A 113,380-nucleotide genomic window follows, 5' to 3' on the forward strand; every position below is an offset into this window, starting at 1 on the left:
AGCGCCGGCATGCCGTAGGACGGGTCCACGAACTGGGTGAAGAAGGAGAGCAGGAAGAGGATGGCCTTCGGGTTGAGCAGGCTGATCACCAGCGCCCGGCGGAAGGGGTTCTCGGTGCTCTCCGGCAGCGCCTCGGCGGCCGGGGCGGCGTCGATCGCCTCGGCCGCGGCCCGCCGCTCGCGCCAGAGTTCCCGGGCGGCCCGGATCATGCCGACGCCGATCCAGAGCAGGTAGGCGGCGCCGCCGAACTTCACCACGGCGAAGACCGCCGGGTTGGCCTCCAGCAGCGAGGAGGCGCCGAGCGCGGTGAGGCTGATGAGGGTGAAGTCGCCGAGGAAGACGCCCGCGGCGGCCCGGTAGCCGGTGCGGACGCCCCTGCGGGCGGCGACGGACAGGACGTACAGCGAGTTCGGGCCGGGCAGCAGGACGATGACCAGGGCGCCGAGGACGTACGTCGCCAGGTCGTTGACTCCGAGCACGGGGGCTCCTGTCGGTGCGGCGGGACACGTGGGGCGCCTCATGCTAACCGCCAGCACCGTCAGCCCGGTACGGGTCTTACCTGGTGGACAAGGCGCACGCCCCCGGCGCCACGCGGCCCGGGGCGCTACTTGGCGCAGCGGGTACCCTCCGCCGGCGCCTCGCCGCCCAGCAGGTAGCGGTTGACCGCGCCGTCCACGCAGGTGTTGCGCCGCCCGTAGGCGGTGTGGCCGTCGCCGTCGTAGGTGAGCAGCCGGCCGGTCTCCAACTGGCCGGCCAGGGACTGCGCCCAGGCGTACGGGGTGGCCGGGTCGCGGGTGGTGCCGACGACCACGATCGGGGCGGCCCCGACGGCGCGGACGGTGTGCGGCAGCCCGGTCGGCCGGTCCGGCCAGTAGGTGCAGGAGAGGGCCATCCAGGCCATGTCGCGGCCGAAGTGCGGGGAGGCCGCGGCGAAGTCCGCCTCGGCGGCCCGGGCCTCCTCCGGGCCGGTGAACGGTGCGGGCAGGTCGAGGCAGTTGACGGCCATGTTGGCGGCCATCAGGTTGGGGTAGCTGCCGTCCTCGCCGCGCTCGTAGTACTCGTCGGACAGCGCGAGCAGCGCGGTGCCGTCGCCGGCCACCGCGTCGGTGAGCGCGGTGCGCAGCTGCGGCCAGAGGAACTCGGCGTACATCGCCTGGATGACGCCGGTGGTGGCCTGGGCCTCGGTGAGCTTGCGGCCGGATCCGGTCGGCAGCGGCTTGGCGTCGATCTGCTGGAAGAGGGCGGTGAGCCGGTCGCCGATCTCCTTCTCGGTGCGACCGAGCGGACAGTCCTCGCGCTTGGCGCAGTCCTTGGCGAAGGCGGCCCAGGCGGTCTCGAAGCCGCCGGCCTGGGTGCGGTTGCCGGCCCTGGCGTCCAGGGACGGGTCCATCGCGCCGTCGAGCACCATCCGGCCGACCCGGCCGGGGAAGAGGCCCGCGTAGGTCGCACCGAGGTAGGTGCCGTAGCTCTTGCCGAGGTAGTGCAGCTTGTCGTCGCCGACCAGGGCCCGCAGGACGTCCATGTCGCGGGCGGCCTCGACGGTGGAGACGTGGCCGAGGACGTCGCCGGACTTCGCCTTGCAGGCCTCGGCGAACTCCTTGTCGGCGGCGATCAGGGCGTCGGTCTCGGCCTGGTCGTCGGGGGTGATGTCGACGGCGGTGTAGGCGTCCATCCGCTCGCCGGAGAGGCAGCTGACCGGGGCGGAGCGGCCGACGCCGCGCGGGTCGAGGCCGACGAGGTCGTAGGCGGCGCGGACCTTCGGGTCGTAGCCGCGGGCGACGGCCTCCAGGTAGTCGACGGCGGAGCCGCCGGGGCCGCCGGGGTTGAGCAGCAGCGAGCCGAGCCGCTGGGCGCCGCCGGAGGCGCCCTTGCGCACGGCGGCGAGGGTGATGTCCCCGCCGGCCGGCCGATCGTAGTCGAGCGGGACCTTGAACCGCGCGCACTCGAACTCGCCGTCGCAGCTCTTCCAGTCGAGCTTCTGCGCGTAGTAGGGGGCGAGCGCGGGCGGGGTCTGCTCGGGCAGCGGCTGCAGCGGGGCGGCCTTCGCGGCGGTCCCGGAGGCACCCGCGGAGGCGCCGGGCGTGCCGGTGTCGCCGGGGGTCGGCGAGCCGGAGGAGGAGCAGCCGGCCAGCAGCAGGGCCGAGGCGGCTGCGGCGGCCAGGACGGCGGTCGCGGGGCGGTTCCGCCGGGTGGCTCGCATGGTGTGGGTCTCCCTCGGGCGCGGCACGGCGCGGAACGGCGGTGCTGTGCGCGGGCCGGTCGCGGGCTCGGCGGGGCGGTCGCCTGGCCGCCCCCAGCGTATCGGGCCCCGCCCGGGCCGCCCCGGTGCCGACACCCTGCGGCGGGTCCGGGCCCGCCGGGCGTGCCGGTGTCGCCGGGAGTCGGCGGGCGGGCTCAGCGAGCCCGGACGGTCGTCGGTACGGGTGCGGCGGGCTCAGCGGGCCCGGTCGAGGCTGTCGGCGAGGTACTGCACGGCGACCCGCACCAGCCGCAGGCGCTCCCGCTCGTGCGTGTAGTCCTGCACGATGTCGGAGACCTTGACGTCGGCGCGGGCGGCCGGGCCCCTGCCGCCGTGCAGCGCGGTCTGCAGCGCGCGGGCGGCGCCGACGCCCGCGGTGTCGGCCTTGGCCGCGGCCAGCAGCAGACGGCCTGCGGAGTCCGCGGGCGCGTCGGCGGCGGCCGAGGCGAGTGCGGAGGCGTCGTACCGTCCGGAGACCGCGGCGGCGGCCCCGTACAGGTCCGGGCGGGTCAGCCCGGCGGCCGCCGCGCAGGGGGCTCCGGACTCGACGCCGAGCACGCCCCAGCTGTCCGGTCCGGTGGACAGGGTGCGGAAGGCGGTGGTCACCGCGGTGCGCAGCGCGACGTCGTCGGCGACGGCCTGCGGGGCGGCGGCGACCAGCTCGCAGGGGTGTTCGGTGCCGCTGGGGGCCTCGGGGGCGACCACCAGGAAGGGCCGGGAGCGGCCGAGCTTCACCGCGGAGGCGATGCCGTCGAAGAGGTCCGGCAGTTCGGCGTCGGCGGTCTTCCGGGCGGTGCCTGAGGGCAGGACGATCACCGGGAAGCGGGCCTGCGGGTCGGTGCGGTACTGCGCGGGCAGCCAGACCCTGACGGCGCGGGGCCGGCCGTCGGGGCCGGGGACGGCGGCCTCCATCAGCTCGCCCTCGGCCGGGTGCCCGATCGGGGTGAAGGCGGTGGCGGCGGGCGGCGCCGGTCGGGCGGTGGCGGAGGACTGCTCGGCGGCCGGCCGCGGTGTCGCGGGGGCGGCACCATCGGCGGCCGGCGCGGCCTGGGCCGGGGCGGGCCGGGACGCCGCCGAGGCCCCGAGGTGCTGCGACCGCCCCCAGGCGCCGGGTGCCCGGCCGGGCAGTACGGCGACGGCCAGCACGGCGGCGCCGACGAGGCAGAGCACGGCCGCGGCGGCGCGCAGCAGCAGCGGGCGCTGCTCGGCGGCGAGCCCGTACGTGCGGGCGGAGCGGAGGTCGCGCCAGCCGGTGAGGGTGGAGCGGCCGAGCCGGAGTCCGGCCGCGGCGGCTGCGGCGGCCGCCAGCAGCGGTACGACGACGAGGAGCGGACGGGGCATGGGCGTACCACCTCCGGGCGAGCACGGTCGCCGGACCACGGCTTTCGGACCGACCGTCCACAGGGTGCACAACGGGCCGAGCGGCTCGGCGGGGGCCGGGCGGGCGCCGGGCGACGTTCACTCGAACGAGCGAGGTGACATGCCGTCACCCGGAAGCCCTCCGGGGCGCACGTCGCGGCAGGAGGCGCCCCGCCGCAGCGGACGCCGGGTCGGTCCGGCGCCCCGGCGGCCGGTCGGGGTGGTTCAGCCGGCCCGGAGGGCGAGCGTCATCGCCTCGACGGCGAGCAGCGGGTCGACGTTGCGGTCCAGCGCCTCGCGGCAGGCCAGGACGGCCTCGATCCGGCGGAGGGTCGACTCGGCGGGGCCGGCGGCGGCGATCCGGTCGAGGGTCTGCCGGTGGTCCTCGTTGGCGAGCGAGCCGGCGGAGCCGAACTGCAGGGCGAGGACGTCCCGGTAGAAGCCGAGCAGGTCGAGCAGGGCGGTGTTGAGCGTCTCGCGGCGGGTGCGGGTGGCCCGGCTCTTCTGCCGCTTCTCCAGCTCCTTGACCGCACCGGCCATGCCGCGCGGCGCCCGGCTGCCCTCGGCGGCGCCGTACGCGGCCTTCAGGTCGTCGGTCTCCTTGGCGTCCTGGGCCTCGGCCAGGGCCTCGGCGTCGGCCTTGGCGGTGTCGACCAGCCGCTGGGCGGCGGCGAGGCAGCCGCCGACGTCGGCGACCTCCAGCGGGATGCGCAGCACCTCGGCCCGGCGGGCGCGCGCCTGCTCGTCGACGGCGAGGCGGCGGGAGCGTTCGATGTCGCCCTGCCCGGCGAGGGCGGCGGCGTGCGCGGGGCCCGGGTCGACGCCGTCCCTGCGGACCAGCATGTCGGCGACGGCCCCGGCCGACGGCGTGCGCAGCACCAGCAGCCGGCAGCGGGAGCGGATGGTGGGCAGCACGTCCTGGACGGAGGGGGCGCACAGCAGCCAGACGGTGCGCGGCGAGGGCTCCTCCACGCCCTTGAGCAGGGCGTTGGCGGCGGCCTCGGTGAGCCGGTGGGCGGCGTCGACGAGGATCACCGACCAGCGGCCGCCGGTCGGGTAGCTCGCGGCGCGCAGGACCAGGTCGCGCATGTCGCCGACGCCGATGGAGAGCCCGTCGGTGCGCACGTACTTCACATCGGCGTGGCTGCCGGAGAGCACGGTGTGGCAGCCCTCGCAGAAGCCGCAGCCGGGCGTGCCGCCGAGTTCGAGGTCGGGGCTGGTGCACTGGAGCGCGGCGGCGAAGGCGCGGGCGGCGGTGGTCTGGCCGGCGCCGGGCGGTCCGGTGAACAGCCAGGCGTGGGTCATCAGCGAGGCGTTGGTGCCGGGCTCGGCCGGCGCGCCCGCGGTGCGTCCGGCGGCGACGGTGGCCCGTGCCGCACGGGCGGCCGCGGACAGCTGCTCGACCACACGGTCCTGGCCGACCAGGTCGTCCCACACGCTCACGCCGTACTCCCTGCCGTACCCGCCGTCCGCCCCGGCCGCCTGCCCGCCGGGTCCGCCACGAGCCTAACGCCCGTCGCCGACACCGCGGGCGGCCGTCGGCACGCGGGCCCCGGCCGGCTCCGACTCCCGCTCCTCCCCCGGCACGCAGGCCGGTTCCTCGGCCGCGGGGTGCCGGGCCGACGTGCCGTCGGTGGACGGGCCCTGGATCGCCGGGCCGTGCATCGAGGGGCCCTGACCGGACGGGCGCGGAACGGGCAGCGGCACCCCGCGCACCTTGGCGAAGGAGGCCGCCAGGCGGGGCTTGAGCCAGCGGGCGGCGGGCCGCTCGACGAAGCGGTGCACCAGCCAGGAGGCGACGGTCATCACCACCAGCAGCGTGCCGACCAGCAGCCAGGGGTCGACCCGGTTCCCGAGGGTGTCGATCACCTCCCAGCCGATGTACTCGTGCAGCAGGTACAGCGGGTAGGTGACCGCCCCGGCGGTGGCCAGCCAGCGCCACTGCACGCCGCGGAACCGGTCCAGGGCGACGCCGGCCATCAGCAGGTAGAAGACGGCGAGCACCGCCACCACACCCCACTCGGGCACCGGGTAGCCGGCCTGGGCGGCGACGAAGCGGTAGGTGGGCAGCACCGCCCGGCAACCCGCCAGGAAGGTGAAGCCGACCAGCAGCCAGAGCAGCAGGTCGGGGCCGAACCGCCGGATCAGGTAGAAGGCCAGGCCGCCGATGAAGAACCAGCAGTACTCGGGCATCGCCAGCACCTGGAGCAGCTGCTCGCCGGGCGCCGCCATCGCGAGCACCCCGGCCGCGCACCAGAGCAGGCAGAAGGCGAGGACCCGGCGGTAGGTGAGGCCGAGCGCCACCACCACCGCGAAGATCAGGTAGAACCGGCCCTCGACCCACAGGCTCCAGTACACGCCGTCGACGTAGGGCGCCCCGAACGGGTACTCCATCATCGTCAGGTTGGTCAGCACGTCCCGGGTCGCCCGCGGGCGGCTGCCGCCCGGGACGGCGGCGAGCACCGCCGTGGTGAGCAGCACCGCGAACCAGTACGCGGGGAACAGCCGCACCACCCGCGAGCTCAGGAAGTCGGCGAGCGAGCGGCCCCAGCAGCTCAGGCAGATCACGAAGCCGCTGATCAGGAAGAACAGCTGCACGCCCATCCAGCCGTAGGCCGCGGGCCGGTAGAGCACCGGGAAGAGCTCGGCGCGCGGGCGGCCCCAGTCGGACCCGAACGCGACGTAGTGGTAGACGACGACCAGCAGGACGGCCAGGAAGCGCAGTCCGTCCAGTGCCAGCAGCCGGCCGCCGGGTCTGCGCGCCGCTTCCGGGGCGGCGGCCTCGGCGGCGCGGGTGGACGGGGCGGCTGCGGCGGCGGTCACGGGTACGGGCTTCCTCGGCTGGCTGCGGATGCGGAAAACGGGCACCGCAGTCTTTCAGACCGCGGTGCCCGTCCGTTGCGTCCGCTACCCGCTGGCGGCCTCCGCCGGCCGCCCGCGCGGGCTCAGTCCCGGCGGCGCTTGCGGCCCCAGCCGCGTCGCTCCTGGCCCTCCTGGCCCTCCTCGCCGTCCTCCTCGGACTCCCAGCGGGCCCACTCGTCGCGCGAGCCCAGCAGGCTGTCGGTGAGACTCGGGAGGTCGTCCATCGGCGTCTCCTCGGCCCAGGACGGGCGCGGTCGGTCGACCGGGGTGAGCTCGCGGGTGGTCTCGGCGGGCGGCTCCTCGCGCCACAGCCCCGGCGGGACCCGGTCGGCCGCGTCCGGGTCGGCCTGCGGCAGCACGGCCGTCTCGTCCGTGAGCGGTGCCTTGCGGAAGTCGGCGCGCTCCGCCTTCGGGAGCACGGCGGTCTCGTCGGCCTTCGGCAGCACCGCGGTCTCGTCTCCGACCGGCGGCTTCCGGAAGTCGGCGCGCCCGGCCTTCGGGAGCACGGCGGTCTCGTCGGCCGCGGGGACGGTCGGCAGGACGGCCGTCCGGTCGGCGGGGCCGGCCTGCTCCGCGGCCCGCACGGCCTTTCGGCGCTCGACCTCGGGGATCTCCCGGGTGGTCTCGGCGTCCCCGGCATCCGTGCCGTCGCCGTCCCGGTCCGCCGCGACCTGCGGCAGTTCCGCGGTCGCGGCGGCCGACGCGGCGGCGGCCTCCGCCTCGCGGCGCTCCTGCTCGGCGGCCTCGGCCTGCAGCCGGGCCTCCTCGGCGCGCTGCAGGGCCTCCTCGGCGCGGCGGCGCTGCTCGGCGCGCTGCACGTCGAGCTGGCGCTGGATCTCGGCCTGGGCGGCGGCCTCCGCCTCCCGGCGCTCGCGCTCGGCGGCCTCGGCCTTGAGCCGGGCCTCCTCGGCGGCGCGGCGGCGGGCCTCCTCCTCGGCGCGTTCCTTGGCCTGCTCCTCGGCCCGCAGGCGGGCTTCCTCGGCGGCCTTGCGGGCCTCCTCGGCGGCGATCCGCTCGGCCTCCAACTTGGCGAGGCGCTCCTTCTCGGCCTGCTCGGCGCGCAGTTCCTCCAGCAGGGCCTGCCGCTTGCGCTCGGCCTCCTCGGCCTCGGCCTTGAGCCGGGCCTCCTCGGCGGCGCGGCGCTCGGCGGCCTCCCGGGCGAGGCGCTCCTGCTCGACGCGGGCGGCCTTCTCCTGCTCGGAGAGCGGCAGCTCGCGGTCGAGCCGGTGGCGGATCGCGGTGGTCACCTGGGCGGGCTGCTGGGCCGCGTCGACGACCAGGTAGCGGGACGGGTCGGCGGCGGCGAGGGCCAGGAAGCCGGCCCGGACCCGGGCGTGGAACTCGGTCGGCTCGGACTCCAGGCGGTCCAGCGCCTCGGTGAACCGCTCCCGGGCGGCGGTCGGGTCGACGTCCAGCACCACGGTGAGGTCCGGGAGGAGGCCGCCGGTGGCCCAGCGGGAGATCCGGGCGATCTCGGTCGCGGCGAGGTCGCGGCCGGCGCCCTGGTAGGCGATGGAGGAGTCCATGTACCGGTCGGTGATCACCACCGCGCCGCGGGCGAGGGCGGGCCGGATGACGCTCTCGACGTGCTCGGCGCGGTCGGCGGCGTAGATCAGTGCCTCGGCGCGGTGCGAGAGGCCGGTGTTGCCGACGTCCAGGACGAGGCCGCGCAGCCGCTGTCCGACCGGGCTGCCGCCGGGCTCGCGGGTGAGCACCACCTCGTGGCCCTTGGCGCGGATCCATTCGGCGAGGGCCTGGGCCTGGGTGGACTTGCCGGCGCCGTCGCCGCCCTCCAGGGCGATGAAGAAGCCGGTGCCGGCGGTGCGGTGCGGGGCCGGCTCGGCGGCGCCGCGGACGGCCCGGAACAGTTCCTTGCTGAACGGCGCGACCCCGCGGCGGTCGTCGGTGCGCAGCAGCACGACCGCGGCCAGCGCCAGGGTGAGCAGGCCGGCGGTGGAGACGGCGAGCGCGGCGCCGTCGTGGATGAAGGTGAAGCTGCCCGGCTCGACCCGGCCGAGGGTGACCTCGCCGTAGGCGGCGGCGATCAGCGGGACGGCGATCAGCGCGCTACCGACCACGGCCCGCAGCACCGCGTAGAGGTGCTCGGTGACCTTGGGCAGCCGCACCTCCTCGACCTCCTGCGCGAGCAGGGTGCGGCCGACCGACACGGTCAGCCCGGCGGCGACGCCGGCCAGCACGGTGAGCAGCAGGACGAGGACGAAGTCCAGCACCAGGCCGGCCAGGATCAGCGCGACGCCCTCGACGAGCAGGGCGAGCGTGAGCAGCCGGCGGCGGGAGAACGAGGGCAGGGTGGCCCGGGTGAGCCGGACGCCGGCGGCCGGGGCGAGGCCCGCGGCGAGGACGACCAGGCCGTAGCCGACCGGGCCGGCCCGGTGCTCCAGCGCGGTCAGCAGGCCCAGCGAGGCGACGCCCGCCATCGAGGCGTAGGCCGCGGCGACGGCGAAGGTGAAGTACGGGGCGGAACCGGTGCGGCCCTTGCTCAGCGCCTTGCCGGGGGTGGCGTCGACGGGCGCGCGCAGGCCCTGCAGCGGGGAGTGCGGGGCGGCGGCGGGGCCGGCGGGCAGCTCCTGCAGGAAGACCAGCACGGCGGAGGCGGCGAAGATCAGGGCGCCGCCCACCGCGGCGGAGGTCATCTGGTGGTCCCGCAGCCAGTCCGGGCCGAGTGCGGCGAGGACGTTGTTGAGCAGGGTGAGGGCGACCAGGGCGGTCGCGCCGAGCGGCACGGTGGCCCAGCCCGTCCGGTCGTCCACGGTGCGGACGGCGTCCAGGGAGGCGGCGGAGGGCTTGCGCCGGTCGGCCGCGGCGTACGGGTCGGCGGCCGGCAGCAGGCCGGGGACGGCGGCGGCCTTGGCGACCGCCCAGATCCGCTCGGCGGCGCCGGCGGCGAAGACGGTGCCGAGCAGCACCCAGGTGGCGGCGCCCGGCGTCCAGACCGACCACCAGGCGGCGACGCCGACGAGGACGGCGCGCAGCACGTCCGCACCGACCAGGACCCAGCGGCGGTCCAGCTTCTCGCCGAACAGCGCGTGGACCGGGCCGAGCAGGGCGGCGCCGAACAGCACGGTGGCGAGCATCCGCGCGGTGAACACGGCGGCCACGGCGAGGGCCAGCGACCGGTAGCCGTCGCCGAACTGCCCGCCGGCCACGGCGGCGACCACCGTCAGCGGGACGAGGACGAGCAGCGACAGGCGGTCCGCGGTGCCGCTGACCAACTGGGCCGTCCACAGCCTGCGGTAGGGGCGGAGCCGGAGCAGCGCCCGGGCCCGTTCACCTGGTGTCCCGGCCGGCGTGACCTCCGGACGGTCGGGCGGGGCGGTGCTGGGACCGGTGGTCTGCTCCTCACTCGTCATACCGTCAGCGTAGCGGTCGGGCGCTAGGGCCCATGGGGCGGACGGGGTTCCGGAAGCCGGTCATGACACGGTTGTGACGCACCGCGGACCCGCACCCACAAGGGTGCGGGTCCGCGTGGCGCAGGTCGCGTGGTGCGGGCCGGCTCAGTCCTCGTCGGGCGCGGCCGCGGACCCCTTCGCCGCCGCGGCCCCGGTGGCCGTCGCCTTGGTGGCGGTCTTCTTGGCGGTGGTCTTCTTGGCCGCCGTGGTCTTGGCGGCCGTCTTCTTCACGGCGGTCTTCTTCGCCGCCGTCTTCTTCGCCGCGGCCTTCTTCGCGGGTGCCTTCTTGGCCGTCTTCTTCACCGGCCCGCGGGCACGCTTCTCGGCGAGCAGCTCGTAGCCGCGCTCCGGGGTGATCGTCTCGACGTCGTCGTCCTTGCGGAGCGTCGCGTTGGTCTCGCCGTCGGTGACGTACGGCCCGAAGCGGCCGTCCTTGACGACCACCGGGCGCTCGCTGACCGGGTCGGTGCCGAGCTCCTTGAGCGGGGCGGCGGCGGCCGCGCGCCCGCGCTGCTTGGGCTGGGCGTAGACGGCCAGCGCCTCGTCCAGGGTGATGGTGAGCAGCTGGTCCTCGCTGGTCAGCGACCGGGAGTCGGTGCCGCGCTTGAGGTACGGGCCGTACCGGCCGTTCTGCGCGGTGATCTCGTTGCCCTCGGGGTCGGTGCCGACCACGCGGGGCAGCGAGAGCAGGCGCAGCGCGTCCTCGAGGGTCACGGTGTCCAGGGACATCGTCTTGAAGAGCGAGGCGGTGCGCGGCTTGACCGCGTTCTTGCCGGTCTTCGGGGTGCCCTCGGGCAGCACCTCGGTGACGTACGGGCCGTAGCGGCCGTCCTTGGCGACCAGCGGGTTGCCGCTCCCGGGGTCGGTGCCGAGCGCGCGCTCGCCGCTGGGCCTGGCCAGCAGCTCCTCGGCGAGCTCGACGGTGAGCTCGTCCGGCGGCAGGTCGTCGGGGATGTCGGCGCGCTGTCCCTGCTCGCCCTCGACGGCGGAGGCCTTCTCGACGTACGGGCCGTAGCGGCCGACCCGCAGGGTGATCTCCTCGCTCAGCGGGAAGGAACTGATCTCCCGGGCATCGATCGCGCCGAGGTCGGTGACGAGCTCCTTCAGGCCGCCGAGGTGGTCGCCGTCGCCGTTGCCGGCCTCGGCGGCGCTGCCCGCGGCGGTGCCGGCGCCCTCGCCCTCGCCGAAGTAGAAGCGCTTCAGCCACGGCACGGACTCGGCCTGGCCGGCCGCGATCCGGTCGAGGTCGTCCTCCATCTTGGCGGTGAAGTCGTAGTCGACGAGCCGGCCGAAGTGCTTCTCCAGCAGGTTCACCACGGCGAAGGAGAGGAAGGACGGGACGAGCGCCGTGCCCTTCTTGAAGACGTACTTGCGGTTGATGATCGTGTCGATGATCGAGGCGTAGGTGGAGGGGCGGCCGATCTCGCGGTCCTCCAGCTCCTTGACCAGCGAGGCCTCGGTGTAGCGCGCCGGGGGCTTGGTCGCGTGGCCCTCCGGGTTGAGCCGGTCGGCGGCCAGCGGGTCGCCCTCGGTGACGCGGGGCAGCCGGCGCTCGCGGTCGTCGAGCTCGGCGTTGGGGTCGTCGGCGCCCTCGACGTAGGCCTTGAGGAAGCCGTGGAAGGTGATGATCTTGCCGGAGGCGGAGAACTCGGCGTCCCGGCCGTCGGCGGAGCGGCCGCCGACCCGGACGGTGACGGACTGGCCGACGGCGTCCTTCATCTGCGAGGCGACGGTGCGCATCCAGATCAGCTCGTACAGCCGGAAGTCGTCGCCCGACAGGCCGGTCTCGGCCGGCGTGCGGAAGCGGTCGCCGGAGGGGCGGATCGCCTCGTGCGCCTCCTGCGCGTTCTTGACCTTGCTGGCGTAGACGCGCGGCGCGTCCGGCAGGTAGTCGGCGCCGTAGAGCTGGGTGACCTGGGCGCGGGCGGCGGCGACCGCCGTCTCCGACAGCGTGGTGGAGTCGGTGCGCATGTAGGTGATGAAGCCGTTCTCGTACAGCTTCTGCGCGACCTGCATCGTCCGCTTGGCACCGAAGCCCAGCTTGCGGCTGGCCTCCTGCTGGAGGGTGGTGGTGCGGAACGGCGCGTACGGCGATCGGCGGTAGGGCTTGGACTCGACGCTGCGGACGGCGAACGCGGTCTGCTCCAGCGCGGCGGCCAGCGTCCGGGCGGCCTGCTCGTCGAGGTGCAGGGTGTTCGCGGCCGCGGCGGCGTCGCGCAGCCGGCCGTCGGAACCGAAGTCGCGGCCGGTGGCGATCCGGCGGCCGTCGACGGAGACCAGCCGGGCGCCGAAGTTCTCCGGGTTCGCGGCGTCGCTCGCGGTGCGGCCGGTGGAGAAGGTGCCGACCAGGTCCCAGTACGAGGCGGAGCGGAAGGCCATCCGCTCGCGCTCGCGCTCGACCACGAGCCGGGTGGCGACGGACTGCACGCGGCCCGCCGACAGCTTCGGCATGACCTTCTTCCACAGCACCGGCGAGACCTCGTAGCCGTAGAGGCGGTCGAGGATGCGGCGGGTCTCCTGGGCGTCGACCAGGCGCTGGTTGAGGTCGCGCGGGTTGCGGACGGCCTCCTGGATGGCGTCCTTGGTGATCTCGTGGAAGACCATGCGGTGCACCGGCACCTTGGGCTTCAGCACCTGCTGCAGGTGCCAGGCGATCGCCTCGCCCTCGCGGTCCTCATCGGTGGCGAGGAAGAGCTCGTCGGACTCCGCGAGCAGCGACTTGAGCTTGGTCACCTGCGACTTCTTGTCGGCGTTGACCACGTAGATCGGGGCGAAGTCGTGGTCGACGTCGACACCGAGCCGGCGGACCTCGCCGGTGTAGCGGTCCGGCACCTCGGCGGCTGTGCCGGGCAGGTCCCGGATGTGCCCGACGCTGGCCTCGACGATGTAGCCGGGGCCGAGGTAGCCCTTGATCGTCTTGGCCTTGGCCGGCGACTCGACAATGACGAGTCGCTTGCCGTGCGCGGTCTCGCTGCTCGGGGACACCTTCGCTCTTCTCTCCCGGTCGTTATCTGTGCTGGCGGCGCGGGCGGCGGGGGAGGCGCTCAGCCCGTCCTTCCGCCGTCCGGGGCTGTCGCTGTGCGACGACCCCACCAGCGGAGTGTGACCGTACCCTGGCCACCCTTGTCAAACGGACGGTTCCCGCTTTTTCACCGGCAAGGCCGACCGACGCCACTCGAACGGTAACCCGACGACGAGGCCGCGCGCCCCACGGAGGGGGTTGCCGGCCGACGAGGAGGCCGGATCCGGACGTATCCCGGCCGACGGCGACGGGCCCGGGCCGGCCGTGGACGAAGGGACCGCACGCACCTCGCGGGTTCTCCCGGGCGGGGGCCCTCCTCGGGTTCGGCCCGCCGGGAGCGGGTCCGCGCCGGCCCCGGGTTCACGCCGACGGCGGGATCGGGCCGGTGGCCGGGTCCGCGTCGGCGGCAGCCGTTCTCAGCGGGCCAGGAGCGAGGCGAACAGGCTGAGGCCGCCGGCCAGGGCGCCGGTGCCGAGCAGCGCCCAGAAGACGTCGGTGGCCAGCGTCGGCAGCAGGTCGGTGCCGGCCAGCACGACCCGGCTCGGCCGCCGGGCGTCGTACATGACCTGCACCAGGGCGCCGGGCACCAGTCTGGCCGGACGCCGCAGCGGGGTCGTCCCGCGGGGGCGCGCCAGCACGGTCTCGGCTGCCCGGACGGCACGGGCCCGCCCGGCCTCGGCCGCACCGCGCACCGACACGACCTCCACCTCCGGCAGCGCGGTGTAGGAGAGCAGCGGCGCGCTGTCGAGCTCGCCGAAGGTGTCGCCGTAGGGCTCGCCGTACGGATCCCCGTCGGCGACCACGCGGGCGGTCGCGGGTATCCCGTGACGGCGCAGATGGTGGCGAAGGCGCAACTCGGCGGCGCACCACAGCAGCAGTGCGCTGCCGAAGAAGGTCAGAACCGCTCCTGCCGCGACCGCCGTCGGCGTCTCCACCGTCCCGCCCTCCCTGGCTTCGGTCCATCGGCCCGGCGCGCCGTCCCGAGCGCGCTCGTCCACAACCTGTGGACGGAGCCTGGCATCCCGCGGACAACCCCGGACTGACGTTCGACGTACGACGGGGAACATCCCGGGGGCGGAGAGGTGAACGACGGTCTGTGGACAATGCTTCGACGGCGTGGCGGCGGCCGCGGGCCCGGCGGGACGGGCCGGCGAGGCGGGACGGGCCGGCGAGGCCGAGGGGGCTCGGGTGAGGGGACGCGCCCGAGTGGCCGGAGGGACCGTTGTGCCGGCTGCGTCCCGCCGACGGCCCGCGGAACGTCACGGGGAGGCCGCCCGCGTAACGGCTCGGCCCGGGCTGTCACAGCCCCGCTACGGCAGACCCCGCACCGCGCTCGCAGGGGGTACACCAGTAGCGGCACCACAGCAGGACCACATCGCCTCGGCCGGAGCCCGCCGGTCGAACTCGGGGGGAGAACCGCCATGTCCGCACGCCGTCTGATCGCAACCGCCGCCCTGCTGGGCGCCGCCACGCTCGCCCTCACCGCCTGCGACCCGAACGGCACCGGCGCGGACACCGCCGCCCCGGGCGCCGGCACCACGGCCTCCGCCGCTCCGTCGTCCTCCGCGACGTCCGCGCCGACCGGGAGCGCCACCCCGACCACCAAGCCGAGCACCAGGCCGAGCGGCAAGCCCTCCACCGGCCGCACCACCACCGCCAAGCCCTCCGGCTCCGGCAAGCCCGCAGCCGACTGCACGGCCGCCGCCCAGCGTCCGGGCCACAAGGTCATCAACGTCACGGCCGCCACCGCCACCAAGGTCACCGCGACGCCGACCCGCTTCGTCTGCGGACCCGACATCGACGACGACGGCTACTACGAGCCCACCGGCGCGGCCGGCGCCTACACCTTCGCCCCGGGAGCCACCGCGGAACTGTTCGCGATGAGCAGCACGATGTCGCCCAAGGCCGTCCCGCTGGCCGAGTTCGCCACCCACGCCGAGGACTGCGCCCACAACCGCGAGGTCCCCCAGCCGTACTCCTGCTACGGCGGCAACTACGACATCACGGTCGACTCCGCCGGCCGGATCACCAAGATCAGCGAGCTGTTCCACCCGTGACGGCGCCCTGAACGCCGACGGGCCACCGCCGGACAGGACGACGGGGCGGGACGGGCTGGACGACGGGGGCGGGGCGGTCGACACCGGGTCGGCCGCCCCACCCCCGTCGGCTGTCATCCGTCGGCCGTCAGGGCGCCACCGGCGCGACGAAACCCTGCTCCGTGAGCAGTCGCAGCGACTCCGGGACCCGGTCCCGCAGCATCACGCGCTCCTCCCCCAGCAGGTGGGCGATGGCGTCGACGATGTCGCCCGCAGCGAGGCTGCCGTCGCAGGCGCCCACGAAACCGGCTCCGACCGTGTCCACCTTGGTCGCCCGCCGCATGCCGCGGTTGTGACGCAGGATCACGTGCTCCGGGTCCTCCGCGCCGGGCGCGCCGACCTGCTCCTGCACCACCTCCTCGGCGAGCACGTAACGGGCCGCGAGCAGCGCAGCGTCGTCGTGGGCACGGAGGAAGTCCTGACGGGCGAACCACTCCTCGATGTGCGGGCCGAGCGGCTGCTCGACCGGGTGCGGCCACTCCTCGATCCGGACGGTCGGCTCGGCCGCACCGCTCGCCCGCAGGGTGATCCAGCCGAAGCCGACGCCCTCGACGCCCGCCGCCTCGAAGGCGTCCAGCCACTCCCCGTACCGCGCCCGGTAGTCGGCGCCCCGGCCGAGGTGGTCGCCGCCGTCGCGCAGCCACAGCTCGGCGTACTCGGCGATGTCCTGCACCTGGCGCTGCACCACCCAGGCGTCCAGACCGGTACCGGCCACCCAGCCGGCCAGCCGTTCGTGCCAGTCCTCGCCCTTGACGTGCTGCCAGTTGGCCAGCAGTTGGCAGTACCCGCCGGGCTCCAGGTGCGCGGCGGCGCCGCGGACGATGCTCCGGCACAGGTCGTCACCGGCCATGCCGCCGTCCCGGTAGACGAAGCGACTGCCGGGCGAGATCACGAACGGCGGGTTGGAGACGATCAGGTCGAACCTCTCGTCCGCGACCGGCTCGAAGAGGCTGCCCTCGGCGGTCCGGGCGTTCTCGAAACCGGAGAGCGCCAGGGTGAGCCGGGCGAACCACAGGGCGCGCGGGTTGAGGTCGGTGGCGGTGACGTGCTGGGCGTGCCGCGCCGCGTGCAGGGCCTGCACCCCGGAGCCCGTCCCGAGGTCCAGGACGGACCGGACGGGGCGCCGCACCGCCAGGTTGGCCAAGGTGGTGGAGGCGCCGCCCACACCGAGCACCAGGTCCCGACGGGCCACGCCGCCGGAGCTCTCCCCGGCGCCGATGCCGCCGGCGCCGCCCACCGCGCACCCGAGGTCGGAGACGACCCAGGCGTCGGCACTCGGCAGCCCGGCCACCTCGTTGGCGTACGGGCGCACGTCGACGGTCGCCCGCACCTGGTCGCCGTCTTCGGTCAGCCAGCCGTCGGCCAGGCAGTCCTCCACGGAGAGTGCGGCCGCGGCGGCCGCGCGCGGCACGGGCTGCTGCAGCAGGAACAACCGCACCAGCGTCTCCAGCGGGCTGCCGCCCCGGGTCGCCCGCAGGGCGGGCACCGTCTCGCTGCGGGCGAGGGCGGCGTAGGCGGTGGGGCCGAGCAGGTCGAGGCAGCCGTCGGCCGTGTACTGGGCGGCGAGCAGCGCCTCACGGAGCCTGGCGAGGCGGACGGGATCGGGCGTAGGGCTGTTGGTCACCACGCCATTGTCGCGCGACCGCGGCCGGTGACGGGTGCGACCGCGGCGGGTGCGCGCGGCGCACGCACCCCGATCCGGCCGGTCCTGTTTGATCCTGCTTGGCCCTGGCTGGCCCTGACCTGGTCGCGGCCCGGTCGCGGCCGGTCGCGGCCGGTCGCGGCCGGTCCTGGCCGGTCCTGGCCGGTCAGCCGGCGGAGGTGCTCGGTGAGGCGGCACCGGACTTCTGGGCCTGCTGGGCCGAGGCGCCCGCGGACGGCGCGGTGGACGCGCCCGAGGCGCTGCCGGACGGCTTCGCCGAGGGCTTGCCGGAGCCGTTGCCGGAAGAGCTGCCGGAGGGTGCGCCGGACTGCGTCCCCGTCCCGCCCGAGCCGGACTGGTCCGTGCCCGCCGACGCGGTGTCGGTGGCCACCGGGTCCGCCACGGCCTGCGCCTTGCACCCGGGCTGCCGCTTCATCGCGTCGCCCACCTCACCGGTCTGCAGACGGTTCAGCCCCTGCGTGGAGAGCTGGGCCAGCTGCTGGACCTGGTCGCCCACGCTGCGCAGGCCGTCCGCGAACTTCGCCTGGTCGTCGGTGGCCAGGGCGTCCAGCTTCTTCTGGACGTCCACGTAGCCCTGGGCGGCCTTGCGGAGCTCGTTCACCGCGTCCGTCCGGGCCGTCTCGCCGTCCTTCGACTTCGGAGCCCCGACCTTGTCGACGGCGTCCGCCAACCCGGCGTTGGACTTGGCCAGTTCGGCCAGGTCCGCAGAGAGGCGCTTCTGCAGCGCTACCGGCGCCTCGCCCGGCGTCACCTTGGCGGTGTCGGCGAGCGCGACCCGCGACTGGGCGATCGGGCTCCGCGCGGCGTCGCAGACGCTCTTGGCCCAGCCGTCGAGCTGCTTGGTGTTGTCGTCGCCGCCGCACGCGACGGCGCCGAACGCGAGCAGCGCGCCGAGCGCGGGGACGGTCAGCAGTCGCTTGTTCACCGGGTGCCTTTCGGTCGCGGACGTCGATCTGCGAACCTACACGGCCGTCCACCCGCCCGCCGACCGCCCCTTACGCCCGCTCGACCCGGATCGCGTCCCCGTCACGGACCGTGCGCAGCACTCCCGGATCCCCGTCCAGCACCCCGAGCAGGTTGCAGGGACTCGCGAGGCGGCACTCGCCGTCGTGGGAGATCGGGGTCGGGCCGAAGGGCAGCGCCAGGCTGTCGCCGTCCGTCCAGAACGCGACCGTGCCCGGGTCCACGACCTGTGCCGCGTCCGGCTCGCGCGGCAGGCTCACGCCGGCGTCGAAGTAGACCTCCTCGCCCCAGGTGCGGGCCGTGGAGTCGATCGGCAGCGCGGCCCAGAGCTTCTCCGTGGTGGGCGTCGACCGGAGCTCGGCCGTCGCCTGTCCGGCCGGCCAGAGGATGCGTATGCGCATGAGGGTGTCACTCGTCCCGTCGTTCTCGTACCGAACCGGTCGCGCCGGGAGCAGGAAACAGCCCGCTTCAACAATTTGTCAATGTGTGCGCAGGCGTGGCGGGACCCGGCCGCAGCGGCAGGCGGTCACGGGACCGGCCGGCGAGCAGGGGCCCGGCGGACGAGGGACCAACAGGCCGGGGGCCGGCTGACAACCGGGGGGCGGCGGACAAGCGAGCCGCCGGACACGGGCGAGGCCGCGGGCAGCGCATGCCGGGAGTGCGCCCCGCATGCGGGTGCCTACGTGCCTCCGGCAGGAGCAGGTCGGGGGAATCAGACCGCGACGGGTGCGGTGGAGACCGGCCAGCTCATCCTGATCAGGCCGCCCTCGCCACCGTTGGTGACCTCGACGTCCTCCACCAGGCCGCTGATCACGGCCAGCCCGAGGGCGTCCTCGTCGGGGTCGGCGCTCTCGCCGGAAGCCGGGGACGGTACGGAGGCGTCGCCGGCCTCGTCGGCGACCTCGATGAGGAAACGCTTCTCCTGCTCGATCAGTGCGACGCGGATCGCCCCGTGGGCGGCTCCGCGCTGGTGCAGGCCGACGGCCCGCGAACAGGCCTCACCCACGGCCAGGCGGACCTCGTCGAGCACCGACTCGTCGACCCCGGCACGTCTGGCCACGGCGGCGGCCACCAGCCGGGCCGTGCGCACGTGCTCGGGAAGCGCGCTGAATCGAAGTTCGACGGTTGCCATTCCTCCCCCTCCGGGGTTGCTCCCTGGTGGGCCGTGACGTGCACGCACGCCACGGCGCGGGGCCGCCACCGGCCCCGCCGCACCGGCGGGGCCGCGACACGGCCCCGCCGGTGCGGGAAAGACGATCAGTCGGTGGAGGCGACGGCGTCGTCCACCGAGTTGTGGATCGGGAAGACCTTGGTCAGGCCCGTGATCCGGAAGATCTTCAGGATGCGCTCCTGGTTGCAGACCAGACGGAGCGAACCCTCGTGCGCACGGACCCGCTTGAGCCCGCCCACCAGCACGCCGAGACCGGTGGAGTCGAGGAAGTCAACGCCCTCCATGTCGACGACGAGGTGGTAGTTGCCGTCGTTGACGAGCTCGACAAGCTGCTCGCGCAGCTTGGGGGCGGTGTACACATCGATCTCGCCGCCGACTTCGACGACCGTGCGATCGCCGACCGTACGGGTCGACAGGGACAGGTCCACGGAACCTCCAGCACCTTGCCTTGCTACGTCATTGCGATCCTCGGGCGGGCGGCCGCCACCGCGTGGTCGCAGGCCGGGCGAGGCAAGCCGCTGCTGACCAGCACCGGCGTGCGTCCCTCGGCCGTGCGGCCGTCACGGCCTCATTGAACCACCTGTGACCATGCCCGCACGATGGCTTGCGGCGATTCTCCGTCACGCCGGTGACACACTGGGTCCTCATGCCGCCCCGTCACACCGCGCCCGAAGCACTGCTGAAGACCCTGTCCACCAACCGGGGCCGGTCGGACCGCCTCACCCATACGGAGCACCTTCCCTCCCGCCCCGCGCGCCATTCCTCCTGGCCGGAAGGAATCCGTCCGGAAATCCGGGAGGCCGCCGCCGGACTCGGCGTGCACGAGCCGTGGGCGCACCAGGCGGAGGCGATGGAAACGGCGCAGGCGGGGCGGAGCGTGGTGATCGCCACCGGCACCGCCTCGGGGAAGTCCCTGGGGTACCTGGCACCCGTCCTGAGTGCACTGCTCGACGGGACCGAGGCCCGCAACGGCCGCGGCGCCACCGCGCTCTACCTGGCCCCGACCAAGGCGCTCGCGGCCGACCAGCGCAGGCGGGCCGCCGAACTCGTACCGCCACGGGTACGGGTCGCGCTGTACGACGGGGACACCCCGCCCGAGGAGCGCGAGTGGGTGCGCCAGTACGCCTCGTACGTGCTCACCAACCCGGACATGCTGCACCGCGGCATCCTGCCCGGGCACGCACGATGGTCCTCCTTCCTCAAGGCGCTGCGGTACGTGGTGGTCGACGAGTGCCACAGCTACCGCGGCGTGTTCGGGTCGCACGTCGCCCAGGTGCTGCGGCGGCTGCGGCGGCTCTGCGCGCGGTACGGGTCCCACCCGACGTTCCTGCTCGCCTCCGCCACCACCGCGGAACCGGCCGTGACGGCCGAGCGGCTGACCGGACTGCCCGCGGTGGCCGTGACCGAGGACGCGTCGCCGCGCGGCCCGCTGGTGTTCGCGCTGTGGGAGCCGCCGCTGACCGAGCACGTCGGTGAGCAGGGCGCGCCCGTCCGCCGGACGGCGACCGCGGAGGCCGGCTACCTGCTCACGGACCTGGTGGAGTCCGGGACGCGGACGGTCGCCTTCGTCCGCTCCCGCCGGGCCGCCGAGCTGGTCGCCCTCCAGGCGCAGGACCTGCTGGGCAACCCGCTGGCCGGGCGGGTCGCGGCCTACCGGGGCGGCTATCTGGCCGAGGAACGACGGGCGCTGGAACGCGACCTGCACTCCGGTCGCCTGCTCGGCCTCGCCTCCACCTCCGCGCTGGAGCTCGGCGTCGACGTCTCCGGTCTGGACGCCGTCCTGCTGGCCGGCTACCCGGGCACCCGGGCCTCGCTCTGGCAGCAGGCCGGCCGGGCGGGCCGGGAGGCGCAGGGCGCGCTGGCGGTGCTGATCGCCCGTGACGATCCGCTCGACACCTATCTGGTGCACCATCCGGAGGCGCTGTTCGCCAACCCCGTGGAGGCGACCGTGCTCGACCCGGACAACCCGCACGTCCTGGCTCCGCACCTGTGTGCCGCGGCGGCCGAACTGCCGATCACCGATGCCGACCTCGACCTCTTCGGGCCGTCCACCGCCCAGCTGCTCCCCGTCCTGGAGCGGCGGGGGCTGCTCCGCCGACGCGCGGACGGCTCCTGGTACTGGACCCGGCGGGAGCGGGCGGCGGACGGGGTCGACCTGCGCGGCAGCGGCGGCAACCCCGTCCAGATCGTGGAGGCCCCCACCGGACGGGTGCTCGGCACTGTCGACGCGGCAGCCGCACACACCACCGTGCACACCGGCGCCGTCCACCTGCACCGGGGACGCACCTACCTGGTGCGGGACCTCGACCTGGAGACCTCCGTCGCCCTGGTGGAGGCGGCCGATCCGCCCTACACCACGGCGGCCCGCGACATCACGTCGATCTCCGTGCTGTCGACCGACAGGTCCGAGGAGTGGGGCGAGGCCCGGCTGAGCTTCGGTTCGGTCGAAGTGGTCAATCAGGTGGTGGGCTTCCTGCGCAAGCGCATCTCGACCGGCGAGGTCCTCGGCGAGACCAAGCTCGACCTGCCCCCGCGGACACTGCGGACGCGGGCGGTGTGGTGGTCGGTGACGGAGGACCAGCTCTCCGACGCCGAGATCCCGTTCGACCAGCTGCCGGGTGCCGCGCACGCCGCCGAGCACGCCTCGATCGGCCTGCTGCCGCTGTTCGCCACCTGCGACCGGTGGGACATCGGCGGCGTCTCGGTGCCGCTGCACCCGGACACCGGCCTGCCCACCGTGTTCGTCTACGACGGCCACTCCGGCGGAGCCGGCTTCGCCGAGCGCGGGTACACCCGGGCCGTGCAGTGGCTCACGGCCACCCGCGACGCCATCGCCGCCTGCGAGTGCGAACGCGGCTGTCCGTCCTGCGTGCAGTCCCCCAAGTGCGGCAACGGGAACGACCCGCTGGACAAGGCGGCCGCCGTCCGGCTGCTGGACGTGCTGCTCGCGGGGGCGCCAGCCGTCGGGGGCGGCTCGGACGGGGCGATGCCGCGGTAGGGCCGGCTGCCACCTGTCGATCCGGGTGGGCGGCCGCGCCCGGACGGCAGCGGACCGTTCCGCCCTGCTCGCCCCGGCCGCGCCGGCGTCGACTCCGTCGGGTACTTCGGGTCCGTCGGGGGCGGTGGAGGTGGAGGTGTCTCCGGCACTGGCCGGGGCCCAGACCGGGCCTGCCCGGGCCCGCGCCCGGGCTGGCCCGGACAGGAGACCGAGGTGACCCGCCGCCACCTCCACGACCACCTCGACGGCGTCCTCCTCCAGCTCGGGGGTGCAGGACACCAGGGAGGCGCCGTGGGCCGCCGTGATCCGGGCAGCGCGGCTGCAACCCCCGTCGGGGTCGATCAGCAGGCGCTCGGCAGCTGCCAGCGCCGCCAGGTCTGCGGCGGACTCCGCACGGTGGCGGGCCGCCACCGTGGCTCCCACCGCGAGCACGACGGCGAACACGGCGCAGCCGAGCATGCCCAGCGCGAGCAGCCAGACGGTGGCCGAGCCCGCATCGGGGGACACTCCGGGGGACGGCTCGGGCGACAGGGCGTGCGGACGGCCGGACGCGGCAGATCGCCTTCTCAGGACGGCCATGGCGTGCCGCCCTCCGCCCCGCTCGGCACGTCCTCGCGGGCGGCGACCGCAGAGGCTCCCAGCCGGACCGACAACGCCGCACCGATCCGGCCGGGGGCGGGGAAGGGCGCCTCGACGGTGACCCGCACGGTGTCGTCGTCCCGGGCGATCTCGACGGACGCACCTGGCGGAGCCGCCACGCGGGCGGCCGCCGCCGCGTCAAAGTCCCCTCGTGCAGCCGCCCGCGCCGCGATCCGGGCGGCGTCGACGCAACGGATCTGGCCTGCGGCGGCGATGAGGCCCCAGATCAGCGTGGCCATGAGCAGCACCATGGCCGGCATCGCCACCGCGGTCTCGGCGGTGGCCGTCCCGGCGTCGCGGGGCCTGCTGCTGCGGGCCGCCGCGGCCCTGCCCCGTCGACCCGGATGCGACGGGTCGCGCCGACGGCGGTCAGACCGCATGGAGGGCCCTGTCGAGCAGTTCCCCGAGCGCCCCGGAGACCGTCCCGCTCGTCACCACGCGGTAGAGGATCGCGGCGAAGGCGCATGCCGCCACCGTGCCGATCGCGTACTCGGCCGTGGTCATACCGGCGTCCGGCGGGCCGACCACGGCACCGCGGATGCGCCGGGCGAGACGCCGTGCGAGGCGCGCACGGGCCACGGCCATGCGGCGCAGCCCGAGCGGTCGGCGGAGTTCGAGCCGTCTGCGGAGCCCGAGGGCTCGACGGCTCCGAGGGCCGGGCGGCGGAGCCACGGAGGTCGGGACGAGGGGCGCCGCGGTTGCCGGGTCGGGGGCTGCCTCGGTGGCGTCGGCCCTCGGGGACGGGAGGTCGGTCAGACGGACGGTGGGCTGGTACATCGCATACTCCTTCTGGGAGGGCCCGGTTCGAGTCGGGGCGGGTGGGACGGGACGGCGCCTTCGGCGGACGTGGCGTCAGATCCGATGCGCGAAGAGGGCGGCGAGGCCCATGACGACCGGCGCGATGCCGATCAGGACGAAGGCGGGGAGGAAGCAGAGCCCGAGCGGAGCCGTGGCGAGCACGCCTGCGCGTCGGACCCTGGCGTGGGCGGCCCGGGCTGCGGCCGCCCGCTGCGCCTGGGCGAGGCCGCTCAGCGCGGCAGCCGGCGGTGTGCCGCTGCGGCTGGTCCTGGCCATGCAGCGGGCCAGCGGCGCCAGGGCCGGGCTGGTTGCCCCGAGTTGCTCCCAGCAGACCTCCGGCGGCGCTCCCAGCGCGAGTTGCGCCGCAGTCGCCGCCAGCCGGTCACGCATCGGGGAATCCAGGCCGGCCGCCACGGCAGCGGCCGCCGGGCCGGGCGAGGAGGCCGAGCCGAGGCAGGCGGCCAGCAGCTCCGCGGTGAGCGGCAACTGGCGCAGCAGGCGCTCCTCCTCGGCCGCTGCCCGCCGTACGGGCCGGGGCAGCCAGCGGTAGGCGGCCGCGGCCGCCCCGGCCCCGGCCACGAGACCCACCGCTCCGCCCACGGCGGCGGCCGTACCGAGGCCGACGGCCAGCGGCAAGCACCAGGCGCGGCCCGGCAGCCTGCGCGGCGGCCTCCGTGTTCGGCGGGAGCGGCGGCGGTCGCCGGGGCGACGGCTGACACGGTGGTCGGACAGACAGCGCCGCAGGCGCCGTCGGAGGTCGCGCCGCCGTGCCGGACCGGGCAGGAGTGCCGGTACCGCGAGGGCGACTGACAGTACGGCGGTCAGCGCGGTGAGGGCGGTCACCCGGCCACCGCCTCCCCCGAGGTGCCGGGGTGCGGCCGCCTGGGTGGTTCCCGGTGGTCCGCGCGTCGGCGGGTGAGTCCGCAGGGAGACCACGCCGCACTCCGCCCGCAGTCCTCGTCCGCTGCCCGGTCCGGGTCGGCCGGGGGACCGTCCTCGGCGGCCCTGACGATCCTGGCCGTCCAGAGGAGTCCCGTGATCTCCAGCACGGCGCCGACGGCGAGGCAGGCCAGCCCTGCCGGCGTGTGCAGCAGTGTCGACAGCGGGTGGGCACCGAGGGCCGTGCCGAGCAGGAGGGCGAACACGGGAAGCGCTGCCAGCAGCGCGACCGTCGCCCGGGAACCGGCCAGTTCACCGGCCACCTCCTCCGCGAGGGCGCGTTCGGACCGCAGGGCATCGCCGAGCTGGTCCAGGCCGGCCAGCAGACCGGTACCGCTGTCGGCGCTCACCTGCCAGCAGGCGGCCACGGCTGCGGCGCCGCGGCCTCCCGGCAGTTCGGCGACCAGGCGGAGGGCGGCGGGAACGTCGGCTCCGTAGCGGGCGGCCGCGAGCCGGGCGGACGGTTCGGCGCCGAGGCCGTACCGGAGTGCGGCCCCGCGGCCGATGACGGTCTGCAGGGCGTACTCGGCGGTGGCGCCGCTGCGGAGCTCGCCGACCAGGGCGGTGCACAGCTCGATCACGGCCGCCGCACGACGGCGTGCCTCCTCGGCCATCCGGCGCCGGGCGCGCAGTCGCCGCAGGGGCAGGATCCCGACGGCCGCGGCGAGGAACGGGACCGGGGACCAGGCGGCGTGGCCTGCCGCGATCCCGATCGGCAGCAGGACCAGTTCGGGGATCAGCCACCGCGGCCGTTGTCCGGCCGCCGTCATGCGCCGGGCGACTGCGTGCAGGGCCGCTCCGCTGCGCCCGGAAGGGTGCCCGTCCGTGGTGCCGAGCAGTCGGTGGGCACGCCCGTGGCCGGCCCGGTGCCGCAGCGTGCCGCCCGGATGCGCGGCCGGCGGGCCGACGAAGGCCGTCGTCCCTCTCGACGGCCCGCTCACGGCCGCCTCCGCTCACCGGATGCCGCCCGGCCGCGCTTCGGCCCGGCGACGGCCGATTCGAGCAGCCACCACGCCAGCCCGGCCGTCCCGCAGAGCGCCAGGCCCCACAGGGCCTCCAGTTGGCGGAGCGTCATTCCGGCCTCCCCGCGAGGGCGACGCCGCGCTCGGCGCAGGCGTGCTGCAGTGCGGCCCAGCCCGGCCCGGTCGCGCACCGGCCGTCGGGCCGGAAGAGCAGGGCGGGTCGGGTGGTGGTCAGGCCGCGGGCATCGCCTTCCACGGTGTGGAGCTCGGCGATCCGCCGCTGCCCGGTGGCCGGATCCCGGACGAGGTGGACGACCAGGTCGACGGCGGCCCGGAGCTGGCTGTGCAGCGAGAGCCGGTCGAGCCCGGCGAGCGATCCGAGCGCTTCGAGGCGGGCCGGTACATCGGCGGCCGCGTTGGCGTGGACGGTGCCGAACCCCCCGTCGTGTCCGGTGTTGAGTGCGGCGAGCAGGTCGACGACCTCGGCGCCGCGGACCTCACCGACGACCAGTCGGTCCGGACGCATCCGCAGGGCCTGCCGGACGAGGTCGCGGAGGGTGAGCTCACCCAGTCCCTCCTGATTCGGCGGGCGGCTCTGCAGACGCACCACGTGGGCGTGGTCGGGGCGGAGCTCGGCCGAGTCCTCGACGACGACGATCCGCTCGTCCGGTCCGACGAGTCCGAGCAGGGCGGCCAGCAGTGTCGTCTTGCCGGAGCCGGTGCCACCGCTGATGAGCAGCGACAACCGGGCGCGGAGCACACCGCGGAGCAGGTCGGCCCCGGGCCCGGTGAGCGTGCCGCCGGCGACGAGTTCGTCCAGGGTGAACGGGCGCGCCCGGCAGATCCGCAGGGAGATGTGGGTGCAGCCGCCGGCGGCGATGGGCGGCAGTACGGCGTGCAGCCGCGTGCCGTCCGGGAGGCGGGCGTCCACCCAGGGCATGGCGTCGTCGAGTCGGCGGCCCGCCGCGGTTGCCAGCCGGTGGGCGAGCCGCCGGACGGCCTCGCGGTCCGGGAAGCGCACCTCGGGTGCCCGTTGCAGACCGCTGCCGCAGTCGATCCACACGTCGTCAGGCCCGTTGACGAGCACGTCCGTCACCTCGGGGCGGTCGAGGAGCTCGTGCAGCGGACCGGCCCCGACCAGTTCGGCCTGGATCGCACGCACGGTGTCGAGCACGTCGTCGCCACCCAGGGTCGGCAGGTTGGCACGCAGCGCGGCGGCGACGGACCCGGTGGTGGGCAGGGCGCCGGTCTCGGCCAGGTGGAGGCGGACGGCATCGAGCAGGGCGCCGCGGCCGTGCGCGGTGTCGTCCTGGGTCCGCCGGCCGACCGCTGCCGTGAGCCCGGGGTGGTGTTCGTCGGGGCGGAGGGCCGCGGCCGTCCGCAGTGAGCCACCGCCGCCGAGCCGAAGGGCGGTACCGAGGCGTCGGCGGTGCTGCGCGGGTTGGGCCCACGGGCCGCCGGACAGCCGCCGACGCGGAAGACGATCGGTCATGACGCACCGCCCGCGGCGGCCACCGGCGGCATGACCTCGCCCAGGAAACCGCTGCAGAAACGGGCGAGCGGGCCGCGTTCCCGCAGACCGGGCGGCATTCCGCGTTCGACGTCGAGGCCGAGCCCGGGCTCCGGCGGGAGCTCGCCGGCGAAGGCGAGCCGCAGGTTGCGGGCGATCTCGGCGGCGGGAAGGCCGACCGGGCCGGGCACGCGCACCACCGCACGCAGGTCGGTGAGCCGCATCCGGGCGGCCGCGGCCACGCGGTCCGCGGCGGCCAGGGCGCGCAGTTCGGCCGGCACCACGAGCAGGGCGGTGTCGATCTGCTCCAACGCCCGGGCGGCGGCGGGGTCGAGGTGGCGGGGCAGGTCGACCACCACCAGGCCGCCGCGGCGCCGTGCCGCGGCAAGCACGCTGCGCATCGCCTCGGGCGGGATGGCCAAGCAGTCGCTGCGGTCCCAGGAGAGAGCGCTGAGACCCTGCAGTTCCGGCAGCGCGTCGGCGAGTTCGGCCCCGCCGATCCGCCCGCGGGAGCCGGCGAGATCGGGCCAGCGGAGCCCTTCGGCGGTCTCGCCGCCGAGCAGCACGTCGAGCCCTCCGCCGAGCGGGTCGGCGTCGACCAGCATGGTGCGGTGGCCGCTGCGGGCCGCGGTCACGGCGAGCGCGCAGGCCAGGGTGGAGGCGCCGGCACCGCCGCGGCCGCCGAGCACGCCGACGGTGAGCGCGGGCGGGCCGACGCCCTCCGCCGCGTCGGCGATCCGATCGAGCAGCCACGCCTGCGCGTCGGGCAGGAAGAGCACGTGCTCGGCGCCGAGGCGCACGGCCCGCACCCACACGCTGCCGTCGTCGAGGTCGAGCCCGAGCAGCAGCACACCGGCTCGCCGGGGCAGCCCGGAGCACGACTCGGCGAGGTCGTCGCCGACGAGCACGAGCGGCGCGTCCTCCCAGAGCGCACGCGGCGGTTCGGCACGGGCCAGCTGTGGTTCGGCACCGGCCGCGGCGCAGATCCGGGCGAGGTGGTCGGCGAGGGCGTCGTCCGCGGTGATGATCAACGGGCCGGCCTGCGCGGGGCGGCCCGTCGGGCGGGAATCGGTGGTGGGTGTCGACATGGCGTCTCCCCCAGGGGCGGCGCCCGGTGCTGCCGGGCGGTGTCCGAGTGGTCCGGGCCGGTCGGCGCGCGTGGAGCACGTGCGGCGGCCGGTGCGGGCTGCCGGCCCGCCCGGTGATCGGGTGGGTGCGGCGGCGGCCCGGGCACCACCGTGGCGGAGCGGGCGGCCCTCGGATGCGCCCACGGCATTCGCTGTGGACAACTCGGGGCTGTGGATAACTCGCTTCACTCGCCCGGGGGGCAATGCATCGCAGAATTGACGCGAGAGGCATGAGAACGCGCCTTCTGTGCGTCCTGCGATTCCCGATGAATCAGTTACCGACAGTGACACGGGCGGCGTGGCGGTGGCGGATGTGCGCCGAACGGGCCGGGCGGTCACCGATCCGTTCCGGGTGGACACCGGGAGTGTCAACTACCCTGCGAAACGGGCCCGGACATGCGACGACCCCCGCCGGGGGGGAGAGCGGGGGTCGTCTATCCACGGCCCGACTCGGGGGGGAGGAGCCGGACCGGGTTAGCACGGTCGCGAACGATCCGTGACTTCCATGGTGTACCCGAGCGGCCAGAAACACAAACCCGCGCGCCACCGAGTACGCCGAATGGCGGGGGGTTTCGGCACGCCCTCTATCCTCGGTCCCGTGGACACCACCGAGAACGCCGACACCGTCGACAACGGTCCCGACTCGGGGCGCGCAACCACCCCAGACGCGCCCCCGTCGGCCGCCCCCGACCGAGCAAAGACGCCGGCCGCCGACGCCGCACCGGGCGACGGCGCAGCCGAGGGTGCGTCCGAGGGCGGCGAAGGGGGACCGGTCGCCGACACCGGCCGCCCGGACGGGCCCGACGGCGAAGCGGACGCGACGGACGAGGCGGACGCGACGGACGAGGCGGACGCGACGGACGAGGTGGACGCGACGGACGAGGTGGACGAGGTGGACGAGGTGGACGTCGCGGCCCGGCCGGCCGCTCCGGGCCCGCCCCACGGAACCCCGCGGACGGCCGCGTTCTTCGACCTGGACAAGACGATCATCGCCAAGTCGAGCGCGCTCGCGTTCAGCCGGCCCTTCTACCAGGGTGGCCTGATCAACCGTCGGGCCGTGCTCAAGAGCGCGTACGCCCAGTTCGTCTTCCTGGTCGGCGGCGCGGACCACGACCAGATGGAGAAGATGCGGCAGTACCTGTCGGCGCTGACCCGCGGCTGGAACGTCCAGCAGGTCCGCGAGATCGTCGCGGAGACCCTGCACGAGCTGATCGACCCGATCATCTACGAGGAGGCCGCCTCGCTGATCGAGCAGCACCATGCGGCCGGGCGCGACGTGGTGATCGTCAGCAGCTCCGGCTCGGAGGTCGTCGAGCCGATCGGCCGGCTGCTCGGCGCCGACCACGCCATCGCCACCCGCCTCAAGGTCGAGGACGGTTGCTACACCGGCGAGATCGAGTACTACGCGTACGCCGAGAACAAGGCGGCGGCCATCCGCGAGCTCGCCGCCGAGCAGGGCTACGACCTCGCCGAGTCCTACGCCTACAGCGACTCGTCCACCGACCTCCCGCTGCTGGAGGCGGTCGGCCACCCGTCCGCGGTCAACCCGGACCGGGCGCTGCGCAAGGAGGCGACGGCCCGCGAGTGGCCGGTGCTGGTCTTCAACCGTCCGGTCGAACTCCGCAGCAGGCTGCCGGAGTTCAGCGCTCCGAGCCGGTCCGTGCTGCTGGCCGTCGCGGTCGGCGCGGCAGCCCTCACGGCGGGCCTGCTCTGGTACTCCGCACGGCGGCGCCGACCGGTGGCCTGACCCGTCCGACCAGGCCGGTTGCCATATCGGACAAACGGGAAAAAGTTCTTGTTTCGGGTTCCGCTTTGAGGCGATCCGCGATAGAAAGGACTTACGGCCCGCGAGACCCGGTCAGGACCCTAAGGGGTCGTTCCGACAACGCAGTTCAGGCCCACGGACCGCGCACAGCCAGCTGGGCACCCACATGCAGCCGACCCGCTGACGGGCCGCCGCACCAGGTGAACGGGCCAGATCCCCACCTGATGGGCACTTCCGGTGCATGCTTGGTAACCCGGCCCCTGTGCCAGCGGCGGCACCGAGCAGGACCAGGTGCCGCCGCATCTGCATGTCACGGACCGTTCGAGCGATCCGGCCGACGCCCCGAGCCGTCGGCCGGTCACATGGTCGGACGGTCAGACCATCCCGCGCTGCATCGCCTCGCAGACCGCGGTGCTCTCCCGGACGCCGAGCCGGAGCGCCTCCCCGCAGTGCCGGATCCACCGTGCCATGCCGTCGCCGGTGCCGCTGAGGTATCCCGCCAGGGCGTCCCGGTAGGAGGCGGTACCGAGCTCGGCGAGGCCGACCTCGGCCGGGCAGATGGCCTTCGGGTCGAGGCCCTCGGCGATGAGGACGATGCGCTGTGCGGCACGTGCGATGACCCCGTTGTGGGAGGCGAAGGGGCGCAGCGCGAGCAGTTCGCCGTGCACCACCGCGGCCGTCACCAGGGCGGGCGCACCGTTCGCGGCGCCCTCGGCGCGGGACGCCAGGAGGTGTGACAGCTGGTCGAGGCGCGCCGCGACCTCCTCCGCGCCCGGCGCGGGCGGGAGTTCCACGCCCTCGACCGGCTTGTCGAAGCCCTCGGCGGCCGCCAGCTCGACCGGGAAGAGCGGCCCCGCCTGCTCGCCCGCGCGCCGCGGGCGGCCTGCGGACGGGTCGGCGTCGCCGACCGCGAGCAGGTGCAGCCGGGCCAGCACCTGCAGCGGCGAGTGCCGCCACACGCCCAGCAGCTGCCCGGCCTCGGCCGAGATCCGCAGCGCACCGCCCACCGTGCGGGCCTCGGCGTCGCCGCCGAAGTCGGTGCGCCGCCGGATCTCCTCCAGCGGCCAGTCGGCACCGTCGAGGGCGGCCGACGCCCGGGCGCCGCGGATGGCCGCCTCCGACGTCACCTCACCGGCGCGGCGGCGCATCACGCGGTGACCGTAGAGCCGGTCGACGGCCTTGCGCACCTCGGCGACGGCCTCGGGCACCCCGGGCAGCTCGGCCAGCGAGGCGAGGGGATCAGTTCCAGTGCTCACGTACCCGAGGGTAATGAACCACCCCCCACCCCCCGCACAGCAACCCCGGCATCACCCGATCGAGGCAATCCGGCGTTCCCACCCGCGCGGCATACCAAACCACCGCTAGCATGACCACTATCGGTGACGATAACGATTTCCAACATCCCTTCGGCGGCGCCGGCCGCCGCAGCGAGAGCCGGAGCCCCAGATGAAGATCGCGTTCGTCGGCAAGGGCGGCAGCGGCAAGACGACGCTGTCCGCGCTGTTCATCCGCCACCTGGCCGCCGCCGGCCGCCCGGTGATCGCCGTCGACGCCGACATCAACCAACACCTGGGCCCGGCACTCGGACTGACGGACGACCAGGCCGCCGGACTCCCCTCGCTGGGCGCCCGCCTGCCGGAGATCAAGGAGTACCTGCGCGGCGACAACCCGTTCATCGGGTCCGCGGAGGAGATGATCAAGACCACTCCCCCCGGCCGAGGTTCGCGACTGCTGCGGATCGTCGAGGAGAACCCGGTGTACGCCGCGTGCGCCCGTCCGATCGCGCTCGACGAGGGGTCCGTCCGGCTGCTGGCCACCGGCGCCTTCACCGAGGAGGACCTGGGCGTCGCGTGCTACCACTCCAAGGTCGGCGCGGTGGAGCTGCTGCTCAACCACCTGATCGACGGCCAGGACGAGTACGTGGTCACCGACATGACCGCCGGCTCGGACTCCTTCGCCTCCGGCCTGTTCACCCGCTTCGACCTCACCTTCCTGGTCGCCGAACCGACCCGGAAGGGCATCTCCGTCTACCGCCAGTACAAGGAGTACGCGCGCGACTTCGGCGTCGCCCTCCGGGTCGTCGGCAACAAGGTGCAGGGGCCGGACGACCTGGCCTTCCTGCGCCGGGAGGTGGGCGACGACCTGCTGACGACCTTCGGACAGTCCGACTGGGTGCGGCGGCTGGAGCAGGGCGCCGAGCCCGCCCTGAACCTGCTCGAGCCGGCCAACCGCAGCACCCTGGAGGAGCTGAAGGCCGCCGCGGACGCCGCGTTCGGGCTGCGGGACCCGCGGAAGTACACCGCCCAGGCGGTCCACTTCCACCTCCGCAACGCCGATAGCTGGGGCAACGCCAAGGTGGGCCGGGACCTCGCCGAGCAGGTCGACCCGGAGTTCGTGCTCGGACTCGACGGCGCCACCGCGGACCGCGGCACGGCCGGGCTGGGCGCGGCCCGGATCTGATCCCCCACCCGCTGCCGCCGGACGAGGCGCTGCGGCAGCACCCCCGGAAGGGCCGGCGGACACCCCCTGAGCTGGGCGTTCGCCGGCCCTTCCGGCTGTCGGGTTCCCGAGCCGACCGGCCTCCACTCATAAAGGTGAATCCAACGCTCCGGCCTGTCGTTCGTATTCACGCCGTGCAAAGATCTCATTACTCTCGGTTTACCGAAACTTGGCAGACCGGACTGATGGTCCTTGGGCCCCGCGGATAGCCGCCGCGCCCACACCATCCCGCCACACCGTCGCGATCCACGACAGCCGATCCGCTGACAGCACCACCACCGGACCTGACTGCGTACGTTCCCCCGGAAGACGGGACACCATGACCCTCGACATCTCCTCCGCACCCATCGCCTCGGACACCACCGACCACGCGCCGCCGTCCGGCGGCCGGTCGTCCGGGCCGGCGCCCCGCCCCGGACGGGCGGGCGGCCGAGGCCGCTCCGTACTCCTCCACGACCTGCCGGCCTCGCTGGCGGTCTTCCTCATCGCGGTGCCCTTCTCGCTCGGCATCGCCCTCGCCACCGGCGCGCCGCTGACGGCAGGCTTGGTCGCCGCCGCCGCCGGCGGCCTGGTGGCCGGTCTGCTCGGCGGCACTCCCCTCCAGGTCAGCGGGCCCTCGGCGGCCCTGACCGTGATCACCGCCGGTGTGGTCGCCCAGTACGGCTGGCGGATCGCCTGCGCGGTGACCGTCGCGGCCGGCCTGCTCCAGCTCCTGCTCGGTTCGCTGCGCGTGGCCCGCGCGGCGCTCGCCGTCTCCCCGGCGATCGTGCACGGGATGCTGACGGGCGTGGGCCTCGCCATCGCCATCGCCCAGCTCCACGTCGTGCTCGGCGGATCGCCGCAGAGTTCCGCCCTCGCCAACCTCCGCGCACTCCCCGGTCAGTTGGCCGGGCCCCACCTGCCGGCCCTGGCGGTCGGCGCGCTCGCCGTCGCCGTGCTCTTCTGCTGGCCCCGCCTCGGCCGCCTGCCCGGTGCCGCCGGCCGGATCGGCACACGGCTCGCCCGGCTGCCGGCCGCCCTCGTCGCCGTCGCCGCGGGCACGACCCTCTCCCTCACCCTCGGCCTGCACCTCGCCCGGGTCGAACTGCCCGGCTGGCAGCACCACGCACTCGCCGCGGCCCCGAGCGGCCGGCTGCTCGCCGAGCACTGGTCGGACCTGCTCACCGTGGTCCTGACGGTCACCGCCGTCGCCGGTGTGGAGTCGCTGCTCTCCTCGGTCGCGGTCGACCGGATGACGCACACCACCAGCGACCTGGACCGCGAGCTGCGCGGCCAGGGCCTGGCGAACATGGTCTCCGGCCTGTTCGGCGGCCTGCCGGTGGCCGGCGGCGCCGTCCGCAGCACGGCCAACGTGCAGGCCGGCGCCGTCTCCCGGTGGTCGGCCGTCCTGCACGGCTGCTGGGTGGTGCTGGCCGCACTGGCCCTGGCCGGCGGGCTGCGCCGCATCCCGCTCGCGGCCCTGGCCGCCCTCGTGCTCGTCGTCGGCGTGCAGATGGTCAGCTACGCCCACATCAGGCGCATCCACCGGCACCGCGAGTTCCCGGTCTACCTGGTCACCGTGCTCGGCGTGGTGGGCCTCGGCGTCCCGCTCGGCGTGACGCTCGGCGGAACGGTCGCCGGCCTGCTCGCCCTCCACCGGCTGACCCGCGCCCGCGTCGACGTCACCGCCGAGCCCGACGGCTCCCACCGCGTCCGGACGCACGGGCCGCTCACCTTCGCCGCCGTCCCCCGGCTCAGCCGCACCCTCGGCCGGATTCCCCCCGGCGCGGCGGTCACCGTCCACCACGACGGCAGTTTCCTCGACCACGCCGCCTACGAGGCGCTGCACACCTGGCGGGCCATGTACCAGGCCGCCGGCGGGCGGGTCGCGATGGTGACCGACCAGCACGGCCGGGACGCGGCACTCGACCCCGACGGCACCATGGAGCCGGATCCGGCCGCAGGAGCGCGGCAGTTCCGGGCCTGGACACCGTGGATGGGCCACCACAGCATCGAGCAGGACGGCGGCGACGCACACGGCCGACTGCTCGACGGCGTGCGGGGCTTCCAGGAGCACACCGCACCACTCGTCCGGCAGGAACTGGCCCGGCTCGCCCGCGAGGGCCAGACGCCCTCGCAGCTGTTCCTCACCTGCGCCGACTCGCGGATGGTCACCAGCATGATCACCAGTAGCGGCCCGGGCGACCTCTTCACGGTCCGGAACGTCGGCAACCTCGTCCCCGCCCCCCACGAACCGGGCGCTGCGGACGACTCGGTGGCGGCTGCCGTGCAGTACGCGGTCGAGGTGCTGGAGGTCGGCTCGATCACGGTCTGCGGGCACTCCGGCTGCGGCGCGATGAAGGCCCTGCTGGACGGCATCCACGAGCAGCCCGGCACGCCGACCCCGCTCGTGCGCTGGCTGCGCAACGGCCGTGGCTCACTCGCCCGCTCCAAGCGTGCGCCTGCGAGCTTCACCGACCGACCCGCCGCCGACCCGGTCGAGGAGCTCTGCATCACCAACGTGGTCCAGCAGCTCGACCAACTGCTGGCCAATCCCGCGGTCGAACGCCGCGTGGCCGCCGGCACCCTGCGTCTGGTCGGGATGTACTTCGACTTCGCGACCGCCCAGGCGTACGTCCTGGACAACAGCACCGGGCGGTTCGCCCCGGTCTCCGCCGAGCACTGCGGCGAACCGCTGCAGCAGCGAACACCGGTGACGGCCTGACGCCCGTCTGCACGACGGCCGGGCCACGGCAGAACGACCACGCCTCCGCGACCCGCCTGTGACCGGCCGTCAGGCCAGCAGCAGCTTCGCCAGGTCGGCCGGTGTGACGTACCCCGGCCACCGGCCGTCCGAGAACAGATGGACACCGGCGTCCAGGTAGCACTGGTCGACCAGCTGGGAGCAGATCATGTGGCGGCTGCTCGCCACATAGCCCTTGATGAGCGGACCGACCGGCAGACGGAGGCGGTGCGCGGCCAGCGCGAAGTAGTCGGCCGCGCTGTAGCGCACCCCGATGTACCCGCGGGCGGCCGCGACGACAGCCGCCCGCTGGGCATCCGTCAAGGCGTACCTGCCGGTGGACCAGAGCGCCGGTCGGCCGTCGTACACCGAGAGGGGGCGCAGTTCGGCGCCGCCGGGCTGCGCCTCGACCAGTCGCCCGTCGCCCACGAAGACGAAGGCGTGCTCGTAGTCGGCGAAACCGCTGCCGTTGAGCCACTGGCCGATCCGGATGAGGCGACTCACCCGGCCGTCCATGCGGACGACGGCGAAATCACCGGGGAGGGGCACGGAGGAGGACCGAGGAGGTGCGGCCGACATGACTCTGACCTCCCTCGCGCGAGGGTGCGTCGTTGGTCGGGCCCGCGGCCGAAGCCACAGGCCCGCCCGGTCAGTGGAGTACCGATGCGTCGGGTCGTCAAGTACTCCTGCAGCATCCGTTCCACGGCCGCCGGCGATCCACAGCCGGCCGCCCCGGCCGGAACCGTCGCAAGCGCCCATCGACCGCACCTCCACCGCCGCCGGACGGACAGACGCGGCAAGCACGCTGCGCACCCCCACCGATCCACGGGTCCGTCCGACCCACCCGCTCCGCACGGCGGCACCCCCGGAGGCACACCCGGCGGGCGCCGCGACGCGCACGCCTCCACCCGACGCCTGGCGCCGGGCGCCGGGTGGCCGATCGCGCCTCCATCCGCGCACCCACGCCGCCGGAGCCGGTCTCCCGACGTTCACCTGCACCTCCGCCGTGCGGGGCCGCCCGTCCCGCCGCGCGCCGCCCCTGCCACTCCCCGCCCCTGTCCCGCTCCCGCCCCTGTCCCGTTCCCGTCCCGTTCGGTGCCCGCCGGGCACTCGGACCGGTCGGCGACGAACCCCGCGAAAGGTCTACACCAATTCTCGGGAGGCTCTTGTCAACACACCCGTTCGCCTGATGAGCTGTGTGCTGGGACACACGGGACAATCCCGCAGGGGATCACCCGGCAGATGAGACTCGATGAGGAGTGCGCGTTGAGCAACGAGAGCCTGGCCAATCTGCTCAAGGAGGAGCGCCGCTTCGCGCCGCCGGCCGCCCTGGCCGCGTCCGCGAACGTGACCGCGGACGCCTACGGGCAGGCCTCCGAGGACCGGCTCGCCTTCTGGGCCGAGCAGGCCCGCCGCCTCTCCTGGTCCGTCGAGCCGACCGAGACCCTGGACTGGAGCAACCCGCCGTTCGCGAAGTGGTTCGCCGACGGCCGGATCAACGTCGCGTACAACTGCGTCGACCGGCACGTCGAGGCGGGCCTCGGCGACCGGGTGGCGATCCACTTCGAGGGCGAGGGCGGCGACACCCGCACCATCACCTACGCCGACCTGAAGGACGAGGTCTCGCGGGCCGCGAACGCGCTGCTCGAACTGGGCGTCCACAAGGGCGACCGGGTGGCGATCTACCTCCCGATGATCCCCGAGGCCGTCGTCTCGATGCTCGCCTGCGCCCGGATCGGCGCCACCCACTCCGTCGTCTTCGGCGGCTTCTCCGCCGACGCCGTCGCCTCCCGCATCCAGGACGCCGACGCCAAGCTCGTCATCACCGCCGACGGCGGCCACCGCCGCGGCAAGCCGTCCGCGCTCAAGCCCGCCATCGACGAGGCGCTCGACCGCTGCCCCGGCGTCGAGCACGTCCTCGTGGTGCGCCGCACCGGACAGGACACCGCGTTCACCGAGGGCCGCGACGTCTGGTGGCACGACGTCGTCGACCGCCAGTCGGCCGAGCACACCCCCGAGGGCCACGAGGCCGAGCACCCGCTGTTCATCCTCTACACCTCGGGCACCACGGGTAAGCCGAAGGGCATCCTGCACACCACCGGCGGCTACCTCACCCAGGCCTCGTACACCCACCACGCCGTCTTCGACCTCAAGCCGGAGACCGACGTGTACTGGTGCACCGCCGACATCGGCTGGGTCACCGGACACTCGTACATCGTGTACGGGCCGCTCGCCAACGGCGCCACCCAGGTCATCTACGAGGGCACCCCGGACACCCCGCACCAGGGCCGGTTCTGGGAGATCGTGCAGAAGTACGGCGTGACGATCCTCTACACCGCGCCGACCGCGATCCGCACCTTCATGAAGTGGGGCGACGACATCCCCGCCAAGTTCGACCTGTCCAGCCTGCGGGTGCTCGGCAGCGTGGGCGAGCCGATCAACCCCGAGGCGTGGGTCTGGTACCGCGAGCACATCGGCGGCGGCCGCTGCCCGATCGTGGACACCTGGTGGCAGACCGAGACCGGCGCCATCATGATCAGCCCGCTGCCCGGCGTCACCGAGACCAAGCCCGGCTCCGCCCAGCGCGCGCTGCCCGGCATCGCCGCGACCGTGGTGGACGACGAGGCCCGTGAGGTCCCCGACGGCTCCGGCGGCTACCTGGTGCTGACCGAGCCGTGGCCGTCCATGCTCCGCACCGTCTGGGGCGACGACCAGCGCTACCTGGACACGTACTGGTCCCGCTTCGAGGGCCGGTACTTCGCCGGCGACGGCGCGAAGAAGGACGAGGACGGCGACATCTGGCTGCTCGGCCGGGTCGACGACGTCATGCTGGTGTCCGGCCACAACATCTCCACCACCGAGGTCGAGTCCGCGCTGGTCTCGCACCCGGCGGTCGCCGAGTCGGCCGTGGTCGGTGCCACGGACGCCACCACCGGCCAGGCCATCGTCGCCTTCGTCATCCTGCGCGGCACCGCCGAGGCCGACGACGACCTGATCGCCGACCTGCGCAACCACGTCGGCCGCACCCTCGGGCCGATCGCCAAGCCCAAGCGGATCCTGCTGGTCAACGAGCTCCCCAAGACCCGCTCCGGCAAGATCATGCGTCGCCTGCTGCGCGACGTCGCCGAGAACCGCGAGATCGGCGACGTCACCACGCTCGCCGACTCCTCGGTGATGAACCTCATCCAGGCCCAGCTGCCGACCGCGCCGAGCGAGGACTGACACACCGCCACGGGCCGGCTCCCCGCTCTCGCGGGGCGCCGGCCCGTGGCGTGTCCGGCGAACGCGGTGAAGTCCGGGGTCGAACCGTGGTGGCGGAGCGGTTCCCCGAGCAGCTCGCCACCCCTCGGCGCCGACGACCATAAGGACGACCCGCGGTTCGCGCATCCGGTCGCACGCCGTCCGGGGGACGGTGGCCGACGGCCCTCCCGGTGCCCGGTCGCGTCGCCCGGCCGCCGCCGTCGGCCTGCATAGACTGCGCCCGATCCGCCGCCGTCGCGCACTCCGTAGAATGCGGTGGGGCGTCAGGACCGCTCCGAGGCGCGCCGGGAAGTCTGGTCGGCATCCGTACGACAGGTGTCCCCCGTACGGGGAGACCGCCCGCCCGAGCCCCAGGAGGTCCCGCCGTGGCCACACCGCCCGCGCCCGACCAGCCGCCCGTGCCCGACCGCCCGCGCCGCTCGGACCCGCAGCCGCAGACCCCGTCCGACCGGACGGACGCGACCGAGGAGACGGGCACCGCCGCGGCCACGAACGCGGCCACGAACGCGGCCACCGGCACGGGCGCCACCGCGGAGACGGGCAGGCAGCGCCGGACGTTCCTCGGGCTGCTGCCGCTGCCCGAACGGCGGATCGTCCTGGACGCGCTGCGCACCGAGACGGTCGGCGGTGTGCTGCTGCTGCTGGCCGCGGTCGCCGCACTCGTGTGGGCCAACGTCTGGCCGGGCTCCTACGAGTCGGTGAGCGAGTACACGATCGGGCCGTCGAAGCCGCTGCACCTGGACCTCACCGTGGAGGCCTGGGCCGCGGACGGGCTGCTGGCGATCTTCTTCTTCGTGGCGGGCATCGAGCTCAAGCGCGAGTTCACCTCGGGCGAGCTGCGGACGCCGAGCGCGGCGCTGCTGCCGGTGACGGCCGCGGTGAGCGGGGTGGTCCTGCCCGCGGTGATCTTCACCCTGGTGAACCTCGCGCCCGGCGGGCACCCCGGAGGCTGGGCGATCCCGACCGCGACGGACATCGCCTTCGCGCTCGGCGTGCTGGCGGTGGTGGGCAGTCAGCTGCCGTCCGCGCTGCGGGCCTTCCTGCTCACGCTCGCGGTGGTGGACGACCTGATCGCGATCCTGATCATCGCGGTCTTCTACACCTCGGAGATCAAGTTCTGGGCGCTGGGGCTGTCGCTGGCCGGGCTGGTGCTGTTCTGGCTGCTGAACCGGCGCGAGGTACACGGCTGGTACCTGTACGTGCCGCTGGCGCTGGTGATCTGGGCGCTGATGCACGAGAGCGGGGTTCACGCGACGGTGGCCGGTGTGGCGATGGGCATGCTGCTGCGCTGCCGCACCCGTCCGGGCGAGGAGCACTCCCCCGGCGAACACGTCGAACACCTGGTGCGGCCGCTGTCGGCGGGTGTCGCGGTGCCGTTGTTCGCACTGTTCGCGGCCGGGGTCCCGGTGTCGGGCAAGGCGCTCGCCGAGGTGTTCTCGGAGGCCACCCCGCTCGGCGTGGTGCTCGGTCTGGTGGTGGGCAAGTCGGTCGGGGTGTTCGGCGGGACGTGGCTCGCGGCGCGCTACACCCGCGCGCAGCTCAATCCGCAGCTCGGCTGGGGGGACGTGTTCGCGCTCTCCACCCTGGCGGGCATCGGTTTCACCGTCTCCCTGCTGATCAGCGAACTGGCCTTCCCCGACGACCACGCGCTGACCGAGCAGTCCAAGGAGGCGGTGCTGACGGGTTCGGTGCTGTGCGCGGTGTTCGCCACCGTGCTGCTGAAGCTCCGCACCCGGCACTACCGCCTGCTGTACGAGGAGGAGAACGCGGACTCCGACCACGACGGCGTCCCGGACGTCTACGGGCGCCCGAACTGACGCGCAGTCTCCTGACACGCCGCCGAACCGGGGGCCGGAGTGGTGTGCGGACTGCCGGGGGAGGCATGATGCTGAGCTGTCGAACGAGTGCAGCCGCCGCGAAGGAGAACCGCCGATGTCCGCAGGAACCGCAGGCCGGGCCCCCTACGAGGGCGAGCGTTCCATCGGCGAGCTGTTCGCGGCGGCGACCAACGACCTCTCCGCCCTGGTGCACGACGAGATCGCGCTGGCCAAGGCGGAGATCCGGGCCGACGTCAAGCGCGGTGTGACCGGGGGCGTCTCCGTCTCGGTCGCCGGCGTGGTGGCGCTCGCGTCCGTCCCGATGCTGAGCTTCGCCGCGGCCTACGGCCTGCAGGCGCTCGGGCTGACCCTCGGCTGGTCCTTCCTGATCGTCGGCGGCGCCTACCTGCTGCTGGCCGCGCTGCTGGGCCTGCTGGCGGCGCGCTCGTTCAAGAAGATCGAGAAGCCGCACCGGACGATCGAGGGCGCCCAGGCCACCGCTGACGTGCTGAAGAACGCGCGCCCGCGGCCGGCCACCAAGGAGGAGATCGACCGCGCGCTCGGCCGGATCCGCTGACCCGCGGGCGACGCCCACCGGTGTCCGTCCCCGGGCCCGTCAGGGTGTCCGTCAGGATGTCCGCCATCGGGCCGGTTCCGGTGTGCGGCCGCTCCGTGCCGGATCGTTGCGAAGCGACGCGAGTGCCGGAGACGTGTTCGTAGCACGCGTATGACAGGCTCTCGGTATGCCGCTGGACCAGAAGCCCGTACCCGCGAAGCCCGCCGAGCCCCGTCCCGGGACCTCCCGGCCCGCCGCGGGACGGCCCGCGCCCGGACCCGCCGGGGACCCTGCGGGTGCCGGGGCCGCCTGGAGCGTCCGCTCGCCCGGGCCGTGGACGCACCGCGACCTGGCCGCCAACGGGGCGCGCTTCCACATCGCCGAGGCCGGTGACGGCCCGCTGGTGCTGCTGGTGCACGGCTGGCCGGAGTACTGGTGGGCCTGGCGCCACCAGCTGACCGCGCTCGCCGAGGCCGGGTACCGGGCGGTCGCCCTGGACCTGCGCGGCATCGGCGGCAGCGACCGCACGCCGCGCGGCTACGACCCGGCCAACCTGGCGCTGGACATCACCGGCGTGATCCGGTCGCTCGGCGAGCGGCACGCCCATCTCGTGGGCCACGCCACCGGCGGTTCGCTCGCCTGGGTGGCGGCGGTGATGCGACCCTCGGTGATCCGCAGCCTGACGGTCGTCTCGGCGGCGCACCCGCGGCACCTGCGCCGGGCCCTGCTCACCGACCGGCGCCAGATCGCCGCCTTCGAGCACGTGCTGGGCTTCCAGCGGCCGTGGATCCCGGAGCGGCGGCTGGTCGCGGACGACGCCGCCCTGGTCGGCGAGTACCTGCGGGCCTGGACGGGTCCGAACGGGATCGAGCCGGAGGCGGTGGAGGCGTACCGGCAGGCGATCCGGATCCCGTCCACGGCGCACTGCTCGATCGAGCCGTACCGCTGGCTGATGCGGTCGATGGCCCGCCCGGACGGCCTGCAGTTCGCGCGCCGGATGAAGAAGCCGATCACCGCGCCGACGCTGCACGTCCAGGGCGCCGCCGATCCGGTGCTGCTGGCGCACACCGCGCTGGGGGCGGGCGAGTACGTGGAGGCGCCGTACCGGTGGCGGCTGCTGCCCGGGGTGGGGCACTTCCCGCACGAGGAGACCCCCGAGCAGTTCACCGAGGAACTGCTGGCCTGGGTGGGGCAGCACAAGGACTGAGCGCCGCGTCGGCCCGCCCGTACGACGCATCCGAACCAGGACCCGAAAGTCTGACCATCACTCATATGACAGTCGCATAAGCCAGGTGGGAAGTCCGGAGGCGGTTACTCCTGCTGGCCCAGGGGCATCCTCCCGGTATGACCTGGATGCCCGATCGCGATGCCGCACCGCGCCGACGCCGTCGTGGGAGCGGCAGCTCGCAGAGCCAGTCCCACCAGTCCGAGTGGCGCCGGGGAGGCGCCCCCGGACAGCCGGACGGCACCGGGGCGCACGGGCTCGGCATCCCCCGCATCCTCGGCCGGCGGGCCCGCTGGGTGGGTGCCCGCCTGCGCCGCGAGGGCTGACCCGGGCACCGGCGGCGCCCGGGCGGGCGGTCAGAGCGCGCAGCCCTCGGTGTCCACCCGGGCGGTGGCGCTCTCCCCCAGCGTGGCGTCCTGGAGCACCTCGGCGGCGGTGAGCACGTAGCCGGTGTCGGCGCTGTCCAGCGACTTGGCGAAGACCACGCCGTACACCTCGCCGTTCGGGCTGAGCAGCGGGCCTCCGCTGTTGCCCTGGCGGACCAGCGAGCGCACCGAGTACACGTCGCGGACGACCTGGCCGCGGTGGTAGATGTCCGGCCCGTTGGCCTGGATCCGGCCGCGGATGCGGGCGGGCTGGACGTTGAACGAGCCGTTCTCCGGGAAGCCCGCGACGATCGCGCTGTCGTTGGTGCGCGCCTCGCCGGCGAAGGACAGCGCCGGGGCGTTCAGTTTGGGGACGTCGAGCACGGCGATGTCCCGCTGCCAGTCGTACCGGACCACCGTCGCGTCGTAGACCCGGCCGGTGCCGCCGATCTGCACCGTGGGCTCGTCGACGCCGCCCACCACGTGCGCGTTGGTCATCACCCGGTGCGGGGCGAAGACGAAGCCGCTGCCCTCCAGCGTCTTGCCGCAGGACGGCGCCGTGCCGACCACCTTCACCAGGCTCTGCCGGGCCCGCTGGACGGCCTCGCTGCCGGCCAGGGCCGGGTCCGGCGCCTCGACCTCGGTGATCGGCTCGTGCTCGAAGGGGTTGAAGACCTGCGGGAAGCCGTTGCGGGCCAGCTCCTTGCTGAAGTCGGAGAACCAGTTCGGCGCGTCCGAGGGCAGCACGCCCTGCACGGTGGAGAGCACCGTCGAGGTGCGGACCTGCTTGGAGACCGTGGGCAGCGAGGTGCCGGCCAGCGCCGAGCCGATCAGCCAGGCCACCAGCAGCATCGAGATCACGTTGACCACCGAGCCGCCGATCGCGTCCAGGGTCTTCGCCCGCCCCCTGCCGATCCTGCCGCGCAGCTTCCAACCGAAGTGCGTGGTGACCGCCTGGCCCACCGCGGCGAACACGATCACCACCACGACGGCGACCACCGAGGCCGTGGTGCCCGGGCCGAGCCGGTGCAGCAGCAGCGGCAGCAGCTGGACGGCGATCAGGCCGCCGCCGAGGAACCCGAGGACGGAGAGCACGCCCACCACGAAGCCCTGCCGGTAGCCGGACACGGCGAAGCCCACCGCGGCGGCGATCAACAGCAGATCCAGGACATTCACGCCGATACCCTCCCATGGACGGAGCCCGGGACCGCCACGGGCCACCTAGTCCGGCGACTCAGCGCGGTGCGGGAGATCCCCTGTCGTGCTGCCGGTCGGACCGGGTGAGGTTCAGCGCCTCCTCGGAGAGGGTCAGGGTACGCCGGACGTCCCACGGACGTTCCAGGCCGCTGTAGTGCAGCACCCGGTCGATCACTCCGGCGGTGAAGCCCCACACCAGCCGGCCCGCCACCTCGAAGGCCGGACCGACGTGGCCCGAGGGGTGGCGCAGCCGGGCCCGGTTCGCCGGGTCGGTGAGGTCGGTCAGGGGCACCCGGAAGACCGCGCCGGTCTCCGCCGGGTCGACCGGCCCGACCGGGGTCTCCCGGCGCCACCAGCCCAGCACGGTGGTCACCACGAAGCCGGAGACCGGGATGTACAGCGCGGGCAGGGTCGCGAAGACCTGCACGCCCGCCGGGTCCAGACCGGTCTCCTCCTCGGCCTCCCGCAGCGCCGCGGCGACCGGGCCGGGGCCGGCCGGGTCGCCGTCCTCCGGGTCGAGGGCGCCGCCGGGGAAGGACGGCTGGCCGGCGTGCGACCGCAGCGAGCGGGCCCGCTCGATCAGCAGCAGGTCCGGTCCGGTCTCGCCCTGGCCGAAGAGCATCAGCACCGCGGAGGGCCGGCCGCCGGAGGCCGGCGGCAGGAAGCGGCTGAGCTGCTCGGGGAGGACGGTCTCGGCGGCGGTGCGGACCGGCAGCAGCCACTCGGGCAGGCCGTCCCGTTCGATGGCGACGGTCATCCGGCGACCGCCATGTCCGCGACCTCGCCGTCGTGCACGTCGGCCTCGGCGCGGGCCGCGGCCTCCCCGGGGAAGTCGGCGGGCGGGCGCAGCCGCTGGCCGGGCTTGCCGGCCAGTTCGTACTTGAGCAGCTTGGCGGCCTTCTCCGGGTCGGTCTCGCCGGCTCCGAAGGAGGGGCAGAGGGCGGTGATCGGGCAGGCGCCGCAGGCCGGCTTCTGGGAGTGGCAGACGCGGCGGCCGTGGAAGACGACCCGGTGCGAGAGCATCGTCCACTCGGACTTGGGGAAGATCGCGGCGACGGCGGCCTCGACCTTCTCCGGGTCCTCCTCCTGCGTCCAGCCGAAGCGGCGGACGAGCCGGCCGAAGTGGGTGTCGACGGTGATCCCGGGGACGCCGAAGGCGTTGCCGAGGACGACGTTGGCGGTCTTGCGGCCGACGCCGGGCAGGGTGACGAGGTCCGCCAGGCGGCCGGGGACCTCGCCGCCGAAGTCGTCCCGCAGCGCGGCGGACAGGCCGAGCAGCGACTTCGCCTTGTTCCGGAAGAAGCCGGTCGGCCGGATGATCTCCTCCAGCTCCTCCGGCACGGCGGCGGCCATGTCCTCGGGGGTGGGGTACTTCGCGAAGAGCGCCGGGGTGGTCTGGTTCACCCGCAGGTCGGTCGTCTGCGCCGACAGCACGGTGGCCACCAGCAGTTGGAAGGGGTTGTCGAAGTCCAGCTCCGGATGCGCGTACGGGTACTGCTCCGCGAGCGCCCGGTTGATCCGCCGGGCCCGCCGCACCATCCCCAGGTGGGACTCCGGCTTCCTCGGCTTCGCCGCCCGTGGCCCGGCCGTCCGGGCCTTGCTCTCTGCCATGCAGGAAGGCTACGCCCCGGGGCGGGTCGCGCGGGAACGATCGGCCCGCCCGCCGGACTTCGTCAGCACTGCCAGAGGAAGGCGGCCCGGCCGCACGGCTCGCAGGCGAAGGCGTAGGCGCTGCCGCTGCCGCTGCCGAAGTTCATCGCGGTGAGGTGGTCGGGCCCCTCCTCCAGCTGAACGACCATCGCCATGGCCCGGTCGCAGGACGGGCAGTCGGGCGTCTGGTCGTACTGGAGCCAGGCGGGTTCGCCGCCGAGCTGGCCCAGCGGGTCTTCGTCGCGCCGCTCGAGGCGGGCGGCCTCGTAGTCGCCGCCCGGGTCCGGCCGGTAGGCGACGGCGCGGACGGTACCGAGCTGCCGGGGGTCGCCGTCGTCCTCGTCGTGGCCGTCGGGCAGCGGGGGCAGGGGCAGCGGACCGCTGCCGCCGACGGGGAGCAGCAGGGCCAGGTTGCCGCCGGCGCGGGCGTCCCACTCCTGGCAGCCGCCGGGGTCGTTCTGGCACATGAACAGTGCGAGCAGGGCGCGGCCGTCCGCGGCCCCGGTGCCGGTGTGCCGGCCGAGGTCGTCGAGCAGGACCTGGGCGAGGAACTGCATCGGGCCGCCGCAGGTCGCGCAGTGCGGCCAGGCGGTGCCGGCCGGGGCGAGCGGCAGACCGCCGGTCCGGGTGACCGGGGCGTCGGGGGCGACCGGGCCGGCGTCGGTCATCAGGGTCGTCATGACGGGTCACCCTAGGGCGCGGTGCCGACACCGGTGGGCACGCGGGGGTGTCGCCGCGTCAGAGCGGTTCGCCGCAGCGGAGGTTCCAGCGGCCCGCGCGGCCGCTGAGGTGGGTGGCGGTCAGCGGGCGGACGTCGAGCCGCCAGAAGGCCGCGGCCGGGGCGCCGAGGGCGTGCACGGCGGCGGCGCGGACGACGTCGGGTTCGACGACGGCGGTGACGGCCGGTGCGTCCTGCGGCAGCGCGGCCAGCCAGTCGGCGACCCGGTCCAGCACGGCCTGCAGGGGTTCGCCGCCGTGGGGCGCTGCGGCGGGGTCGGCGAGCCAGCGGGCGAGGGCCTCGGGTTCGGCGGCGGCGATCTCGTCGAGGGTGCGGCCCCGCCAGCGCCCGTGGTCGCAGCCGGCCAGGACGGGTTCGTCGACCGGTGCGGGCAGGCCGAGCACCCGTGCGGTCTGCCGGCAGCGCGGCGACGGCGAGACCGGGGTGGGGCCGGCCGAGCGGAGGGTGCCGGCGGCGGCCTCGGCCGCGCGCAGTCCGAGGGCGTCCAGCGGTTCGCCGTCGTCGAACCGGGCCTGCCGGACGGCCTCGCTCATGGCCGCCGAGATCAAGGTCACGCGCACTGCCGGCCTCCCCCCGTCCCCATCGACGGTACCCGCCCGCCGGGCTGCGGTCAGGGGCGCCCCTCGTCGGAGGCCCGCCCGGCTCGGGCGCCGAGGTGGCGGCGGAGGAAGCGGAGGGCCGCGGCGTCGTCGTCCGGGCCGCCGGCCTCGTGGCCGTTGTAGCGCCAGACGTCGATCTCCTTCGGTCCGGCGTAGGCGTTGTGGGCGGCGAACACGGTGGACGGCGGGACGGTCTGGTCCATGAGTGCGGCGGAGAACCTGGCGGGGGCGCCGGCGCGGGCGGCGAAGTTCACGCCGTCCACATAGGAGAGGGTGCGGTGCACCTGTTCGTCGTGGCCGCGGTGGGTGGCCAGGTAGTCGGCGATCTCGCGGAAGGGGTGGGCGTCGGTGACCACCACGGCGCGCGGGAAGTCGCAGAGGAACGGCACGTGGGCGACGACCGCGGCGAGGTCGGGGACGAGTCCGGCCGTGGCGAGGGCGGTGCCGCCGCCCTGGCTGTTGCCGAGGACGGCGACCCGGTCCGGGTCCACCTGCGGCAGCGTGCGGACGGCGTCCACGGCCCGGACGGCGTCGGTGAACAGCCGCCGGTAGTAGTAGTCGTGCGGGTCCTCGATGCCGCGGGTCATCACGCCGGGGACCTGCGGTCCGGCGGGGCCGGAGTCGGGGGTGTCGCCGCGGCTCCAGACGGAGCCCTGGCCGCGGCTGTCCATCTGCAGGTGGGCGAAGCCGGCGCAGGCCCAGACGAGGTTCTCCAGGACGTGGCCGCGGCCGCCGCCGTAGCCGACGTACTGGACGACGGCGGGCAGCGGGCCGTCCGCCCCACGGGGCAGCCGGAGCCAGGCCCGGACGGGCTCGCCGGCGTACCCGGGGAAGGTGACGTCGAAGGTGTCGACGGTGGTGAGGCCGGTCGGTACGGGGACGGCGGCGGTGTCGCCGCCCGCGGCCCGGGCCTCGTCGAGGGTCTTCCGCCAGAAGGCGTCGAAGTCGGCGGGCTCGGTCTGGGCGCTGCGGTACGAGCGGAGCTGGTCCTCGGGCAGGTCGGTGTACAAGGTCGGCTCCTTCGGCCGGTGGTGCGTTCCGTCGTGGTCCACCTGCCCCGGCCTCGGCCGCCGCACTCCGGCGAAGCGGTACCGGGGTGCATGGGGCCGGGGCAGGTGGGGTCCGGGGGGCTACCGCACGTCGAGGACGGGGTGCAGCCGGCGGGTGTGGTCGACCGTGCGGACGGGTCCGGTGAGCTCGACCTCGGCGGTGAGCCGCGGGTCGGTGCTGGAGGCGGCGAGGCGCAGCTCCAGGGTGCCGGGTTCGACGATCCGGAGGCCGTCCCGGCCGGTGAAGGAGGCCAGGTCGGCGGGGACGGTCGCGGTGATCCGGCACTCCTCGCCGGGGCCGAGCGGCACCCGCCGGTAGCCGATCAGGCGCTGGACGGGCTGCACCACGGAGGCGACCGGGTCGTGCAGGTAGAGCTGGACGACCTCGGTGCCGGGCCGCCCGCCGATGTTGCGGACGGTGAAGGAGAGCCGGAACTCGCCCGCGGTGTCCGTCCGTCCGGTCTCGACGGCGAGGTCGGACCAGGCGAAGGCGGTGTAGGTGAGGCCGTGGCCGAAGCCGTACGCGGGGGTGGGGTCGGTGCTGGAGACGTCGGTGGGTCCGGCGAGCCGGGCGGCCAGGTAGGAGGACGGCTGGACGCCGGGGCGGCGCGGCACGCTGACGGGCAGTCGGCCGGACGGCTCGACGCGGCCGCTGAGCACGCCGGCGAGCGCACCGGTGCCCTCCTCGCCGGGGAAGAAGGTCTGCACGATCGCGGCGGCCTCGTCCACGGCGCGGCCGAGGGCGTAGGGCCGGCCGGCGAGCAGGACGACCACCACGGGGGTGCCGGTGTCGAGCAGGGTGTCGAGCAGTTGCTGCTGGGCGCCGGGGAGTTCCAGCGACTCGGCGTCGCAGCCCTCGCCGCTGGTGCCGCGGCCGAAGAGGCCGGCGCGGTCGCCGAGGGCGAGCACGACGACGTCGGCGCGGCGGGCGAGGGCCGCGGCCTCGGCGAAGCCTGCGGTGCTGCCGTCGTCGACGCCGGTGCCGGTGACGGTGTGGATCTCGGCGCCGTCGAACTCGGCGGCGAGGGCCTCGCGCAGGGTGGGCATCCGCAGGCCGACCGGGGTGTCGGGGTGCTGGCGGCCGACGTGCACCGGGAAGGCGTAGCAGCCGAGCACGGCGGTGGCCTCGTCGGCGTTGGGGCCGATCAGGGCGATCCGGGCGGGCCGGGCGAGCGGCAGGGTGCCGTCGTTGCGGAGCAGGACGACGGACTGCTCGGCGATCTCGCGGGCGAGTTCGCGGTTGCCGGCCGGGTCGAGGTCGACGGTGCCGCGCAGGGTGGCCGGGTCGGTGAGGTCGGCGCCGGCGAGGACGGCCGGGACGGGTGTCCAGTCGGGGTCGAGCAGGCCGAGTTCGGCCTTCTGGACGAGGACGCGGCGCAGCGCCCGGTCGACGAGGCGTTCGGGCAGCCGGCCGGTGGTGATCGCCTCGACGAGCGGTTCGCCGAAGGTCTTCACGGTGGGCAGTTCGACGTCGACGCCGGCGGCGAGGGCGGCGCCGGCGGCCTCGGCCCAGTCGCCGGCGACGCCGTGCAGGGTCCGCAGGAAACCGATGCCGAAGTAGTCGGCGACCACCGTGCCGGTGAAGCCCCAGGTGTCGCGGAGGAGTTCGGTGAGCAGCCGGTCGTCGGCGGCGGAGGGCACGCCGTCGGTGTCGGTGTAGGCGTGCATCACGGAGCGGGCGCCGCCCTCGCGGACGGCCATCTCGAACGGCGGCAGGATGACGTCGGCGCGTTCGCGGGCGCCCATCCCGACGGGGGCGAGGTTGCGGCCGGCGCGGGAGGCGGAGTACCCGGCGAAGTGCTTGAGGGTGGCGACGATCCCGGCGGACTCCAGGCCCTGCACGTAGGCGGTGCCGACGGTGCCGACCAGGTACGGGTCCTCGCCGACGGTCTCCTCGACGCGGCCCCAGCGGGCGTCGCGGACGACGTCCAGGACGGGGGCGAGGCCCTGGTGGACGCCGACCGCGCGCATGTCGCGGCCGATCGCGGCGGCCATCCGGCGGACCAGTGCGGGGTCGAAGGCGGCGCCCCAGGCGAGCGGCACGGGGTAGGCGGTGGCCTTCCAGGCGGCGAAGCCGGCCAGGCACTCCTCGTGGGCGACGGCGGGGATGCCGAAGCGGTTGGCGGCGGCGATCCGCTGCTGGGTGCGCATCAGCGAGAGCGCGCCGGTGGCCGGGTCGACGGGGGCGGTGCCGAACGGCCGGGTGAGCTGTCCGAGTCCGTGCGGGAGCAGGGTGTCGAGGGCGGGCGGCTCCTCCATCTCGTGCTGGTACGGGGCGACCTCGCCGCCCTCGTCGGAGGCGCCGACCCAGACGCCGAACAGCTGGGCGATCTTCTCCCGGAGGGTCATGGCGGCGATCAGGGCGTCGGCCCGTGCGCCCGGGTCGCGGGCGGTGTCCTGCCAGGCGGGGACGGCGGAGGCGGTCTCTACGGCCAGGTTCATGTGTCGGTCACTTTCCTCCGACGCCCATGAGCCCCTGGACGAGGGCGCGGCGGGCGAACAGGTAGACGAGCAGGATCGGGATCATGGACAGCACGACGGCGGCCAGCAGCCCGGGGACGTTGATGCCGTACTGGGTCTGGAAGTCGTAGAGGCCGAGGGTGATCACCTTGGTCTCGTCGGACTGGGTCAGCACCAGCGGGAAGAGGAAGCCGTTCCACGCCTGGAGGGCGGAGAAGACGGTGATGGTGGAGAGCCCGCCCTTGGAGAGCGGCAGCACCAGCTGGAGGAAGACCCGCCGGGGGGTGGCGCCGTCCATCGCCATCGCCTCGTAGAGCTCGGGGGTGATGTCGCGCATCACGCCGGTGAGGACGAGGGTGCAGACCGGCAGCGAGAAGGCCGCGGTCGGCAGGATCACGCCGATCAGGTTGTCGTACAGGCCGGCTTTGCTGATGACGTAGAACATGGGCACGATCACCGCCTGCGCGGGGATCGCGAGGCCCAGCAGGAAGAGCCGGAACGCCAGGTCCGTGGTCCGGCCGCGGCTGCGCACGATGGCGTAGGACAGCGGCGGCACCACCAGCAGCACGACGGCGACCACGCTCACCGTGACGATCACGGTGTTGAGGAAGTACTGGCCGAAGCCGCCCTGCAGGTCGTCGAGGTAGTTCTGCAGGGTGAGGTGGCGGGGCAGGCCGAGCGGGCCGCTCTCCGCGTAGTCGGCGCGGCTCTGCAGGGTGGCGGCCAGCATGGTGTACAGCGGCAGGCCGACGACGAACAGCCAGACCAGCGAGCCGAATCCGGCCAGGACGTTGGGGCGTCGCCTCATCACAGGCCCTCCGAGGTGCTGCGCATCCGGTCGTAGCCGGACAGCCGGACGACGGCGAGCGAGATGGCGGTGGCGACCAGGACGAGCAGCAGCGCGACCGCCGATCCGGTGCCGAAGTCGAAGCCCTTGAAGGCCTTCTGGTACATGTAGTAGGCGCTGATGGTGGTGTCGGTGCCGGGCCCGCCCTGGGTGAGGATGAGCACCGTGTCGAAGGTGGTGAGGCCGCCGACCATCATGAGGATCACCGAGGTGATGATCGCGTTGCGCAGCTGCGGCAGCGTGATGTGGAAGAACTGCCGTACGGTGCCGGCCCCGTCGATCGCGGCGGCCTGGTAGAGCACCGGCGGGACGGCGCGGGCCGCACCCTGGTAGATGAGCGTGTGGAACGGGGTGAACTGCCAGGCGCCGACCAGCACCAGCACGCCGATCGCGCCGGTCTGCGAGCCGAACAGGTTGCCGTCGCCGAACAGCCACTCGGCCTCGGCCGGGACGCCGAAGTTGGGGTCGAGCAGCGCCCGCCAGAGCACCGAGACGGCGGTGGCGGAGAGCAGCAGCGGCACGAAGTAGATCGCCGACAGCACCGCCCGGTTGCGCTGGTGCCCGGCCGCCCAGACCCCGAGCAGGATGCTGATCGGGGTCTGGACGGCCACGCCGAGCAGGGTGAGCAGCAGGCTCAGCCACAGGCTCTTGACCATCACGGGGTCGTCGAAAAGCCGGTTCCAGTTGTCGAAGCCGGCGAACTCCGGTGAGCCGAGGCCGTTCCAGCGGGTGAAGGACAGCACGGCGACCAGGACGAGCGGCACGATCGCGAAGAGGACGAAGAAGACCGTGGCCGGGAGCGCCCAGGCGAACCCGGGGCGGGTCACCGCGGTGCCCGTCCGGCTCGCCGGTCGGCGCCGCGTCACGGCCCCGGTGGCAAGAGTTGTGGTCATGGTGCGACCCGTCTGGTGTCAGGAGTTCGGCAGGGCCTGCATGGCCTTGATGAAGCCGTTCTCGTCGATCTGGCCGTTGAAGAACTGCTGGACGGCCTGGTGGATGGGCGTGATCGCGGCCGGCGGGTACGCCTGGTCCCAGGAGAGCTGGAACGACGGCGCGGCCTTCACCAGGTCGAACTGGAAGGTGGAGTACGCCGGGTTGGCCGCGCTGCTCAGGAACTTGGGGGTGTTGCTGGTGGTCGGCAGGTTGCCGATGGCCAGCTGGCCCTGGACGAACTCGTCGGAGTACTGGAGCTTGAGGAACTCCGCGACGGCCTCCGGGTGCTTGGTCTTCTTCAGCACCGAGTAGAAGTTGTTGGTGTTGCCGACGACGTTCTTCGGGTCGCCCTTGCCGCCGGTGACGGTCGGGAAGGAGCCGTAGCCGAGGCTGGACTTGGTGAAGTCGGGGCTGGCGTCCTGCTGGGTGGAGTACTCCCAGGAGCCCATCAGCTCGAAGGCGGCCTTGCCGCGGGCGAGCAGGGCCGGCGAGCCTCCGTCGGTGAACTTCACCGAGTCGAAGTTGGTACCGAACGCGCCCGCGTCGATGAGCTGCTTGAGCATGCCGAGGGCCTTCTTGCTGTCCTCGCTCGCCCAGGCGGCCTTGTCGCCGCCGAGCGCCTTCTTGAACAGGTCCGGGCCGGCGACGCGATCGTAGAGGTACTCGAACCACATCAGGGTCGGCCACTGGTCGCCGCCGCCGAGGGCGATCGGGGTGACGCCCTTGCCCTTGAGCGTCTGCACCGCGGCGAGCAGCTCGTCGAAGGTCTTGGGCGCACTCACGCCGGCGTCGGCGAGGACCTTGGTGTTGCTGAAGAGCAGCACCGGCTGGGTGCCGCGCATCGGGACGCCGTAGGCCTTGCCGTCGACCACGGCGGTGTCGAAGACCGAGGAGAGGAAGTTGGCCTTGAGGCCCGGGTCCTTGGCGATCATGTCGTCGAGCGGCATCAGCAGGCCGGCGTCGACGAACGGCTTGATGCTGCCGCCGCCCCAGTTGAAGAAGACGTCCGGGGCCTGCTTGGTGTTGATGATCGTCTGCAGCTTCTGCTGGTAGTCGGCGCCCGGAATGGTGTCCAGGACGGCCTTGACCTTCGACGTCTTGTTGAAGGTGTCGACGATCTGCTTCTCGACCTTGTTGGTGGCGTCCCCGTAGACCAGGACGTGGATCTCTCCCGAACCGCTGTCCCCGGAGGAACCGGAGCCGCTGCCGCAGGCCGTCAGGGTGATCCCCAGGACCACGGCCGCGCTGCCTGCGGCGAGGGAACGGGAGAGCCGAGCGTGTCTTCTCATCGCGGTGCCTTTCGAAATCTTTCGGCATCTTCGCCGAAATTCTTGGCGCGCTGCGACGCTAGATCCGCGCTCCGAGGGGGGTCAACCCCCCGTCACGCAGTTACCGGAACGTGACCTGGACACGTGCCTTATGCTGCACGCCATGCGAGAAGAGGAGGAGAACGGCCGCGTCACGCTCGCCCAGGTGGCAGAAGAGGCCGGCGTCTCCGTGTCCACGGTTTCGAAAGTTCTCAACGGCAGGCAGGACGTCTCCCGCCCGACCCGCCTCAAGGTCGAGCGCCTGCTGGAGGTCCACGGCTACCAGCGGACGCCCAAATCGGCCTGGGAGGCGCCGCTCGTCGAGATCGTCTTCCCCGAGCTCGACAACCTCTGGGCGATGGAGCTGATCAAGGGCGTCGAGAACGTCGCCAAGGAGCACGAGGCCAGCGTGGTGCTCACCGAGAGCGGCACCCGGCACGCCCCGGACCCGAGCTGGATCGAGGGCGTGCTGCGCCGCCGGCCGCTCGGCGTGGTGCTGGTCTTCTCCAGCCTGCCGCTCGAGGTGAAGCAGCAACTCCGGTCCCGCGCCATCCCGTTCGTCATCATCGACCCGGCCGGCGACCCCGAGCCGGACGTGCCGTCGGTGGGCTCGGCGAACTGGGCCGGCGGCCTCGCCGCGACCCGCCACCTGGTCGAGTGCGGGCACCGCCGGATCGCCATCATCACCGGCCCCGAGGACATGCTCTGCTCGCTGGCCCGGCTGGACGGCTTCCGCTCCGCGATGGGCATGGCCGGCCTGGAGATCCCGCCCGGCTACGTCTCCTTCGGCGACTTCCACGTCGAGGGCGGCCGCCGCCGCGCCATGGAGCTGCTGGCCCTCCCCGAGCGACCGACCGCGATCTTCGCCGGCAGCGACCTGCAGGCGCTCGGCGTCCTGGAGGCCGCCCGGGTGCACGGACTGAAGGTCCCCGACGACCTGTCGGTGGTCGGCTACGACGACGTGCCGATCGCCCAGTGGACGAGCCCGGCCCTCACCACCGTCCACCAGCCGCTTCGGCAGATGGCCGAGGAGGCCGCGCAGATGCTGATCCGGATGCGCGCCGAGGGCGGCAGCGCGGCCCGCCTGGAACTCGCCACCAGCCTGGTCGTCCGCAAGAGCACCGCCCCGCCGCCCGCCGCCTGACCGATCGGCCGATCTTTCGAAAACGGCCAGCCGAAAACGGACGGCCGAAAACGGTCGGCGCGCACGGCACCCGCTTTCCGGGTACCGCGGGGCCCGGAAGGTCACGGCGGCCTACAGCAAGGTCTTGCAGAAAGTTACATTCATACTGCCGAGTAACCTTGACTCCCCGACCCTGCCGGGCGCATCGTCGGGACTACGCCGCCACCACCCCGTGCGGTCCTCCTCCTGTGCCATCCCCGCAGGTCAGCCGTTCCACCCGCTGACGGTCGCGCCCCCACGCGACCGCCCGTGCCGTCCGAGGAGGGCCAGCCCCCATGACCATCGGCCTCCCACCGGCCGGGGCCCGTACGTGCCCCGCCACCGCCTCCCCCGCCGTTTCCGCCTCCCCCGTCCCGCGGCCCGTCCACCCGACGTACCACCACCCGCTCTGGCTGGTCACCGTGCCCACGACCCACCCCGACGGCCGCACCGGCACCCAGAGCTTCGCCGTCCGCGCCCTCACCGTGCAGGAGGCGATGGCCGCCGCCGGCCGCCGCGCCCACGCGGACAGCGCCCGGACGCGCCGCCGCGGTGCCCGTCTCGACTTCCGCAACGCCAGCGCCGTGCTGCACCGCTGACCGCCGTCAGCCGACGGTCGTGCCCGCCTTCAGCAGCCGGGCCAGCGCCTCGGCGTACGGCTGGGGGCGGCGGCGCCGGGCGACGGCGATGCCGAAGTGCCGGGCCGGCCGCGGCGGCCGGACCGGAACCACCCTCGTGCCCGGCAGCGGCGGGTCCAGCGCCACCTGCGGCACCAGGGAGACCCCGACCCCGGCGGCCACCAGCGACCGGGCGAAGAAGTAGTCGGTGGTGCTGCCGGCGACCCGCAGGTCGAACCCGGCCAGCGCGGCGTGCCGGTGCAGGAATGCCTCGGTCTTCGAACAGCCCACCACCCAGCGGTCGTCGGCGAGTTCGGCGAGGTCCAGCTCCTCGCGGGCGGCCAGCGGGTGGGCCTGCGGGAGCACCACCGAGAGCGGGTCGTCCATCAGCGGCGTCCAGTCGAGGCCGGATCGGTCCCCGGGCTGCACCGGCAGCGGGCCGTCGAAGTGGTAGGCGATCGCCAGGTCGGCGACGCCCTCGCGCACCATCGGCAGGCTCTCCTCGGGCTCCCGCTCCACCACGTGCAGGTCGGCCTCGGGGTGCTCGGCGGCGAACCGGGCCAGTGCCGCGGGCAGCAGGTACCGGCCGCCGGTGGTGAAGGTGGCCACCGTCAGCCGCGGGCGCGGTGCGGCGAGCCGGTCGATCTGCTCCCGGGCGTGGCGGAGTTCGGCGCCGATCGCACCGGCCGCCTCGACCATCAGCCGCCCCGCCTCGGTCAGCACCACGCCGCGGGTGGAGCGCTCCACCACCAGGGTGCCGAGCCCCCGCTCCAATGCCGCGACCTGCTGGGACACCGCGGACGGGGTGATCCGCAGCGCGGCCGCCGCCCGGTTGAAGCTGCCGTGCTCGGCGACCGCCTGCAGCACCCCGAGCCGGTGGACGTCGATCACCGCAGCCCCTCCCCGTCGACAGTTCTCCTTACGACCGGTTCAGCAGGTCGCCAGTTCCGCTGCTGACGATACGCCAGGAGAGTGGAGCCATGAGAAGCGTCTGCATCATCGGCGGAAGCCGGTACTTCGGCCTGCACCTGGTGTCCCTGTTCCGCGACGCCGGAGTCGCGGTCACCCTCGTCAACCGCGGCTCCGCCGCCCCGCCCCCGGGTGTCGACCACGTCCGCGCGGACCGCTCGAACGAGGCGGCGCTGACGGCCGCGCTCGGCGGACGGACCTTCGACGCGGTGGTCGACCAGGTGCTCTACACCCCGCTGCAGGCCGCCGTGGCCTGCCGGGTCTTCGCCGACCGCGCCCCGCGCTACGTGATGACCTCGACCATGGAGGTCTACGACCCGGCGACCTCCCCGCTCGTGCCCGCCTCGGACGGCCCGGTCACCGAGGGCTTCGTCGACCCGGCGGCCTGGGCCGTCGACCTCGACCTGCCCTGGCACGACCCGCAGGCGCTCGCCCGGCACTTCGACGCGGCGACCGGCTACGCGGAGGGCAAGCGGCAGGCCGAGGCGGTGCTCGCCCGCTCCGCGCCGTTCTCCTGGGCGAGCATCCGCAGCGCCCACGTGCTCGGCGGCGGCGACCGCGACTTCACCGGACGGCTGGCGCACTACGTGGAGCGGATCGCCGCCGGCCGCCCGGTCGCCGTCCACCGGGACGCCCGGCCGACCTCCTTCGTCCACCACCGGGAGATCGCCACCGTGCTCGCCCGGGCCGCCGTCACCGACGCCGACGGACCGCTGAACGCCTGCTCGCACGGCGCGCTCGACGCCGCCCGGCTCTCCGAACTGATCGCCGAGCGGCTCGGCACCACGGCCCGGTTCCGGACGGCGGAGGGCGAGGACGCCTCTCCGTTCTCCTTCGACCGCTCGTACGCCATGGACAACGGCCGGGCCGCCGCACTCGGCTTCCCCCTGTCCCGGACGGCCGACTGGCTACCCGCGGCGATCGACGAGGCGGCCTGGGCCGCGAAGGCCGCCGTGGCCGGAAGGGCGGTCTGAGATGCACCGGCGCACCATCGGCGGCACCGCCGTCCATCCGGTCGGCCTCGGCGCGATGCCGCTGTCCGTCGAGGGCCGCCCGGCCGAGGAGGACGCCCTCGCGGTCGTCCACGCCGCCCTCGACGCGGGCGTCACCCTGATCGACACCGCCGACTCGTACCACTGGCACGCCGGGGAGCGCGGCCACAACGAACGGCTGATCGCCCGGGCCCTGGCCCGCCGCGGCGGGGACCGCGACCGGGTGCTGGTGGCCACCAAGGGCGGCCGCGGCCGCCCCGGCGACGGCTCGTGGACGGTCGACGGCCGCCCCGAGCACCTGCGACGGGCCTGCGAGGAGTCGCTGCGGCGGCTCGGCACCGAGGCGATCGGCCTCTACCAACTGCACAAGCCGGACCCGCGGGTGCCCTGGGCCGAGTCGGTGGGCGCCCTGCGGGAACTGCTGGACGCGGGCAAGGTCCGCGCCGCCGGGATCTCCAACGCCGACGCGACGCAGATCCGCGAGGCGCACGCGATCCTCGGCGCCGGCCTGGTCTCGGTGCAGAACCGCTACTCCCCCGCCGACCGCTCCGCCGAGCCGGAGCTGCGGCTCTGCGAGGAGCTCGGACTCGCCTTCCTGCCGTGGAGCCCGCTCGGCGGCATCTCCCGCAGCTCGCTGGACGGCCCCTCCGCGCCGGACCCCTCCGACCCCGCCCCCGCCGGCACGCCCTTCCACCGGGTGGCCGCCGCCCGCGGCACCTCGCCGCAGCGGGTCTGCCTGGCCTGGCTGCTCGCGCTCTCGCCCGCGGTCGTCCCGATCCCCGGCGCGAGCCGACCGGCCTCCGTCCGGGACTCCGCGGCCGCCGCCGGCCTCGTCCTGGAGCCCGCCGAGCTCGCCCTGCTGCCCGACCGGACACCCGCCTGACCTGCCCCGCCGGGGCCGCGCCGCTGGTACGGGCGGGTGCGAATGGCCCCATAGGGCACTCGACGGCACACCCCTCCTCATATGATCGGAGCGACATGCGCCATCCTTGGTGGTGAGAAACACCACCGGACGATGCAGGAGGAAGCACGTGGACGACGTTCTTCGCCGCGCCGCGCTGTTCGCGGCCCTCGACGACGACCAGGCTGCCGAGCTGCGCGCTTCCATGACCGAGGCGACCCTCGCCCGCGGCGAGTCGCTGTTCCACGAGGGCGACCCGGGCGACCGGCTGTACGTCGTCGTCGAGGGCAAGGTGAAGCTGCACCGCGCCTCGCCGGACGGCCGCGAGAACATGCTCGCCGTGCTCGGCCCCAGCGAGATGATCGGCGAACTGTCGCTGTTCGACCCGGGCCCGCGCACCGCCACCGCCACCGCACTGACCGAGGTCAAGCTGCTCGGCCTCGGCCACGGCGACCTGCTGCCGCTGCTGCACGCCCGCCCCGAGGTGTCGATCGCACTGCTGCGCGCCATCGCCCGCCGCCTGCGCCGCACCAACGACGTCATGTCCGACCTGGTCTTCTCGGACGTGCCCGGCCGCGTCGCCAAGGCGCTGCTCGACCTCTCCCGCCGCTTCGGCGTGCAGTCGGAGGAGGGCATCCACGTCTCCCACGACCTCACCCAGGAGGAGCTGGCCCAGCTGGTCGGTGCCTCCCGCGAGACGGTCAACAAGGCGCTGGCCGACTTCGCCGGCCGCGGCTGGCTGAAGCTGGAGGCCCGCGCGGTCGTCCTCCTCGACGTCGAGCGCCTCTCCCGCCGCTCCCGCTGACCCGGGTCAAGCACTCAGGGGCGCAACCGGGCAGGCACTCAGGGGCGCTGGGGGCACCCCAGCGCCCCTGAGTGGTTCCCCCGAGTGGTTTACCGTCTCAGAGCCCCTGGATGAGTCCGTGGTCCTCCAGGTAGCCGAGCTGGGCCCGGACGGAGAGTTCGGCGGCCGGCCACAGGGCCTTGTCCACGTCGGCGTACACCCGGGCCACCACCTCCTCCGCGGTGCGGCAGCCGGCCTCCACGGCGGTCTCCACCTGGGCGAGCCGGGCGGCCCGGTGGGCGAGGTAGTAGTCGACGGCGCCGAGCGCGTCGGCGAGCACCGGGCCGTGCCCGGGCAGGACGGTCCGCACGCCGTGCTCCGCCGCCATGGTGTGCAGGCGGCGCAGCGAGTCGAGGTAGTCGCCGAGCCGGCCGTCCGGGTGGGCGACCATCGTGGTGCCGCGGCCGAGCACGGTGTCGCCGGTGAGGATCGCGCCGTCGGCGGGCAGGTGGAAGGTCAGTGAGTCCGCGGTGTGCCCGGGGGTGCCCACGACCCGGATCTCCAGGCCGCCGACCTCGACGACCTCGCCGGGCCGCAGCCCTTCGTCGCCGAGCCGCAGCGCCGGGTCCAGGGCGCGCACGTGGGTGCCGGTGAGTTCGGCGAACCGGGCGGCGCCCTCGGCGTGGTCGTGGTGGCCGTGGGTGAGCAGGGTGAGGGCGATCCGCTTGCCCTGCTGTTCGGCGGTGTCGACGACGCGGCGCAGGTGGCCCTCGTCGAGCGGGCCCGGGTCGATCACGACGGCGAGGTCGGAGCCGGGTTCGGACAGCAGCCAGGTGTTGGTGCCGTCCAGGGTCATCGGGGAGGGGTTGGGCGCCAGCACGCAGTGCGCCCGCGGGGTGGCCCCGCCGCCGACGGTGGCGGCGGGGTCGCCCGGAAGGAGACCGCTCACCGGCCGCCCTCGCGCACCAGGTTGCGCGACGGCAGCGCGCGGGCGAGCCGGCGCGGAGCGGTGCGTTCCTCGACGCGGCCGTCGCAGGCGACGACCTTGGGGGTGATGCTGCGGGCGGGCAGGTCGTGCTCCGTCCGGCGAGCCACGTCGTTGTGGTTCATCGGCCAGTGTCCTTCCGTGTGTTCGGGTGGGTCGCCCGGCGTGGGATCACGCCGGGAAGTCTCCGTCGATGGTCAGCTCGTCATACCCGGGCCAGCGGACGGTCATTCGGTCGCCGTCGACCTCGGCCCGTCCCAGGACGGGCGTGACGGTGCGCCGGCCGGCGGCGGCCAGGGCCTCGGCGGCGGACCGCACCGGCAGCAGTTCGCGCAGCACGGTCACGGTCGGCGGCAGCATCCCGTAGCGGCCCCCGGCGTGTCCGGAGACGGCCTCGGCGGGGGCGAGCCAGGCCACCCGGTCGGCCTCGCCGACCTGTGAGGCGGCGGCCTGTCCGGCGGGCAGCGCGGCCACGAAGAACCAGGTGTCGAAGCGGCGCTCCTCGAACTCCGGGGTGATCCAGCGGGCCCAGCCGCCGAGCAGGTCGCTGCGCAGCACCAGGCCGTGCTTGTGCAGGAACTCGGCGAAGGAGAACTCGCGGGCCTCCAGCGCGGCCCGCTCGGCGGACCAGTCGCGGGCCTCGGCGGTGGAGTCCGCGTCGGGGCCGGCGAGCAGCACGCCGGACTCCTCGAAGGTCTCCCGGACGGCCGCGCAGACGACGGCCTGCGCCGTCCGGGGGTCGGTGCCGAGGCGGGCGCCCCACTCCTCGGGCGCAGGGCCGGCCCAGGCGATCTCGGCGTCGGCGTCCCGGGGGTCGACGCCGCCGCCGGGGTAGGCGTACATGCCGGCGGCGAAGGCCATCGAGGTGCGGCGGCGCAGCAGGTAGGCCTCGGGGCCGTCGGCGGTGTCGCGCAGCAGCACGACCGTGGCCGCGGCCCTGGGCTCGGCCGGGGTCAGCTCGCCGGCGGCGAGGGCCCGGATCCGGGCGGGCCAGCCGGGCGGCATGGGGGTCGACGGTGCGCGGTCATCCATGCCCCGGATGCTAAGCGGGCGGGGGTGGGCTTGGACAGGGCCCACCCCCGCCCGGTGCTGTTCGGGGGCTCAGGCCCCGGTCCGCACCCGGACCTGGATCTCGACCTCGACCGGGGCGTCCAGCGGCAGGACGGCGACGCCGACGGCGCTGCGGGCGTGCACGCCGGCCTCGCCGAGGACCTCGCCGAGCAGCTCGCTGGCGCCGTTGACCACGGCGGGCTGGCCGGTGAAGTCGGGGGCGGAGGCGACGAAGCCGACCACCTTGACGACCTGCTCGACGCGGTCGAGGTCGCCGATCACGGACTTGACCGCGGCGAGCGCGTTCAGCGCGCAGATCTGCGCGAGCGCCTTGGCGCGCTCGGGCGTCACCTCGGCGCCGACCTTGCCGGTGTGCTGGAGCTTGCCGGCCACCATGGGCAGCTGGCCGGAGGTGAAGACGTGGTCGCCGGAGCGGACGGCCGGCACGTAGGCCGCCACCGGCGGGGCCACCTCGGGGAGGGTCAGGCCGAGCTCGGCCAGCTTCTCCTCAACCTTGCTCATCAGCTCTTCTCCCGCTTGAGGTAGGCCACGAGCTGCTCGGGGTTGTTCGGGCCGGGCACGACCTGGACGAGCTCCCAGCCGTCCTCGCCCCAGGTGTCCAGGATCTGCTTGGTGGCGTGCACGAGAAGCGGCACGGTGACGTATTCCCACTTGGTCATGGGGGTGACTCTAGACCGTCCGGCCGCCGGGCCCGGCGACGCCACGGGGCGGGCGGCCCGGGCCCGCGGCGGGTCGCCCACGACGGGCCGTGGTGTGAGGTGGGACACAAAGAGGGCATGAATCCGGCCGGGCACCCGGATGGTCCCGCCATCGGCGGCGTCGGCTGGTTACCCTCGCCAAGGAGGGGGCACCCGTTGCGGTGCCCGGTCGACGCAGGACGGAGACGGAGCGTGGCGAGCACCCCCGGCCCATCGGCGCAGGCCGACCCCGACTGGGAGGGGGTCCGGCTGCACGTCGTCAGCGGCAAGGGCGGCACCGGGAAGACCACCGTCGCGGCGGCGCTGGCCCTGGCGCTGGCCGCCGAGGGCGGGCGGACCCTGCTGATCGAGGTCGAGGGGCGGCAGGGCATCGCCGAACTGTTCGGGATGGCCGCGCTGCCCTACGAGGAGCGCAAGGTCGCCACCGTCTCGCCGTCCCGTCTGGGGCTGCCCGGCACCGGCCAGGGCGAGGTGTACGCGCTGGCGATCGACACCGAGCTGGCGCTGCTCGAGTACCTGGAGATGTTCTACAAGCTGGGCCGGGCCGGGAAGGCGCTGCAGAAGGTCGGCTTCGTCGACTTCGCGACCACCGTCGCACCGGGCGTGCGGGACGTGCTGCTGACCGGCAAGGCCTGCGAGGCGGCCCGGCGCAAGGGCCCGGACGGCCGCCGGGCGTACGACGCGATCGTGATGGACGCGCCCCCGACCGGGCGGCTCACCCGCTTCCTCAACGTCAACGAGGAGGTGGCCGGGCTGGCCAGGTTCGGCCCGATCCACGGTCAGGCGCAGGCCGTGATGCGGGTGTTGAAGTCCCCGGAGACGGCGGTGCACTTCGTGACGCTGCTGGAGGAGATGCCGGTGCAGGAGACCGTGGACGGCATCGCCGACCTGCGGGCGGCGCAGCTGCCGGTGGGCGGGGTGATGGTCAACATGGTCCGGCCGCCGGTGCTGGACGCGGCGGCCGTGGCGGCCGTCGACGGCGACCACCGCGAGGAGGTCGCCGTGGCGCTCGGCGAGGCCGGGCTGGGCGGCCGCTCGCGCAAGCCGGAGACGGTCCGGGCGGCGGTGGAGCCGCTGCTCGCCCCGCTGCTGGAGCAGGCCAGGGAGCACGCCGAGCGGGTCGAGCTGGAGCGCGCTCAGCGGGCGGACCTGCAGCGGGCGAAGCTGCCGACGTACGAGCTGCCGCTGCTCGGCGAGGGCGTGGACCTGGGCGGGCTGTACCGGCTGGCGGGCGAGCTGAAGCGGCAGGGGGCGGCATGACGGCGGGCACCCGCAAGGAGCGGACGACGTCCGCGCTGGACGTGGACGCGCTGATCGACGACCCGGAGACCCGGATCGTGGTGTGCTGCGGCTCCGGCGGCGTCGGCAAGACGACCACGGCGGCGGCGATCGGGCTGCGGGCCGCGGAGCGCGGCCGGAAGGTCGTCGTGCTGACGATCGACCCGGCCCGCCGGCTCGCCCAGTCGATGGGCCTGACCGAACTGGACAACACCCCGCGGGTGGTGAAGGGCGCGCAGGGGCCCGGCGAGCTGCAGGCCATGATGCTCGACATGAAGCGGACCTTCGACGAGGTCGTGCTGGCCCACGCCGAGCCGGAGCGGGCGAAGGCGATCCTGGAGAACCCCTTCTACCAGTCCCTGTCGGCCGGCTTCGCCGGTACGCAGGAGTACATGGCGATGGAGAAGCTCGGCCAGCTGCGGGCCGAGGACCGCTGGGACCTGATCGTGGTGGACACCCCGCCGTCCCGTTCGGCGCTGGACTTCCTGGACGCGCCGAGCCGGCTGGGCTCCTTCCTGGACGGGAAGGTGATCCGGCTGCTGACGGCGCCGGCGAAGGTCGGCGGGCGCAGTGCGATGAAGTTCCTCAACGTGGGGATGGGCCTGCTCACCGGCACGCTCGGCAAGATCTTCGGCGCCCAGCTGCTGACCGACGTGCAGACCTTCGTCTCGGCGATGGACTCGATGTTCGGCGGCTTCCGGGAGCGCGCCGACCGCACGTACCAGCTGCTCAAGGCGCCGGGTACGGCCTTCCTGGTGGTGGCGGCGCCGGAGCGCGACGCGCTGCGCGAGGCGGCGTACTTCGTGGACCGGCTGGCCGCGGACGAGATGCCGCTGGCCGGGCTGGTGCTCAACCGGGTGCACAGCACGGGGGCGCCGCAGCTGACCGCGGAGCGGGCCCTGGCGGCGGCGGAGGCGCTGGAGGAGAACGGTTCGCAGACCTCGACGGTGGCCGCGGAGACGCTGGCGGCGGGGCTGCTGAGGCTGCACGCCGAGCGGATGCAGATCATGTCGCGGGAGCGTCGCACCCGCGACCGGTTCGTGTCGGTCTACCCGGACGTGCCGATCGTCGAGGTGGCCGCGCTGGCCGGCGACGTGCACGACCTGGACGGGCTGCGGGCCGTCGGGGACCGCCTGGGGGCCACCGACCCCGCGGGCGCGGTGAGCTGAGCGCCCGCCAGGTGTGGTGGTGTGCCGCCGGGGGCGGACCGTCGGTCCGCCGCCCGGTCAGCCCGCCTGCGCGTAGTCCGTCAGCACCACACCGGTGGCCAGCGAGGCCTCGTACTCGGTGCGGGCCGTCTCCAGCAGCCGGCGCCACGAGACCACCGTGGGCCTGCGGCGGAGCAGTGCCCTGCGCTCGCGCTCGGTCATCCCTCCCCAGACGCCGAACTCCACCCGGTTGTCCAGTGCGTCGGCGAGGCACTCCGTCCGCACCGGGCAGCCGCTGCACACGGCCTTGGCGCGGTTCTGTGCCGCCCCCTGCACGAACAGCTCGTCCGGATCACTCGTGCGGCAGGCCGCCTGCGCACTCCAGTCGTCCACCCAGCCCATTTCGGCGCCGTCCTCTCCCGAATCGGGGCTCCCCCACGGCGGCAACGGCATATTCACCGCTGCCAGTTGAGGACGTTACGGAAGAACGGCAACGAGCAACAGCCCCTTCGGGCTCAATCTCAGATGGCCCAATCGGACTATGGGTGCCCGGAAGCTCACTCGTTGGAGTGATCGCAGGTCGCAGGGCTTGCCAGGACCGGTTCTGCCACTTTCGTCACACTGTGCAAGCAGGCACCGCCCGCCACACCCGGACAGTCGACAACAAACCGGCGCAAATTGGACAAAGCTCATCACTCACAAGAGTGATGACGATGCACAGAGAGAAGCTGTCGCAGTTCTGTGACAAGCGTAGGCGAACACCTGCCCCCCTGTACGGGAATCGGCGACGTAGTGTTCTCCCCATGGCGACTCAGCGACCCGCGGGCTCCGTACTCGACAAGGCAGGCCTCGGCATCAAGCTCCTGGGCACCAGCGTGCTGGCCGGGATCCTGGTGGCCGGGATGGCCCTGCCGGCCGTGGGAGCGCTCGGTCTGACCGCCAAGGACACCGCGGACAGCTTCGACGACATCCCGAGCGACTTCACCACCCCCGCCCTCTCCCAGGCGTCGACGATCTACGACTCCAAGGGCGGCGTGATCGCCAAGGTCTACGACCGCGACCGGACCATCCTCACCAAGGAGCAGATGGCGCCGATCATGCGCCAGGCCCAGGTGGACATCGAGGACAACCGGTTCTACGAGCACGGCGCCGTCGACCTCAAGGGCGTGCTGCGCGCGGCCACCAAGAACGCCGAGGCCGGGTCCGCCACCCAGGGCGCCTCCACGCTGACCCAGCAGTACGTGAAGAACGTCTTCGTCGAGCAGGCCGGCGACAACCAGGACGCCTTCCTGGACGCCACCCGCAAGAGCCTCGGCCGCAAGGTCAAGGAGCTGAAGATCGCCATCAAGTTGGAGGAGGACCTGACCAAGGACCAGATCCTCACCAACTACCTCAACATCACCTTCTACGGGCACCAGGCGTACGGCATCGAGGCCGCCGCCAACCGCTACTTCAGCAAGAGCGCCAAGGACCTCACGATCCCCGAGGCCGCCATGCTGGCCGGCCTGGTGCAGAACCCCTCGGCCTACGACCCGGTGCTGCACCCCAAGGCGGCGCAGGTCCGCCGGGACACCGTGATCAACAAGCTGCTGGAGTACAAGCACATCACTCCCGAGCAGGCCAAGGAGGCCCTGGCCGCGCCGCTGGGCATCAAGTACAAGGAGCCGCTGAACGGCTGCATCACCGCGCAGTCCGGCATGGGCTTCTTCTGCGACTACGTCCGCCACGTGGTCAAGCAGGACCCGGTCTTCGGCAAGACCGCGGCCGACCGCCAGAAGCTGTGGAGCCAGGGCGGCCTCAAGATCTACACCACCATCGACCCGGCCAAGCAGGAGGCCGCGCACGACGCGGTCACCACCAAGGTCAAGGTGACCGACTCGGTCTCCGCCGCGATGACCATGGTCAAGCCCGGCACCGGCGAGATCCTCGCGATGGCCCAGACCCGCCCCTACGGCCTGGACTCCAAGCAGAACCAGACCGTCCTCAACCTGAACGTCGACGCCGCCATGGGCGGCGGCAACGGCTTCGCCCCCGGTTCGACGTTCAAGCCGATCCTCGCCGCGGCCGCGCTGGAGTCCGGCGTCCCGATCGACCAGCAGTACCCCTCGCCGTACCAGATGAGCTACCCCAGGATGACCACCTGCGACGGCACCTGGAACGAGAAGAACGTCCCGGTCGAGAACGAGAGCTCCACCGAGGTCGGCCCCTTCACCCTGAAGGACGCCATGGCGAAGTCGGTCAACACCTACTTCGTGCAGATGGAGGAGGAGGTCGGCCTCTGCGCGATGAAGCAGATGGCCACCAAGCTCGGCATCGGCAAGCTCGCCAACGGCAGCCCGATCAAGCAGATCCCCTCCATGGTGCTCGGCACCCAGGAGGTCAGCCCGCTCACCATGGCCAGCGCCTACGCCGCCTTCGCCGCCCGCGGCAAGTACTGCAGGCCGATCGCGATCACCTCGATGGTCAACGCCGACAACAAGAAGCTCCCGGTGCCGAAGGCCGACTGCTCCCAGGCGATGGCCGAGACCACCGCGGACGGCATCAACACCCTGCTGCTCGGCGTGACCGAGAAGGGCACCGCCTCCGGGATCAACATCTCGGACGGCCGCCAGATCGCCGGCAAGACCGGCACCACCGACAACCGCTACGCCGCCTGGTTCACCGGCTACACCCCCGACCTGGCCACCTCGGTCTGGCTCGGCGGCCCCACCGGCAACATCTCGATGCGCAACATCCGCATCGGCGGCCGGTACTACTCCTCGGTCTACGGCGCCGACGGTCCGGGCCCGATCTGGCAGAAGGCCATGAACGAGGTCCTCGTCGGCACCAAGCGCAGCACCTTCGACACGGTCAACGTCCCCGAGGCCAACCCGACGCCCACCGACACCCCGGCCCCGCCGCCCGGCACCACCGGCGGGAACGGCAACGGCAACGGCGGCAACGGGAACGCCACCGGTCTGATCAACGGCGGCTTCACCCTGCCGCCCGGCACGTTCGGCGGGAACACCGGCCGGCCCCGCCACTGAGCGGCCGCCCCGTCCACGCCGGAGGGCGGCCACCCCGCATCGGGTGGCCGCCCTCCGGCGTCGGTGTCCAGGTGTCGTCCCGGGCCGCCCCTCGGGCGGTGCCCGCGGTCAGCCCGCCAGCGCGGCCTTCACCGCGGCGGCCACCCGGCCGCCCTCGGCCCGGTCGCCCACCTTCGGGCGGACCAGCTTCATCACGGCGCCCATCGCCTGCGGACCGGACGCACCGCTCTCCGCCACCGCCTCGGCGACGATCGAGGCCAGCTCCTCGTCCGAGAGCTGCTGCGGCAGGTACCCGGCGAGCACCTCGCCCTCCGCCCGCTCCTGCGCGGCCGACTCGGCGCGGCCGGCGTTCTCGAACGCCTCCGCGGCCTCCCGGCGCTTCTTCGCCTCGCGGACGATCACCTTCAGCACCTCGTCGTCCGAGAGCTCCCGCTTCGTCTTGCCCGCCACCTCCTCGGAGGTGACCGCGGCCAGCGTCAGCCGGAGGGTGGACGAGCGGAGCTCGTCCCGGGCCTTGATCGCAGCCGTGAGGTCCTCCTGCAGCTGCTGCTTGAGCGTCGTCATGGCGCAAATCCTCGCAGCCCGGAGCGCTTTCCGCGCACCAATTTGCCCCGGGCCCGGCCGCTCGTCCCCGGGGCGGTCTCGGCGCGACGTCGGCTCGGCCCTCCGAAGGTCCTGCGGGAACGCCGGACGGGCCGGGCGGACGCGTGCGAGGATCCCGGGCATGGCGATGGCGGGAACGGACGCGTACCGGGCCGTGGACGGCCTTCCGGACGGGGTCGCCCGGGCCGTGGCGGCCGCACGGGAGGCCGGCTTCCCGCACTCCTGCCGCCCCGAGCAGGGACGGCTGCTGCAGGCGCTCGCCGGCGGGGCACGGACGCGGATCGGCGAGAGCGGCACGGGGTACGGCGTCGGACTCGCCTGGCTCGCCGCGGGGGCCGCGCCCGGTGTCGACCTGGTGAGCGTCGAGCGCGACCCGGACCGGGCCGCGGCGGCCGCGGTGCTGTTCACCGACGACCCCCGGGTCCGGGTGCTCGCCGCCGACTGGACGGAGCTGTACGCCCACGGCCCCTACGACCTGCTGGTGCTGGACGGCGGCGGCCAGGGCAAGACCGGCGGGGCCGCCGCCCCGGAGCGGCTGCTCACCCCGGGCGGAGTGCTGGTGGTCGACGACTTCACCCCGGCGGACGGCTGGCCGCCGCTGTTCGACGACCGCCCCGACGAGGCGCGGCTGCACTGGCTCCGGCACCCCGCGCTGCGCGCCGTCGACCTGCCGCTCGCCGCCGACCTCAGCACCGTCGTCGCCGTCCGACGGCACCGGGACCGATCGGGGGCCGGTCCGGGGCGTTCTTCGGTGACCTGCCCGTTCACGGCCCGAACCGCTGTCTGAGAGCATGGACCGATGCGACCGCTGTACTCCGTCCCGCTCGGTGTCGCCGCCGCCGGCGCCGCCTGCCTCGCCTACTCCGCAGGCTACGAGGTCCGTGCCTTCCGCCTGCGCCGCGTCGAGGTTCCGATCCTTCCGCGCGGCGCACGGCCGATCCGGATCCTGCAGGTCTCCGACATCCACATGGTGACCGGGCAGCACAAGAAGCAGCGCTGGCTGCAGAGCCTCGCCGGACTCCGCCCCGACCTGGTGGTCAACACCGGGGACAACCTCTCGGACCCGCTCGGCGTCCCCGCTACCCTGGACGCGCTCGGCCCGCTGATGGACTTCCCCGGCGTGTACGTGTTCGGCTCCAACGACTACTACGGGCCCGCCCGCAAGAGCCCCACCCGATACCTCACCGCGCTGCGGACGGGCGTGCACGGCCTCAACAACCCGGACGGCTCCGGCCGCCGCGGCATCAAGGGCGCCGTCCACAACCCGTGGCAGAAGCTCCGCGACGGCTTCGACGAGGCCGGCTGGCTCAACCTCAACAACGCCCGCGGCCGGCTCACGATCGCCGGTCTCGACGTCGAGTTCACCGGCCTGGACGACCCGCACATCCGGCACGACAAGTACGCCAAGGTGGCGGGCGGGCCGTCCGCGGACGCCGACCTGTCGCTGGCCGTCGTGCACGCCCCGTACCTGCGGGTGCTGGACGCCTTCACCGCCGACCGCTACCCGCTGATCCTCGCCGGGCACACCCACGGCGGACAGCTCTGCATCCCGTTCTACGGCGCCCTGGTCACCAACTGCGACATCGACACCGACCGGGTGAAGGGCCTCTCCACCCACAAGGCCGGCGGCCACCGCTCGTACCTCCACGTCTCGGCCGGCTGCGGCACCAACCGCTACACCCCCGTCCGCTTCGCCTGCCCGCCGGAGGCCACGCTGCTGACCCTCACGCCGGGCCGCTGACCTGCTCCGACGCCCCCGGGGGAATCGGATTTCGTCTCTCGGCACACCTCCTGTAGAGTTCTACTCGTTGCACCGGAGACGGAAAGCAACAGAGCAGGACCGGGGTGTAGCGCAGCTTGGTAGCGCGCTTCGTTCGGGACGAAGAGGCCGTGGGTTCAAATCCCGCCACCCCGACCCAGTAGGACCAGGTCAGGCCCGGTCTCCCGCGAGGGAGACCGGGCCTGACTGGCTTTCCGATGCCTCTCGGGAGAATTCCGGGAGAAACCCCGTCCCGGAGGACCTCCCCGCCGGATCCACTGACCGGCCCTCAGCAGGGCGTCGAGCGTCCTCACCGGCGAGCCCGGCGACATCTCCCGGCGCACGGCGAAGGACTCCTCCCATACCCGGCCGAGGTCGTCCATCAGGGTGCGGCGCATCTCGGCGGTGACGTGCGAGCAGCGGGCCCGGGGCGCACGACACCGCCCCTTCCTCCGGCCCGGACGCGGGCTGCTGCGGCCGCGCGGCCGCCTCCGGCGAAGTGGTGCGAGCGGGTGGCCGGGCGCGGCCGGGCGGGTGACCTTGCGGGATGTCGACCGGGCCCGGGCGGCGGAATGTGTCAACGGTGGAAGTGCGGTGCCCCGGGGCACCGGCCACCCGACCGCCGACCCTCTCGGGGAGTGAGCACCGCCGTGTCCATCGCCCACCGGATCCTGCAGCTACTCCTCGCCCTCGCCTGCGCGGCGGGCCTGTGGACGGCCGCCGCCCCCGCCAGCGCCGCCCCGCACCGCACCGTCGCCGTCGCAGGTACCGCAGGTGCGGTCGCCACCACGGCGAACGCCGCCGCCGAAGCCGCACCGGCCGGCGGCCAGGGCGTCGACTGGGACAGGATCGCGGCCTGCGAGAGCGGCGGCCGCTGGCACCTCAACACCGGCAACGGCTACTACGGCGGCCTGCAGTTCGACCAACGGACCTGGCGCGCCAACGGCGGCACCGCCTACGCACCGCGCGCCGACCTCGCCACCCGTGAGCAGCAGGTCGCCGTCGCCGAACACCTCGCCGCCCGCCGCGGACTCGCCCCCTGGCCCGCCTGCGGCGCACGCACCAACCGCCCCGGCGCCCACCACGCGGTCCCCCGGCCGCGACCGGCACAGCAGCCGGCCGCCGTCGAGAAGCCCGCCGCCGGCCAGAGTGCTGCCGTCGCCGAACCGGACACGGCCGCCGACCCCGCACCTGCGGACAACGCCGCCGTCGTGGTCCAGGACGGCGACACCCTGGACGCAATCGCCCAGGCCCTGCAGCTCCCCGGCGGCTGGCCCGCCCTCTACCAGGCCAACCAGGACACCGTCGGCGACGACCCCGACCTCATCTTTGCCGGCCAGGTCCTGCGGCTCCCCTGAGTCTGCGCGCCGGGAACCGCCGGCCCGGCCCTGACCCGTCGGGCGTGTTATCGCAACTCACCTGTCCACGGCTCACCGCACCGGTGCCCGTGCCGAGGGGGAGGCTGATGCTCCGATGTGACGGTAGGCCAGGTGTGGGGTGACCGGACGCGATTCCGCGCTCCTGCGGCGGTGCTGTCGCGGTCTTCGTCAAAGCCCGGCTCCGGTACGCCGGTGCGCCGGAACGCGTACCGGCGACCGGTTGCCGTGTGGGTGGGGCTCAGCAGTCCTCGGCGAACCTCACCGAGGCGTTCTCGTTGTACGTGTTGACCAGGTTCGCGGCATTGCGGTAGTTGAACATGTCCATCGGGCCGCTGTAGTTCGAGTTGTAGTACACCCGGACCGTCATGCACACGTTGGAGACAGCCGATGCGGCGTTGTTCTTGACGTGCTGGCCCTGGCCGTTGCCGGGGCTGGTGAAGGTGTACCCGGCGAGGTCGCGAACGTTCGACGACATCGCCATGTGGGAGCCCTGCTCGTTCGAGTTGTAGAAGAGGCAGAACTTGCCGTCCGGACAGTCGCGGACGGCGGCCTGCGCGGAGGTGGCGAGGGTGGGGACGAGCACGGCAGCGCCCAGGGCCACTGCGGCGAGCTTGAGGGTACGCTTCATTTCTTTGATCCTCTCTTCATGGGACGTTCCAGGCGTGTGTGCAATCCCCTCGGCGTGCCGGGGGAAGGGTGGGCGCGCCCGGACGTGAAAAAGTGTCAGCCCACTGCTTCACTGGTCGCGCAGCACGGCGTCGGCCTTGGCGAGTTGCTCGGTCTTCGCCGCGAGCGCCGCCGTGAATTCGGCTTGTTGCCGTGCGATCAATTCCTTCTGCAAGGAAGCCTCGACCGCGAACCAGGTGTCGATCAGATGCACTTGCTGCTTGCAGATCACGTCAGCCGCCGCCGCCTGGAGCTCCAGCGGCGTGGGTGAGTCCCCCAGGAAGCGCCGGTCGCCGATGGCGTCCATCGGATTGGGGTAGGAGTAACCCCTGTCCCTCATGCAGCCGGACCACGCCTCGAATGCCTTCGTGACCTCCGCCACCGACATGCTGGCCTTGAAAGTCTGGAAGTTGGCCTGCTGAACCACGCTGCTCGGGCCCAGGTCCCCCGAACCGGCAAGGCCGCGCTTCGCCTCGTCGTAGCACCCGCCCGGTGGTACCGGCACGCCGTTGACCTGGAGGTTCGTTTCGTCCGCACCGGTCTTCCCCGGGAGGTGCCCGGTGAGCACCTGCTGCTGCTCGGCGGAGAACTGCGGCGGGCGGACCGGGTGGGTGCGCGGGTCGCGGTCGCCGAGGTGGTAGCCGTTCGCCGCCGCCTCGGCCGGGTCCGTCAGGCCGTACCGGCGGTCCATGAACGTGCGCGGTCCGGTCGGCGGGTCGGCGGGACCGATGGCGTAGTCGAGACCGAACCGCTGCATGCACGCCTTGCGCAGCACGGCGGCCGCCCTGTTCAGCTTCGCCGTCTCCGCCTCGGAGAAGAGATACGGCTCGATCGGAAGATGCAGATCAGCACCGGCCGGCAGTGCGGACGGAGAATGCGTGGTCGGCACCGCTTCTGCGACCGGATCACCGGATGACGAACAACCGGCCAGGGCAAAGCACATGAGCCCGGCCAGCCCTGCTCGCACGCTTCTGCCGGTCAATCGCTGACGCGCGGCGGAACTCATATGCCGACGGCCCCGATCGCGGTCACCGTTGCACTCATGGCCAGGTACTTGCACATCTTCCGCATCTCGTCCTGCGTCTTCTTCCGGTCCGCTCGCAGTGGGCAGCCGGGTGAGCTCTCGCCCTGAACGCCATCGTGGTGTGCGGAGGTATCGCGGTGGTAGCGCCCCCGGTGGGAAGAGGGTGATCCCGCCGTGCACGAACCGCGAGGAGTGCCGGGAGAATCCTGGGAGAAGATCTCGGCATCGAGGACGCATCAACAGGGCCAAGCCCACCCAGGCAAACGATTTGACCAGGGAGAATGACGGTCGGCACAGGTCGGCTACCGTCCCGGACCTCCTTCGGGGCGAAGAGGCCGTGGATTCAAATCCTGCCACCCCGACCCAGTGCAGAGGCCCTGCCGGAGAAATCCGGCAGGGCCTCTGTCGTTGTTGTGCGCCCGCCCGAGTGACGGAGCCTCAGGCGCGGCCCCGTACCGCCGACCCTGCTGCGGATTCGTCGCCCTCTACGAGCGTGGCGGGTTCGTGGGCGGGCCGGGTACGGCGTCAGGCCGACGAAGGCCGACGGGTCGAGGTTGCGGAAGACGTGGTGGGCGTCCTGCGGGATGCAGAGGAAGTCGCCGGGCTGCAGGAGGTGGCGCTCGGCGGTGGCCAGGTGCTCCTCGATGTCGAAGCAGATCCGCCCGAACGAGGGGCCGGGGGTGACGGCGCTGCCGTCGAAGCTTCCGTCCGGCCGGACCCACACCTCCTTGGGTGCCGGGCCGAGGTGCGGGATCAGCGAGGCCTCGGTGCCCTTGTGGATGCCGAAGGGCGTCCAGCCGGAGTCGGCGACGAAGGTGTAGACGTCGGCGCCGGAGGGGAGTTCGCGGGCTCCGTGGCCGAGCAGCTCGCGGACGAGTCCTTCGGCCCACTGCCCCAGCGGGAGGCTCCGGGCCGAGATGTCGTTCACCGCGATGCAGGCGTCGGGGCCGTCGGCGACGCGGGCCGGCCAGTCACCCGCGGTCTCGTCCGGCCCGGGCGGCGAGGCCGTGAACCGCTTGGTGAGCCGGTGGTCGAAGGCGCCGGGCCGGAACGCGCGGATCCGCAGGTCGCCCGGGGCTTCGCGGGTGGCCGTCCGGAGCGCGTCGGCGATCAGTCCGCGGACGTGTTCCGGATCCTGCACCACGCCGGAGAGGAATACCGTCCGCGTGAATCCCGGGGATTCCGCGGTCGCGAAGGAATTCCACTTCCGCATGTCGACGCTCATCGCCGGCACCCCCTGCCGAAAAGCCTCACGCGGCCGGCCGCGAAGCCGCGGCGACCGGCCCACGTGCAGAAATGAAGGCTCAGTGACCGATTTTCAGGACGAGGTTCTTCTCGTTCCCCATGCCACTTCCCTTCCACTTGTCGGCCGGTGTTTCCGGCCGGTGAGAAGAGAAAACCAGGCGGCGCCGGGACGCTTCAAATTCCATCAGGCATCGCGATGAAAACGCCGCCCGGCCCGAGCGGGCCGGACGGCGGAAGGGGGTGCGGGGTGGGTGGCGGGAGGGGTGCGGGGCAGGGCTGCGGGGCGGGTGGCGTCGGGTCAGATCCCCAGGGTGTGGGCGCGGGCGGCGGCCGAGGCGAGCACCCGGTGGACGTCGGCCTCGCGGGTGGTGGGGGCGTCGTTGAAGACGTCCGGCGAGCTGACGGGGATGCCCTCGGCGTGCAGCACCTCCATGACCTGGGTGCGGGCCCGGCGGACGGTCTGCGGGGTGCCGTAGCCGTGCGCGAGGACGGCGGCCTGGGCGCCGAGCAGGCAGACCCGGCCGCGGGAGTCCCACAGGGCGCCCTGCAGCCAGCCGTAGGCGGTGAGGTAGCGGGAGGTCAGCTGCAGGTGCCCGGCGACGGAGACCGGGACGGGCCGCGCCTGGCGGTGCGTGAGCCGGTCGAGGACGGTGCGGCGGGGCAGCGGCTGGTCGGCGTTCCACGGCTGGAGGACCCGGCCGAGCGGGCAGACGTACGGGACGGGGACGCGGGCGGAGGCCGGCAGCGAGGCGAGGTAGTCCTCGATCTCGGCGATCAGGGCGGAGCCGTCGGCGGTGACGGTCAGTGGGGGCGGCGGACCGACGATGAGGTTGGAGACGGGCATGGCGCTGATCCTTTTGTCCGGTTTCATCCGGATTCATTGATAACCCGAAAGGCCCCCTGCGGCGCGCCAGGGCGCCGCCCCGCGCGCGTCGGCGCAGCCCGGCCGGGCACCGGTGCGAGGGCCCGCCCCGGGCGTCAGACCAGGTCGGCGAGGTCCTGACGGGAGGTGACGCCCAGCTTCGGGTACGCCTTGTAGAGGTGGTGGCCGACCGTCCGCGGGCTGAGGAAGAGCTGCGCGGCGATGTCGCGGTTGGTCAGCCCCTGCGCGGCGAGCCGGACGATCTGCAGCTCCTGCGGGGTCAGGGCGGCGAGCGGCCCGGCGGCCGGCGCGGCGGGCGCACCGACACCGGTGGCGGTGAGTTCGGTGCGGGCCCGCTCCGCCCAGGGCCGGGCGCCCAGCAGGTCGAACGCCTCCAGGGCGGCCCGCAGCTGCGGCCGGGCGTCGGTGCGGCGGCGGGCGCGGCGCAGCCACTCTCCGTAGAGCAGCGCGGTGCGGGCCTGCTCGAACGGCCGCTCGGCGGTGCGGTGCAGGTCGAGGGCGGCCAGGTAGGCGGACTCGGCGAGTTCCTCGGGCCCGAGCAGGGCCTGGCAGCGCAGCAGCAGGGCGCGGGCCCAGGGGCGGTCACAGGCCTCCACCCAGCGGGCGAACCGCCGGTACGGCTCCTCGGTCTGCTCGGGCCGGCCGAGCCGGACGGCGGCCTCGACCAGGTCGGGGACGGCCCGGGTGCCGGAGACGTGGTGGCGCTGGGGCCCGCCGGTGAGTTCGGCGAGCCGGTCCAGGGCCTCGGCGGCGCGGCCCTCGCCGAGGTCGAGCAGGCCGAGCGCCCACTGCGTCCAGGCGCGGCCCGCGGGACGGGCCGGGCCGCCGCCCTCCAGCGCCTCGGCCACCCGGGCGGTGCACCGGCCGGCGTCGCCGGCGAGCGCGGCGAGCAGGGCCAGCAGCGCGGCGAGCTGGCTGGTCCACTGGTGCTGGCCGGTGTCGCGGGCGAGCGTGAGGCCCTCGTCGGCGGTGATCTCGGCGTCCCGGTGGCGGCCGTGGAAGAGCTGCGCCTCGGCGTGGAAGAACAGCAGCGCGGGCAGGGCGCCGACGGCGCCCGCACGGCGGGCCTCGTCGATGAGGTCGGCGGTGACGCGGTGGGTCTCCTCGTCCCGACCGAGCACCAGGGTGATGCCGCTCAGCTGGGTGAAGTCGCGGACGACGTCGGCGCCGGCCCGGCGGGCCCGGTCGACGGCCACGGCGGCGTCGGGCGGGGCCTGGGCGGGTCGGCCGAGCAGCGGCAGGGTGCCGGCCAGCAGGTAGTCGGCGATCGGCGCCGCCGGGTCCTCGGGCGGCAGGTCGAGGGCGGCCAGGCGGTCGGCGAAGGCGGCGAGTTCGGCCTCGCCGAGGTACCAGGCGGCATGGCAGGCCTGGAAGAGCATCCGGGCGGCGTGCGGGGCGGCGAGGTCGCCCGCCGCCGCGTCGAGGAGCAGCCGGAAGGCCGCGGGGTGGTCGCCGCGCAGGAAGGCGGCGGTGGCCCGCAGGTGGTCGATGAGGGCGAGCGCGAGGGGGTCGGCGGTGCGGCTGCGGGCGCGGACGGCGAGTTGTTCGGCGCGGTCGGTCTCGCCGGCGTCGGCGGCGGCCTCGGCGGCGAGCACCAGGCGGCGGGTGCGGCCGTCGTGGTCGGCGGTGAGCCGGGCGGCGCGCTCGTACGCGGCGGCGGCGCCGGCGTGTCCGCCGCGGGCCTCGGCGCGGTGGGCGGCCTCCTCCAGGGCGTCGGCGAGGGCGGCGTCGGGGCCGGTGGCGGCGAGCGCGAGGTGCCAGGTGCGGCGGTCGCCGTCGAGGGCGCCGGCGAGGGCCCGGTGGACGGCGATCCGCTGGTCGAGCGGGGCGCGCTGGAGGACGGCGTTGCGCAGCAGCGGGTGGTGGAAGGCGATCCGGGTGTCGTCGGCCCGGACGAGGCCGTCCTGTTCGGCGGGCGGCAGGTCGGCGGGGCCGGCGCCGAGGGCGGCGGCCGCGGTGAGCACGGTGGCGGCGTCGCCGGTCTCCTCCGTGGCGGCGACCAGCAGCAGGGTCTGGGTGGCGGCGGGCAGCCGGGTGAGCCGTCCGTGGAAGGCCAGCCGCAGCCGGCCGGGCAGCGGCAGCGGGCCGCCCGCCGTGTCGGTGCCGAGGGCGGCGGGCAGTTCGGTGAGGGCGAGCGGGTTGCCGTGGGCCTCGGCGAGCACCCGGCGGCGGACGGCCGGGTCGAGGGCGGCGGGCAGCAGCCGTTCGGCGTCGGCGGGTCCGAGCGGGGCGGGCCGCAGTTCCGGCAGTCCGCCGGCGGGGAAGGCGCCCTCGCCGTCGCGGGCGGCGAACAGCAGCACGACGCCCTCCTCGCGGAGTCGCCGGGCGGCGACGAGCAGGGCCTCGGCGGAGGCGGAGTCGAGCCACTGGGCGTCGTCCACCAGGCACAGCAGCGGCTGTTCGGCGGCGAGTTCGGCGAGCAGGTGCTGGGCGGCGAGGCCGAGCAGCAGGCGGTCGCCGGGGCCGGTGTCGGCGAGGCCGAAGGCGCCCTGCAGGGCGCGGCGCAGCGGTCCGGGCAGGGCGTCCAGCCGGTCGAGGGCGGGGGCGAGGAGCAGGTGCAGTCCGGCGAAGGGGAGTTCGGCCTCGTACTCGATGCCGGCGGCGCGGACGATCCGGAAGTCCCCGGCGTCCCGGGCGGCGGCGTCGAGCAGGGCGGTCTTGCCGATGCCTGCCTCGCCGCGCAGCACGAGTGCGCCGCTGCGGCCGCCGCGCGCCGCGTCCAGCAGTGCCCGGACCTGTGCCTGCTCCCCCGCCCTGCCGTACAGCATGACCGTCACCCTACCCAGCCGATTCCGTTGCGGGGCGCGGTACTTGCCTATGGCTGACGGATTCGCCAGGTGCGGATCCCGCCTACCTTCGTGAGCAGCGGGAACGACCCGCGACGGACCGGGAGGACACCACCGTGAGCGACCTTCAGCAGATCGTGGAGCAGTACATCGCCGTCTGGAACGAGACCGACGGCGAGGCCCGCCGGGCCGTGATCGAGACCCTGTGGGCGGAGGACGGCAGCTACACCGACCCGCTGGTGGACGTGGCCGGTCGGGACGGGCTGGACGCGACGGTGGCGGCGGTGCAGGGGCAGTTCCCGGGGTTCGTGTTCACCCTGGGCCCGGTCGACGCGCACCACCACGTGGCCCGGTTCACCTGGGGTCTGGGGCCGGCGGGCGCGGAGCCGCTGGTGGAGGGCTTCGACGTGCTCGCCCTGGACGGCGAGGGCCGGATCGCCTCGGTGGCCGGGTTCCTGGACAGGGTCCCGGGCGCCTGAGGGCGGCTGCCGCCGCGGCCCGGCGCCCGGCGCGGTCGGACGCGTTCCGTTCCGCGCCGGGCATCGGGTTGGATGGGGGGATGAGCGAGGAGAAGAGCAGCGCACCGGCGTGGGAGCAGCGGTTCCGGGCGGCCCGGGTGTCGCTGCCGGACTGGGCGGACGACGCCCCGGAGCGGGCGCTGTACGTGTCGAACTCCACCGGCACCTACGAGGTGTACGCGTGGGACCGGGCCGCGGACGTGCACCGCCGGGTGACGGACCGCCCGAACGGCACCACGGACGCCGAGCTCAGTCCGGACGGCGCGTGGGTGTGGTGGTTCGACGACACCGACGGCGACGAGTTCGGGGTGTGGCGGCGCCAGCCGTTCGCGGGCGGCCCGGACGAGGAGGCGGTGCCGGGTGTGCCCGCCGCGTACTCGGCCGGCCTGGCGCTGGGCCGGGACGGCACGGTGGTGGTGGGCACCTCGACGGACGACGAGGGCACCACGCTGTTCCTGCGCCGCCCCGGCGCCTCGGAGGTGGAGGAGGTGTACCGGCACGCCGAGTACGGCGGCATCGGCGACCTCTCCTACGACGGGTCGCTGCTGGCGGTCGACCACACCGAGCACGGTGACGCGATGCACTCGGCGATCCGGGTGCTGCGGCTCTCCGACGGCGCGGCGCTCGCCGAGCTGGACGAGGTGACCGGCCGCGAGGAGCCGCGCGGGGTGGCCTGCCTCGGCTTCGCGCCGGCGGACGGCGACACCCGGCTGCTGGTCGCGCACCAGCGGCGGGGCCGCTGGGAGCCGATGCTGTGGGACGTCGCCACCGGTTCGGAGACCGAGCTGGGCCTGCGCGACGAGCAGGGCCGGGAGTTCCCCGGCGACCTGTCGGCGCAGTGGCGGCCGGGCGCGCGGGCCCTGCTGATCGAGCACGAGTACGAGGCCCGCAGCGAGCTGTTCTCGTACGACCTGGCGAGCGGCCGGCTGACCCGGCTGGACACGCCGCGGGGCACGGTGGCGGGGGCGACGGCGCGGCCGGACGGCACGGTGGAGTTCCTGTGGTCCTCGGCGGCGGAGCCCTCGGCCGTCCGCTCGACGGCGGGCACGGTGGTGCTGCGGGCGCCGGGGCCGGTGCCGCCGGGGTCGGTGCCGGTGGAGGACGTCTGGGTGGAGGGCCCGGGCGGCCGGGTGCACGCGCTGGTGCAGCGGCCGGCCGGCGAGGGCCCGTTCCCGACGGTGTTCGAGGTGCACGGCGGCCCGACCCACCACGACAGCGACTCCTTCGCGGCCGGGCCGGCGGCCTGGCTGGACCACGGTTTCGCCGTCGTCCGGGTCAACTACCGCGGCTCGACCGGCTACGGGCAGGCGTGGACGGACGCGCTGCGCGAGCGGGTCGGCCTGATCGAGCTGGAGGACATCGGCGCCGTCCGGGCGTGGGCGGTGGAGTCCGGGCTGGCGGACCCTGCCCGGCTGGTGCTGTCCGGCGGCTCCTGGGGCGGCTACCTGACCCTGCTGGGCCTGGGGGTGCAGCCGGACGACTGGACGCTGGGCCTGGCGGCCGTCCCGGTGGCGGACTACCTCACCGCGTACGACGACGAGATGGAGGCGCTGAAGTCGCTGGACCGCACGCTGTTCGGCGGTACCCCGGAGGAGGTGCCGGACCGCTGGCGGGCGTCCTCGCCGCTCACCTACGTGGAGCGGGTGAAGGCCCCGGTGTACATCAGCGCCGGGGTGAACGACCCGCGGTGCCCGATCCGGCAGATCGAGAACTACGTCGACCGGCTGGACGAGCTGGGTAAGGTGCACGAGGTCTACCGCTACGACGCCGGGCACGGCTCGCTGGTGGTGGAGGAACGCATCCGGCAGCTGAGGCTGGAGATCGACTTCGCGCGGCGCCACCTCGACGGCCCCGCGCTCGGGAGAGACGGCAGATGAGCAGACGCACCGCCCTGGCCACCGCCGCGGCCCTGACCGTCCTGCTGACGGCGACCGCGTGCTCGGACGAGAGCGACGACCCCTGCGACTACAACGCGGCGGGCCGGCCGTCGCTGTCGGTGGACGCGTTCACGGTCGCCGGGACCGCCCCGGACGACACCGCCGCGGACGGGACCGCGGCGGGCGGTGCGCTCGGCGGCGACCTGTCCGCGCAGCTGCTGGCCAAGACGGGGCGCAGCGCGAAGAAGTCGAAGAGCAGCCGCACGGTGCACCACCACCACAGCAGCACCACCTCGGGGTCGACCTCCGGGTCGAGCGGCGACGGCTCCTGCGGTTCCTCGCCGGGCCCGTCGCCGAGCGGGTCGTGGTCCTTCCCGAGCGCGTCACCGGGGACGGCCGCCGGGGGCGTGCTGCCCTCGCCGCGCTCGCCGCTGCCGACGGCGAAGACCCCGCTGCCGACGAAGCGCTGACCGCCCGGGCCGCCGGAACCGGGCTCAGACGAGCCCGAGGGCCCGGTCCTGGGCGGCCTCGGCCTCGCGGCGCACGAGGCGGAACCACATGAAGACCACGAAGCCGGCGAAGACGAACCACTCCAGCGTGTAGCCGAGGTTCTGGAAGGCGCGCAGGGTGAGGCCGTTGCCGCCCTGCGGCTCGACGGTGGGCACCGCGGTCAGCGGGCCGGTCGCCCCGTCGGCGGCGACCCAGCCGTCGTAGACGGGGTACGGCAGCACGTTGATCAGGGTGGCCGGGCTGATGGTGCCGAGCTGCCCGGCGGGCAGTCCGCCCGCGACGGCGCCGCCGCTGCCGCTGTTCTCCGGTGCCTGGAGCCGTCCGGCGACGGTGACCTCGCCGGCGGGGGCCGACGGGACGGCGGGGCCGGTGCCGGGGTCGCCGGGCGCCCAGCCGCGGACGACCGCGGCGGCCCGCCCGTCGGCGGTGCGCAGCGGGGTGAGCACGTAGTAGCCCTGCCGTCCGTCGAGGGTGCGGCCGGGCACCAGGAGCTGGTGGGCGGTGTCATAGCTGCCGGTGACGGTGACCGCCCGGCCGACCGTGTCGGTGCCGACCTGCGGGCTGCCCGCGGTGAGCACCTCGCCGAGCGGGGCGGCGGCCGCCTGGGCCGCGGTGGCCGCGGCGGTGTTCCGGTGGGTGTCGACCCGAGCCTCGAAGCGGCCGAGCTGCCAGGTGCCGAGCAGCAGGCAGACCGCGATGGCGACCACGCCGACGGCGGTGGCGGCGATCCACCGCGGAGTCAGGAGAAACCGGTACACACCCACCACGGTAACCACCTCCTATGGCCGCCCCTGCCTCCGGGGTGCCCGCCGCGCCGCCCGCCCGCCCGGCGGGGTCCGCGCCCGGCGGGTCCGGGCGGGAGGGCCGGGGCGCGGCCTCGCCGGTCGCGGGTGCGCCGCGGGGTGCCCCACGCGCCGCCGGACCCGCCGGCCGGGCGTCGTGAGGACGACTACCGGCTCGGGCCCGGGGTGGCGACGGCCGTGGGGGACTCGGCCGGGACGGCCTCGGGGGCGGTGCGGTAGACGGTGCCGCCGCAGCTCCCGGTGATCACGGTGCTGGCCGCCGCGGGGTCGCCGCCGACCGGGGTGTGGGCGACGGTGACGCTCGGCGGGTCCGCGGTGGGCGTCGGGCTGGGACTGGGCTCCGCGGTGGCGGCCGCGGGCGCGTCCGGGCCGCTGCTGGCCGCTGCGGTGGCCGGGGCCTCGGGTGCGGCGGCACCGGCCCGCGGGGCGCTGCTCGGGCAGGTGCCCTCGGGCACCCAGCCGAACCGCACCCGGTACCCCTCGCCGGGGCCGAGCACGATCGGCAGGGCGACGGCGGCGGGCGCGGGCAGGGCGGTGGCGGCGTCGCCCGCGATGTGGTCGACGACCTTGATCCGGGTCTGGTCGGCGGGGCCGCCGGCGGTGGCGGCGACGGTGCCGGGTCCGGTCACCCCGCAGCTGCGCGCCGAGGTGTTGCGGACGGTGAAGTAGCCGTAGGTGCTGCCCGCGCCGTCGACCGGCTCCAGGTGGGCGGTGGCGCGGCCGAGGTCGGTGCGCAGGCAGTCGGGGACGGCGGCGGGCGCGCTCGCGGCGGCGCTGCCGGGGCCGGTGGCGGCGGTGCTGCCGCTCGCGTCGGCGGACGGGGTGGGCCGGCCGTCCGGCTGGGCGGGGAGCGGGGCGGTGCGCGGTCCGCCGGTGGAGCCGCGGGTGGCGCGCGGGGTGCGGTCGGCGCCGTGCGCGTCGGTGCTGCCGGCGGTGGTGCCGCCGGAGAGGTCGAAGGGCCGGACGGCTTGCAGGGCGGGGACGACGGCCGCGGCGAGCAGGGTGGCGGCGACCGCGCCCGTCCAGGCGTTGCGGCGGCGGGCACGGCGGCGGGGCACGGCGTGCCGGATCCGGCCGAGGGCGGCCGGGTCGGGTTCGACGGTGGCCACGGCCCGGTGGAGGAGGGTCCGCAGCTCGTGCTCGGCGCGGGCGGCGCCGGGCTGATCGTCAGTCATGGCTGCCCTCCATCAGGATGCGCAGGGCGGCCAGTCCACGGGAGCCGTACGCCTTCACCGAGCCGACGGAGACGCCGAGCACCTCGGCGACCTGGGCCTCCGTCAGGTCCGCGTAGTAGCGCAGCACGAGCACCTCCCGCTGACGGCGCTGCAGTCCCCGCAGCGCGGTCCTCAACTGATCGCGCTCCAGCGCATCGTAGGCCCCTTCTTCTGCACTGGCCATGTCAGGCATGGGCTTGGGGAGCAGGCGCAGGCCGAGGATCCGTCGGCGCAGGGTGGAGCGGGACAGGTTGACGACGGTCTGCCGCAGGTAGGCGAGGGTCTTCTCCGGTTCGCGCACCCGCCGCCGGGCTGCGTGGACCCGGATGAACGCCTCCTGGACGACGTCCTCGCACGAGGAGAGGTCGTCGAGCAGCAGCGCGGCGAGGCGCAGCAAGGACCGGTAGTGGGCCTGGTACGTCTCGGTGAGCTGGTCGACGCTGGCCCCTGTCGCGTCCGCCGCCGCGGCCGAGCCCATCCGACTAGCTGCCGACCGGCGCACCGGCAGCGGCAGCGACACCGCCGGCACCGCTTCGATCACGTTCGACACGCCTGTTGGACACTCGATCCCCCGTCATGGTTGCCCGGACGGCCTGCCATTCTTCCGTACCGACCGGAGCCCGCTCCAGCGGGACAACGGGTGATTCTGACGGATTGTCTCGGAAGGATCGGGAGAAACCGTGACGGTCGTCCCGATCGCGGGCCGGCGGGCCGCCGTCCGGCTGCGCGCAGACGGACGGGCCGGGGCACCCGGGTGCCCCGGCCCGTCCGGTGCGTCAGCGGCCGGTGCCGCCGTAGACCACGGCCTCGTCGGTCTCCGTGTCGAGGCCGAAGGCGGTGTGCACGGCGCGCACGGCCTCCGGGATGTCCTCGGAGCGGGTGACGACCGAGATGCGGATCTCGGAGGTGGAGATCAACTCGATGTTGACCCCGGCCTCGGAGAGCGCCTCGAAGAACGTGGCGGTGACGCCCGGGTTGGAGCGCATGCCGGCACCGACCAGCGAGAGCTTGCCGATGGCGTCGTCGTAGCGCAGCGATTCGTAGCCGATGCCGTCCTTGACCCGGCCGAGCGCGTCGATGGCCTTCTGGCCGTCGGTCTTCGGCAGGGTGAAGGAGATGTCGGTCAGACCGGTCGACGCGGTGGAGACGTTCTGCACCACCATGTCGATGTTGACCTCGGCGTCCGCGATGGCACGGAAGATCCGGGCCGCCTCGCCCGGCTTGTCCGGCACTCCGACGACGGTGATCTTCGCCTCGGACGTGTCGTGGGCGACTCCGGAGATGATGGCCTGCTCCATCTCGCCCCCTTCGGGCTTGTTGGGGTTGTCGGCGCTCACGATAGTCCCCGGCAGGCCGGAGAACGACGAGCGGACGTGGATAGGGATGTTGTAGCGGCGCGCGTACTCGACACACCGGTCGAGGAGCACCTTGGAGCCGGACGAGGCCAGCTCCAGCATGTCCTCGAAGGAGATCCAGTCGATCTTGCGCGCCTTCTTCACCACGCGGGGGTCCGCGGAGAACACGCCGTCCACGTCGGTGTAGATCTCGCAGACCTCGGCGCCGAGCGCCGCCGCCAGGGCGACGGCCGTGGTGTCGGAGCCGCCGCGGCCGAGCGTGGTGATGTCCTTGCTGACCTGCGACACGCCCTGGAAGCCGGCCACGATCGCGATGTTGCCCTCGTCCAGGGCGTTGCGGATCCGGCCGGGCGTGACGTCGATGATGCGTGCCTTGTTGTGCGTGGCGTCGGTGATGACGCCCGCCTGGCTGCCCGTGAAGGACTGGGCGTCGAAGCCCAGCGTTTTGATCGCCATGGCCAGCAGAGCCATGGAGATGCGCTCTCCTGCGGTCAGCAGCATGTCGAACTCACGGCCGGACGGAATAGGGGTCACCTGTTCCGCGAGTTCGATGAGCTCGTCCGTCGTGTCTCCCATCGCGGACACCACGACGACGACCTCATGGCCGGCCTTCCTGGTGTCGACGATCCGTCGGGCGACGCGCTTGATGCCTTCGGCATCCGCAACGGATGAGCCGCCGTACTTCTGCACGACAAGGCCCACGTGCGCTCCTCGACTTGTGTCGTTTCGGGGGTGGTGGCCCCCTTCTGCGGTCGCGGCCAGTCTATCGAGCGGGGCGCGGGCGACCGGAGCCATCCATATGACGAGACGACCATATCGCCTGGTGAGCAGCGGCAACAGGCAGGTCTGCGGGCGGACGGCCGCCCGCCGAAAGAAAATCCGGGGCCGGGCACCAGCCCGACCCCGGATTTCACGATGTGGAGATTCGGTGGAACCTTCGTCACAGCCCCAGCTCGGCGGCCATCAGGTCGCCCGCCTGCTGCTCCAGCTGCTCGTCGGTGAGACCGTCCTGGTCGGTGTCCGCACCGTCCACCGCCGCACCGATCGGGCTGTCCAGCCGGACGTGCGCGATCAGCGACTGCAGCGCCCGCAGCACCGCGGTGCAGGTCGAGCCCCAGTTGGACAGGTACGAGAACTGCCACCACCACAGCGCCTCGCTGACCCGGCCCTCCCGGTAGTGCACCAGGCCGTGCCGCAGCTCGGCGACCACGCCCGCCAGGTCGTCCGAGATCCGGAAGGCGCTCGGCTTCTCCGGCGGACCGTAGGGGTCGAAGACCTCGTGGTACACGTCGATCGGCGCCAGCAGCTCGGCGAGCCGCTCGCGCAGCTCGACGCCGTCCGGCTCCGGCCCGGTGTCCGGCTCGAAGCGGTCCTCCGGCACGACGTCCTCGATCGCCCCCAGCCGGCCGCCCGCCAGCAGCAGCTGCGAGACCTCCAGCAGCAGCAGCGAGATCGCGCTGCCCGGCTCGTCGCCCTTGGCGACCTCGGTGACGGCGAGCACGAAGCTCTCCACCGAGTCGGCGATCTGCACGGCGAAGTCGTCGGGCTCGCTGGTGTGGGCGGTGTCCCTGTGGTCAGACATCGAGCAGTCGTCTCCCTTCGAAGGCCCGGCCGAGGGTGACCTCGTCGGCGTACTCCAGGTCCCCGCCGACGGGCAGGCCGCTCGCCAGCCGGGTCACCTTCAGGCCCATCGACTTGCACAGCCGGGCCAGGTAGGTGGCGGTCGCCTCCCCCTCCAGGTTGGGGTCGGTGGCCAGGATCAGCTCGGTGACCGTGCCGTCGGCGAGCCGGGTCATCAGCTCCCGGATCCGCAGGTCGTCCGGACCGACGCCCTCGATCGGGCTGATCGCGCCGCCCAGCACGTGGTAGCGGCCGCGGAACTCGCGCGTCCGCTCGATCGCCACCACGTCCTTCGGCTCCTCGACCACGCAGATCACCGCGAGGTCGCGGCGCGGGTCCAGACAGACCCGGCACTGCTCGGACTCCGCGACGTTGCCGCAGACCGCGCAGAACCGGACCTTCTCCTTCACCTGCATCAGCGCGCCGGCCAGCCGCCGGACGTCCACCGGATCGGCCTGCAGGACGTGGAAGGCGATCCGCTGCGCGCTCTTGGGCCCGACGCCGGGCAGCCTGCCCAGTTCGTCGATCAGGTCCTGAACCACGCCCTCGTACACGTCACGCCTTCCTTCGGCCGGGGCCACGGCCCGGAACCCAGTGCTCCGGGCCCGTCGCTCCGGTGCCATCATCCAACGGATCGGGCGCCGGACACACCGTCCGGCGCCCGACTCACCCATAAATCACACAGCACCGGCGCGTACCGGCACACTGCACGCCACCGGAGTGCCACCCGCCGTGCACCGCGCGCGGCGGGCGGCCGCGGCGGCGGTGCCCGATCGGGCCAGGACCCGGGCCGGGACTCAGAAGGGCAGGCCGGGGATGCCGCCGCCGCCCAGGCCCTGGGTCAGCGGGCCCATCCGCTCGGCCTGCAGCTTCTGGGCCGCCGCGTTGGCGTCCCGCACCGCGGCCAGCACCAGGTCCGCCAGGGTCTCGGTGTCCTCCGGGTCGACCGCGGCCGGCGCGATCGCGAGCGCGACCAGCTCGCCGGAGCCCGTCACCGTCGCCTCGACCAGGCCGCCGCCCGCCGAACCGCTCACCTTGGTCTCGGCCAGCTCCTTCTGGACCTTGCCGAGCTCCTCCTGCATCTTCTGCGCCTGCTTCAGCAGCTGCTGCATGTTGGGCTGGCCACCAGGGAACACGGCACATCTCCTGTCCTGTACGACATCGTCGCCCCCGAGCCTACGCGGCCCGGACGGCCGCCGCGGCTGCCCTGCCCACCCCCGGCCGGCCGGTGGCCCGGAACGGCCGGTGAACGGCCGCCGGGGTGGCCGGACACGGGCCGGGACGGGCGGCTCAGGTGTTGTGGTGGATCTCCTCCAGGACGGTCGCCCCGAGCTCACGGATGATCAGCTCCTGGCCGGAGAAGGCCTCCTCGGTCAGGTCCGGGTCGTCGTCCTCCGGGACGTCGTCCTCCGGCGCGACCGGCGGCGGCTGGTACGTCCCCGCCGCCTGCGGCGGTGCGGCCGACGGCTGCGGAGCCGCGGCCTGCGGGGCCGGACGCTGCGGCTGCACCGGGGCGGCCGGCTGCGGGGCCGCGGCCTGCGGCGGGGCGGCCGGCTGCGGCTGGAACGGCTGGGCGGGCGGGGCCGCGGGGCGCTGCGGCGCCCCCCAGCCGCCGCCACCACCGCCGGCCTGCGGGGCCGCGGGCGCACCTGCGCCACCGGCCCCGCCGGACGGGTCCACGATGCACTCGACCCGCCAGTCCACCTGGAGGGCGTCGGCCAGTGCCTGGCGGAGCACCTCGTCGCTGTTGCTGCCCACGAAGCTGTCCCGGGCACCGGCGTTGATGAAGGAGACCTGCAGGACCTTGCCGTCGAAACCGGCCACCTGGCCGTTCTGGCTGAGGAGGATCCAGGTGAAGCGGCGCCGGTTCTTCACCGCGTCCAGGATCTGCGGCCACATCTGCCGGATCTGGGCGGCGCCCTGCTGCGCGGCGGCCGACGGCTGACTGCCGGAGGCCGCCGCCGCGGGGGCGGCGGCCGGTGCCGGGGCCGGGGCCGGCGGAGCGGCCATCGGTGTCGGGGCCGCGGCGGGTGCCTGCGGAGGCGCGGACGGCTGCGGGGCCGGCGCGGGCGCCTGGGCCGGGGCCTGCCCGGCGGCCGGGAAGCTGCGCGGGATCGGCCAGGCGCCGGGGGCCGGGGCGCCCGCCGCGGGGGCGGCAGCGGCCGGGGCGGCCCGGGGCGGAGCGGCCGGGGCCTGGGCCGCGGGCTGCTGGGCGGCGAACTGCTGGGGAGCGGCCTGCGGCACCGCGGGCGCGGCCGACAGGTCCGGCACGGCCGCCGGCACACCGGGCATCGGCCCGGCGGGCATCTGCAGGCCGCCCGCGGGGAAGCCGCCGGCCGAGGCGCGCCGTTCCAGCTTGTCCAGCCGGGCCTGCAGCGACAGCTCGTCGCTGTACGCGCCGGGCAGCATCACCCGGGCGCAGATCAGCTCCAGCTGGAGGCGGGGGGCGGCGTTGCCGCGCATCTCGGTCAGGCCGGTGTTGACGATGTCGGCGGCGCGGCTGAGCTCGGCCGCGCCGAAGCGGTCCGCCTGCGCCTGCATGACGGCGATCCGGTCGGCCGGGGCGTCGATCAGGCCCTTCTCGCCGACGTCCGGCACTGTGGCGAGGATCACCAGGTCGCGCAGCCGCTCCAGCAGGTCCGTCACGAACCGGCGGGGGTCGTGGCCGCCCTCGACGACCCGGTCGACCACCTGGAAGACCGTCGCGCCGTCGTGTGCCGCGAAGGCGTCCACGACCTCGTCGAGCAGCGCGGAGTCGGTGTAGCCGAGCAGGGCGGTGGCCATCTGGTACGTCACACCGGCCTCGCCGGCACCGGCCAGCAGCTGGTCCATCACCGACATCGAGTCGCGGACGGAGCCGGCGCCGGCCCGGACGACCAGCGGGAAGACCGCGTCCTCGACCTGGATGCCCTCGCGGCCGCAGACCTCGGCCAGGTAGTCCCGCAGGGTGCCGGGCGGCACCAGGCGGAACGGGTAGTGGTGGGTGCGGGACCGGATCGTCCCGATCACCTTCTCCGGCTCGGTGGTCGCGAAGATGAACTTGAGGTGCTCCGGCGGCTCCTCCACGACCTTCAGCAGGGCGTTGAAGCCGGCCGAGGTCACCATGTGCGCCTCGTCCAGGATGAAGATCTTGTACCGGCTGTGCACCGGCGCGAAGAAGGCCCGCTCGCGCAGCTCGCGCGCGTCGTCGACGCCGCCGTGCGAGGCGGCGTCGATCTCGATCACGTCGATCGAGCCGGGGCCGCCGGTCGCCAGGTCGCGGCAGGACTGGCACTCGCCGCAGGGCGTGGGCGTCGGGCCCTGCTCGCAGTTCAGGCAGCGTGCCAGGATGCGGGCGCTGGTCGTCTTGCCGCAGCCGCGCGGCCCGCTGAACAGGTACGCGTGGTTGACCCGGTTGTTGCGCAGGGCCTGCTGGAGCGGGGCGGTCACGTGCTCCTGCCCGATGACCTCCGCGAAGGTCTCGGGGCGGTAGCGGCGGTACAGGGCTAGGGACACGCCACCGACGATATCGGGACGGGCCGACAAACGCGGCCTCCCTCGGCACGCCCGGGGGCCGCCCGCAAACGCAAGGACCCCCCGTGCACCCGCCAGAGCCCTCCTACCCTTGCTGCCTTCCGGCCCTGGGGGGGTTCAGAGAGATGACGCCGCACGAGGGGCTGCCCCAAGAGTAGCGGATCGCGAGCCCCGGGTGGTCCACCCCACCCCGTCTGAGATCCGCAGGCGACCGCGCACGGCCACCTGCGGGATAGCGGTTCGCGAGCACCCCTCGACATGTACTAAGCTCTCCCACGGAGGATTCGCCTAGAGGCCTAGGGCGCACGCTTGGAAAGCGTGTTGGGGGCAACCCCTCACGAGTTCGAATCTCGTATCCTCCGCCTCAGCCCGCCAGGGCAAACGAAAGGCCCCGACCGGTTTCCGGTCGGGGCCTTCGTCGGTCCCGTCTCAGTCAGGCGTGCTGGGGCGGTCCACGCGCCCCTCCCCCGCACTCCTCCCAGAACAGTCCGCCGATCTTCTCGGCCGTCTCCACCAGCATCGGGTCGGTCACGTGCTGCCTGATCCGGGTCGAACACCAGAACCGTGCGGTCCTGATCGGCGGGGATCGTGGACGGTGGGTGCCGCAGGCCATACCTGTGGAGCAGGTCCGCACTCCTCACCCCTTCGGGCCGCCGGCAGCACCCACGCTGCCTCTCGGGTGGTTGGCAACCACCGGCGGACCAGCCTCCGGTGCGGATCGGTCGTCCCGGTCCGTCTCGTTCGTCGCTGTCCACCCACGATCGAGTCGGTGGAGGGACGCTCCGAACGCCGTAGGTCAGGGTGCACATGGATGGGTGCGGACGCCGCACCGGAGAATTGGAAACGGATGACACCGAGTCCGGCCGGTTGTGTTCCGGAATCTCGTGTCCTCGGCCTCCACGAAGGGCCGGACCGCCGAGCGGTCCGGGCGCCCTCAGCCGGTGGACCGGTTGCGGGTGCGGGTGGTGGTGGGCCTGACCAGGTAGCCGGCGAGGGCGGCGGTGGCGATCAGGGCGAGGGTCGCGGCGGTGAGGGAGCCCCAGGGGACGACGAGTGGGGTGCCCTTCGGCCAGAGCTGGGCTCCGGCCAGGGCGAAACCGGTGAGGAGTCCGCAGCCGAGCGAGAGCGAGGTGATCACCGCCGACTGCGTCGCGGACACCAGCCGCTGGGTGCGGCCGCCGAAGCCGATGACGTGGAGCAGCCGCAGTCGGGGCCTCAGTTCCTGGGCGGAGGCGGAGACCGCGAGCAGGGTCGCGACCAGGACGGTGGTGCCCGCGACCGCCGTCATGACGTTCCACCGGGCGGGGACGGGCTGGGTGCGGGGCCGCTCGATCCGCAGGGCGGTGGCGGGGATGCCGAGGGGTTCGAGGGCGGTGCCGAGCCGGTCCTCGATGCCTGCGGGCAGCCCGTCGTCGGGGGTGGCGAGGTAGGTCGTGGTGACGGGGAACAGGCCGAGGCCGCGGGCGGCGGCGCCGGTGAGCACGCCGGTGGCCCGGTTGCGCGTGGTCCGGTCCACGGGGTCGCCGGGGCGGGCCGCGGCGGTGAGCGGCGGCCGGCCCGCGGTGCCCGGCGTCGGCTCGAAGGCCAGCGTGGCCTTCGAGCCGCGGACGAAGGCGGGGTCGAACACCACGATCTCGCCCGCCGCCAGCGCGGCGGCCTCGTCGGCCGTCCGGTCCCGCCGGGTGAGCGCGCGGAAGTCCGCCTCCGTCTCGACGATCTGCAGGGTGCCGTGGGGGTTGGCGGCCTGCGGCGTCCGCGCGAGGAGGGCGGCCTTCGGCAGTGCGAGCCGTGACGGGGCGTCGGCGGCGGGGCGGTCCGCGGCGTACACGCCCCGGACCTGGACGACGGAGGCCCGCGGGCCGACCGCCCGGCGCACCGCGGCCTCGACGGCGGCGGACGGCGGTGCGTCCCGCAGCACCACTTCGATCTGGCCGGGGTGCCGCGAGCCGGCGTACTCGCGGGCGTCCCGGGCCGCGTTGCTGCCGACGAAGACGGCGGTGGAGGCGGCGAAGGCGACGGTGACCACGCCGAGGACGACGGCCGCGGCGGGGCGGCGCCGGTCCCTGGCGAGGTCGCGGAGGCCGAACCGCGGTCCCGGCCCGAGCCCCCGGGCGGCCCGGCCGAGCAGCAGCAGGAGGTCGGGGACCACCAGCAGGGTGGCCGCGAGGAGGGCGGTGCCGCCGACCACTCCGGGGGTGCTCGACCCGGAGGCGGCCCCGAGGGCGACGGCGGCGGCCGCCAGCACGCCGCAGGCCGCTGCCGCCCGCCGCCGGTGCCGTCCGGTGGTGTCGGTGGGGACGCGGCTCAGCCGCCGGCGGACGGTGTGCCCGGCGGCGAGCCGTGCGGGCAGCCAGACGGCGAGGGCGCCGCAGAGCACCGTCGCGGCCAGCAGGACCGGCGGACACGGGGACGCGAGGTCGACCGGCGCGAGGTCGCGGTGGACGACGGCCCGGACGGCCGGCCGGACGGCCGCGCCGAGGGCCGTTCCGAGGAGCACGCCGGCGGTTCCGCCGACGGCGGCGGCGAGCAGACCGGCGGCCCGGGCCAGCCGGACGAGCCGCGCGCCGTCGAACCCGACGGCGGACAGCAGGCCGAACTGCCGCTGCAGGCGGCGCATCCGGATGCCGAAGGCCGCGGCCGATCCGGCGAGCACGAGGAGCAGGCCGGGAAGGGCGACGAGTCCGGGCTGGGCCGCGAGCAGGGTCCTGGCGGCCGCGGCGACCTGCGGCCTGGGCCGGACGGCGAGGTGGAGCCGTGCGGCCTGCGGGCCGATCCGGCCCGCCGCGCCGGGGCCGGTCACCAGCCAGCCGCGGGTGACGCCCGATTCGGCCGCTCGGGCCGGGTCGGACCACCGCTCGAACAGGCCCGGTCCGCCGGCCACGAACTCGGCGTCGTGGGCGGTCGGGTCCTCGACCAGGCCGACGACCGCGGCCGGGGTGTCGGACCCGCTGAACCGCAGGGTGCCGCCGAGGGCCAGGTGGTGCGCGGCGGCGAGGTGTTCGGAGACGGCGGCCTCGCCGGGGCCGACGGGCACTCGCCCGGCCTTCGTCCGCAGCCAGCCGCGGGTGACCGCCGCCGTCCAGTCGCTCTCCCGGTAGGCGGCGTACCGGGTGAGGCCGCCGACGACGACGGGGACCTCGGGCGCCTTGTAGTAGGGGACGGCCGCGGTGCCGGCGGGCAGGGGCCCGACCACGGCGGACAGGTCGGCGGGGGCCGGGCCCGGCTCGATCCGGTCGATCTGGAGGTCGGCGCGGGCCATCGCGGCGGTCGCGAGCTGCTGCGGCGACAGGTTGAGCGTGTCCACCACGGAGGCGGCGGCGGTGGCGAGCAGCACGGGGACGGCGAAGATCAGCAGCAGCATGGCGCGGCGGCGGCCCGTGCCGATCACGGTCGACCAGGCGATCCGGAGGTCGACCGGGAGGTGCCGGTGGATCATCGGACGTCCTCGCGGGCTGCGCGCGGGGCCCGTTCCTCGATCCGGTCGAGCGTGCCGTCCCGCAGGTGCACGATCCGGTCCGCGAAGTCGGCGTTGGCAGGGTTGTGCGTGCTGAGCAGCACGGTGGTGCCGTTGTCGCAGAGCTGCCGCAGGAGTTCCATGATCTCGGCGCCGGTGTCCGAGTCCAGGGAGCCGGTGGGCTCGTCCGCGAGGACGAGGCGGCGGTTCCCGACGACGGCGCGGGCGATCGCCACCCGCTGCTGCTGGCCGCCGGAGACCTCGTCGGGGAACCGTCCGCCCGTGCCGTCGAGGCCGACCCTGGCCAGGGCGGCCCGGGCGGCGGACCGCGCGGCGTGCCGGCCCGTCCCGGCGCCCTCCAGGGGCAGCGCGACGTTCTCCTCCAGCGTCAGCTCGGCGAGGAGGTTGAGCTCCTGGAAGACGAAGCCGACGGCGGTCAGCCTCAGGCGGGCCAACTGCCGTTCGGAGAGCCGTCCGAGGTCCTCGCCGAGGACGCGGACCCGGCCGCTGTCGGCCCGGTCGAGGCCGCCGGCGATGCTGAGCAGCGTCGTCTTGCCGGAGCCGCTGGCGCCCATGACGGCGACCAGTTCTCCGCGTTCGGCCTGCAGGGTGACGCCGGCGAGGGCGCGGACCTCGGCCCCGCCCGAGCGGAAGGTGCGGCCGACGGCCTCGAACTGCACTACGGACACGCTGGGTTCCCCCTTGCTCTTCACCGGGCCGACGGCCCGGATCCGCGACGTGCGGGATCCGGGCCGCTTCGTACGGGCTCGTCAGCAGGCGAGGTCGTCGGTGTAGACGCGGACCGAGCTCGCCTCGTCGTTGTTGTACCAACCGACGTACCCGTTGCTGGAGTTGGGGTTCATGCACTCGCTGCCGCCGGTGGCGTTGGCGCCCCAGAACCACTTGGCGTCGTTCGTCCAGGAGTTGTTGATCCACGAGGAGGTGCGGTCGTTGAATCCGGTGAGGTTGTACGTCCCCGGGGAGGCGCTCCGGTACCAGGTGCCGCCGTTGAAGTACGAGTCGTCGTAGAGGCAGACGTTCCCCACGTAGCAGGTGGTCGACACGGCTGCCGCCGGGCCGGCGAAGCCCACGAGGCCGACGCCGGCCGCCATGACCGCCGCGGCGGCCAGACCGGCCGCACGCTGTCCTGAGCCCATGCCACTTCCCCCTTGCACACGAACCGATCGACCGGCGGGCGCCGGTACCGGGCGGACACTAGCCACGCGTGTGGCGTACGCGACAGCAGTGATCGGCCGACCCCGCCGCCGAATGACGTGTTCACGCCTACTTCCGCCCCGCGCGCGGCCCGGCACGCGGCGGTGCGCCGCCTTGGCGGGCCGCGCCCGGCCGGAACGGGCGGCAGCGGGAGCGGCGACGCCGTTCGGCAGGTCAGCGGCGGTGGCGATGCGCCACACGGCAGCCGGCGCCGGCCTTCACGCCGCCGTCGGGCCAGGCTCCCCGCCGTCCGTACGGGACGATCACATCGGGAATTCCGGGCTCCGGAAGACCCGGCATCCGACGGGCGCCCGCGTTCGCGCCGGTGGGAGCCACGGTCCGGGCCGACCGGTCACAGTGCCCGACCGGCGGGCCGGGCCGGCGACGATTGGCCGGAATGCGGCGCTTCAGACGGCGGCCGGAACCGGGGCGGCCGCCCGGGCGAAGCCGCGGGTCACCAGACAGGCGGCGAGGGCGAGTTCCCAGGCGAAGACCGGAACGGCGGCCAGGGCGCCCCAGGCGGAGACCTGGGTGTAGCCGCCGAAGAGCACGGCGACGGCCGAGGCGAAGATCAGCGGTCCGCCGACCAGCCCGAGGACGGCGACGAAGCGCGGCACCAGGCGGGAGCGGTACATGAGGTACGCCGCCAGCAGGGTGTTGGCGCCGCAGACGAAGTTGGGGCCGAGCAGGAAGGTCCAGTCGTGGACGGCGACCAGGGCGCGGGCGCTGGTGGCGAGTGCGGCCGGGTCCGCGCCGTCCGCGCCGTGCCGGCGCAGGGTCACCACGGCGAGCAGGCTGACGATGCCGACCGCGATGACGGCGGCCTCCAGGACGCGCAGGGCGACGTAGCCGACGGCGGCGGCCTCGTTGTGGCGCCTGGTGACCGGGTACAGCGTGACGGCGGTGCCGACGATGCCGAGGGCCAGCAGCACTTCGAGCAGGGCGCCGAGCAGCACCCGGCCGTCCGGGCCCGCACCGAGGACGTAGCCGGGGTCGTTCAGGACGGGCCCGTAGAGGACGAGCCCGCCGATCGAGGTGACGTGGGTGACGAAGTAGCAGAGGCCTGCGGCCCTCGCGAGCCTTCCCGACGGTTCCACCGTTGCTCCTTGGTCGACGAACGGCCGGGGCCGCGGCAGCGCGGCACCGACGGAGGTGTACGGCGTACACCTCCGCTCGGAACGGTAGGGTGTACGCCGTACACCGGTCAAGGGGTGTCCGGGACCCGGGCTCGTCGGACGAGCCCGGGAGGCGGACGGGAGGAGAGGCGGTCGGAGATGACCCGGCAGGCGGACGGCGGACGGCGGACCCCGCTGAGCAGGGACCGGGTGCTGCGCACCGCCGTCGCGCTCGCGGACCGGTCCGGCATCGACGCGCTGAGCATGCGCAGCCTGGCCCAGGAGCTCGGAGTCGTCCCGATGGCGCTCTACAAGCACGTGGCCAACAAGGAGCAGCTCCTCGACGGCATGGTGGACGTCGTCGTCGGCGAGATCGGCCCCCCGGACGGGGGCGACGGCTGGAAGGACGCCGTCCGCGGGCGCATCCTCGCCACCCGGCACGCGCTGCTCCGCCACCCGTGGGCCGCGCGGGTGGTCGAGTCACGGCCCGGCCCGACGCCGGGCACTCTCGGCCACCTCGACTCGCTGATCGGGATGTTCCGGGCGGGCGGCCTCTCGGCCGACCTCACCCACCACGCGATGCACGCGCTGGGCGGCCGGGTGTGGGGCTTCACCCAGGAGCTGTTCCCCGCTCCCCCGCCCTCCGCCGACCCGGAGGTCCGGGCCGCCGTCCTGCGCGAGGCGGCCGTCCACTACCCGCACATCGTGGAGATCGCCACGGCCGGTGCCGCGCACGACGACGGGTCGGTGGTCGGCGGCGGCTGCGACGACCGGTTCGAGTTCGAGTTCGCCCTCGACCTGCTGCTGGACGGCATCGAGCGCCTGCACCGGCAGGGCTGGAGCTCCGCCCGGCACGGCTGACGTCCCGTCGGGCGCGCCGGGCAACGGGCCGGGCGGGCGGGCGGAGGACCGAGCCTGGCGGAGGGCCGGGCGGCGGGTCAGGCCGGGGTGCCGACGTCCAGGGTCCACAGGAGGCCGCCGGCCGGGTCCGGGGCCGTGCCGACGCCGGCGTCGAGGTAGCGGCAGTCGAGCATGTTCTGCTGGTGGTAGTCGTCGTCCATCCAGTCGTCGAAGACGTCGGCCGGGGACTTGCGGCGCTGGTCGATGTTCTCGCCCCAGGCCCGCCACCGGTAGCCGGCCGCGTCGATCCGGCTCTCCGGGCCGCGGCCGGCGGGGTCGTCGTGGTCGAAGTAGCGGCGTGCCGACATGTCCTCGGAGTGCCGCTGGGCGGCCGTGTGCAGTTTGGCGTCGACGCGCAGCGCACGGCATCCGCGCTTCGCCCGCTCGGCGTTGATCAGGTCGACGAGCTGCCGCTCGGGGCTCCGCGGCGTGGGGCTCGGGCTCGCCGAGGGCGACGGGGAGGGGCTGGGCGGGGCCGTGGTCGGCGACGGGGAGGGCGCGGGGGCGTCGAGGGCGACGGTCCGCGGGCCGGGCGCCGAGACCGAGGGGACGGGCGGGGGCGGCGGGACGGCGTCCTCGGGCAGACCCCGGACGACTCCGAGCACGGCGGCGGTGACGGCGACCGCACCGGCCGCCTGGAGCGCACGGCGGGCCCGGCGCCGGGCGGCCCGGCGCAGGCTCCGCGTCCCCCGCGGTCCGATCAGGTCGAGCACCCGGTCGCCCGCCCCGGACGGCGCGGGCGGCACGGCCGCGGATCCGGCGGAACCCGTGTGGGTCAGCACCGAGGTGACGGCCGTGCCCGGGCCGGGCAGGGCGGCGAGCTTGGCCGCGAAGAACTCCGGGCCGAGCGAGAAGCCGTGCATCGGCACCACCAGGACGAGGCCGGCGAGCAGTCCCTCGGCGGGGACGAGGCCGCGGGCCGTACCCTCGCAGATGCGGCAGGTCCGCAGGTGGCGGGCTATTCGCTTGCGCCAGAGCGCGCTCGGTCGGCCGTCCCAGGCGGCGGTGAGCTCGCCGAGGGAGGGGCAGCGCGGCTCGGCGGAGAGCGCCCGGACGACGGTGCGGCCGACCTCCAGCTGCTCCTTCATCCGCTGCACCCGGACGGCGGTGTGCTGCGGGGAGAGCTCCAGCGCCTCGGCGAGTTCGGTGCGGGTGAGCCGGCCCGCGGCCTCCAGCCACCAGAGCGAGAGCAGGTCGCGATCGCGGTCGTCCAGCCAGCGGGTCGCCTCGGTGACCTCGCGGCGCTGGCCGGAGAGGCCGAGGCGCAGCACGGTGAGGTCGACGAAGTCGCCGGCCGGGTCGGCGACCTGGGCCATGCCGTCGATGTCCGGGACGGGGCCGGCCTGCCGGGCGTTGCGGCTGCGGCGCACCTCGTTCATCGCGACGGCGACCAGCCAGGAGCGGAAGGCGGTGGTGTCGCGCAGACCGGACAGGCCGCCGACCATGCGGATCATGGTCTCCTGGACGACGTCGTCGACGTCGGGGTGGCCGTTCATGGCCCGGCCGACGATGTTGTAGACCAGCGGCAGGCAGTCGGCGACCAGCCGGTCGCGGGCCGCCCCGTCGCCGGCCTGCGCCGCCTCCACCACCTCGGTGTCCATTGCGCCGTCGTTGCCCATGTGCCCTGTCCTCGCTCGTCCTCAAGCCACGGCCCCCACTGGACGGAGACCTGGGCGGACGGACCGGATAACAGGAATCCGGGTGTGTGATCCGCCGCTGTCCTTTTCCGTTATGGCGCCCCCGTGGCGTGGTCTCCCAGGGCGTCGGCACGAACACCGGCGCGAATCGGCCCAGGGAGCAGCCAGTATGAACGACGACCCGACGACCCCGTTCCACCTCCCGCCGCACCCGGCGGACCGGGACGGCTCCGGCAGTCGCGGCCGGGCCGCGGCATCCGCCGGCCGGGCGGCACGGCGCCGGTCCGAGCGGCGGGCGGGCGGCAACCGGCGGGTGGTGGCGGTGGCCGGGGCTGCCGCGCTGGTGCTGGCCTGCTCGGCGGCGTACACCCTGGCGTCCTCGGGCGGCTCGGGTGGCTCGGGCGGCTCGGGCAACGCAGCCGCGGCCTCGGTGCAGTTGGCGCCGGCGCCCGCGTCCTCCGCGGCCGGGTCGGTGTCGGCCTCCGCCTCGCCCTCGGCGGGCACCGCCTCGCCGTCCTCCCCCCCGTCCGTGTCGGCCTCGGCCTCCGCCCCGGCGAGCGCCTCGGCCGCGAAGAGCGCGAAGGCGTCGAAGGCCCCGGCGGCGGCCGCGAAGCAGCCGGCCGGTTCGGCGCCGACCGGCAGGGCCGCGCAGTTCGCGCAGGAGGTGACGGCGCTGACCAACGCGGAGCGGGCGAAGGCGGGCTGCGGCCCGGTCACCCTGGACGACCGGGTGTCGGCGGCGGCGATGGCGCACTCGGACGACATGGTGGCCCGGCACTACTTCGAGCACGCGGACCCGGAGGGGCGGCACGCCGACAGCCGGCTGCGCGCCGCGGGCTACAAGCCCGGTTGGTGGGGCGAGAACATCGCGTACGGGCAGCCGGACCCGGCGGCGGTGATGGACGCCTGGATGCACAGCGAGGGCCACCGGGCGAACATCCTCAACTGCCACTTCACGGTGATCGGGGTGGGGGTGAACTTCGGCGCCGGCGGCCCCTGGTGGACGCAGGTGTTCGCCTCCCCGGCGTGAGCGGGCGCGGACGGACGCGGACGGACGCGGACGGGCACGGACCGGCCCCGCCGCGCCCGGTGGGCCGGGCCGGCGGGGCCGGGCGGAGCGGGGCGCCGCGGTGTCAGACCACGTCGGTCATCGCGGGCGTCTCGCCCGCGGTGCGGCCCGTGTCGATCACGGCGAAGGTGGCGTCCTGCGGGTCGACGAGGGCGGCGAAGCGGCCGAACGGGCTGTCCATCGGGCCGAAGACGAGCTTCCCGCCGAGCTCGGTGGCCTTGGCCACGGCGGCGTCGCAGTCGGCGACGCCGAAGTAGACGCTGATGAACGGCGGCACCTCGGCGGGGAAGTCCGGGCCCATCTCCATCCGGCCGAGCACCGGGTTCTCTCCGATGGTGAAGACCCGGTAGTCGATCTCGTTCCCGCCGTCCATCTGCTGGGCGTGGTACGGGAACACCTCCATCAGGAAGGAGTCGGCGCGGGCGGTGTCGCGGGTGCAGAGCTCGGCCCAGGAGTAGGCGCCGGCCTCGCCGACCTTCTCGAAGCCCTCGTGCGCGGCGCCCTGCCAGACGCCGAAGACCGCGCCGCCGGGTTCGCGGGCGAGCGCCATGGTGCCGAGGCCGCCGACCTGCACGGGCTCCGTCATGAGCTCGCCGCCGGCGGCACGGATCCGCTCGGCGGTGGCGGCGGCGTCGGGCGAGGCGAAGTAGAGGCACCAGGCGGAGGGCATCTCCTCGTCGGGCATCGGCGGGACGAGCCCGGCGACCGCCCTGCCGTCCTTGTGGGCCTGGGTGTAGCCGCCGAACTCGGACGAGGGCTCGCCGAACGTCCAGCCGAGGACGGCGCCGTAGAAGTTCTTGGCGCCCTCCACGTCGTGGAACACCGCGTCGACCCAGCAGGGGGTGCCCTCGGGTTGCAGGGCCATGTCTGTCTCCTCGTGTCGTGAGCGGGTGGGCGGGGCCGGGCCGGGTCAGCCCATGGTCTTGGCCCCGTCGAGGGATTCGCGGATGATGTCGGCGTGCCCGGCGTGCTGGGAGGTCTCGGCGATCACGTGCAGCAGCACCCGCCGGACGGACCAGGTGGCGCCCGGCTCGAACCAGGGCGCCTCGGGCAGCGGGTGGGCGGCGTCCAGGTCCAGGGCGGCCACCAGGCGGTCGGTCTCGGCGGCCGTCCGCGTGTAGGCGTCCAGCAGACCGGCCAGGGTCTCGCCCTCGCCCATCCTGAACTGGCCCTCCCAGTCCACGGGTTCGCTGCGCATGGCGGTCGCGCCGCCGACCGCGAACCGCATCCAGCGGGCCTCGACGCCGGTGACGTGCTTGATCAGGCCGCCGAGGCAGAGCTCGCTGGCGGTGGTGCGCTGCGCGGCCTGGTCGTCGGTGAGGTTGCGGACGGTGAAGCGGAGGAATCCGCGGTGCTTGTCGAGGGTCTCCAGCAGGTCGGCGCGTTCCCGGGAGAGCCCCCGGTCGCCGGTGCCGGCGCTCCGGTCGGTCATGTCGGTCCTCCGTGTCAGGCGGGCACGGTCCAGCGCTGGGCACCGGTGCCGTTGCAGTCCCACAGTTGCAGTCGGGTGCCGCTCGCGGTGTTGCTGCCGGGCAGGTCCAGGCAGCGGCCGGAGGGCGGGTTGAGCAGCGAGCCGTCGGCGCGCGACCACCATTGCTGGGCGCCGGTGCCGTTGCAGTCCCAGAGCTGGACGGCGGCCCCGTTGAAGACCGAACTGCCGTCCACGTCGAGGCACTTTCCGAGGGCGCGGAGGGTGCCGTCGGAGGCGGTGGTCCACTGCTGGGCGGCGCCGCCGGTGCACTCGGCGAGCTGGACGGGCGTCCCGTTCTCGGTCGAACTCCCCCGTACGTCGACGCACTTGGCATCGAGGCCGGTGACCGCGCCGGTGGCCGGACGGGCCGGGCCGACGTCGAAGGACGGCGGCGCGTCGGCGCGGGCGCTGCCCCAGGCCGGGTCGGGCGCGTCGGCGAGAGTGTAGGCCAGGGTGCCGCCGCGGCGGACGAAGTCCTCGCTCAGCCAGGGCCGGGTGCTCGCGGCGCCGTCCACGGCGAGCGCGTGCACGTAGCGGACGGCGGCGGACGCCCCGGGGGCGTCCACGTCGATCACCGCGCCGTTGCCGCGGCGGATCGTGATCCCCGGGAACAGCGGGCTGGCCAGCACGAGTTCGGACCGACCGGGGGCCTGTGGGTACATCCCGAGCGCCGCCCAGACCGCCCAGGAGGACATCTGCCCGAGGTCGTCGTTGCCCGGCTCGCCGTCCGGCGCGTCGGCGAACAGCGTGGTCAGCGCCCGGCGCACCACGTCCTGGGTGCGGTGGGGACGGCCGGCGTAGGCGTAGGCCCACGGGGTGTTCGCCGAGGGCTCGTTGCCGAGGTAGGCGTGTTCCGAGTCGGGGCCGCCGTTGAGCTCGGTGAAGAAGTCGTCCAGCCGGGCGGCCGCCGCCGCGTCGCCGCCCATCGCGTCGAACAGTCCGCGGTGGTTGTAGGGGACCATCCAGGCGTACTGGGCGGCGCTGCCCTCGACGAACTGGTCCTGCTGGGCGGGCCGGAAGTCGGGCCAGGAGTGGTCGGTGTCGCGGGGCTGGATCCAGCCGCTGCCGCTGTTGATCAGGTTGCGCCAGTTCGCCGAGCGGTGCATCAGGGCATCGTGGGCGGCGGTGTCGCCGATCCGGCCGGCGAGTTGGGCGAGCGCGAAGTCCGCGCTGGTGTACTCCAGGGTGGTGGCGGCGGAGCCCCAGACGCCGCCGGCGTCGGCCGGGATGTAGCCGATGGTGTCGTAGGGGCCGTGGCCGGGCCGCTGGCGGGTGTCGCGGCTGCCGTCGGTGGCGATCCGCAGCAGGGCGGCCGCGTCGAAGTCGGTGCCGCCGAAGGCGTGGATCGAGCTGGCGACGATCGGCAGCGGGTCGCCGACCATCACGCCGGTGCCGCCGTTGGCGAGGGTCCAGCGGTCCAGGTAGCCGGCGCTCGCGCCCTGGTCGGTGACGGACTGGGCGACGTCGGCGGCCCTGGCCGGGTCGAGCAGGGCGAGCAGCTGGACCTGGGAGCGGTAGACGTCCCAGCCGGAGAAGTCGGCGTACTGGGTGTGGCCGGGCCTGGCGGTGCGGATCCTCCCGTCGAAGCCGGGGTAGCGGCCGTCGGCGTCGCTGATCGCGCTGGGGTGCAGCAGGGCATGGTAGAGCGCGGTGTAGAGGATCCGCCGCTGGGCGGTGGTGCCGCCGTCGACGGCGATCCGGCCGAGCAGGTCGTTCCAGCCGGCGCGGGCGGCGGTGCGGAGCTCGTCGAAGGCGGCGCCGCGCTGTTCGGCGAGCAGGTTGGCGCGGGCGCCCTCGGCGCTGACGAAGGAGAGGCCGACCCGGGCGGTGACGGTGCGGTCCTGGCCGGTGTCGAAGGAGACCAGCGCCTGGGCGCCGGAGGCGGCCCGCTCCCGGTCGGGGTGCTGGTCGCCGCCCTGCCCGGAGCGGCGTTCGCGGGCCTCCTCGGTGCGGGCGGGCTGCGGGGCGATGCCCTCGCTCGCGCCGGTGGCGCTGCGCCGGCCGGCGTCGACCGTGCCCTGGTCCGCGCCGCCGGTGCGGACGATCCCGGCGTTGCTGAACGGCCGGTCGAACTGGGCGTGGAAGTAGACCCGGTAGCGGTTGCCGGTGCCGCAGAAGCCGCCGCTCTCCGTCCAGCCGGAGAGGGTGTCGGCGCCGATGCTGATCGAGCCGGTGGCGCTGTTGAAGGCCTTGCCGGCGTCGACGGTGAGCGAGGCGGTGTGGCCGGCGGGGTAGGTGAAGCGGGCGATGCCGGAGCGCTGGGTGGCGGCGAGTTCGGTCCTCAGCCCGTTGCCGAAGGTGACGGCGTACGAACCGGGGGCGGTGCTCTCGTCGGCGTGCGAGAAGTCCGAGTGGGCGACCGGCCGGCCGTCCAGGACGGGCATGAACGGGGTGGTGCCGTAGTCGCCGCAGCCCGCGCCGGAGATGTGGGTGAGGCTGAACCCGCTGATCCGGTGGTCGTCCCAGGAGTAGCCGCCGTGCTGGTAGGTGGCGGTGTCGGGGCTCCACTGCACCATGCCGAGCGGGGCGGACGCGCCGGGGAAGGTGTTGCCCGCGCCGCCGCCGTTGCCGAAGTCCGGGGCGCCCTGCTTGGTGCCGACGAAGGCGTTGACGTACTGGGCCGGGTCGGCGACGGTCACCCGGCCGGGTGGCGCGGCACCGGCGGGGGCGGCCGCGGCACCCGCCAGCAGCACCGCCGAGGCGCCGAGGGCGAGCGCGGACGAGAGGAATCTGGAACGGTGCACGGAGCCTCCTGCGACCCGCCGTCAGCCTGCGATGCGCGTGGCGCGCGGTCCGGCGGCCGCGGTGGGCGGCACGGCGGGGCCGCACGGACGAGCAGGTCGGCCCCGGCCGGTACGGGGAGTACCGGCCGGGGCCGACCATCTGCTCGTCGGTTCATCGTGCGGTCCGCACGGGGGAGGCCGCGGCGGCGACAGGCCGCCTGTCGCCCGCCCGGCGCAATCGCGCAGGCGTCCGATGGACCGTCAGGAGGACGTGTCCGCGACCGCCCTGCGGCGGTGCACCACCTGGGCGGCGACCAGCGCGACCGCGGCGGCGACCAGCGACAGCACCATCTGCATCCGTCCGTCGTGGGTGGTGAACATGTACGCCACCACGAAGGCGATCATTCCGATCGTGGCCCAGGTGAGGTACGGGAAGAGCCACATCCGGACGGTGAGCTTCTCCGGGGATTCCCGCTCGATGATCCTCCGCATACGGAGCTGGGAGACGCTGATCACGAGCCAGACGAAGAGCGCGACGGCGCCGGAGGAATTCAGCAGGAACTTGAAGACGGTGTCCGGGAACTCGTAGTTGAAGAACACCGCGACGAATCCGAAGACCACCGAGGCGAGGATCGCGGTGAGCGGCACGCCGCGGCCGGTGACCTTCGCGAAGGCCTTCGGCGCGTCGCCGCGCTGCCCGAGCGAGAAAGCCATCCGGGAGGCCGTGTAGAGGCCGGAGTTCAGGCAGGACAGCACCGCGGTGAGCACGATGAGGTCCATCAGCGGGGCGGCGCCGGGGATGCCGACGTGCTTGAGCACGGCCACGTACGGGCTGTCCAGGACCTCCGCGGAGTCCCAGGGCAGCAGGGTGACGACGATGGCGATGGAGCCCAGGTAGAAGACGCCGATGCGCCAGATCACGCTGTTGGTGGCCTTGGTCACGGCGCGGGCCGGGTCGGGCGACTCGCCGGCGGCCAGGGTGACGATCTCGCTGCCCATGAAGGCGAAGACGACCGTCAGCATGCCGCTGAAGACCGCGCCGATGCCGTTCGGCAGGAAGCCGCCGTGGTCGAGCAGGTTGGACGTGCCCACCGCGGTGGTGTCCGGCAGCACGCCGAAGACCGCCAGGCCGCCGACCACCAGGAAGGCCGCGATGGCGACCACCTTGATCCCGGCGAACCAGAACTCGAACTCGCCGTAGGAGGAGACCGAGAACAGGTTGGTGGCGGTCAGCACGGCCATCACCAGCAGGGCGAAGCCCCACTGCGGCACGCCCGGCACCCAGTTGTGCAGGATCTTCGCGCCGGCGGTGGCCTCCACGGCCAGCACGACGACCCAGAAGAACCAGTAGAGCCAGCCGATGGTGAAGCCGGCCCAGCGGCCGAGCGCACGGTCCGCGTAGGCGGAGAAGGACCCGCTCTGCGGGTCGGCCGCGGCCATCTCGCCGAGCATCCGCATCACCATGACGACCAGGGCGCCGGCCAGGGTGTACGAGAGCAGGATGCCGGGGCCGGTGGCGGCGATGCCGGCGCCGGAGCCGACGAACAGGCCGGCGCCGATGACTCCGCCGATGGCGATCATCGACAGGTGGCGGTTCTTCAGTCCGGCCTTGAGGTGGCCGTCCCCGGCGGCACCCGGTGGGGTGGCGGGGGCGGCCTCGGCGGGCCGGCTCGAGCGCGTCGTGGTGTCCGGGCTCATGGTCGTTGCTGCCTCTCCGGTGCGGCGGGGGTCGGCCGCACACCCGCAGGAAGGTAGCCCGGAAATCCTGATTCCGTAACCCCGGGCCTGAATTCGGCACGATTCTCTGAGCATTATTTGAGGTTCGCGGAATGAATTATGACACCGGCTGACATCTCTACTCGCAGGTCATCGGAAATCCCGATCCGCCGTCAGCCGCGGTGCCGACCCGGTGCGCCGCCCGGCCCGGGGCGGTGGCACGTCGCGGACGGCGGCCGCGTGGAGGCTGCGACGATGGAGGTCCCGACCGTCCCTCCGCACACCCCTGGGGCCGCCCGATGAGCACCACCGTCCACCTCGCGCAGCAGCCGGAGGCCGACGAACTGCTCGGCCGCAGCCCGCTGGCCGTGCTCACCGGCATGCTGCTGGACCAGCAGATCCCGATGGAGTGGGCGTTCACCGGCCCGTGGACGATCGCCCGGCGGCTCGGTGCCGACGACCTGGACGCGCACCGGATCGCCGCCGCCGACCCGGAGGAGTTCGCCGCCCTGCTGTCCGAGAAGCCCGCGGTGCACCGCTACCCGGGCTCGATGGCCAACCGGGTGCAGCAGCTCTGCCGGTACCTGGTCGAGCACCACGACGGCGACGCCGAGGCAATCTGGCGGGACGCGCCGAACGGCCGGGAGCTGCTGAAGCGGCTGGGCGAGCTGCCCGGCTTCGGCAAGCAGAAGGCGCAGATCTTCCTCGCCCTGCTCGGCAAGCAGTACGGGGTCGCCCCCGAGGGCTGGCGCGAGGCGGCCGGCGCGTACGGCGAGGAGGGGTCCTTCCGCTCGGTCGCGGACGTCACCGGGCCGGAGTCGCTGGTGAGGGTGCGCGCCTTCAAGCAGGAGGCGAAGAAGGCCGCCAAGGCGGCGAAGTCCGCGAAGCAGGCGCAGGGCTGACCCGGCGGTACGGGTGGCGGTTGCGGATCTCCCGGTCCGAGGACCGGCCGGGACCGTCCGCGGCGAGCGGTCCGGCGACCGCCTCCGCGGTGCGCCCGTACGGCGCCGGTGCACGGACGCACGGCCGGGCCGCTCCCCTCCGCGGGGGGCGGCCCGGCCGGACGGCGGCTCAGCTGCTCGCGTACTCCACGGTCAGCAGGGCGCGGGCCACGGTGTGGAAGGTGATGTTGAAGCCGACCGCGGCGGCCGTGGTGTCCGGGGTGAGTCCGAGCGACGGCACGTCCAGGGCGTGCACGGCGAAGACGTAGCGGTGCGCCGGGCCGGGCGGCGGGGCGGCGCCGTCGTACCTGTGCCCGGGGAAGTCGTTGCGGGCGTGGAAGGCGTCACCGGGCAGCGAGGCGTCGGAGGCGCCGGCGCCGGGGGCCAGCTCGGTGGTGCCGACGGGCAGGTCGAGGGCCAGCCAGTGCCACCAGCCGCTGCCGGTCGGCGCGTCCGGGTCGTAGCAGGTCACCGCGAAGCCGCGGGTCTCGGCGGGGAAGCCGGACCAGGCCAGGTGCGGCGACCGGTTGCCGAGCGCGTGCACGTGCGCGTCCGGCATCACGGCGCCCTCGGTGAGGTCACGGCTGGTCAGCTCGAAGGCCGGGACCTTCGGCAGGAATTCGTAGGGCAGCGGCGGACGGTTCGTCATGGGCCGGGCACCTTCTCCTTCGTCGCACTGCGGGTGGCGGTACGACGGAAGTCTAGGCAGCCGACTGCGCCGCCACGGCCGCGCCGAGCGGGGTGTCGGCGCGGCCCAGGTCGAGCGGCAGGTCGAAGTGGTTGCGCCCGGCGGCGACCGCCGTCTCCACCGCGGCCCCGGCCCGGCGGGCGGCGGCCGCGAACTCCTCCTGCTGGCGCCCGAACTCGGCGGTCTCGTGCTCGCCGCGGACGAGCAGCAGCGGCGGCAGCGCCGGGCCGTCGGCGAGCAGGTGCAGCGGGCTGTTGCGGCGGGCGGCGTCGGCGTCCAGGCCGAGCGCGTCGTTGACGTAGGTGAGGGCGATCGGCTCCAGGTCGTAGACGCCGCTGAGCAGCACCGCGCCGGAGACCCGGCGGCCGCTCGGGGCGGCCGGGCCGAGCAGGGCCATGGCGGCCAGGTGCGCACCGGCCGAGCTGCCGCTGAGCTGGACGCGGCCCGGGTCGACGCCGAGCTCCTCGGCGTGGTCGAGCAGCCAGTGCAGGGCGCGGCGGACCTGGTCGACGATCGCGTCCAGCGGCCAGTGCGGGGCCAGCCCGTAGCCGACGGCGGCGTAGGCGGTGCCGCGGGCGGTGAAGTCGGGGGCGGCGAACGCGGAGTCGGTCTTGTCCAGCTCCTGCCAGTAGCCGCCGTGCACGAAGACGTGCAGCGGGGCGCCGCCGTCCGGGACGGGCCCGCGGGGCGGGAAGAAGTCGACCAGCTCGGGCTCCGCCGGGCCGTACCGCAGGTCGCGGCGGACCTCCAGCGCCGTGTACGCGTCCTCGCTGCGCGCCGCGTAGGCGGCCAGCTCGACCGCGATGTCCTCGACGCAGCTGCTCGGCGAGTACTCGCGCGCGAGCTCCTCGTGGTCGTAGTCCCGGTACACCGGCGCCATTGCCGTCCTCGCCCGCTCTCGCTCACCGGGCCCGCCACGACCCGTCAGGTATAGACCAATGCCGGGTGCCGGGCTAGCGTGGAGGACGCACCCGCCGCACCCGCACAGCCCGCCCCGGAGCCGCCCCGTGGAGTCGTCCGTCCTCGCCTTCGCCACCGACCTGCTGGACGAGGGCGCCGACACCTTCTTCGGCCACCTTACCGACCGGGCCGGCGTGGGCGGCCTGACCCTCGCCTCGGTCTACCACGAGGCCCGCGACGTCTTCCCGCACAACCCGCACCGGGTGGTCCGCTACCTCGAACCGGGCGCCGCCTACTTCCGTCCCGACCCGGCGCGCTGGGCCGGCCGGCGCCTCGCCCCCGCGCCGTCCACCGCGATCGGCGACCGCGACCCGTTCGCCGAGGCCGCCGCCGAGGCCGGCCGGCGCGGCCTCAAGCTGCACGCCTGGACGGTCTTCTGCCACAACGACCGGCTCGGCTTCCAGCACCCGGACTGCGCCCCCGCCAACGCCTTCGGCGACCGCCACCTCACCGAGCTGTGCCCGGCCAACCCGGAGGTCCGCGAGTACGCCCGCACCCTGGTCGAGGACCTCGGCCGGTACGGCGTGGACGCGATCCGCGCCGAGTCCCTGCACTTCCACGGCCTGCGCCACGGCTACCACCACGAGCGCTACTTCGAGGACCTCGGGCCCGTCGCGGAGGCCCTGCTCGGCATCTGCTTCTGCCCGCACTGCCTGGCCGCCGCCTCCGCCTCCGGCGTCCCCGCCGAGGAGGTCCGCACCGCCGTCCGGGACGAGCTGCGCGCCCGGCTCGCCGACGGGAAGCGGGCCGCCGAACCCGCCGCCCTGGACGGATTCGCCGGCGGCGCCCTCGCCGCCTACCTGGACGCGGCCACCCGCACCGTCACCACGCTCGCCGCGGAACTCGCCCAGGCGGCCGCCGCCGGCGGCATGCGGCTGACCTTCATGGACGGCGCCGGGCCCGGCAAGGGCTGGCTCTCCGGCATCGACCTCCCGTCACTGGCGGGCGCCGCCCACCAGATCGAGACCCTCGGCTACGCCCGCACCCCGGAGGCCGTCCGCGAGAAGGTGGCGGCCTTCGCCCTGCACGGCGTCCGGCCGGAGGCCATGGCGGTGATCCTCCGCCCGATGGCCGAGGACTGCGACGGCCCGGCGAACCTGGCCGCCAAGATCGCCGTCCTGCGTGAGCTCGGCGTCCCCGAGGTCGAGTTCTACCACTACGGCCTGATGCGCCTCTCCTCCCTCGACCGCATCGGCGCCGCCCTGCTCCCGTGAGGGCCCATCAGGGGCGCACGGGGGCGTGCCCACCCGGGCGCCCCTCGGAGGCCGGCCCTACCGGCGGCGCCGCGAGGTGCCGAACAGGCTCCGGGTGATCTCGCGGCCGAGCTGGGTGCCCGCCGACCGGGCGAAGGACTTCAGCGCCGGGCTGCGCAGCAGCGAACCGATCAGCCCGCCCTCCTCCTGCTCCGCCGCCTCCGGCCGGTGCCGCTCGGCCGGTGCGGGCCGCTCGCGGGCCTCCGGCCGGGCCGGCTCCTCCGCACGGGCGGCCGGCCGGGCGGCGAGCTTCTCGTACGCGGACTCCCGGTCGATCGCGTCGCGGTAGCGCGGCGCCAGCGGCGAGCCGTCCACCGCGGCCCGCAGGACGGCCGGCTCCAGCGGCCCCATCAGCGACTGCGGGGCCGCGAGCCGGGTCGGCGCGACCGGTGTCGGCGCGCCCCGCTCGGACAGCACCGTGACCACCGCCTCGCCGGTGCCCAGCCCGGTGAGCACCTCGGCGAGGTCGTACGGGGACCGCGGGAAGGTCGAGACGGTGGCCTTGAGCGCCTTGGCGTCGTCCGGGGTGAAGGCCCGCAGCGCGTGCTGCACCCGGTTGCCGAGCTGCGCCAGCACGTCGGCGGGGACGTCCTTCGGCGTCTGGGTGACGAAGAAGATGCCGACGCCCTTCGAGCGGATCAGCCGGACGGTCTGGGTGATCGCCTCCAGGAAGGCCTTGGACGCGCCCTTGAAGAGCAGGTGCGCCTCGTCGAAGAAGAAGACCAGCTTCGGCCGGTCGAGGTCGCCGACCTCCGGCAGCTCCTGGTACAGGTCGGCGAGCAGCCACATCAGGAAGGTGGAGAACAGCCGCGGCCGGTCCTGCACCGCCGGGAGTTCCAGGACGGAGACCGTGCCGCGGCCGTCGGCCGCGGTGCGCAGCAGGTCGGCGGTGTCGAACTCGGGCTCGCCGAAGAACGCGCCGGCGCCCTCGTCGTCGAGCACGGTCAGCGAACGCAGGATCACCCCGGCGGTCGCGGCGGACAGCCCGCCGATGCCCTTGAGCTCCTCCTTGCCCTCCGGGGAGGTGAGGAAGCCGATGACGGCGGAGAGGTCCTTGAGGTCGTGGAGTTCGAGGCCCGCCCGGTCGGCGTAGTGGAAGACCAGGCCGAGCGAGGCCTCCTGGGTCTCGTTGAGTTCCAGCACCTTGGCGAGCAGCAGCGGGCCGAAGCTGGTGAGGGTGGCCCGGACGGGGATGCCGGTGCCCTGCCCGCCGAGGGCGTAGAACTCGGCGGGGCAGCCCTGCGGCGTCCACGGCCGGCCGACCTCGGCGGCGCGGGCGGCGATCCGCTCGCCCGGCACGCCGGGGGCGGCGATGCCGGAGACGTCGCCCTTGACGTCGGCGAGGAAGACCGGGACGCCCTGGGCGGAGAGCTGTTCGGCGATGAGCTGGAGGGTCTTGGTCTTGCCGGTGCCGGTGGCGCCGGCGACGAGTCCGTGCCGGTTGAGCACGCCGAGCGGGACGCGCACCTGCGCCGCGGGGTACGCGGTGGTGCCGTCGATCGCGGCGCCGAGGTCGAGCGCGGGGCCGGTGAAGGCGTACCCGTCGGCGATCGCCCGGACGGCGGCGGGGAGCGCCGCGGCGTCGGGGGTGTGGGGGTCGGTCATCTCGGCGGGCTCCCGGGCAGAGCTGGCAAAAGGGATTTCCACCATCAAACCGCCGTACTCGGAACCGGACGGGTAACGCCGCGCTTGCTGCGCCCCCCGCACGCATGACGGTAGGCTTTCCGTGTGATCTTCAAGCGCATCGGCAACGGGCGGCCGTACCCGGATCACGGCCGGACCAGCACCCGCCAGTGGGCGGACGTCGCGCCGCGTCCGGTGCGGCTGGACCAGCTGGTCACCACCAAGGGTCAGCTCGATCTGGAAACGCTCCTCGCGGAGGACTCCACGTTCTACGGGGACCTCTTCGCGCACGTGGTGAAGTGGCACGGCGACCTCTACCTGGAGGACGGACTGCACCGCGCGGTACGGGCCGCGCTGCAGCAGCGCCAGGTGCTGCACGCGCGCGTGCTGGAGATGGACTGACCGGCCCCGGGCCGGGTACGAACCACCTCTCGCGGACCCCCGCGGACACCCCGGAGGGGCGCCGGTACATCCTTTCGGGTGCCGGGGTACTCCAGATGATGATCATTTAGTACCTTCACAGCAGCTGTAGCACTAATCTGCTGAACAACGGCCGATTTCCCGGCGTACGCCCCTTTTTGGCCGCACCCGAGACCGAGCCTGTCCGAGCCTGTCCTGGCACGAGGGGGACACCGACGTGAGCATGCTGACCCCCCAGGGACTGAAGGGGAAGCAGTACCGGATCACCGGTAACTCCTACCCCCGCCTGGGCCGCCCTCCCCGCAGGAGCCGCAAGGTGCTGGCCGGCATCGGCGTCCTGCTCGCCCTGTCGCTGGTCGCCCTCGGCGGCGTCCAGCTCTACGACATCTTCCGCGGCCGGCACGCCTCCGCACAGGCGTGTCCGGCCCCCGGCGCCTCCGGCAAGCCGCTGGCCGCTCCGGCGGCGTCGGACGCCGCCTCCGGCGCGGCCTCCCCGGCCCCCGGCGCCACCAGTACCGCCGTCCCGCAGCCGCAGGCGGTGACGGTCAACGTCTACAACGCCACCGACAAGTCCGGCATGGCCGCCCGCACCGCGGAGGAGCTGAAGAAGCGCGGCTTCACCATCGGCCAGGTCGGCAACGCCCCGGCCGCGCTGGACAAGAAGGTGCCCGGCACCGTGCAGGTGATCAGCGGTCCGGCCGGCCTCGGCGCGGCCACGCTGCTCGGCTCGCAGGTGGCGAGCGCCGCCAGGACGGCCGACGCCCGGACGGACGCGACGGTCGACTTCGTCCTCGGCGACAGCTTCGCCGCCCTGCTCGACCCGACCCAGGCGGCCGCGGCCCTGGCCGAGGCCACCAAGCCGTCCCCGACCCCGTCGCCGCAGCCCGGCTCCTGCTGAACGGCCCGGCTCCGGCCGGCCGCCGCACACCGGCAGCCACGCGAAGGGCCCCGCTCCTCCGGGAGGAGCGGGGCCCTTCGTGCTTCCGGCGCGGTGGGTCAGCCGGCGGTGCCGTACAGGCGGTCGCCCGCGTCGCCGAGGCCGGGGACGATGTAGCCGTGCTCGTTGAGGCGCTCGTCCAGCGCGGCGGTGACGATCTTGACGGGCTGGTCGGCCAGCTCCTTCTCGACCACCGCGACGCCCTCCGGGGCGGCCAGCAGCACCACACCGGTGACGTCCGTGGCGCCGCGCTCGAGCAGCATCCGGACGGCGGCGACCAGGGTGCCGCCGGTGGCGAGCATCGGGTCGAGGACGAAGACCTGGCGTCCGGAGAGGTCGTCGGGCATCCGCGTCGCGTAGGTGGACGCCTCCAGCGTCTCCTCGTTGCGGACCATGCCCAGGAAGCCGACCTCGGCGGTCGGCAGCAGCCGGGTCATGCCGTCCAGCATGCCGAGACCGGCCCGCAGGATCGGGACGACCAGCGGCCGCGGGTGGCTCAGCCGGGTGCCGGTGGTGACGGCGACCGGGGTGGTGACCTCCACCGGCTCGGTCCGGACGTTCCGGGTGGCCTCGTAGGCGAGCAGGGTGACCAGCTCGTCGGTCAGGCGGCGGAAGGTCGGCGAGTCGGTGCGCTCGTCGCGCAGGGTGGAGAGCTTGTGGGCGACCAGGGGGTGGTCGACGACGTGGAGACGCATGTCTCGACCATAACGGGCACGGGCACGTGCGTACGACTCGCCGGGGAGCGGCCGGGAACGAGGTGTGGACGGGCCGGAACCGGGGAAGCCGAACCGAGACCTTCGCCCTGGTATCAAGCGGACACTTCTGGGAAAGTCGGACCGTATGAAGAGCAACCCGGACCCCGGGGCCGGCTCGACAGACGAGTCGGGGCCCGACGCCCCCGAGACCGAGGCGCAGCGCCGCAAGCGCCGCGCCCTGTTCCTCCGCGAGCTCGCCGAGGCGCGCGAGCTGCGGGCCCGGGTGCAGCCACGGCGCACCAAGGAGCGGCGGATGCGCGAGGCCATGCGGATGCGAACCTTCCGCATCTGACGGAGGAGTCCGCGACCCGTCGGCCGCCGACCAGCCATTCCGACACGACCTGCAAAGACGCGCTGCAGAACACCCCCCGCAGCGCCGGGCTTTCTGTCACGATGCCGGAGGGACGGTCCGAACAGCGGACCGTTTCTGGCGCGGGGGCGGCCAGACCGCGTTCGCCCGAGATCGCCTACAGCCGAGACCAATCTTGGGAGTGTCCCTGGTGGCGTACTTCGCTGCAGTGCTTGCTCGCACCGATGGCGGGTGGGATGTGAGCGAGACGGAGCTCGACGACGTCGAAACCCTGGCCGACCTGGCCGACCTGGCCCGGGAGGCCGCCCAGGACGACGACAGCGTCCTGGTCTTCATCGAACAGGAGGACGCCTGGTTCGCCGTCGTCCGCGTGGACGGCGAGGACGACCCGCGCATCTTCGTCTCCGACGGCGCCGCCGCGGCGCGCAGCTCGTACGGCTCGGTGCTGACCGACGAACTGATCGAGGCCGAGGACTTCGACGACATCGACGCCCTGGTCGCGGACGTCGAGGACGACGAGGAGGCCGCGCTGGAGGCCGCGGACGACGCGGACGAGGACGAGGACGCAGCCGGTCCGGCCGGCGCCCAGGCGGGGCCGCTCGGGGACTCCGACCTGCTCGCCGACTTCGGCCTGTCCGCCAAGGACCTCCTGGGCCTGGCCGGCGAGGGCGCGGTGCCCGGCGACGCGCTCGCCGAGATCGCCGACGCGCTCGGCGCGGGCGAGGTCCTGGAGGCCGTTCGGTAGCGCCCGAGCCGGTGCCCGACACTGGTGCCATGCCGTCCGCACCCGCCCCGCAGATCCACCCCCTTCCGGCCCCCGTCCGCCCCGACCCGGTACGCGACCGGTGGAAGGACCTGATGCGCCTCGCCATGGACGAGGCGGCACTGGCCACCTCCACCGGGGACGTACCGGTCGGGGCTCTCGTGCTCGGGCCCGACGGCGCGGTGATCGGACGCGGCCACAACGTGCGCGAGGCGAACGGCGACCCGACCGGGCACGCCGAGGTGGTGGCGATCCGGCAGGCGGCCGCGGCCGTCGGCGAGTGGCGCCTCGGCGGCTGCACCCTGGTCGTCACCCTGGAGCCGTGCACCATGTGCGCCGGGGCGCTGGTGCTCTCCCGGATCGACCGGGTCGTCTACGGCGCCCTCGACCCCAAGGCCGGCGCGGCCGGCTCGCTCTTCGACGTGATGCGCGACCGCCGGCTGAACCACCGCCCCGAGGTCGTCCCCGGTGTGCTCGCCGAGGAATGCTCCGCACAGCTGCTGGCCTTCTTCGAGACCCAGCGCTGAATACGGATTTCGTCACCGCCCGACCCGTCCGGTAGAGTCTCTCTCGGTAGCGTGTCCGAGCGGCCAAAGGAGCACGCCTCGAAAGCGTGTGTGGGGGCAACTCCACCGTGGGTTCGAATCCCACCGCTACCGCTTCACGAAGGGCCCCGACCGGACCGGTCGGGGCCCTTCGACGTGCCTCCGGGCCTCGCGGGTGAACGCGTGGGCGGCCGGGGGCCGTTGGCGGGACGTCAGGGGAGCAGGAACGCCACCGGGCTCGGGGCCGGGTGGCGTTCGGGGGGTGCGTTCGGGGTGCCGGAGGGGGCGCGGCCCCGGGGGAACCGGGCCGCGCCCCCGTCGGGACTCCCACCACCGGCGCCGCATCAGGGGGAAGCTGCGGCGCGCGGTCCCACAGCGGGGAGTCCCGGTTCCCTGCACCGGGGATTCCTGCCAGATCCCGCGGCACTCCTCCATCGTGCGCCACCGCCCGCGGGCGGGCACCCGTACAAAGCCCCCACTCGCGGGGACCTTCGTCCCGGGGAGTGAACGCCGCTCTCACCCGATGGGCCGTCCGGTGGATAAGCTGCGCAGCAGCAGGAGGGCGCCCGGGGAGAGCGACGGCGGCCCCGCGGCAGGGAGGCAGGCCCGTTCGATGGCTCAGGCGAAGAAGATCGGCATGTATCTCCTGCTCATCTTCGTGATCTACACGATCATCACGTCGCCCACCCGGGCGGCGGAGCTGGTGCAGTCCGGCTTCGTGGGGATCTCGGACGCCGCTAAGGCGGTCGG

Annotated in this window: 100 protein-coding genes, 3 tRNA genes, 1 other RNA gene and 1 pseudogene (2 of these 105 running past the window's edge); 37 read left to right on the plus strand and 68 right to left on the minus strand. The window is 74.3% G+C overall.

Features of this window, described 5'->3' with window-relative positions:
- From leuE to AB0O09_RS09470, 8 genes are all read right to left on the minus strand, one after another.
- Positions 1-479, minus strand: partial view of a leucine efflux protein LeuE gene (leuE, locus tag AB0O09_RS09435; RefSeq protein WP_363540950.1) — the 5' portion only. The gene continues 187 nt to the left of window position 1, outside the view; only the first 479 of its 666 coding nucleotides appear in the window; it begins with the start codon at positions 477-479; its stop codon lies beyond the left edge, outside the window.
- 125 nt (positions 480-604) lie between these two features.
- Positions 605-2,200 carry an alpha/beta hydrolase gene (locus AB0O09_RS09440; protein WP_363540951.1) on the minus strand — a complete coding sequence of 532 codons (1,596 nt, stop codon included), beginning with the start codon at positions 2,198-2,200 and terminating at the stop codon, positions 605-607.
- 234 nt (positions 2,201-2,434) lie between these two features.
- Complete coding sequence (locus tag AB0O09_RS09445; RefSeq protein ID WP_363540952.1) at positions 2,435-3,580, minus strand: hypothetical protein; 1,146 nt, start codon at positions 3,578-3,580, stop codon at positions 2,435-2,437.
- A 243-nt stretch (positions 3,581-3,823) separates the two neighbouring features.
- Complete coding sequence (locus tag AB0O09_RS09450) at positions 3,824-5,041, minus strand: DNA polymerase III subunit delta' (protein WP_363540953.1); 1,218 nt, start codon at positions 5,039-5,041, stop codon at positions 3,824-3,826.
- A gap of 63 nt (positions 5,042-5,104) precedes the next feature.
- Positions 5,105-6,421 carry an acyltransferase gene (locus AB0O09_RS09455; protein WP_363540954.1) on the minus strand — a complete coding sequence of 439 codons (1,317 nt, stop codon included), beginning with the start codon at positions 6,419-6,421 and terminating at the stop codon, positions 5,105-5,107.
- A 122-nt stretch (positions 6,422-6,543) separates the two neighbouring features.
- Complete coding sequence (tmk, locus tag AB0O09_RS09460) at positions 6,544-9,831, minus strand: dTMP kinase (protein WP_363540955.1); 3,288 nt, start codon at positions 9,829-9,831, stop codon at positions 6,544-6,546.
- 144 nt (positions 9,832-9,975) lie between these two features.
- On the minus strand, positions 9,976-12,855 hold the full coding sequence (topA, locus tag AB0O09_RS09465; protein WP_363540956.1) for a type I DNA topoisomerase: 2,880 nt from the start codon (positions 12,853-12,855) through the stop codon (positions 9,976-9,978).
- 453 nt (positions 12,856-13,308) lie between these two features.
- The gene (locus tag AB0O09_RS09470; protein WP_363540957.1) at positions 13,309-13,827 is read right to left on the minus strand and encodes a DUF3592 domain-containing protein; all 519 of its coding nucleotides are present in this window, start codon (positions 13,825-13,827) and stop codon (positions 13,309-13,311) included.
- A 486-nt stretch (positions 13,828-14,313) separates the two neighbouring features.
- Between AB0O09_RS09470 and AB0O09_RS09475 the strand changes: the two genes are divergently transcribed.
- Positions 14,314-14,949 carry a hypothetical protein gene (locus tag AB0O09_RS09475; RefSeq protein WP_363540958.1) on the plus strand — a complete coding sequence of 212 codons (636 nt, stop codon included), beginning with the start codon at positions 14,314-14,316 and terminating at the stop codon, positions 14,947-14,949.
- 127 nt (positions 14,950-15,076) lie between these two features.
- Here the strand turns inward: AB0O09_RS09475 and AB0O09_RS09480 are convergent, their stop codons facing one another.
- The 5 genes from AB0O09_RS09480 to bldG form a co-directional block, all read right to left on the minus strand.
- Positions 15,077-16,612 carry a methyltransferase gene (locus AB0O09_RS09480; protein ID WP_363540959.1) on the minus strand — a complete coding sequence of 512 codons (1,536 nt, stop codon included), beginning with the start codon at positions 16,610-16,612 and terminating at the stop codon, positions 15,077-15,079.
- Between the two features lie 184 nt (positions 16,613-16,796).
- A complete protein-coding gene (locus AB0O09_RS09485) occupies positions 16,797-17,576 on the minus strand; it encodes a hypothetical protein (RefSeq protein ID WP_363540960.1) in 780 nt (259 codons plus the stop codon).
- A 70-nt stretch (positions 17,577-17,646) separates the two neighbouring features.
- Positions 17,647-18,015: a cyclophilin-like fold protein gene (locus AB0O09_RS09490; protein WP_363540961.1), complete on the minus strand. Its 369-nt coding sequence runs from the start codon at positions 18,013-18,015 to the stop codon at positions 17,647-17,649.
- A gap of 311 nt (positions 18,016-18,326) precedes the next feature.
- Entirely contained in the window at positions 18,327-18,746 is a 420-nt protein-coding gene (locus AB0O09_RS09495) for an ATP-binding protein (protein WP_363540962.1), read from the minus strand.
- Between the two features lie 125 nt (positions 18,747-18,871).
- The gene (gene bldG, locus AB0O09_RS09500) at positions 18,872-19,213 is read right to left on the minus strand and encodes an anti-sigma factor antagonist BldG (protein ID WP_030272780.1); all 342 of its coding nucleotides are present in this window, start codon (positions 19,211-19,213) and stop codon (positions 18,872-18,874) included.
- Between the two features lie 218 nt (positions 19,214-19,431).
- On the opposite strand from bldG, the gene AB0O09_RS09505 reads away from it, so the two are divergent.
- On the plus strand, positions 19,432-21,783 hold the full coding sequence (locus tag AB0O09_RS09505; RefSeq protein WP_363540963.1) for a DEAD/DEAH box helicase: 2,352 nt from the start codon (positions 19,432-19,434) through the stop codon (positions 21,781-21,783).
- Between the two features lie 177 nt (positions 21,784-21,960).
- Here the strand turns inward: AB0O09_RS09505 and AB0O09_RS09510 are convergent.
- The 8 genes and pseudogenes from AB0O09_RS09510 to ssd form a co-directional block, all read right to left on the minus strand.
- Positions 21,961-22,362, minus strand: a pseudogene (locus AB0O09_RS09510) (Rv3654c family TadE-like protein); the annotation flags it as partial.
- The gene (locus tag AB0O09_RS09515) at positions 22,350-22,688 is read right to left on the minus strand and encodes a TadE family type IV pilus minor pilin (protein WP_363541061.1); all 339 of its coding nucleotides are present in this window, start codon (positions 22,686-22,688) and stop codon (positions 22,350-22,352) included. The gene AB0O09_RS09515 and the pseudogene AB0O09_RS09510, both read right to left, overlap by 13 nt.
- A 103-nt stretch (positions 22,689-22,791) precedes the next feature.
- Positions 22,792-23,007 (minus strand): DUF4244 domain-containing protein, encoded by a 216-nt coding sequence (locus tag AB0O09_RS09520; protein ID WP_363541062.1) that lies wholly within the window; start codon positions 23,005-23,007, stop codon positions 22,792-22,794.
- A 267-nt stretch (positions 23,008-23,274) separates the two neighbouring features.
- A complete protein-coding gene (locus AB0O09_RS09525) occupies positions 23,275-23,808 on the minus strand; it encodes a type II secretion system F family protein (RefSeq protein ID WP_363540964.1) in 534 nt (177 codons plus the stop codon).
- Positions 23,809-24,059: 251 nt separating this feature from the next.
- Positions 24,060-25,100 carry a hypothetical protein gene (locus AB0O09_RS09530; RefSeq protein WP_363540965.1) on the minus strand — a complete coding sequence of 347 codons (1,041 nt, stop codon included), beginning with the start codon at positions 25,098-25,100 and terminating at the stop codon, positions 24,060-24,062.
- Complete coding sequence (locus tag AB0O09_RS09535) at positions 25,097-25,234, minus strand: hypothetical protein (protein WP_363540966.1); 138 nt, start codon at positions 25,232-25,234, stop codon at positions 25,097-25,099. Before AB0O09_RS09535 ends, AB0O09_RS09530 begins: the two co-directional genes overlap by 4 nt.
- Complete coding sequence (locus tag AB0O09_RS09540) at positions 25,231-26,613, minus strand: TadA family conjugal transfer-associated ATPase (RefSeq protein ID WP_363540967.1); 1,383 nt, start codon at positions 26,611-26,613, stop codon at positions 25,231-25,233. The genes AB0O09_RS09535 and AB0O09_RS09540 overlap by 4 nt, the downstream gene beginning before the upstream one ends.
- Positions 26,610-27,719, minus strand: coding sequence for a septum site-determining protein Ssd (gene ssd, locus AB0O09_RS09545; protein ID WP_363540968.1), 1,110 nt, complete (start codon positions 27,717-27,719; stop codon positions 26,610-26,612). The genes AB0O09_RS09540 and ssd overlap by 4 nt, the downstream gene beginning before the upstream one ends.
- A gap of 940 nt (positions 27,720-28,659) precedes the next feature.
- On the opposite strand from ssd, the gene AB0O09_RS09550 reads away from it, so the two are divergent.
- Positions 28,660-29,505: an HAD-IB family hydrolase gene (locus AB0O09_RS09550; protein ID WP_363541063.1), complete on the plus strand. Its 846-nt coding sequence runs from the start codon at positions 28,660-28,662 to the stop codon at positions 29,503-29,505.
- Between the two features lie 392 nt (positions 29,506-29,897).
- Here AB0O09_RS09550 and AB0O09_RS09555 read toward each other — a convergent pair whose 3' ends face one another.
- On the minus strand, positions 29,898-30,779 hold the full coding sequence (locus tag AB0O09_RS09555) for an oxidoreductase (RefSeq protein ID WP_344622815.1): 882 nt from the start codon (positions 30,777-30,779) through the stop codon (positions 29,898-29,900).
- A 190-nt stretch (positions 30,780-30,969) separates the two neighbouring features.
- On the opposite strand from AB0O09_RS09555, the gene AB0O09_RS09560 reads away from it, so the two are divergent.
- Positions 30,970-31,983: an ATP-binding protein gene (locus tag AB0O09_RS09560; protein ID WP_363540969.1), complete on the plus strand. Its 1,014-nt coding sequence runs from the start codon at positions 30,970-30,972 to the stop codon at positions 31,981-31,983.
- Between the two features lie 358 nt (positions 31,984-32,341).
- A complete protein-coding gene (locus AB0O09_RS09565) occupies positions 32,342-34,726 on the plus strand; it encodes a solute carrier family 23 protein (RefSeq protein WP_363540970.1) in 2,385 nt (794 codons plus the stop codon).
- 69 nt (positions 34,727-34,795) lie between these two features.
- Here AB0O09_RS09565 and AB0O09_RS09570 read toward each other — a convergent pair whose 3' ends face one another.
- The gene (locus AB0O09_RS09570; protein ID WP_363540971.1) at positions 34,796-35,248 is read right to left on the minus strand and encodes a hypothetical protein; all 453 of its coding nucleotides are present in this window, start codon (positions 35,246-35,248) and stop codon (positions 34,796-34,798) included.
- 762 nt (positions 35,249-36,010) lie between these two features.
- On the opposite strand from AB0O09_RS09570, the gene acs reads away from it, so the two are divergent.
- From acs to AB0O09_RS09595, 5 genes are all read left to right on the plus strand, one after another.
- Complete coding sequence (acs, locus tag AB0O09_RS09575) at positions 36,011-37,966, plus strand: acetate--CoA ligase (RefSeq protein WP_363540972.1); 1,956 nt, start codon at positions 36,011-36,013, stop codon at positions 37,964-37,966.
- A gap of 605 nt (positions 37,967-38,571) precedes the next feature.
- Positions 38,572-39,822, plus strand: coding sequence for a Na+/H+ antiporter NhaA (gene nhaA / locus AB0O09_RS09580; protein ID WP_363541064.1), 1,251 nt, complete (start codon positions 38,572-38,574; stop codon positions 39,820-39,822).
- A gap of 115 nt (positions 39,823-39,937) precedes the next feature.
- Positions 39,938-40,399: a phage holin family protein gene (locus tag AB0O09_RS09585; RefSeq protein ID WP_344622821.1), complete on the plus strand. Its 462-nt coding sequence runs from the start codon at positions 39,938-39,940 to the stop codon at positions 40,397-40,399.
- A 166-nt stretch (positions 40,400-40,565) separates the two neighbouring features.
- Entirely contained in the window at positions 40,566-41,585 is a 1,020-nt protein-coding gene (locus AB0O09_RS09590; protein ID WP_363540973.1) for an alpha/beta hydrolase, read from the plus strand.
- Positions 41,586-41,722: 137 nt separating this feature from the next.
- Positions 41,723-41,929, plus strand: a complete 207-nt coding sequence (locus AB0O09_RS09595; RefSeq protein WP_363540974.1) for a hypothetical protein — start codon at positions 41,723-41,725, stop codon at positions 41,927-41,929.
- A 30-nt stretch (positions 41,930-41,959) separates the two neighbouring features.
- On the opposite strand, the gene AB0O09_RS09600 is transcribed toward AB0O09_RS09595, so the two are convergent.
- The 10 genes from AB0O09_RS09600 to AB0O09_RS09645 form a co-directional block, all read right to left on the minus strand.
- Positions 41,960-43,144 carry a MarP family serine protease gene (locus tag AB0O09_RS09600; RefSeq protein WP_363540976.1) on the minus strand — a complete coding sequence of 395 codons (1,185 nt, stop codon included), beginning with the start codon at positions 43,142-43,144 and terminating at the stop codon, positions 41,960-41,962.
- Between the two features lie 58 nt (positions 43,145-43,202).
- Positions 43,203-43,922 carry a CoA pyrophosphatase gene (locus tag AB0O09_RS09605; RefSeq protein ID WP_344622825.1) on the minus strand — a complete coding sequence of 240 codons (720 nt, stop codon included), beginning with the start codon at positions 43,920-43,922 and terminating at the stop codon, positions 43,203-43,205.
- Positions 43,919-44,776: an endonuclease III gene (gene nth, locus AB0O09_RS09610; RefSeq protein ID WP_363540977.1), complete on the minus strand. Its 858-nt coding sequence runs from the start codon at positions 44,774-44,776 to the stop codon at positions 43,919-43,921. The genes AB0O09_RS09605 and nth overlap by 4 nt, the downstream gene beginning before the upstream one ends.
- A gap of 62 nt (positions 44,777-44,838) precedes the next feature.
- The gene (locus AB0O09_RS09615) at positions 44,839-45,495 is read right to left on the minus strand and encodes a hypothetical protein (RefSeq protein ID WP_363540978.1); all 657 of its coding nucleotides are present in this window, start codon (positions 45,493-45,495) and stop codon (positions 44,839-44,841) included.
- Between the two features lie 58 nt (positions 45,496-45,553).
- The gene (locus AB0O09_RS09620) at positions 45,554-46,087 is read right to left on the minus strand and encodes a histidine phosphatase family protein (protein WP_363541065.1); all 534 of its coding nucleotides are present in this window, start codon (positions 46,085-46,087) and stop codon (positions 45,554-45,556) included.
- A 77-nt stretch (positions 46,088-46,164) separates the two neighbouring features.
- Positions 46,165-47,163, minus strand: coding sequence for an acetylxylan esterase (locus AB0O09_RS09625; RefSeq protein ID WP_363540979.1), 999 nt, complete (start codon positions 47,161-47,163; stop codon positions 46,165-46,167).
- Positions 47,164-47,283: 120 nt separating this feature from the next.
- Positions 47,284-49,551 carry a glycoside hydrolase family 3 N-terminal domain-containing protein gene (locus AB0O09_RS09630; protein ID WP_363541066.1) on the minus strand — a complete coding sequence of 756 codons (2,268 nt, stop codon included), beginning with the start codon at positions 49,549-49,551 and terminating at the stop codon, positions 47,284-47,286.
- A gap of 100 nt (positions 49,552-49,651) precedes the next feature.
- Positions 49,652-50,470: a carbohydrate ABC transporter permease gene (locus tag AB0O09_RS09635; RefSeq protein ID WP_344622830.1), complete on the minus strand. Its 819-nt coding sequence runs from the start codon at positions 50,468-50,470 to the stop codon at positions 49,652-49,654.
- Positions 50,470-51,402: a sugar ABC transporter permease gene (locus AB0O09_RS09640; protein WP_363540980.1), complete on the minus strand. Its 933-nt coding sequence runs from the start codon at positions 51,400-51,402 to the stop codon at positions 50,470-50,472. Before AB0O09_RS09640 ends, AB0O09_RS09635 begins: the two co-directional genes overlap by 1 nt.
- Positions 51,403-51,420: 18 nt before the next feature.
- Positions 51,421-52,731: an extracellular solute-binding protein gene (locus AB0O09_RS09645; protein WP_363540981.1), complete on the minus strand. Its 1,311-nt coding sequence runs from the start codon at positions 52,729-52,731 to the stop codon at positions 51,421-51,423.
- A 130-nt stretch (positions 52,732-52,861) separates the two neighbouring features.
- Here AB0O09_RS09645 and AB0O09_RS09650 point away from each other — a divergent pair, with 130 nt between their 5' ends.
- Positions 52,862-53,893: a LacI family DNA-binding transcriptional regulator gene (locus AB0O09_RS09650; protein WP_363540982.1), complete on the plus strand. Its 1,032-nt coding sequence runs from the start codon at positions 52,862-52,864 to the stop codon at positions 53,891-53,893.
- Between the two features lie 314 nt (positions 53,894-54,207).
- Positions 54,208-54,510 carry a hypothetical protein gene (locus tag AB0O09_RS09655; RefSeq protein ID WP_363540983.1) on the plus strand — a complete coding sequence of 101 codons (303 nt, stop codon included), beginning with the start codon at positions 54,208-54,210 and terminating at the stop codon, positions 54,508-54,510.
- Positions 54,511-54,516: 6 nt separating this feature from the next.
- Here AB0O09_RS09655 and AB0O09_RS09660 read toward each other — a convergent pair whose 3' ends face one another.
- Positions 54,517-55,419, minus strand: a complete 903-nt coding sequence (locus AB0O09_RS09660; protein ID WP_363540984.1) for a LysR family transcriptional regulator — start codon at positions 55,417-55,419, stop codon at positions 54,517-54,519.
- 89 nt (positions 55,420-55,508) lie between these two features.
- Between AB0O09_RS09660 and AB0O09_RS09665 the strand changes: the two genes are divergently transcribed.
- The 3 genes from AB0O09_RS09665 (at position 55,509) to AB0O09_RS09675 (ending at position 58,195) form a co-directional block, all read left to right on the plus strand.
- On the plus strand, positions 55,509-56,471 hold the full coding sequence (locus tag AB0O09_RS09665) for a reductase (protein ID WP_363540985.1): 963 nt from the start codon (positions 55,509-55,511) through the stop codon (positions 56,469-56,471).
- A gap of 1 nt (position 56,472) precedes the next feature.
- Positions 56,473-57,372 (plus strand): aldo/keto reductase, encoded by a 900-nt coding sequence (locus AB0O09_RS09670; RefSeq protein WP_363540986.1) that lies wholly within the window; start codon positions 56,473-56,475, stop codon positions 57,370-57,372.
- Positions 57,373-57,520: 148 nt separating this feature from the next.
- Positions 57,521-58,195: a Crp/Fnr family transcriptional regulator gene (locus AB0O09_RS09675; RefSeq protein WP_344622838.1), complete on the plus strand. Its 675-nt coding sequence runs from the start codon at positions 57,521-57,523 to the stop codon at positions 58,193-58,195.
- 97 nt (positions 58,196-58,292) lie between these two features.
- Here the strand turns inward: AB0O09_RS09675 and AB0O09_RS09680 are convergent, their stop codons facing one another.
- The 5 genes from AB0O09_RS09680 to AB0O09_RS09700 all read right to left on the minus strand — a co-directional run bounded on the left by AB0O09_RS09680 (position 58,293) and on the right by AB0O09_RS09700 (position 60,889).
- Entirely contained in the window at positions 58,293-59,123 is an 831-nt protein-coding gene (locus AB0O09_RS09680; protein ID WP_344622839.1) for an MBL fold metallo-hydrolase, read from the minus strand.
- A complete protein-coding gene (locus AB0O09_RS09685; RefSeq protein ID WP_363540987.1) occupies positions 59,120-59,284 on the minus strand; it encodes a hypothetical protein in 165 nt (54 codons plus the stop codon). The genes AB0O09_RS09680 and AB0O09_RS09685 overlap by 4 nt, the downstream gene beginning before the upstream one ends.
- A 46-nt stretch (positions 59,285-59,330) precedes the next feature.
- Entirely contained in the window at positions 59,331-60,191 is an 861-nt protein-coding gene (locus tag AB0O09_RS09690) for an NUDIX hydrolase (RefSeq protein ID WP_363540988.1), read from the minus strand.
- A 69-nt stretch (positions 60,192-60,260) separates the two neighbouring features.
- On the minus strand, positions 60,261-60,731 hold the full coding sequence (locus tag AB0O09_RS09695; protein WP_344622842.1) for a RidA family protein: 471 nt from the start codon (positions 60,729-60,731) through the stop codon (positions 60,261-60,263).
- Complete coding sequence (locus AB0O09_RS09700; RefSeq protein ID WP_095874066.1) at positions 60,731-60,889, minus strand: DUF4177 domain-containing protein; 159 nt, start codon at positions 60,887-60,889, stop codon at positions 60,731-60,733. Before AB0O09_RS09700 ends, AB0O09_RS09695 begins: the two co-directional genes overlap by 1 nt.
- A gap of 231 nt (positions 60,890-61,120) precedes the next feature.
- Between AB0O09_RS09700 and AB0O09_RS09705 the strand changes: the two genes are divergently transcribed.
- Positions 61,121-62,188, plus strand: a complete 1,068-nt coding sequence (locus tag AB0O09_RS09705) for an ArsA-related P-loop ATPase (protein ID WP_344622843.1) — start codon at positions 61,121-61,123, stop codon at positions 62,186-62,188.
- On the plus strand, positions 62,185-63,375 hold the full coding sequence (locus AB0O09_RS09710; RefSeq protein ID WP_363540989.1) for an ArsA family ATPase: 1,191 nt from the start codon (positions 62,185-62,187) through the stop codon (positions 63,373-63,375). The genes AB0O09_RS09705 and AB0O09_RS09710 overlap by 4 nt, the downstream gene beginning before the upstream one ends.
- Positions 63,376-63,432: 57 nt before the next feature.
- Here AB0O09_RS09710 and AB0O09_RS09715 read toward each other — a convergent pair whose 3' ends face one another.
- Positions 63,433-63,756, minus strand: a complete 324-nt coding sequence (locus tag AB0O09_RS09715) for a WhiB family transcriptional regulator (protein ID WP_043175103.1) — start codon at positions 63,754-63,756, stop codon at positions 63,433-63,435.
- Positions 63,757-64,157: 401 nt separating this feature from the next.
- Here AB0O09_RS09715 and AB0O09_RS09720 point away from each other — a divergent pair, with 401 nt between their 5' ends.
- Positions 64,158-66,380 carry a transglycosylase domain-containing protein gene (locus AB0O09_RS09720; protein ID WP_363540991.1) on the plus strand — a complete coding sequence of 741 codons (2,223 nt, stop codon included), beginning with the start codon at positions 64,158-64,160 and terminating at the stop codon, positions 66,378-66,380.
- Positions 66,381-66,488: 108 nt separating this feature from the next.
- On the opposite strand, the gene AB0O09_RS09725 is transcribed toward AB0O09_RS09720, so the two are convergent.
- Entirely contained in the window at positions 66,489-66,944 is a 456-nt protein-coding gene (locus tag AB0O09_RS09725; protein ID WP_363540992.1) for a GatB/YqeY domain-containing protein, read from the minus strand.
- A 160-nt stretch (positions 66,945-67,104) separates the two neighbouring features.
- Here AB0O09_RS09725 and AB0O09_RS09730 point away from each other — a divergent pair, with 160 nt between their 5' ends.
- The 4 genes from AB0O09_RS09730 (at position 67,105) to AB0O09_RS09745 (ending at position 70,100) form a co-directional block, all read left to right on the plus strand.
- Complete coding sequence (locus tag AB0O09_RS09730; RefSeq protein WP_363540993.1) at positions 67,105-67,770, plus strand: class I SAM-dependent methyltransferase; 666 nt, start codon at positions 67,105-67,107, stop codon at positions 67,768-67,770.
- Positions 67,771-67,782: 12 nt separating this feature from the next.
- Positions 67,783-68,724, plus strand: a complete 942-nt coding sequence (locus AB0O09_RS09735) for a metallophosphoesterase (RefSeq protein ID WP_363540994.1) — start codon at positions 67,783-67,785, stop codon at positions 68,722-68,724.
- A gap of 100 nt (positions 68,725-68,824) precedes the next feature.
- Positions 68,825-68,898: transfer RNA gene (locus AB0O09_RS09740), tRNA-Pro, on the plus strand.
- Between the two features lie 482 nt (positions 68,899-69,380).
- Complete coding sequence (locus tag AB0O09_RS09745; RefSeq protein WP_363540995.1) at positions 69,381-70,100, plus strand: transglycosylase family protein; 720 nt, start codon at positions 69,381-69,383, stop codon at positions 70,098-70,100.
- A 259-nt stretch (positions 70,101-70,359) separates the two neighbouring features.
- Here the strand turns inward: AB0O09_RS09745 and AB0O09_RS09750 are convergent, their stop codons facing one another.
- From AB0O09_RS09750 to AB0O09_RS09770, 5 genes are all read right to left on the minus strand, one after another.
- Positions 70,360-70,749: a peptidase inhibitor family I36 protein gene (locus AB0O09_RS09750; RefSeq protein ID WP_363540996.1), complete on the minus strand. Its 390-nt coding sequence runs from the start codon at positions 70,747-70,749 to the stop codon at positions 70,360-70,362.
- A gap of 108 nt (positions 70,750-70,857) precedes the next feature.
- Positions 70,858-71,793, minus strand: coding sequence for a hypothetical protein (locus AB0O09_RS09755; RefSeq protein WP_363540997.1), 936 nt, complete (start codon positions 71,791-71,793; stop codon positions 70,858-70,860).
- 361 nt (positions 71,794-72,154) lie between these two features.
- Positions 72,155-72,955, minus strand: a complete 801-nt coding sequence (locus AB0O09_RS09760; protein ID WP_363540998.1) for a hypothetical protein — start codon at positions 72,953-72,955, stop codon at positions 72,155-72,157.
- 399 nt (positions 72,956-73,354) lie between these two features.
- Complete coding sequence (locus AB0O09_RS09765; RefSeq protein ID WP_363540999.1) at positions 73,355-73,900, minus strand: hypothetical protein; 546 nt, start codon at positions 73,898-73,900, stop codon at positions 73,355-73,357.
- 134 nt (positions 73,901-74,034) lie between these two features.
- Positions 74,035-76,707: an AAA family ATPase gene (locus AB0O09_RS09770; protein ID WP_363541000.1), complete on the minus strand. Its 2,673-nt coding sequence runs from the start codon at positions 76,705-76,707 to the stop codon at positions 74,035-74,037.
- Between the two features lie 134 nt (positions 76,708-76,841).
- Here AB0O09_RS09770 and AB0O09_RS09775 point away from each other — a divergent pair, with 134 nt between their 5' ends.
- From AB0O09_RS09775 to AB0O09_RS09785, 3 genes are all read left to right on the plus strand, one after another.
- Positions 76,842-77,204, plus strand: a complete 363-nt coding sequence (locus AB0O09_RS09775) for a nuclear transport factor 2 family protein (protein WP_363541001.1) — start codon at positions 76,842-76,844, stop codon at positions 77,202-77,204.
- 80 nt (positions 77,205-77,284) lie between these two features.
- Positions 77,285-79,120 (plus strand): prolyl oligopeptidase family serine peptidase, encoded by a 1,836-nt coding sequence (locus AB0O09_RS09780; protein ID WP_363541003.1) that lies wholly within the window; start codon positions 77,285-77,287, stop codon positions 79,118-79,120.
- Complete coding sequence (locus tag AB0O09_RS09785) at positions 79,117-79,590, plus strand: hypothetical protein (RefSeq protein ID WP_363541004.1); 474 nt, start codon at positions 79,117-79,119, stop codon at positions 79,588-79,590. Before AB0O09_RS09780 ends, AB0O09_RS09785 begins: the two co-directional genes overlap by 4 nt.
- Positions 79,591-79,614: 24 nt before the next feature.
- Here AB0O09_RS09785 and AB0O09_RS09790 read toward each other — a convergent pair whose 3' ends face one another.
- The 9 genes from AB0O09_RS09790 to ffs form a co-directional block, all read right to left on the minus strand.
- Positions 79,615-80,388: an SURF1 family protein gene (locus AB0O09_RS09790; RefSeq protein ID WP_363541006.1), complete on the minus strand. Its 774-nt coding sequence runs from the start codon at positions 80,386-80,388 to the stop codon at positions 79,615-79,617.
- A 191-nt stretch (positions 80,389-80,579) separates the two neighbouring features.
- Positions 80,580-81,608 carry a hypothetical protein gene (locus AB0O09_RS09795; protein WP_363541007.1) on the minus strand — a complete coding sequence of 343 codons (1,029 nt, stop codon included), beginning with the start codon at positions 81,606-81,608 and terminating at the stop codon, positions 80,580-80,582.
- Positions 81,601-82,125 (minus strand): SigE family RNA polymerase sigma factor, encoded by a 525-nt coding sequence (locus AB0O09_RS09800; RefSeq protein ID WP_344622880.1) that lies wholly within the window; start codon positions 82,123-82,125, stop codon positions 81,601-81,603. Before AB0O09_RS09800 ends, AB0O09_RS09795 begins: the two co-directional genes overlap by 8 nt.
- A 298-nt stretch (positions 82,126-82,423) precedes the next feature.
- Positions 82,424-83,704 (minus strand): aspartate kinase, encoded by a 1,281-nt coding sequence (locus AB0O09_RS09805; protein WP_363541008.1) that lies wholly within the window; start codon positions 83,702-83,704, stop codon positions 82,424-82,426.
- Positions 83,705-83,942: 238 nt separating this feature from the next.
- A complete protein-coding gene (locus AB0O09_RS09810) occupies positions 83,943-84,584 on the minus strand; it encodes a DUF5063 domain-containing protein (protein ID WP_263104627.1) in 642 nt (213 codons plus the stop codon).
- The gene (recR, locus tag AB0O09_RS09815) at positions 84,577-85,176 is read right to left on the minus strand and encodes a recombination mediator RecR (protein WP_363541009.1); all 600 of its coding nucleotides are present in this window, start codon (positions 85,174-85,176) and stop codon (positions 84,577-84,579) included. The genes AB0O09_RS09810 and recR overlap by 8 nt, the downstream gene beginning before the upstream one ends.
- Positions 85,177-85,419: 243 nt before the next feature.
- The gene (locus AB0O09_RS09820; protein WP_263104625.1) at positions 85,420-85,758 is read right to left on the minus strand and encodes a YbaB/EbfC family nucleoid-associated protein; all 339 of its coding nucleotides are present in this window, start codon (positions 85,756-85,758) and stop codon (positions 85,420-85,422) included.
- Between the two features lie 154 nt (positions 85,759-85,912).
- Positions 85,913-88,117: a DNA polymerase III subunit gamma and tau gene (locus tag AB0O09_RS09825; protein WP_363541010.1), complete on the minus strand. Its 2,205-nt coding sequence runs from the start codon at positions 88,115-88,117 to the stop codon at positions 85,913-85,915.
- A gap of 72 nt (positions 88,118-88,189) precedes the next feature.
- Positions 88,190-88,280, minus strand: an RNA gene (gene ffs, locus AB0O09_RS09830) — signal recognition particle sRNA small type.
- Between the two features lie 132 nt (positions 88,281-88,412).
- Between ffs and AB0O09_RS09835 the strand changes: the two genes are divergently transcribed.
- Positions 88,413-88,497: transfer RNA gene (locus AB0O09_RS09835), tRNA-Ser, on the plus strand.
- A gap of 572 nt (positions 88,498-89,069) precedes the next feature.
- Here the strand turns inward: AB0O09_RS09835 and AB0O09_RS09840 are convergent.
- The 4 genes from AB0O09_RS09840 to AB0O09_RS09855 all read right to left on the minus strand — a co-directional run bounded on the left by AB0O09_RS09840 (position 89,070) and on the right by AB0O09_RS09855 (position 93,901).
- A complete protein-coding gene (locus AB0O09_RS09840; protein ID WP_363541011.1) occupies positions 89,070-91,571 on the minus strand; it encodes a hypothetical protein in 2,502 nt (833 codons plus the stop codon).
- Positions 91,568-92,278 (minus strand): ABC transporter ATP-binding protein, encoded by a 711-nt coding sequence (locus tag AB0O09_RS09845; RefSeq protein ID WP_363541012.1) that lies wholly within the window; start codon positions 92,276-92,278, stop codon positions 91,568-91,570. Before AB0O09_RS09845 ends, AB0O09_RS09840 begins: the two co-directional genes overlap by 4 nt.
- 81 nt (positions 92,279-92,359) lie before the next feature.
- On the minus strand, positions 92,360-92,746 hold the full coding sequence (locus AB0O09_RS09850) for a peptidase inhibitor family I36 protein (RefSeq protein ID WP_344625023.1): 387 nt from the start codon (positions 92,744-92,746) through the stop codon (positions 92,360-92,362).
- Positions 92,747-93,211: 465 nt separating this feature from the next.
- Positions 93,212-93,901, minus strand: coding sequence for a DUF4386 domain-containing protein (locus AB0O09_RS09855; protein WP_363541013.1), 690 nt, complete (start codon positions 93,899-93,901; stop codon positions 93,212-93,214).
- A 177-nt stretch (positions 93,902-94,078) separates the two neighbouring features.
- On the opposite strand from AB0O09_RS09855, the gene AB0O09_RS09860 reads away from it, so the two are divergent.
- The gene (locus AB0O09_RS09860; protein ID WP_363541014.1) at positions 94,079-94,780 is read left to right on the plus strand and encodes a TetR/AcrR family transcriptional regulator C-terminal domain-containing protein; all 702 of its coding nucleotides are present in this window, start codon (positions 94,079-94,081) and stop codon (positions 94,778-94,780) included.
- Between the two features lie 77 nt (positions 94,781-94,857).
- Here the strand turns inward: AB0O09_RS09860 and AB0O09_RS09865 are convergent, their stop codons facing one another.
- Entirely contained in the window at positions 94,858-96,438 is a 1,581-nt protein-coding gene (locus tag AB0O09_RS09865; RefSeq protein WP_363541016.1) for a sigma-70 family RNA polymerase sigma factor, read from the minus strand.
- 187 nt (positions 96,439-96,625) lie between these two features.
- On the opposite strand from AB0O09_RS09865, the gene AB0O09_RS09870 reads away from it, so the two are divergent.
- Entirely contained in the window at positions 96,626-97,486 is an 861-nt protein-coding gene (locus AB0O09_RS09870; RefSeq protein WP_363541017.1) for a CAP domain-containing protein, read from the plus strand.
- A gap of 103 nt (positions 97,487-97,589) precedes the next feature.
- Here AB0O09_RS09870 and AB0O09_RS09875 read toward each other — a convergent pair whose 3' ends face one another.
- From AB0O09_RS09875 to AB0O09_RS09890, 4 genes are all read right to left on the minus strand, one after another.
- The gene (locus tag AB0O09_RS09875; protein ID WP_363541018.1) at positions 97,590-98,390 is read right to left on the minus strand and encodes a VOC family protein; all 801 of its coding nucleotides are present in this window, start codon (positions 98,388-98,390) and stop codon (positions 97,590-97,592) included.
- 45 nt (positions 98,391-98,435) lie between these two features.
- Positions 98,436-98,957 carry a DinB family protein gene (locus AB0O09_RS09880; protein WP_363541019.1) on the minus strand — a complete coding sequence of 174 codons (522 nt, stop codon included), beginning with the start codon at positions 98,955-98,957 and terminating at the stop codon, positions 98,436-98,438.
- A 14-nt stretch (positions 98,958-98,971) separates the two neighbouring features.
- Positions 98,972-101,740 (minus strand): lectin, encoded by a 2,769-nt coding sequence (locus AB0O09_RS09885; RefSeq protein ID WP_363541020.1) that lies wholly within the window; start codon positions 101,738-101,740, stop codon positions 98,972-98,974.
- A 240-nt stretch (positions 101,741-101,980) separates the two neighbouring features.
- Positions 101,981-103,417, minus strand: a complete 1,437-nt coding sequence (locus AB0O09_RS09890) for an amino acid permease (protein ID WP_363541021.1) — start codon at positions 103,415-103,417, stop codon at positions 101,981-101,983.
- A 317-nt stretch (positions 103,418-103,734) separates the two neighbouring features.
- Between AB0O09_RS09890 and AB0O09_RS09895 the strand changes: the two genes are divergently transcribed.
- Entirely contained in the window at positions 103,735-104,337 is a 603-nt protein-coding gene (locus AB0O09_RS09895; RefSeq protein WP_363541022.1) for an HhH-GPD-type base excision DNA repair protein, read from the plus strand.
- 169 nt (positions 104,338-104,506) lie between these two features.
- Here the strand turns inward: AB0O09_RS09895 and AB0O09_RS09900 are convergent, their stop codons facing one another.
- On the minus strand, positions 104,507-105,025 hold the full coding sequence (locus AB0O09_RS09900; RefSeq protein WP_363541024.1) for a YbhB/YbcL family Raf kinase inhibitor-like protein: 519 nt from the start codon (positions 105,023-105,025) through the stop codon (positions 104,507-104,509).
- Between the two features lie 52 nt (positions 105,026-105,077).
- The gene (locus AB0O09_RS09905) at positions 105,078-105,944 is read right to left on the minus strand and encodes an alpha/beta hydrolase (RefSeq protein WP_363541025.1); all 867 of its coding nucleotides are present in this window, start codon (positions 105,942-105,944) and stop codon (positions 105,078-105,080) included.
- Positions 105,945-106,071: 127 nt separating this feature from the next.
- Here AB0O09_RS09905 and AB0O09_RS09910 point away from each other — a divergent pair, with 127 nt between their 5' ends.
- Positions 106,072-107,238: a hypothetical protein gene (locus AB0O09_RS09910; RefSeq protein WP_363541027.1), complete on the plus strand. Its 1,167-nt coding sequence runs from the start codon at positions 106,072-106,074 to the stop codon at positions 107,236-107,238.
- 57 nt (positions 107,239-107,295) lie between these two features.
- On the opposite strand, the gene AB0O09_RS09915 is transcribed toward AB0O09_RS09910, so the two are convergent.
- Positions 107,296-108,882: a helicase HerA-like domain-containing protein gene (locus AB0O09_RS09915; protein WP_363541028.1), complete on the minus strand. Its 1,587-nt coding sequence runs from the start codon at positions 108,880-108,882 to the stop codon at positions 107,296-107,298.
- A 123-nt stretch (positions 108,883-109,005) separates the two neighbouring features.
- On the opposite strand from AB0O09_RS09915, the gene AB0O09_RS09920 reads away from it, so the two are divergent.
- Together AB0O09_RS09920 and AB0O09_RS09925 are read left to right on the plus strand one after the other, a co-directional pair.
- On the plus strand, positions 109,006-109,302 hold the full coding sequence (locus AB0O09_RS09920) for a type II toxin-antitoxin system VapB family antitoxin (protein ID WP_030273186.1): 297 nt from the start codon (positions 109,006-109,008) through the stop codon (positions 109,300-109,302).
- A gap of 241 nt (positions 109,303-109,543) precedes the next feature.
- A complete protein-coding gene (locus tag AB0O09_RS09925; RefSeq protein ID WP_363541067.1) occupies positions 109,544-110,218 on the plus strand; it encodes a LytR C-terminal domain-containing protein in 675 nt (224 codons plus the stop codon).
- A gap of 98 nt (positions 110,219-110,316) precedes the next feature.
- On the opposite strand, the gene upp is transcribed toward AB0O09_RS09925, so the two are convergent.
- On the minus strand, positions 110,317-110,952 hold the full coding sequence (gene upp, locus AB0O09_RS09930; protein WP_344625009.1) for a uracil phosphoribosyltransferase: 636 nt from the start codon (positions 110,950-110,952) through the stop codon (positions 110,317-110,319).
- A 145-nt stretch (positions 110,953-111,097) separates the two neighbouring features.
- Here upp and AB0O09_RS09935 point away from each other — a divergent pair, with 145 nt between their 5' ends.
- From AB0O09_RS09935 to AB0O09_RS09955, 5 genes are all read left to right on the plus strand, one after another.
- On the plus strand, positions 111,098-111,304 hold the full coding sequence (locus tag AB0O09_RS09935; protein WP_344625008.1) for a hypothetical protein: 207 nt from the start codon (positions 111,098-111,100) through the stop codon (positions 111,302-111,304).
- Positions 111,305-111,512: 208 nt separating this feature from the next.
- On the plus strand, positions 111,513-112,067 hold the full coding sequence (locus AB0O09_RS09940) for a hypothetical protein (RefSeq protein WP_363541029.1): 555 nt from the start codon (positions 111,513-111,515) through the stop codon (positions 112,065-112,067).
- Between the two features lie 29 nt (positions 112,068-112,096).
- On the plus strand, positions 112,097-112,612 hold the full coding sequence (gene tadA, locus AB0O09_RS09945; protein WP_363541030.1) for a tRNA adenosine(34) deaminase TadA: 516 nt from the start codon (positions 112,097-112,099) through the stop codon (positions 112,610-112,612).
- 45 nt (positions 112,613-112,657) lie between these two features.
- Positions 112,658-112,744 (plus strand) — tRNA-Ser (locus AB0O09_RS09950).
- Between the two features lie 523 nt (positions 112,745-113,267).
- Positions 113,268-113,380: the 5' portion of a hypothetical protein gene (locus tag AB0O09_RS09955; protein ID WP_179419212.1), read on the plus strand. It continues 28 nt past the right edge of the window; the window shows 113 of its 141 coding nt (coding positions 1-113); its start codon is at positions 113,268-113,270; its stop codon lies beyond the right edge, outside the window.

It is taken from the genome of Kitasatospora sp. NPDC093679, from assembly GCF_040683455.1.
GTDB classification, from domain to species: domain Bacteria; phylum Actinomycetota; class Actinomycetes; order Streptomycetales; family Streptomycetaceae; genus Kitasatospora; species Kitasatospora arboriphila.

Excerpts from the sequence above, each read along its gene's own strand:
- AB0O09_RS09440 (WP_363540951.1), bottom strand. The coding sequence starts at position 2,200 with ATGCGAGCCACCCGGCGGAACCGCCCCGCGACCGCCGTCCTGGCCGCC.
- AB0O09_RS09445 (WP_363540952.1), bottom strand. The coding sequence starts at position 3,580 with ATGCCCCGTCCGCTCCTCGTCGTCGTACCGCTGCTGGCGGCCGCCGCA.
- tmk (WP_363540955.1), bottom strand. The coding sequence starts at position 9,831 with ATGACGAGTGAGGAGCAGACCACCGGTCCCAGCACCGCCCCGCCCGAC.
- AB0O09_RS09475 (WP_363540958.1), top strand. The coding sequence starts at position 14,314 with ATGTCCGCACGCCGTCTGATCGCAACCGCCGCCCTGCTGGGCGCCGCC.
- AB0O09_RS09490 (WP_363540961.1), bottom strand. The coding sequence starts at position 18,015 with ATGCGCATACGCATCCTCTGGCCGGCCGGACAGGCGACGGCCGAGCTC.
- AB0O09_RS09495 (WP_363540962.1), bottom strand. The coding sequence starts at position 18,746 with ATGGCAACCGTCGAACTTCGATTCAGCGCGCTTCCCGAGCACGTGCGC.
- AB0O09_RS09505 (WP_363540963.1), top strand. The coding sequence starts at position 19,432 with ATGCCGCCCCGTCACACCGCGCCCGAAGCACTGCTGAAGACCCTGTCC.
- AB0O09_RS09520 (WP_363541062.1), bottom strand. The coding sequence starts at position 23,007 with ATGGCCGTGGCCCGTGCGCGCCTCGCACGGCGTCTCGCCCGGCGCATC.
- AB0O09_RS09535 (WP_363540966.1), bottom strand. The coding sequence starts at position 25,234 with ATGACGCTCCGCCAACTGGAGGCCCTGTGGGGCCTGGCGCTCTGCGGG.
- AB0O09_RS09540 (WP_363540967.1), bottom strand. The coding sequence starts at position 26,613 with ATGACCGATCGTCTTCCGCGTCGGCGGCTGTCCGGCGGCCCGTGGGCC.
- ssd (WP_363540968.1), bottom strand. The coding sequence starts at position 27,719 with ATGTCGACACCCACCACCGATTCCCGCCCGACGGGCCGCCCCGCGCAG.
- AB0O09_RS09560 (WP_363540969.1), top strand. The coding sequence starts at position 30,970 with ATGAAGATCGCGTTCGTCGGCAAGGGCGGCAGCGGCAAGACGACGCTG.
- AB0O09_RS09565 (WP_363540970.1), top strand. The coding sequence starts at position 32,342 with ATGACCCTCGACATCTCCTCCGCACCCATCGCCTCGGACACCACCGAC.
- AB0O09_RS09585 (WP_344622821.1), top strand. The coding sequence starts at position 39,938 with ATGTCCGCAGGAACCGCAGGCCGGGCCCCCTACGAGGGCGAGCGTTCC.
- AB0O09_RS09590 (WP_363540973.1), top strand. The coding sequence starts at position 40,566 with ATGCCGCTGGACCAGAAGCCCGTACCCGCGAAGCCCGCCGAGCCCCGT.
- AB0O09_RS09595 (WP_363540974.1), top strand. The coding sequence starts at position 41,723 with ATGACCTGGATGCCCGATCGCGATGCCGCACCGCGCCGACGCCGTCGT.
- AB0O09_RS09605 (WP_344622825.1), bottom strand. The coding sequence starts at position 43,922 with ATGACCGTCGCCATCGAACGGGACGGCCTGCCCGAGTGGCTGCTGCCG.
- nth (WP_363540977.1), bottom strand. The coding sequence starts at position 44,776 with ATGGCAGAGAGCAAGGCCCGGACGGCCGGGCCACGGGCGGCGAAGCCG.
- AB0O09_RS09615 (WP_363540978.1), bottom strand. The coding sequence starts at position 45,495 with ATGACGACCCTGATGACCGACGCCGGCCCGGTCGCCCCCGACGCCCCG.
- AB0O09_RS09620 (WP_363541065.1), bottom strand. The coding sequence starts at position 46,087 with ATGAGCGAGGCCGTCCGGCAGGCCCGGTTCGACGACGGCGAACCGCTG.
- AB0O09_RS09630 (WP_363541066.1), bottom strand. The coding sequence starts at position 49,551 with ATGACCCTCCGGGAGAAGATCGCCCAGCTGTTCGGCGTCTGGGTCGGC.
- AB0O09_RS09635 (WP_344622830.1), bottom strand. The coding sequence starts at position 50,470 with ATGAGGCGACGCCCCAACGTCCTGGCCGGATTCGGCTCGCTGGTCTGG.
- AB0O09_RS09640 (WP_363540980.1), bottom strand. The coding sequence starts at position 51,402 with ATGACCACAACTCTTGCCACCGGGGCCGTGACGCGGCGCCGACCGGCG.
- AB0O09_RS09645 (WP_363540981.1), bottom strand. The coding sequence starts at position 52,731 with ATGAGAAGACACGCTCGGCTCTCCCGTTCCCTCGCCGCAGGCAGCGCG.
- AB0O09_RS09650 (WP_363540982.1), top strand. The coding sequence starts at position 52,862 with ATGCTGCACGCCATGCGAGAAGAGGAGGAGAACGGCCGCGTCACGCTC.
- AB0O09_RS09655 (WP_363540983.1), top strand. The coding sequence starts at position 54,208 with ATGACCATCGGCCTCCCACCGGCCGGGGCCCGTACGTGCCCCGCCACC.
- AB0O09_RS09665 (WP_363540985.1), top strand. The coding sequence starts at position 55,509 with ATGAGAAGCGTCTGCATCATCGGCGGAAGCCGGTACTTCGGCCTGCAC.
- AB0O09_RS09670 (WP_363540986.1), top strand. The coding sequence starts at position 56,473 with ATGCACCGGCGCACCATCGGCGGCACCGCCGTCCATCCGGTCGGCCTC.
- AB0O09_RS09685 (WP_363540987.1), bottom strand. The coding sequence starts at position 59,284 with ATGAACCACAACGACGTGGCTCGCCGGACGGAGCACGACCTGCCCGCC.
- AB0O09_RS09690 (WP_363540988.1), bottom strand. The coding sequence starts at position 60,191 with ATGGATGACCGCGCACCGTCGACCCCCATGCCGCCCGGCTGGCCCGCC.
- AB0O09_RS09695 (WP_344622842.1), bottom strand. The coding sequence starts at position 60,731 with ATGAGCAAGGTTGAGGAGAAGCTGGCCGAGCTCGGCCTGACCCTCCCC.
- AB0O09_RS09700 (WP_095874066.1), bottom strand. The coding sequence starts at position 60,889 with ATGACCAAGTGGGAATACGTCACCGTGCCGCTTCTCGTGCACGCCACC.
- AB0O09_RS09710 (WP_363540989.1), top strand. The coding sequence starts at position 62,185 with ATGACGGCGGGCACCCGCAAGGAGCGGACGACGTCCGCGCTGGACGTG.
- AB0O09_RS09715 (WP_043175103.1), bottom strand. The coding sequence starts at position 63,756 with ATGGGCTGGGTGGACGACTGGAGTGCGCAGGCGGCCTGCCGCACGAGT.
- AB0O09_RS09720 (WP_363540991.1), top strand. The coding sequence starts at position 64,158 with ATGGCGACTCAGCGACCCGCGGGCTCCGTACTCGACAAGGCAGGCCTC.
- AB0O09_RS09725 (WP_363540992.1), bottom strand. The coding sequence starts at position 66,944 with ATGACGACGCTCAAGCAGCAGCTGCAGGAGGACCTCACGGCTGCGATC.
- AB0O09_RS09730 (WP_363540993.1), top strand. The coding sequence starts at position 67,105 with ATGGCGATGGCGGGAACGGACGCGTACCGGGCCGTGGACGGCCTTCCG.
- AB0O09_RS09735 (WP_363540994.1), top strand. The coding sequence starts at position 67,783 with ATGCGACCGCTGTACTCCGTCCCGCTCGGTGTCGCCGCCGCCGGCGCC.
- AB0O09_RS09750 (WP_363540996.1), bottom strand. The coding sequence starts at position 70,749 with ATGAAGCGTACCCTCAAGCTCGCCGCAGTGGCCCTGGGCGCTGCCGTG.
- AB0O09_RS09755 (WP_363540997.1), bottom strand. The coding sequence starts at position 71,793 with ATGAGTTCCGCCGCGCGTCAGCGATTGACCGGCAGAAGCGTGCGAGCA.
- AB0O09_RS09765 (WP_363540999.1), bottom strand. The coding sequence starts at position 73,900 with ATGCCCGTCTCCAACCTCATCGTCGGTCCGCCGCCCCCACTGACCGTC.
- AB0O09_RS09770 (WP_363541000.1), bottom strand. The coding sequence starts at position 76,707 with ATGCTGTACGGCAGGGCGGGGGAGCAGGCACAGGTCCGGGCACTGCTG.
- AB0O09_RS09780 (WP_363541003.1), top strand. The coding sequence starts at position 77,285 with ATGAGCGAGGAGAAGAGCAGCGCACCGGCGTGGGAGCAGCGGTTCCGG.
- AB0O09_RS09785 (WP_363541004.1), top strand. The coding sequence starts at position 79,117 with ATGAGCAGACGCACCGCCCTGGCCACCGCCGCGGCCCTGACCGTCCTG.
- AB0O09_RS09795 (WP_363541007.1), bottom strand. The coding sequence starts at position 81,608 with ATGACTGACGATCAGCCCGGCGCCGCCCGCGCCGAGCACGAGCTGCGG.
- AB0O09_RS09800 (WP_344622880.1), bottom strand. The coding sequence starts at position 82,125 with ATGGGCTCGGCCGCGGCGGCGGACGCGACAGGGGCCAGCGTCGACCAG.
- AB0O09_RS09810 (WP_263104627.1), bottom strand. The coding sequence starts at position 84,584 with ATGTCTGACCACAGGGACACCGCCCACACCAGCGAGCCCGACGACTTC.
- AB0O09_RS09840 (WP_363541011.1), bottom strand. The coding sequence starts at position 91,571 with ATGATCCACCGGCACCTCCCGGTCGACCTCCGGATCGCCTGGTCGACC.
- AB0O09_RS09850 (WP_344625023.1), bottom strand. The coding sequence starts at position 92,746 with ATGGGCTCAGGACAGCGTGCGGCCGGTCTGGCCGCCGCGGCGGTCATG.
- AB0O09_RS09860 (WP_363541014.1), top strand. The coding sequence starts at position 94,079 with ATGACCCGGCAGGCGGACGGCGGACGGCGGACCCCGCTGAGCAGGGAC.
- AB0O09_RS09865 (WP_363541016.1), bottom strand. The coding sequence starts at position 96,438 with ATGGGCAACGACGGCGCAATGGACACCGAGGTGGTGGAGGCGGCGCAG.
- AB0O09_RS09870 (WP_363541017.1), top strand. The coding sequence starts at position 96,626 with ATGAACGACGACCCGACGACCCCGTTCCACCTCCCGCCGCACCCGGCG.
- AB0O09_RS09875 (WP_363541018.1), bottom strand. The coding sequence starts at position 98,390 with ATGGCCCTGCAACCCGAGGGCACCCCCTGCTGGGTCGACGCGGTGTTC.
- AB0O09_RS09880 (WP_363541019.1), bottom strand. The coding sequence starts at position 98,957 with ATGACCGACCGGAGCGCCGGCACCGGCGACCGGGGGCTCTCCCGGGAA.
- AB0O09_RS09890 (WP_363541021.1), bottom strand. The coding sequence starts at position 103,417 with ATGAGCCCGGACACCACGACGCGCTCGAGCCGGCCCGCCGAGGCCGCC.
- AB0O09_RS09895 (WP_363541022.1), top strand. The coding sequence starts at position 103,735 with ATGAGCACCACCGTCCACCTCGCGCAGCAGCCGGAGGCCGACGAACTG.
- AB0O09_RS09900 (WP_363541024.1), bottom strand. The coding sequence starts at position 105,025 with ATGACGAACCGTCCGCCGCTGCCCTACGAATTCCTGCCGAAGGTCCCG.
- AB0O09_RS09905 (WP_363541025.1), bottom strand. The coding sequence starts at position 105,944 with ATGGCGCCGGTGTACCGGGACTACGACCACGAGGAGCTCGCGCGCGAG.
- AB0O09_RS09915 (WP_363541028.1), bottom strand. The coding sequence starts at position 108,882 with ATGACCGACCCCCACACCCCCGACGCCGCGGCGCTCCCCGCCGCCGTC.
- AB0O09_RS09925 (WP_363541067.1), top strand. The coding sequence starts at position 109,544 with ATGCTGACCCCCCAGGGACTGAAGGGGAAGCAGTACCGGATCACCGGT.
- upp (WP_344625009.1), bottom strand. The coding sequence starts at position 110,952 with ATGCGTCTCCACGTCGTCGACCACCCCCTGGTCGCCCACAAGCTCTCC.
- AB0O09_RS09935 (WP_344625008.1), top strand. The coding sequence starts at position 111,098 with ATGAAGAGCAACCCGGACCCCGGGGCCGGCTCGACAGACGAGTCGGGG.
- tadA (WP_363541030.1), top strand. The coding sequence starts at position 112,097 with ATGCCGTCCGCACCCGCCCCGCAGATCCACCCCCTTCCGGCCCCCGTC.